The sequence below is a fragment of the Maricaulis sp. genome, from assembly GCF_048269565.1.
Taxonomy (GTDB): Bacteria; Pseudomonadota; Alphaproteobacteria; order Caulobacterales; family Maricaulaceae; genus Maricaulis.
Map to the genome: position 1 here is coordinate 326,231 of NZ_JBLXIK010000002.1, position 113,081 is coordinate 439,311.

The window sequence follows — 113,081 nt, forward strand, 5'->3', positions numbered from 1 at the left end:
CCGAGCCGGACTGGCCGGCAGAAACGGCAACCATGGCGGCGCGCAGGGTGCGGCCGCCGATCGTGAACCCGGTCTGCATCGCGGCGGCGATGGTGCCGGCCGGCTGGTCGGACGGGATTTGCGCCACGGCCTGGTGCAGATGCGGATCGAAGGCATCGCCCGGCTGAGGGTCAAGCTTGCGCACGCCATGGCGCTCCATCTTGGCCAGCATAGAGCGTTCGGTCATGGCCACGCCCTCGATCAGATTCTTCATCGGCTCGGAGGCATTGGCGATGGTGTCTTCGTCCACCGCGGCGACCGCGCGCGACAGGCTGTCGGAGATGTCGAGCATGTCCTCGGCGAATTTGGAGACGGAGTATTCGCGGGCATCGCGGACTTCCTTCTCGGCCCGCTTGCGGGTGTTGTCAGCCTCGGCGACGGAGCGCAGCAGGCGATCACGCGTGGCCTCCAGTTCGGCATTGAGCTTGAAAATGATGTCGTCGCGTTCAGCCGGGATCTCGTCGGCGGCGTCCTGCGCTTCGGTCGCGTCGGTCATGATGTCCTCGTTCTCGTTGTCCTGAGGCGTGCCGTCGGTCGTATCAGTCATGCTTCTTCACTCTCAAGGTCTGGCGCCGTCGAGAATCTTTCCGACGACACGGGCTGTATAATCGACCAGGGGGATAACACGCGCATAGTTCAAACGGGTGGGGCCAATTACACCCAGCGCGCCGACAATCTCCTGATCGCTGTTCATATAGGGTGCCACGATCACACTTGAACCCGACAGGCTGAAGAGCGGGTTTTCGGCACCGATGAAGAGACGCACGCCCTGGCCGTCACGGGTCCTGTCCAGCAAGGCGATCAGCTCCTGCTTGCGCTCAAGGTCGTCGAACAGCAGGCGGATGCGTTCCAGGTCATCGGCGGCCCCGACATTCTCCAGCAGGCGGCCCTGGCCGCGCACGATCAGCGAGCGATGCTCGCCGCCACCGCCCCAGTCGGCCAGACCCTGCTTGACCAGACCCTGGGCGGCGGCGTCGAGCTGGGAGCGATTCTCGGCGATCTCGCGTTCGATATCGAGCCGCGCCTGTTCCAGGCTGCGACCGGTCAGGCGCGAGGAGAGGAAATTGCCGGCCTCGACCAGCGTTGCTGGCGGCAGGCCCTCGGGTGCCGCCATCAGACGGTTCTCGATCGAGCCATCCGAGAAGACCAGCACGGCGAGGACTTCATGGCGCGAGATCGGCACGAATTCGACATGGCGCAGCGGCGCATCGCGCTTGGGCGTGACGACGAGACCGGCACCGCCAGCCAGGCCACCGAGCAGGGCGGAGACCTCGTTGAGCAGATCGGGGACATTGCGTCCGGTGGTCGCGACACGGCCTTCGATGGCACTGCGTTCCGAGGCGTTGAGCTCGCCGACCTGCAACAGGCCGTCGACGAAGAGCCGCAGCCCGGCATGGGTCGGCATGCGGCCGGCGCTGGCATGCGGTGCTGACAGGAGTCCCATCTGGGCCAGGTCGGCCATGGTATTGCGGATCGAGGCTGGCGACAGGCCCAGCCGGCCGGCCTGGGCCAGGGTGCGAGATCCGACCGGGCCGCCCGATTGCAGGTAATTCTCGACGATCTCGCGGAAAATATCGCGCATGCGCTCGTCGAGGGCGGCAAGGCCGGTCTTGGGTGGCGTTTCGGACATATCCATCAATTAGGCCCGACCGGGCCAAGGTTCAATTGCGCTGTTCAACCGGCACCGCCGGTGTCCATGCTTGATGCGCGGCATGATGACCGTTAGAGCCACAGGCGAACACCCTGTGGAGAGAGCCCTATGAGACCTTTTGGACGTGCCCCCGATGCGATGCGCGAAATCACCCTCGAACCGGGCGTCTCGCTCTACGCCGAAGGCTCCTGCCTGGCGCGCTTTGGCGGCACGCATGTGCTGTGCACCGCCAGTATCGAGGACAATCTGCCGCCTTGGCTGCGTGGTGGCGGCAAGGGCTGGGTGACGGCGGAATACGGCATGCTGCCGCGCGCCACCCATACCCGCTCGCGCCGTGAGGCTGCGGCCGGCAAGCAGTCGGGCCGGACCCAGGAAATCCAGCGCCTGATCGGCCGTTCCCTGCGCGCTGTCGTTGATCTCAAGGCGCTCGGCGAACGCCAGATCACCGTCGATTGCGATGTGCTGCAGGCCGATGGCGGCACGCGTACCGCTGCGATCACCGGTGCCTGGGTCGCCCTGAAACAGGCCACGGCCTATCTGATGGAAGAAGGCTTGCTCAAGGCCGACCCGGTCTATGGCCAGCTGGCCGCGATTTCCTGCGGCGTCATCGATGGCGAATCCCGTCTCGACCTCGAATACGAGGAAGACCGCCGCGCCGAAGCCGATGCCAATTTCGTGCTCACGCCGAATGGTGGCATCGTCGAGATCCAGGCGACGGCAGAAGACCGGCCGATCCCGGAAAAGGCGTTCGAGGAATTGTTTGCTCTGGCGCGCGCCGGTGTGGCAAGCTTGGGCGAGGCACAGCTTGCCGCCCTGCGCACCTAGGTCTTCGGGTCGAGGTTTTCAGGTAAAAGCACAGGCAGACGGCGGGAGTGCGCTGGGGGGCAGGAAATGGCCCGCTCGGACTCTCTTGGGAAGGGGCGTACCGTGCAGGCCCACTCCCGCCGTCTGATCCGCCCAACGTGGTGGACGAATTCCTTTGGCTGCGGCGCGCCTATTGCGCGGCGTCGCGGCCTTCCTCCTCATCTTCGTCGTCGAAGGACAACAAGTCCCCCGGCTGACAACCCAGTTCGCGGCAGAGCGCTTCCAGGGTCGAGAAGCGGACGGCCTTGGCCTTGCCTGTCTTGAGGATGGACAGGTTGGCCATGGTGATTCCGACGCGATCGCACAGCTCTGTCAGCGACATGCGACGCTCCAGCAGCATCCGATCGAGGGTGACGCGAATTGGCATAGCTGGCGCTCCCCCTAGATCGTCAATTTTTGTTCTTGGCGCATTTTCGCACCTTCGCGGAACACTTCCGCAAATACCAGCAGGGTTACCACCGCGAACCAGGCGCCTAGGCTGATATTCGGCATGAGGCCGAGTTCGGCGCCGCCAACGACAGGCTCTTCCATATCCATCAGGGTCAGGATCATGGCGACCGCGCCCTGGGTCAGGTGCCGCAGGATCTGGTAGGCGGCAATGGCGATCGCGATCACCTGCAGGTGACGCGCGTTCTCCGGCACGAAGGGGTCGCCGGCGATCAGGGTGGCAAACACCCGGCGCAAACGGTCGATGACGACCATCGCAGCCACGATCTCGGCAATCAAGAAAGGATAGACCCAGCCCAGTCTCTGCACCGCGTCGAACACCTGCGATGCCGGGCCGGGCGAATAGCCCAGAATATCCATTAGGAAGGCGGCCGCAGCGGCCACCAGAACCAGTGAGGCAAAGGCCAGCAAAGCCCAGCCCAGATACCAGGCTCCGCCCAGTACCATTCGGAGAATCGATGTAATCGATCCGCGTCCCAGCGTCTTCATGCCCACCCCTTCCCAAAGTCATTGGGCGGGCCGGCGGCAGATTGTCCCGCCGTCGGCCTCACCTGATGTCAACCATTACGCGACCATCGGCGCAATAGCGTAGAACGTACCGGCGGCGACTGAAATCAGCAGCACCATATTGATCGCGACGGATGCGAACATACGGAAGCCGGAATTCTCGGACCTGACCATCTGACTGTTTCCTTTGTGTTGAATCGAAACCATTACCGTTGTCATTTCTGCTACCAGGACGATGTCTCCCGTCCTTGTTGATTATCGATAAACGCGAACCGAAAGAGACGCAAGTGAAAAATATCGTTTTTCGATATTAATTTCTCGAAAGCCGATAAAATATCGGCAAGGATCAGGTCATGAGCGAGCAAGAAACCTGGGTGTTGGCAAGCCACAACCCCGGAAAAATCAAGGAGTTGGAGGCCCTGCTGGCGCCGCGCGGCATTGTCCTGAAAGGGGCTGCGGGTCTGGGTCTGGATGAACCGGAAGAAACCGAAACGACATTCGAGGGTAATGCGGCGCTGAAGGCCCGGGCCGCCTGGAGCACAACCGGACTGACTTCACTTTCCGATGATTCCGGCCTGTCGGTGGATGCGCTGGGCGGAGCGCCCGGGGTGTTGTCGGCGCGCTGGGCCGGTGAGACCCGCGATTTCGACGCCGCCATGCGCCGCGTGCACGAGGCCTTGCTGGCCAGCGGCAGCAGGGACCGCACGGCGCGCTTCGTCTGCGTGGTCGCGCTGTGCCGCGAGGACGGTGAGGTCAGCCATTTCCGCGGCGAGGTCGAGGGCGAGATCGTCTGGCCCCCGCGCGGCGAGGGCGGTTTCGGCTATGACGCCATTTTCCAGCCCGCCGGGCATGACCGCACCTTTGCAGAAATGACGGCAGCGGAGAAACGCGCGATGAGCCATCGCGGCCGCGCGCTGGCGGCGCTGCTGGCGGCGGAGTTCGGGCGATGACAGCGTTGGCGGACGCGCTGGGCCTCTATGTCCACTGGCCCTATTGCGCCCGGATCTGCCCCTATTGCGATTTCAATGTCTACCGGCCCAGGGGCCAGGACGATGCGCTGCTGGACGCGATATTGGCCGACATGACCGGCTGGCGCCAGCGCACGGGAGCGCGGCCGCTGGCGAGCATCCATTTCGGCGGTGGCACGCCATCCCTGATGACCGGCGCCCGGATCAACCGCCTGATCGAGCACGCAGACCAGCTCTGGGGGTTTGAGGACGGGGCCGAGATCGGGCTCGAGGCCAATCCCAACAATATCGACAATTTCGCCGATATCATCGCCGCCGGCGTCAACCGGCTGTCGGTCGGGGTGCAGAGCCTGGAGGATGCGGCGCTGAGCCAGCTCGGCCGTGACCATGACGGCGCCCTGGCGCGGCGCGCGATCGAACGGGCGATGTCGCTGTGTGACCGCGTCTCGATCGACATGATCTATGCCCGCGCCGGTCAGACGGCGGCGTCCTGGGAAGCCGAACTCCGCGAGATTCTCGCTTTCGGCGCCAGCCATCTCTCGCCCTATCAATTGACCATCGAGGCGAAGACTGCCTTTGGCCGCCGCGCCAGTCGCGGCGAACAACTCGACAGTCCGGTCGAGCTTGCCGCCGACCTGTTCGATCTCACCCATGATATCTGCGACGCCCACGGCCTGCCCGCCTATGAGATCTCCAATCATGCGCGCACAGTTCAAGACCAGTCGCGCCACAACCGCCTCTATTGGGAAGGCGGCGACTGGATCGGGGTCGGTCCCGGTGCCCATGGCCGCATCGGCAGTGCCGCCGGCACAGGCCGCCTGGCCTGTGAGGCACGGGCCCAGCCCAAGGCCTATATCGACGCCGTGGCCGGGGCGGGCAGCGGGCTGGGGGCAACCGAACAGCTCAGCGCCAGCGACGAGCGCGCCGAACGCATCCTGATGGGCATGCGGCTGGATGACGGGCTCGACCTTGAGGTCCTGCAGCGCAAGACCGGGCTGACGATCGACATCGACGCGCTGGACCGGCTCGGCGCGCAGGGCCTGGTCGAGCAGCGCGGCGCCCGCGTGCGGCTATTGCCGGCCGGCCGTATTTTCGCCGACCGTATTTCCGGTGAACTGGTTCCCGATACGCCCTAGTGGCTAATAGGCCAATGGATCGAAGGTCTGGGGTGCCGGTTCGATTTCCCGGAAACCATTCGACTGGACCTCATAGATCGCCAGTCCACGCTCGATCACGCCGGATTGGCCAAAGCGGAACAGACCGTCAATCCCGAGAAAGCCTTCCGGATCCTCGATCGCCTCACGGCTGAAGCCGAGCTCGCCGCCCTCGAGATGCGCCGCCAGCGCCACGGCGTCATAGCCAAGGCTGGCGATATTGGAGGCTTCGTTGTCATAGGCGGCTTCGTAGGAGTCCTCGAAGCGCTGGTGCGAGGCCCGGTCCGGGCCGGCAAACCAGCCACCGTGCAGCGCCGGCTCGCGCAGCAGGTCTTCGTCATTCCACAATCCGGTGCCGAGGAAGCGGACAATCAGCGGATCGACCGCCTGGGAAATCAGCAAGGGGCCGAGCGTGCGCAGACGCGTGCTGCCCTCTGGCAGCATCACGGCCTGGAAGGGTGCATCGGCAGCAGGAACCCATTCCGAGCGGCGCAGCTCGAGCGCTTCTTCCGGTGTAATCGGCTCGAACACACCGCGGGCCAGCCGCGAGGAGGCGCTCGCCATGGCTTCGACATCGCCGGTATAGAAGGCTTCGCGGGTCAGGCTGGCCCCGGTCAGCTCGGCGTTGGTGCGCAGGGCATTATTGACGGCCGTACCGTACCGGCTTTGCGGACCGAGATAGGCATAGCGCTCGACGCCGCGGCGCGAGGCGTATTCGACGACACGGGCAACCTCGAGCTCGGGCGGGAAGCTGAGCAGATAGACTCCATTGCCGGCGGTGTCGGTGTCGGTGGAAAAGGCGATCACGGGGATATCGGCGCGGCGGGCGATCTGCCCGACCACGGTGACCGACTGGCCGAACAGTGGCCCGATGATCAGATCGGCGCCATCCTCGAAAGCGGCCATCGCAGCGGCGCGGGCGCCGTCGGCGGTGCCCTGTGTATCCTTGGGGATGAGGAGGAGATTGCTGCCGGCCCGCTCGAACAGCGCCAGTTCGGCGGCACGCAGCAGGCGCAGGGATTCGGCGCGGGCACCGGAATTCTCGCTCGAGAACGGCAGCAGGATCGCAACACGGGCGGTCTGGCGGCCTTCCATATGCGGTGGAACCAGGCCAACGGCCTCGTCGATGACGGGTTCCTCAACCGGCTCGACCGGCGTCTCGACCTGCGGCGGCAGCTCGACCACGACTGGCGGTGGTGGCGGCGTCGATGTCGTGCCGCAGGCACTGAGCGCCGCCGCAGCCATGATCGCGAGCAGGCGCGGACCGCTTTTTTGTGTCATTCTTGCTGCGGCGCCAAACACGCGCAGTGCTACATCTGATGTCATGACTCAATCACCCAAGGAATTTCAGCCCGAAGCTATCCGCCCAGCCCGCGGCGGGCAAGCTCTCGCGCCCGGTCTTTATCTGGTTGCGACCCCGATCGGCAATCTGCGTGACGTGACCCTGCGTTGCCTGGACGTGCTGGCGGGGGCCGACCGCGTGCTGGCCGAGGATACCCGGGTCACCCGGCGCTTGCTCGATGCCTATGGTATCGAGGCGAAACTGCAGCCCTATCACGATCACAATGGCGACAAGGTCCGCCCGCGAGTGCTTGAGGCGATCGCGGCGGGCGAAATCATCGCCCTCGTGTCCGATGCCGGCACGCCGCTGGTGTCGGATCCGGGCTACAAGCTGGCGCATGCGGTGATCGAGGCGGGGCTGATGGTGACGGCGATCCCCGGCGCCTCGGCCGTGCTCAGCGCCCTGTGTGTCGCCGGTCTGCCGACCGACTGTTTTACCTTCGCCGGCTTCCCGCCGCCGAAGACCGCAGCGCGCGAAGCCTGGATCAAACCGTTTCGCGAGATCCGCGGCTCGCTGGTGGTCTATGAGGGCGCCTCCCGCCTGGCGGCATCGCTGGCCAGCATGGCGACAGTGCTCGGACCCCGCCAGGCGGCGGTATGCCGCGAATTGACCAAATTCCATGAAGAGGTGCGCCGCGGCACGCTCGAAGAGCTGGCGGCGCATTATGAAGCGGCCGGTGCGCCGCGCGGCGAAATGGTGATCGTGATCGGGCCCGGACCCGAGGATCACTGGGACGAGGCGCGCATTGATACGGCGCTGGGGCAGGTGATGGCGGAGATGCGCATCAAGGATGCTGCGGCGCGGATCGCCGATGTCTCCGGCTGGAGCAAGCGCGATGTCTATGCCCGCGCCCTGGCCCTGAAGGGGGATTCCCGGTCGGGGAAGGCCCCGTGACGGCGCCGCGCCGCGCTGCCGAAGCGCGCGGCCGCTGGGCCGAATGGCTGGCCATGGCCTGGCTGGCCTGCAAGGGCTACCGCCTGCTCGAGCACCGGGCCCGTACCGCCGCGGGCGAGATCGACCTGGTGGCGACGCGCGGCGACTATCTGGTCTTTGTCGAGGTCAAGGCACGGCAAACCCTGGCCGCGGCGCTGGAATCCTTCGGTTCGCGCCAGCGCCGGCGCATCATCCGTGCGGCCTCGCTGTGGCGGGCGCGGCATCGCGGATTTGAAACCCTGCACATGCGCTATGACCTCTTCCTGGTGGCGCCCGGCCGCTGGCCCGAGCACCGGCGGGCCGCGTGGATCCCCGAGGATCGCGAAGCTCTCGATCTTCTCTAGGAAACAGCCTAGCTTGTTGACGCGCCTGGTCACACCAGGCCCGGAATAATCTGCGGATCTGCCGATTCGCCTTACAGACCGACAGGAGTCTGCCGGATGACGGCCCGATTGAAAGCCAGCCTGCTTCTTCCCCTGCTTTGCCTGTCCGCGATACTCGCGGGCTGTTCGGCGATCCAGCCCGAGCGCTCGATCGGGCGCGAACTCGACGACACCAATGCCTCGCTCTCGATCAAGGCGGCGATGTTGCGCAGCGAGGGCTTCGCGCTCGACGGCGTTGATGTCGAGGTGACCGAGGGGATTGCGCTCCTGACCGGAACCGTGCCGCGCGAGGATGACCGGATGATGGCGGAATGCCTCGCCTGGTCCTCGGTGGCCGTGCGCTCGGTGGCCAACGAGATCGGGGTCGGCCCGTCAAACGGTTTGCGTGACCGCAGCCGCGATGCCTGGATCACCCAGCGGGTGCGGGCACAACTTTTGTCCGACCGCGATGTCCGCAGCGTCAATTTCAACGTCGAAACCTATGCCGGCCGGGTCTACCTGCTTGGTGTTGCCCGCTCGCGTGGCGAGCTGGAGCGTGCCAGCGCCCATGCGGCCCTTGTTGGCGGCGTGGTCGAGGTCATCAGCTATGTCCGCGTCGCCGGCGTGCCGAGCGATTTGCCGTCGCGCGGCGAGCGACGCGCCGAGGCCTGTGCCGGCGAATCCATGCCGGGTCTTGATTCTGGCGGCAATCTGCCCAACTCCACCCCGCAACTGCTTGGTGCTCCGGAGGGTTCCCGTTGAACATGCGCGTAGCGGTCCAGATGGACCCCATCCAGACCGTCAATGTCGACGGCGATACCAGTTTCGCCCTGATGGAAGAGGCCCAGGCCCGTGGCGCCTCGCTGTGGGTGTATCAGCCTGAGCACCTGTCCTGGTGCGAGGGCCGTATCACGGCCCGGGCGCGGCCGGTCACCGTGCGGCATGTCCAGGGCGATCATGCGACGCTCGGTGATGAGGTTGAGCTTGATCTGGCGACGGATATCGATGTCATCCTGATGCGTCAGGATCCGCCTTTCGATATGGCCTATCAGACCGCCGCCCACATCCTCGAAATGCTCAAGGGCCGCACCCTGGTCCTCAATGATCCGGCCTGGGTCCGCTCCAGCCCGGAAAAGATCGTGCCGCTTCTCTTCCCGGACCTGGTGCCGCCGACCCTGATCAGCCGTGATGCGAAAGCCATCGAGGCCTTCCGGGACAAGTATTCCGACATCATCATCAAGCCGCTCTACGGCAATGGCGGCGCCGGCGTATTCCGGCTCAAGCCCGGCGACGGCAATTTCAAGGCCCTGCTGGAAATGTTCTTCGAGAGCAATCGCGAGCCCGTCGTCACCCAGGCCTTCCTGCCGGCGGTGGAGAAGGGCGACAAGCGCGTCATCCTGATCGATGGCGAGGCCGTTGGCGCGATCAATCGCGTGCCGCTCAAGGGCGAAACCCGCTCCAACATGCATGTTGGCGGCAAGGCCGAGGCCGCGGATCTGGACACGGATGATCTGCGCATCTGCGCCGCCATCGGACCGCTGCTGAAAGAGCGTGGTCTGGTGCTGGTCGGGATTGATGTCATTGGTGGCCGCCTGACCGAGATCAATGTCACCTCGCCGACCGGTGTGCAGGAGCTGAAACGCTTTTCCGGCGTCGATTCCTGCGCCCTGTTCTGGGATGCCGCCGAGCGTCGACTCGCATCCCGGGCCTGACACACGCTTGACTTGCAAGCCTGATGGTTTCATTCTGCGTTCCTGCTTTGGACGTGGTTTGTTCTCATGCCTGTGGAAAACTCAATACTCGTAACCGTTTAGCGCAATGCCTGCCTTGGGGCCGGATTCGAAGCGGGAGGCTATCCGGCTTTCGGCCGGTGATTGACCCCGCAGCGGCACAAATCGGAGGGGGCCGGGGTCATGGCCGCTCGCACCACATCGGTCGCATTCGAGGGCGCAGAAGCGCGCATCGTCGATGTGCAGGTCCAGGTCGCGGGTGGGTCGCAACCGATCTTCTCGATTGTCGGACTGGGCGACAAGGCGGTGACGGAAAGCCGCGAACGGGTCCGCGCCGCCTTCGCCGCTCTGGGCCTGTCGATGCCGTCGCAGCGCCTGATCGTCAATCTCGCACCCGCCGACCGGCCCAAGGAAGGTTCGCATTTCGACCTGCCGATCGCACTCAGCGTGCTGGCCGAGCTGGGCGTGGTGCCGCGTGATGTGGTCGAGGAAAATCTTGCTTTCGGCGAGCTCGGTGTCGACGCCTCGATTGCTTCCGCGCCCGGTGCCCTGCCCGCCGCGGTCGCGGCGCAGGCGGCGGGCCTGTCGCTGATCTGTCCCGAGGCCTGTGGCCCGGAGGCGGCCTGGGCGGGCGGCGATCTGCCCATCCTCGCCCCGGCGACGCTGATCCAGCTGATCAATCATTTCAAGGGCACCCAGGTATTGTCGCGGCCGGCGCCGGGTGAGCTGGTCGAGAGCAATGCCATCCCCGACCTCAACCAGGTCAAGGGTCAGGAAAGCGCCAAGCGGGCGCTCGAAATCGCCGCCGCCGGCCATCACAATCTCCTGATGGTTGGCCCGCCCGGCTCGGGCAAGTCGATGATGGCCGAACGCCTGCCCGGCCTGTTGCCGCCGCTTTCGGCGGCCGAATTGCTCGACGTCTCGATGATCCATTCCGTCGCCGGCCTGCTGGAACGCGGCTGTTTGCGGCGCGACCGGCCGTTTCGCGCCCCGCACCATTCCGCCTCGATGGCGGCAATGGTGGGTGGTGGTACCCGGGCGCGGCCCGGCGAGGCGTCGCTGGCGCATCATGGCGTGCTCTTCCTCGATGAATTGCCCGAATTCCATCCGCAAGTGCTCGACAGCCTGCGCCAGCCGCTCGAGGCGGGCCGCATCACGGTGGCGCGGGCCAATGCCCACATCTCCTATCCGGCCCGCTTCCAGCTGGTGGCGGCGATGAATCCCTGCCGTTGCGGCGGTGGCGGCCAGGACGGTCAGACCTGCCGCCGCGGTCCGCGCTGCGCCAGCGAGTACCAGGCCCGCATCTCCGGCCCGATGCTCGACCGTATCGATCTGCAGATTCAGGTCCCGGCGGTGACCCCCGCCGACCTGGCGCTGCCGGCCCCGGCCGAGGGCACTGAAGCGGCCGCCGCGCGGGTCGCCATTGCCCGCTCCGTCCAGGCTGAACGCGGCTGTCTCAATGCGCACCTGCCGCCGGACATCCTCGAACACGCTGCTGCGCCCGACCGCGCCGGCGAGGCCCTGCTCAACCAGGCCGCTCAGCAACACAGCCTCACCGCGCGCAGCTATCACCGCGTCCTGCGTGTCGCCCGCACCATCGCCGATCTCGACGGCAGCGACGCCGTCCGCCGGGTCCATATCGCGGAGGCCCTGTCCTGCCGGCGGGGGCTGGCTCAGGCGGCCGGACCGGCCCCGGCGGGGGTGCGATCGCGGGGTCTGGTGTGATGCCGGGACATGCTCCGGTATTGCCCGCCTGGCAGGTTGCAGCGCCCGGCTGTTTCGCCCGGACAGAGCCAGGGTTGGCGCGCACCAGATCCGCGTTCGACGACGACAGATCGTTAACCTCGCCGCGCTAGCTTTGCCCCTGTCATGACACGCGATACGCAGCCGGACAGCGAGGCCGGGTCTGGGCCATCCTGGCCGGGACCGGACGATGAGACGAATTCGACTGCGCCCGGGCTGGACGCGGCGGAATTTCTCATTTCCGCGCTTGATGCCACCGGCGAGCTGATCCTGGTGCGCGGTCGTGGCGGCCGCGTGGTTCACGTCAATGCTGCCTTTGTCGCCGCCTTTGGCGGCGTGCGCAATGACTGGGTCGGGCGCTGGTTTTCCGTTGCGCCGCCGGTGTCGGGCAATGGCCCGCGCCGCTATGAAATGCTGATGCGCACCCGCCAGGGCCCGCTCTGGATCGAATGGGACGAGCGGCTTTTGCCCGACGGACGCGGTGTGATTTCGGTCGGCCGCGATGTCAGCTCGCGGCGTGAGGCGCACGACGATCTGGAAGCCTCCCAGCGCGCCAAATCCCTGTTTTTTGCGGCCGTGACCCATGAAATGCGCACGCCGCTGGCCGGCGCGCTGGGGATTGCGCGCCTGCTTGACGCGACGCCGCTGCGCCCCGACCAGGCCGATTATGTCCGCACCCTGGCTCATTCCGCCGAGCATGCCCTGGCGATGGTCGATGACATTCTCGACCTGTCGCGGCTGGAGGCGGGCAAGCTGACCCTGCGGCCGGAACCGGTCGATATCGCAGCCCTGGTTGGCGAAACGGTCGAGCTGGCGGCGCCGCGGGCGCATGAGAAAGGGCTGGAGATCGGCATCGTCCAGTCTGCCGCCGCGCCGGCGCGTATCGAGGGCGATCCGGCCCGGCTGCGCCAGATCCTGTTCAACCTGATCGGCAATGCGGTCAAGTTCACGGCCAGGGGCGGCATCCGCGTCGAGATCGGCTGTGCGCCCGCCGGTGACGGCCGGCCGCGGCTCTCGCTCTCGGTCAGCGATACCGGTCCGGGCATTTCCGAACGCGACCAGCAAAACCTGTTTGAGCATTTCGAGCGCGGTGCGGCCGAGCGCGATGGCGCCGAGGGCGGTGCCGGTCTCGGTCTGGCCATGGTGCGGCGCCTGGCCGAGGCGATGAACTCCTCGATGGGTGTGGAAAGCCGCCTGGGTGAGGGCGCGAAATTCTGGGTCATTTTCGATCTGCCGGTGCTCGCCGGCGGGGTCGGCACGCCGCTGGCCGGCCGCGAGCTGGCGGTGGCCAGTGCTGACACCACCCTGCGCGAGACCCTGGCCGAGCAGTTGCGCGAGCTTGGTGGCGATGTCGTGGCGATCGACCGCGTCGACAGCCTCGCGGCGGCCTCGGGACGTGAATTATTGCTCGACCATGCCTGGTCCGGCCATGCCGATGCGGCTCGGGCGCGCCATGTCTGGCAATTGGTGACGCCGGCCGGCAAGGATGATGTCATCCAGGCCCTGCCCGCAGGCGTCGATGGCTGGCTGGTCAAGCCGGTGCGTCTGACCAGCCTGGTGGAACAGATTACCGGCGCGGCTCCGGCCCGCCGTCCGGCTGCGGCGCCGCAACCCGACCCGGATCTGCCGACGCTCGACGGGCTGCAAATCCTCGTCGCCGAAGATGACCCGGTCAATGCCCTGATCGCGCGCCGCACGCTGGAACGGCTCGGTGCCCATGTGACGATGGTCGAGACCGGCCGCGCTGCCCTGCGGGCGCTGGAGGAGGGCCGGTTCGACGCCGCCCTGCTCGACCAGCGCATGCCCGGCATGGATGGTCCGGAAGTGGCCCGCATGGCCCGCATGAGCGGCCATGACCTGCCACTGGTCGCCCTGACCGCCAATAGCAGCGAGGACGACCGCACCAATTGCCTTGAAGCCGGGATGGATGACTTCCTGTCCAAACCCGTCGATCCCGACCTCCTCGCCGCGACACTCGCCAACTTGTGCCGCGCGGAGAAGCAGGCCAGCATGCCGCAAAATTCGCCAATGGGCTGAGGGGTTTCATGTCGATGACGCAGGCAGATATCGAGCGCAAGAAATCCTGGCGCCAGGCGATTGCCGTCTACGGCCACCCGATCATGCTGGCGATGCTGATCCTCGGCTTTGCCTCCGGCCTGCCGCTGATGATGGTCTTCTCCAAGCTCTCCTACTGGCTGCGCGATGTCGGAATCGACCGCTCGACGATCGGCTTCTTCTACTGGATCACCCTCTCCTACACGCTGAAGCCGATCTGGGCGCCGATGGTCGACCGGATGCCGATCCCCTTCCTGACGGCGGCGATGGGCAAGCGGCGCTCCTGGATGATGGTGGCCATTCTCGGCACCATGATCGGCCTGTTCATCATCGCCTTTTCCGATCCCTCGCAGGGCCTGTGGCTGACCCTGGCCGGCGCCTTCATCCTCTCCTATTCCGGGGCCACGCTGGATATCTCGATTGATGCCTGGCGCATCGAATCCGGTCCGCGCGAGGAGCAGGCGAACATGGCCGCCGCCTATGTGCTCGGCTATCGCGGCGCCATCTTCTTCTCCGGTTTCGGACTGGCGCTTTCGTCCTGGACCAACTGGACCGTCTCCTTCTGCGTCATGTCGCTGACAATGGGGATTTGCGGCCTGATGGTGCTGGCGATGCGCGAGCCCAAACACAGCGTGCGCCTGCAGACCGCCGGCGGTCTCGGCCACCGGATCGCCGAGGCGATTATCGAGCCGTTCAAGCAGTTCGGCACCCGTCTGGGCGCCTGGATCGTGCCGGTCTTCCTGCTGGTTGCCTTCTACCGGCTGAGTGATTTCACCATGGGTGTGATGGCCAGCCCGCTCTATTCCGATATCGGCTTTGACCGCGCCATTGTCGGCGGCATCCAGAGCGGTCCGGGCCTGATCGCCACCATTGCCGGCGGTTTTCTTGGTGGGCTGATCGCCTATAAATTCGGGGTTCTGCGGGCGATGTTTGTCGGTGCCTTCCTGACGCTCGCCACCAATGGCGCCTATGCCTGGCTCGCCGCGCTGCATTCGCCCGACACGGTCGGCCTGCTTGCCCTGGTGATCAGCTCCGACAATCTTGCAGCCGGTTTCGTTGGCACAGCCTTCATCGCCTATCTCTCCTCGCTGACCGACCCGATCAATGCGGCGACTCAATATGCCCTGTTGTCCTCGCTCTACGCCCTGATCAACAAATTCATCGCCGGCTTCTCCGGCGTCATGGCCGATGCGCTCGGCTATGTGAATTTCTTCATCGTCACTGCCGGCTATGCCCTGCCGGCAGCGGCGCTGGTGCTGTTCATCATGATCAAGGGAAGCCCCGCCGCCAAAGGCCTGGTGCGCTATGACGGCAAGGCGGATGAGGCGGCAGGCTAGGCGTTTCATGCTGCACCAAAATCTCCACGCGGCGAGCCGCTGGAGGTTTGAGTGGCCCTCCCCGATTTGGGAGGTGTGCGGGACGCCGGCGAATGCCGGTTTGCGCAGTTAAATAGTTGAGACATCCGTGACGTCCCGCACGTGGAGATTTGCTCGGACGCCTTACGGCCCCCGTCTCGAAACCGGAGTGGATCATGCGGTCGAGCTTTGTGCCGCCTTCCTCTCCGGTGGCCACGCCGGGGCTTAAGGGTGTCATACCTCAGCCCGGACGAGCTCCACGCTCCCGATCGCCGCAAGTGACTGAGCTCACGCCTCCCGTGCAACCGGAACGCTGCAAGCATAAGCGCAGGCGGCGGGGGTGGGGATAAGTTTCACCCCACAATCCGCCACAGATCGTCATTCCAGCGTAGGCTGGAACCCAGTTCATAGCGCGTAGGTGCCTGATGAGACGGCGCTATTTTGATGCGCGGTGGTGCGTGAATCTGGATCCCGGCCTGCGCCGGGATGACGCTGATTTGGGCGTTGGGTGGGGGATAAGGGGCGTCATTCCCCTCGCCAACCAACCTCCAAAATCAATATTTTTGTCATCCCGGACGGATGCCCGGACGCGTCAGCGATCCGGGCGTAGCTCCGGGACCTACCCGTGAGACCAGCTGGAACAGCGGGTAGGTCCCGGATCTGCGCCCCGCCTGCGCGGGGCATCCGTCCGGGATGACAAATCGTTGTTATTATTGGTAAACATGAAGGTTCCCGCACGGGGCCAGGCCCCGCCATAAACCTCATGCCGGGATTTCGCCACCGGGGTTCAGCGCCGACGGGGTGGAGCCCGCAGGCGCAATTGGCCCGGTTTGCGGGCGAGGACTGACTCCCCCTATTCCCCCAACCCCTCGACCTCATGCTTCTCCGGATCATAGGCCGCCAGCGCCGCCAGCGTGGTGATTTCGCTCACCGAAGCGCCGAGGCGGGCAATCTGGACGGGGAGTTCGAAGCCGAGGAGCATCGGGCCGATCACGGTGGCGCCGCCGCCGACGCGCAGGAGTTTGGTCGCGATTGAGGCGGAGTGGATGGCCGGCATGACCAGGACATTGGCCGGGCCGGACAGGCGCGAGAACGGGTAGAGGAAGCGGTGTGACGGGTCGAGGGCGACGTCGACATTCATCTCGCCCTCGTATTCGAAATCGACGCCGAGCTTGTCGAGCTTGTCGACCGCTTCCTGAAGTTTTTCCGAACGCTCGCCGGCCGGGTTGCCGAAGGTGGAGTAGGACAGGAAGGCGACGCGCGGGGTGTAGCCGAAGCCCTTGGCGGCGGCGGCGGCCTCGATGGCGATATCGGCCAGGGCGTCGCTGTCGGGGAATTCGGTGACATTGGTGTCGGCGATGAACAGGGTGCGGCTCTTGGCCAGGGTGATCGACATGCCGATCACGCGCTGGCCCGGCGCCGCATCGAGCACGAGTTTCACATCGCGCAGGGCGGCGTCATAGCTGCGCGTCGTGCCGGTGACGATGCCGTCGGCATCGCCGTGCTTGACCATGCAGGCGGAGAAGACATTGCGGTCATTATTGACCAGGCGCTGCACGTCGCGGCGCAGATAGCCCTGGCGCTGCAGGCGTTTGTACAGGAAGTCGGCATAGTCGGAATTGCGTTCCGACAGGCCGGCATTGACGATCTCGATCGAGTCTTCCGGCACGCCGACCAGGCGCATATTGGCGCGGGTAATGTCCTCGCGCCCGACCAGGATCGCCTTGCCCAGTTCCTGGTTCTGGAAGGCATAGGCGGCGCGGATCACGGCCGGTTCCTCGCCCTCGGCGAAAACGATGCGGCGGCCCTGGCCCATCACGGCGCCCTGGATGCGCTGCAGCAGGGCGGCGGTCGGGTCGAGACGGCGGGCCAGCGAGTGGCGATAGGCGGCCATGTCCGGGATCGGCTTGCGCGCGACGCCGGAATCCATCGCCGCCTGGGCGACATAGGGCGGCACATAGGAAATCAGACGCGGATCAAACGGCGAGGGGATGATATAGCCGCGGCCGAATTTCGGACGCGCGCCATGATAGGCGGCGGCGACCTCGTCGGGCACGTCTTCCTTGGCCAGGGCGGCGATGGCGTGTGCCGCCGCGATCTTCATCTCTTCATTGATGGTGCGGGCGCGCACATCAAGGGCGCCGCGGAAGATATAGGGGAAGCCGAGGACGTTGTTGACCTGGTTGGGATAATCGGAGCGGCCGGTGGCGATGATGGCATCGGAGCGCACCGCCTCGACTTCTTCCGGGGTGATTTCCGGGTCGGGATTGGCCATCGCGAAAATGATCGGATTGTCCGCCATCGACTTGACCATCTCGCCGGTCAACGCACCGGCAATCGACAGGCCGAGGACGCAGTCCGCGCCCGTCAGCGCTTCGGCCAGCGAGCGCTTGTCGGTCTCGACCGCATGGGCGGCCTTCCACTGGTTGAGATCGGTGCGGCCGGTATGGATGATGCCCTTGCTGTCGCAGAGCACGGCATTATTGGCATCCACGCCCATCGCCTTGAGCAGTTCCAGCACCGCAATCCCGGCGGCGCCGGCGCCATTGACGACGACCTTGAGGTCGGCCATGCGGCGGCCGGTGATCTCGCAGGCATTGATGATGCCGGCGGCGGAAATGATGGCGGTGCCGTGCTGGTCGTCATGGAAGACGGGGATGTCGAGCAGATCGCGCAGGCGCTGTTCGATGATGAAGCTTTCCGGCGCCTTGATGTCTTCCAGATTGATGCCGCCGAAAGTGTTGCCGAAGCGGCGCACGCACTCGACGAAGGCCTCGCCATCTTCTTCCTCGACCTCGATATCGATCGCGTCGATATCGGCGAAGCGCTTGAACAGGACGGCCTTGCCCTCCATCACCGGTTTCGAGGCCATGGCACCGAGATTGCCGAGGCCGAGGATCGCGGTGCCATTGGTGATGACGGCGACCATATTGCCCTTGGAGGTGTAGTCGTAAACCTTGTCCGGATCGGCGGCGATCGCCTTGACGGGCGCGGCAACGCCGGGGCTGTAGGCGAGGGAAAGATCGCGCTGGGTGGCCATCGGCTTGGTCGGAGCGAGGGCAAGTTTGCCCGGTGTCGGGTCGCGGTGGAAGGCCAGGGCTTCCTCATCATCAACCTTGCTGATTCTGTCGCTCATCACTGCCATCCTTGCCCGCGCGGAATTTTCCCATAGAACTAGGCCTCTAGCCGCTTCGCCCCCTTGCACGCAAGGCGAAACCTCGTCACGGACCCGCCTCGATGAATGCGATGACACAAATGCCGGTCCCGGCCGACCGGCAATTTCCGGACCCGGAAGGCGCCACGCCGATGATGGCGCAATACCTTGCCCTGCGCGCGCAGGCGCCCGGCGATGCGCTTCTGTTTTACCGCATGGGCGATTTCTACGAGCTGTTTTTCGACGATGCCGTGCGCGCATCCGCCGCGCTCGATATCGCCCTGACCAAGCGCGGCGAGCACCAGGGCGAGCCGATCCAGATGTGCGGCGTGCCGGCGGCTGCGTCCGAGGCCTATCTGGCGCGGCTGATCAAGGCCGGTTTCAAGGTTGCCGTCGGCGAGCAGACCGAAGACCCCAAGGCCGCCAAGGCGCGCGGCTCCAAATCCGTCGTCAACCGGGCGATCCGCCGTGTCGTCACGCCGGGCACGCTGACCGAGGACACACTGCTCGACCCGCGCAGCTCCAACCGCATCGCGGCGCTGGCGCGTCTGGCGAGCGGCGAGAGCGCGATTGCCTGGGCCGAGGTCTCGACCGGCGAGTTTGCCGTGATGTCGGTCGCGCCCGACAATATCGCCGCCGAACTCGCCGCGATGAGCCCGGCCGAGCTGCTGGTCGAGGAGACGCGCTTCAAGGAGGGCGGCGAACTGGCGCCGCGCGCGACGGTCACCCCGCTGGCGCGCGCCAAATTCGACGCCGCCTCGGCTGAGCGGCAATTGAAGGCGCACTTCGGGGTGCAGGAACTGACCGCCTATGGCGATTTCGCCCGCGCCGAACGCGCCGCGCTCGGGGCCCTGCTGGATTATCTCGCCCTGTCGCAGGCCGGCGCTCCGGCCAAGCTGGCACCGCCGCGTCAGGTCGCCGAAGGCAGTGTGCTCGCCGTTGATCCGGCCACCCGCGCCAGCCTCGAGATCGAGCGCACGCTGAGCGGCCAGCGCAGTGGCTCCCTGCTCGATGCCATTGACCGCACCGTCACCGCCCCGGGCGCGCGCTGTCTCGCCGAACGGCTGGCGCGGCCGCTGACCGATGCGGTGCAGATCGAGCAACGGCTCGACAGTATCGCCTTCTTCGAGGCTGCCGCCGATCTGCGTCGCGAGACGCGCGAGCGGCTGAAATCCGCCGGCGATCCGGAACGCGCCCTGTCGCGTCTGCTGCTCGGACGCGGCGGTCCGCGTGATCTCAAGGCGTTGTCGGCGGCGCTGGAAGAGGGCGAAGCGCTGGCTACCTGCATCGCCGCGGCGCCGTTGAGCGCGCCGCCGGCGCTGATCGCGGCCAGTCTTGGCGCGCTGACCCTCGCCGACAAGCCGGAGCTGTCGGCCCTGGTCGGCGATCTCGAGCGCGCCATTATCGATGAGCCGCCCCTGCTGGCCCGCGATGGCGGTTTCGTTGCCGAAGCCTGGCGGCCCGAGCTCGACGAGACGCGCAAGCTGCGCGACGCCTCGCGCCGGATCGTCGCCGGTCTGCAGCAGACCTATGCCGAGGCGACCGGTGTCGCGGCGCTGAAGATCCGCCATAACAATGTGCTCGGCTATTTCGTCGAGGTGACAGCCAAGAATGGCGATGCGCTGATGGGGCGCGAGGATTTCATCCACCGCCAGACGATGGCGAATGTGGTGCGCTTTTCGACGGTCGAGCTGGCCGATCTGGAATCGCGCATTTCCAGCGCCGGCGAACGCGCCCTGGCGATGGAGATCGAGGTCTTCCAGGGGCTGTGCCAGCGCGTCGAGGCCCTGGCCGATGCGATCCGCCGTGCCGCCCGCGCCCTGGCCGAGTTTGATGTCGCTGCCGGTCTGGCCGAATGGGCCGTCGAGACCGAGGCCTGCCGCCCGGTGGTCGAGGACAGCGCCGTTTTCGCGGTTGATGGCGGCCGCCATCCGGTGGTCGAGCGGGCGCTGCAGCGCTCCGGCGAGGGTCGTTTCACCCCCAATGACTGTGACCTTGATGGTGCCGGGGCTGCGGGCGCGCGGCTGATGTTTGTCACCGGGCCCAACATGGCCGGTAAATCCACCTATCTGCGCCAGAATGCGCTGATCCTGATGCTGGCCCAGTCGGGCTGTTATGTCCCGGCGCGCTCGGCGCGGATCGGCATTGCCGACCGGCTGTATTCGCGTGTCGGGGCCGCCGATGACCTGGCGCGCGGGCGTTCGACCTTCATGGCCGAGATGATCGAGGCTTCGGCGATCCTCAACCAGGCAACCCCGCGCAGTTTCGTCATTCTCGACGAGATCGGCCGCGGCACCGCGACCTTTGACGGCTTGTCGATTGCCTGGGCCGCAGCGGAGCATCTGCACGGCGTCAATCGGTGCCGGGCCCTGTTCGCGACGCATTATCACGAGCTGACCCGGCTGGCCGATGATCTCGAGGCGGCGGGCAATTGCTCGCTCAAGGCGCGCGAGTGGAAGGGCGAGCTGGTCTTTCTGCACGAAGTCGGGCCGGGCGCCGCCGACCGCTCCTATGGCATCGAGGTTGCGCGCCGTGCCGGCCTGCCACCGGTCGCGATCCGGCGCGCCAAGACGATCCTGTCGCGGCTGGAATCGGAAGGCGCTCCGGCGGCGGCGCTGGTCGATCTGCCGCTGTTTGCCGTCGCGGAACCGGCGGTCGAGCTTCGGGAATCAGCCGTCGAGCTGCGCCTGTCCGATATCGAGCCTGACGGGCTGGCGCCGCGCGAGGCGCTGGAGATCCTGTACGAGCTCAAGGCGATGCTGAAGAATGAGTGACGTTGTGCCAACGGGCAAGCTAGGCTGAAATCGTGATGACCCATCCTGCGCTCCCTGCTTCGCTGAATGCCCTGACGCTGCGTGCCCAGCTCGCTGCCGCCATCGCCGTTGAGGGCTGGGGCTCGCAGACGGCGCGTGCGAGGGCGCTGGCGCATGTGCGCGCGGCGCTGGAGCGCTTCCGCGAGCAGGCGGTCGATTGCCTGTCGAAGCGCGGCGGCGGTGCGCTGGCGGCCCAGGCCTTGTCCGACGGCATGAGTGTCAGCCTGCACGCCCTGTTCGATTCCATGGCGGCGGGCGATCCGGAAGGCTCGCGCGGGGTGGCGCTGTGCGCCCTGGGCGGTTTCGGGGCGGGCGAGCTGGCGCCCTTCTCCGATGTCGACCTGCTGCTGATCAAGCCCGATGACGGCGATGCCGCCACCGACGCCTTCCTCGAACGGGTGCTCTACGCCCTGTGGGATATCAAGATTGATGTCGGCGGTGGCGCCTGCCGCACGATTGACGAGACGCTGGAGATCACACGCGAGAATGCCTCCGAGCGTACCGCCCTGCTGAGTTTGCGCTATCTCGCCGGTGATGAGGCGCAGACGACCGGGCTGGCCAACCGTTTCCGCGAGGAGGTGGTCGCCGGCGACAAGACCGGTTTCGTCGAGGCCAAGCTGCGCGAACGCGATGCGCGGATCGAGCGGGCCGGGCGCTCGCGCTATACCGTCGAGCCGAACATCAAGTCGGGCAAGGGTGCCCTGCGCGATCTGCAATTGATGCGCTGGCTGGCGCAATTCCTCTACGGCGCCGATGCCTTCGAGCGCTGGGTCGGCAGCCGGCTGCTCTCCGTCGATGATGTCGTCAAATACGTCGCCGCCGATGATTTTCTCTGGACGATCCGCTTTCACCTGCATGATCTCGCCGGCGGCAAGGATGAAAGGCTGACCTTCGACCTGCAGCCGGAAATCGCGGCGCGGATGGGGTTCGAGGATGGCGAGGACGAAAGCGCGGTCGAGCGTTTCATGCGTGCCTATTTCCGTGCGGCGATGGATGTCGGGGCGCTGACGCGCCTGGTCTGCGCCAAGCTGGAGGCCGATGCCTGGAAGTCGAAACCGCGCGGACTGGCGCGCTTTCTGCCCGGGCATGATCCCGAGGAAGATCCCGATCTGGGCAAGTTCGTCCTGCGCGATGGCCGGCTGGATTTCGCCAACCCGACCCAGATTGCCGATGATCCGGTCTGCCTGATCCGCTTCTTCCATGTTGCGGCCTCGCGGCGTCTCGACCTGCACCCGGAAGCCGTCGCCCGGATCGGCCGCACGCTGCATCATGTCGACGAGACCTTCCGCAAGGATCCGCGCGCGGCGCGGGCCTTTTTCGCGGTCTTGCTGGATTCGCCGGCGCCGATGCCGGTGCTGCGCCTGATGACCGAGGCCGGCCTGCTCGGCCGCTATATCCCGGAATATGGCGATATCGTCGCGCGCACCCAGTTCAACATGTATCACCACTATACGGTCGATGAGCACACGCTGCAGGCGCTTGGAATCCTGCGGGAAATCGAGGATGGCCAGCATCCGCTCGATCACCCGCTGACGACGCGGCTCCTGCCCCTGATCAAGCACAGGCGTGCCCTGCATCTCGCCGTGCTGCTGCACGATACCGGCAAGGGGTCGGGCGACCAGTGTATCGAAGGGGCGATCCGCGCCCGCACCGCCTGCACCCGTCTCGGGCTGGACGAGACCGAGACCGAGCTCGTGGCCTGGCTGATCCAGACGCACCTGCTCCTCAGCGATACCGCCCAGCGCCGCGATCTCAGCGACCCGCAGACCGTGGCCGATTTCGCCGCTGCTGTCGGCACGGTGGAACGCCTCCGCCTGCTGACAGCCCTGACCGTGGTCGATATTCGCGCCGTCGGGCCGGGCGTGTGGAATGGCTGGAAAGGCCAGCTGATCCGCGACCTCTATTCGGCCACCGAGCAGGTGCTCGAAAGCGAGGGCGGAGGCCTGGAACGCGCCCGCGACAGCCTGGCCGAGCGCGCCCGGATCTCGCGCGAGCGGGCCCTGCCGCGGCTGGCCCGGATCAATCCGGAATTTGCCCGCTGGTGGGCCTCCGAGCTCAATGACGCCTATTGGGTCGCCTTCTCCGAGGAGGACCGTTTCCGCCACGCCGCCTTTGCGCGCCATGTCTACGAGACAGGCCGGGCCTCGGCCGCTGCGGTGCGCGTTGACCGGCGGCGGGCGGCGACGGAAGTGATGATCTGGTCGCCCGATCGCGAGCGCGTGTTTGCCGATATTGTCGCCGCGCTGGCCGATATGGGCGCCGATGTCGTCGGAGCGACCATCAACACCACACGCTCGGGCAATGTGTTTGACGTCTTCTACATCCAGGATGCGGCCGGTCAGCCCTATGGCCGTCACGATGCGCCGCAGCGCGATGCGCTGGTGGCTTATCTGCGCGTGGTGGCGACCGGTGAGTTCCCGGCGCGGCGGCGGCGGGTGATCCCGATCAAGCATCGCGATGTCGCCTTCCAGGTGACGCCGCATGTCAGCATCTCCAACGAGCTGGCCGAACATGCCACCGTGATCGAGGCCTCGGGCCGCGACCGGCCGAGCCTGCTTGCCGATCTGGCCGATGTGATCGCCGATGAAAACCTGTCGCTGACCTCGGCCCAGATTGATGGATATGGCGAACGCGCAACGGATGTGTTCTACGTCACCCATCTGGGCCACAAGCTGGAGGACGCCGCTGTGACAGAACGATTGCATGCGGGGCTGATGGCGGTGCTGAGCGAGAGCGAAACGGCCCTTGACGAAAAGGCGGCCGAACGCGGTATTGCGCGCGCCCGCGCCAGTGTCCTGAGGTAGCCATGCGTCTCTTGCGGTCGTCTGCCATTGTGGGCCTGTTCACGTCCGCGAGCCGGGTTCTCGGACTGGTCCGCGAGATGTTGCTGGCGGCGGCGCTGGGGGCCGGGGCCACCACCGACGTGTTCCTGACCGCCTTCCAGTTCCCCAACCTGTTCCGGCGCATTTTCGCCGAGGGCGCGTTCAACTCCGCCTTCGTGCCGCTCTATGCCGGCAAGCTGGAGGGGGACGGGCCGAGCGAGGCGCAGATCTTCGCGCGCCAGGTGCTGTCGCTTCTGTTCACATGCATGCTGATCTTCGTCATCCTGGCCCAGATCGCCATGCCCTGGCTGATGTATCTGCTCGGCCCCGGCTTTGTCGAAGACCCGCAGACCTTCGAACTCGCGGTGCTGCTGACGCAGATCACCATGCCCTATCTGCTGATGATGTCGCTATCGGCGATGCTGAGCGGCATTCTCAATTCGCATGGAAAATTCGCCGCCGCGGCGGCGGCCCCGGTGCTGCTCAACCTGACCCTGATCGGCATCATGCTGTTCTCCGGCGCCGGCGGCGAGGAGATGGCGCTCTATCTGTCCGTCGGTATTACGATCTCCGGCGTCATGCAGACCGCCTGGCTGTGGTTCTCGGCGCGCCAGCTTGGGGTGCGTCTGGGCCTGCGATGGCCAAAACTGACCCCGGATACGCGGCGCCTGATCGTGCTCGGGGTTCCCGGCGCCGTGGCGGCGGGCGTGACCCAGATCAATATTCTCGTCACCTCCTCGATCGCGACCCTCGAGGAGGGCGCGCGCTCCTGGTTGTATTATGCCGACCGCCTGTATCAATTCCCGCTCGGCGTAGTGGGGATTGCGATGGGTGTGGTGCTGCTGCCCACCCTGTCAGGACGGTTGCGTTCGGGTGATGTCACCGGCGCCGCCAATGTGATGAATCGCGGTCTTGAGGTCTCGATGGCGCTGACCCTGCCGGCAGCGGCGGCGCTGGCCGTGATCCCGCATTTCATTGTCACCGCGCTGTACCAGAACGGCGCCTTCACCGCCGACGCGGCCGAGAAGGTGTCGATGGCGGTGATTGCCTTTGCTGCCGGCCTGCCGGCCTTCGTGCTGATCAAGGTGCTGTCGCCGGGATTCTTTGCCCGCCAGGACACGATGACCCCGATGCGGTATGCGGCGATTTCCGTGGCGGTCAATCTCGTGCTCGGTCTTGCGCTGTTCTTCGGGCCGCTGAACTTTCTCGGCCTGGCGATCGCGACCACAGTGGCCGGCTGGGTCAATGCAATCCTGCTCGCCATCACCCTGCGCAAGCGGGGCCTGTTACAGCCCGACGCCCGCCTGTTGAGCCGGTTTCCGCGCATTGTCGGCGCCGTGCTGCTGATGTCGGCCTTCCTGGCGGTGGCGGCCCGCTACACCGACTGGCTGACGGCCCACACCTTCGGCCTGCCCCTGATTGCGCTGGTGCTGGTCTGCGGTGCCGGCGCGGCGGTATTCGGCGTCGCGGCGATGTTGACCGGTGCCTTGCGGATCTCCGAGCTGCGTGACGCCCTCAAGCGGCCTTGAGCGCCGCCGCCGCGCTCGCTAAGACCATTGCTCCCTTTCACCTCCTTCCACCCGAGGCACACCATGAATGACACTGCGAGCGAGTTTAACGGCCCCAAGCGTATCTTCTCCGGCATGCAGCCGACCGGCCAGCTGCATCTGGGCAATTATCTCGGGGCGCTCAAGAACTGGGTCGCCTTGCAGGATGAGGGCAGCTGGGAGTGTTTCTACTGCGTCGTCGACATGCACGCGATCACCATGCCGCACGATCCCAAGGCGCTGCCCGGCGCGGTGCGCGCTGCGGCGGCGGCCTATATCGCGGCAGGCGTTGATCCGGCCAAGAGCGCGCTCTTCGCGCAATCGGCGGTTCCCGAACATGCCGAACTGGCCTGGATTTTCAACTGTGTTGCCCGCATGGGTTGGGCCGAGCGCATGACCCAGTTCAAGGACAAGGCCGGCAAGGACAAGGAACGCGCCTCGGTCGGCCTGTTCACCTATCCGGTGCTGATGGCGGCCGATATCCTGGTCTACAAGGCGACGCATGTGCCGGTCGGTGACGACCAGAAACAGCATCTCGAATTGTGCCGCGACGTCGCGGCCCGCTTCAACCGCGACTATGGCGAGGGAAAGATGATTTTCCCGATCACCGAACCGGTGATCCAGGGGCCGGGCGCACGCATCATGAGCCTGCGCGACGGACTGTCGAAAATGTCGAAGTCGGATGTGTCCGACAATTCGCGTATCAATCTGCACGATGATGCCGACACGATTGCCCGCAAGATCCGCAAGGCCAAGACCGATCCCGAGCCGCTGCCCGATACGCTGGAGGCGCTCAATGTGCGGCCCGAGGCGACCAATCTGGTCGGGATCTATGCCGCCCTGTCCGGGCGCACCAAGGCCGATGTGCTGGCGGAATTCGCCGGCCAGGGCTTTGGCGTCTTCAAGCCGGCCCTGGTCGATGTCGCGGTCGAGCATCTCGCCCCGATCTCGGATGAATTCCGCCGTCTGGTGGCTGACCGGGCAGAAATCGATCGTATCCTGAGAGATGGTGCCGAGCGTGCGCGGGTTGTCGCGGCGCCGGTGCTCAAGGAAGCCAAGCAGATTATCGGTTATTGGAGCTGATCCGCCCTCCGGGACAGAAGGCCGCACTGACACGGCCGCTGTTTCGGGCGTAACTGCACCGAGTTTTCCGGAGACGACCCATGTTGAGAGTATCCCTCGTATCGGCCTCGGCCTGTCTGCTGGCCGCCTGTGGCGGGCAGGAGGACGCAGCGCCCGGGATGGATCATGGCGGCAGTCATGACATGTCCGGCCAGGTGATGGACGCGGCGGCGACCGATAGTGTGGCGCCTTTGCCCGATGATGGTGTCGTGCCGGACATCGAGGTCAGCGGCAGCTGGATGCGCCCGCACCCGCAGGGCCGTGATGTCACCGCAGCCTATTTTACCGCCCGCCTTGCGTCCGGGGCGGCCGATCGTCTGCTGGCGGCCCGCATTGACGGCGCAGAGCGCGTTGAATTGCACGGGCACACGATGGATCCGGAAACCGGCATGATGCAGATGCGGCCGATCGGCCCGCAGGACCTACTGGCCGGCGGCTCGCTGAACTTTGCTCCCGGCGGGCATCATCTGATGGTGTTCGGGCTGGCTCCCGTCGCCGAAGGCGACAGCGTTGACGGCGTGCTGGTGTTTGAACGAGCCGGCGAGGTGCCGGTGCAATTTGCGGTACGCTCGACGGCAGCGGAATAGCCGTTCAGCCGGCTTCGGGCTGCGGGGCCTCGGGCGCTGTCAGCGGTGTCGCGAGGGCATAGCGGTCCGGGTCATAGGGTTTCGGCGCGCGTGGCCAGAACAGGCGCATCAGCCAGCCACCGGCAAACACGCCGGCGAGCAGGAATAGTCCGGCCGCGTTTTCCTGCCACAGGAACAGCCAGGCAAAACCGGCCAGGCAGACAGCACCCGTCACGCCGCCGAGCGCAAACATCGCCAGCATGAATCCCGCTTTCGGCCCCTCGACGAAGCGAATCGAGTCGCGCCAGGGGGTGAGCGCCTGGTGCAGCGCGATCAGCAGGGAGCGAAACGTGTCGGCCTGCAATTCCCAGGCGCCGGGCCGCACCCAGCTCATCGAACCGAATACCATTTCCTGGCCGTCCTCATCGGTGACATGGCAGACCACCTGGCTCGACGGGCCGGCCATCTCGACATTGAGCCGCACGGTGCGGATGCCGGCAAAGGGCATCGATACCAGCACTGCGCCGTCTTCATCGCGCTGGATGAGGGCGTCGGGACCCAGGCCTGTCTTGCGCAGGCCGCTGGTGGCGCTGCGCCGGTCTTGATGCTGAACCATGGTGTCTCTCAGATCCCGGCGAACCAAATACTGGACGAGTCCGGTTGAACTCGCCAAACTCTGGCGCAATGTCAAATCGCACCCGAAAATTTCTCACCATTGCCGATGAAAGTCCGGAATGCCGCAAGGCGCTCTACTTTGCTGCGCGCCGGGCCCATACGCTCGGCGCCAAGGTCGCGATCCTTGCGAATTATCAGACCGGCGATTTCAGCCACTGGATCGGCGTGGCCGAGACCGCCAAGCGCGAGGCCGAGGTCGCGGCCGAGGCGATGCTGGAATCGCTGGCCGAGGATGCCGAGGCGGTGACCGGCGAGCGGCCCGAGCTGATCCTGCGCGAGGGCGAACGCCGCAAGGTGCTGGCGCAGGTGCTCGAGGATGATCCGCTGATTTCCTTCCTCGTGCTGGGCGCGTCGGTTTCGAGTGAGGGGCCTGGCCCGCTGGTGACCTCGCTGGCGCGTGGCAAGGGCCTGTTCAGCGGCCGCGCCGTGCCGGTGACCGTGGTTCCCGGCGATATGGAGAATTCGGAAATCGACGCCCTGTCCTGATAACCCTGTCCATCGAAGGGTTGAACCGGACCGGATTCAGCGCCAATTGAGGGGCAAGGAGAAACCCGATGTTCATCCAGACCGAATCCACCCCCAATCCCAATACGCTGAAATTCCTGCCGGGCCGCGAAATCTCGCCGGATCGGCCGCATGAGTTCGAGGATGCCGAGGCGGCCGAAGCTTCACCGCTGGCGGCTGATCTCTTCCTGATCCAGGGCGTGACCGGTGTGTTTCTCGGCGAGGATTTCATCGCCATCACCAAGGATGCCGCGGTCGAATGGGAGCATGTCAAACCCTTCCTGCTCGGCGCGATCATGGACGGGCTGCAATCGGGCCGGCCGATCCTCGGCGATGCCGAGACCGAGAGCGGTCATGCCGCCTATGCCGGCGATGATGCCGAGATCGTCAAGGAAATTATCGACCTGATCGACACGCGCGTGCGTCCGGCGGTGGCCCAGGATGGCGGCGATATCCTGTTCCACTCCTTCATTGCCGAAAGCGGCACGGTGCGGCTGAAAATGCGCGGCGCCTGCTCCGGCTGCCCGTCCTCGACGATGACGCTGAAGGCGGGGATCGAGAACCTGCTCAAGCACTACATTCCGGAGATCCAGACCGTCGAGGCCGTCGCCTGACGACTGCATCCGCGAGGAAGCAAGTCTTTTTCCAAAATGGCATATTAAAGTCGGCTCACCGTCTGTTTATGTCTGCCACAACATCAATTCTCGCTGCGGAGACACAACATGTCAGGCGAAGTGACCAGCAAACCCACGACCAATACCGTCATCGATGAAGCCGCGATCGCGCAGATTTTTCTCGATGCGCGCACCTATAATGATTTCGAGCCGACGCCGATCCCCGAGGAAACGCTGAAGCGTTTGTACGACATCACCAAAATGGGTCCGACCAGCGCCAATAACTCGCCGGCCCGCTTTGTGTTTGTCCAGTCGGCCGAAGCCAAGGCGCGCCTCAAGCCGTTCCTGGCTGAAGGCAATGTCGACAAGACGATGAAGGCCCCGGTGACGGTGATTTTCGCCTGGGACGAGAAATATTATGACAGGATTCCCCAGTTGATGCCGCACAATCCGGGCGCGCGTGAATGGTTTACCGGACCGGGTGCCGAGCTCAATGGCCGCCGCAATTCCGTGTTGCAGGCCGGGTATTTCCTGATTGCGGCGCGGGCGCTGGGGCTGGATACCGGCCCGATGACCGGATTTGACGCTGCCGGTGTCGACGCCGAATTCTTTGCCGGCAAGCCGGGCACGGAAAACTGGAAATCGGACATCTTGATCAATCTCGGGATCGGCACCACCAAGAACCTGTTCCCGCGTCTGCCGCGTCTGAGCTTCGACGAAGCAGCGCAAATCCTCTAGATCGCGTCCATGGCCTTATTGGTGATCGACACGACCGGTTCTGATTGCTCCGTGGCGCTACGCGTCGCGGGGCAGGCGGATCTGTGTCACAGCGATGCCATCGGCCGCGGCCATGCCGAGCGCCTGGCGCCGATGGTCGCCGGGGTGCTGGAGCAGGCCGGACTGCAAGCCTCGCAGATCTCCCGCATTGGTGTCACCACCGGCCCGGGCAGTTTTGCCGGCAGCCGTGTCGGGGTCGCCTTTGCCCGGGGTCTGGCCCTGGCCAGCGGTGCCGAGGCGGTGGGGATCGGCAATCTGGAGGTTCTGGCGCAAGGTGCGGCAGTTCCGGGCCCGCTCGCCGTCCTGCATGATGCCAAGCGCGGTGACATCGTGCTGCAGGTCTGGAATGGCGGCACGGCAGGCGCGCCGGAATTGCTGGCGCTTGGCGATGTCGCCGGCCGTATCCTCGCGCTCGCCGGTCCTCGCGGCCATCTCGCCGGCAGTGGCGCGGCCCTGCTTGAGCTGGACGGATATGTTGATCTGGCGATGACCGCGATCAGCCTTCCGGCCCTGCTTGACCTCGCCGGGCGTGTGGACGCCGCCAGCGCGCCGCCCGTGCCCTTTTATGCGCGGCCACCCGACGCGAAACTGCCCGGCGGCGTGCAGCCTTGAGTGCGGTCCGGATCGAGTGCACCGGACCGGATTCGGCGGCGCGCATGGCCGATGTCCACGCCGTTTGCTTTCAACGCTTCTGGTCCGCCGGCGAGATCGCCGCGATGATGCAGATGCCGACCACGCTCGGTCTCGTGGCGCGCAGCGGCGGTGCGACGGTCGGGATGGCGCTCTACCGCATTGCTGCCGACGAGGCCGAACTGCTGACGATCGGTGTCGTGCCGGAACGGCGCGGCCAGGGTGTCGGCGAGCAGATCCTGTTGCGCGGCGAGCACGAAGCCGCTGCGCGCGGGGCCCGGCGCATGTTTCTCGAGGTTTCCACACTCAACACCGCCGCCAAATCACTGTATCTCGGGCGCGGTTACGTCCAGATTGGTTGCCGGCGCGGCTATTATGGCGATGGCAGCGACGCGCTGGTCCTTGAAAAAACGCTCGCCAGCGATGGACAGGGCAGCGATTTCAAGCTTATCACTCCACTAAGCGAATAGGGGAAATCACATGCCGGACCGGATCGAGAAGCTTTGCGTCGACAAGGGCCTGCGGATGACCGACCAACGCCGGGTGATCGCCCGGGTTCTGTCCGACTCCGATGATCATCCCGATGCCGAGGAACTCCACCGCCGCGCCGCCGCGGAAGATCCGCGCATTTCGCTGGCGACCGTCTATCGCACCGTGCGCCTGTTCGAGGATGCCGGCATCATCGAGCGCCATGATTTCCGCGATGGCCGCTCGCGCTATGAGGAAGTCGGCGAGGATCACCACGACCATCTGATCGATCTGAAGTCGGGCGAAGTGATCGAATTCGTCAATGAGGAGATCGAGCGGCTGCAGGAAGCGGTCGCGCGCAAGCTGGGCTACAAGCTTGTCGATCACCGCATGGAGTTATACGGCGTACCGCTCAAGAGCGCCGGGGAGTAGGCGCCCCGATCGAGGAGCGGTCATGACCGCACGCGCACCCGGCAAGCACGCCTTTGTCTTCATTTTCATTACCGTCCTGGTCGACATGATCGGTTTCGGCATCATCATTCCGGTGATGCCGCAATTGATCATGCAGCTGACCGGACAGTCGGTGGAAAACGCTGCGGTGCTGGGCGGCTTGCTGATGGGCACTTTCGCCTTCACCCAATTCATCTGCGCCCCGATCATTGGCGGGCTCAGCGATCGCTATGGGCGCCGCAATATTCTCCTGTTCGCCATGCTCGGTTTCACGCTCGATTACATGATCATGGGCACGGCCACGAGCTTCGCGGTGCTGTTCATCGGCCGCATGCTGTCGGGCGTGTTCGGCGCGACCTATACGACGGCGAACGCCTATATCGCCGACATTACCGACGCCAAGGACCGGGCCGGCCGGTTCGGCATGATGGGGGCGGCTTTCGGGCTTGGCTTCATTCTCGGGCCGGCGATCGGTGGCGTGCTGGGCGATGTCGATCCGCGCTACCCCTTCTTCGCCGCCGCGGCTCTGGCGGGGGCCAATTTCATCTATGGCTATTTCATCCTGCCCGAGACGCTGAGCGCCGAGAACCGGCGGCCGTTCAGGATCCGCCGCGCCAATCCGTTTGGCTCGCTGATCCAGATGCACAAATACCCCGTCGTCTTCGCCATGCTGGCCGCGGCCTTTCTCTTCTTCCTGGGCCATGCGGCCTTCCCGGCGCTGTGGACCTATTTCTCGACCCTGCGCTTTGACTGGACCCCGCGCGATATCGGCATCTCGCTGATGGCGGTAGGACTGGCGTCGGCGATTGTCCAGGGCGGGCTGACGCGGATCGTCGTGGCGAAGATCGGTGAGTGGAAGGCGTTTGCGATCGGCTTCTCGATCGCGGCCCTGGCCTATGTCGGCTATGGCCTGGTCAGCGAAGTCTGGGTTTTCTACGTCATCATGGCGTTTGGCTCGCTGTCGGGGATTGGCGGGCCGGCGATGCAATCGATCTGCACGCGCCTGGTACCGGCCAACAGCCAGGGCGAATTGCAGGGCGCGATGTCGAGCCTGCAGAGCCTGTCGATGGTGATCGGTCCGCTGACTCTGCCGCTGGTGTTTCGCTATTTCACCACCGATGAGGCGCCGGTCTATCTGCCCGGAGCCGCCTTCCTGCTGGCGGCCGTCCTGACGGTCATGGCGCTGATTGTCGGCCTGTCTTCGCGCGGCAAAGACACCACAACCCTCAAGAATGCAGTGCCCGCCGAGGCCGAGTGAGGCGGCAGGCCTTGCCTTGACGGCGAGTTTCGCCCATAACCCGCGGCTTCCCCGGCATGGACCCGGACGCAAACAAGTCGACCGGTCGCGGTTGCCCCAGAGTGACGATGAGCTCGACGCGTAAACGCCTTTATATCAAGACCTATGGTTGTCAGATGAATGTCTATGATTCCGAGAGGATGAAAGACGTTCTGACGCCGCTGGGCTATGAGACCTCCGATGAGGCCGAAGGCTCCGATCTGGTCATCATCAATACCTGCCATATCCGCGAGAAGGCGGCGGAAAAGCTGTATTCCGATCTCGGACGCCTGCGCCCCTTCAAGGACGCCAAGGCGGAGAGCGGCGGCATGACGATCGCGGTTGCCGGCTGTGTCGCCCAGGCCGAGGGCCCGGAGATCATGCGCCGCGCCCCGACCGTCGATCTCGTGGTCGGACCGCAGAGCTATCACAAGCTGCCCGAACTGATCGCCCGCGCCCATCGCGCCCGCGGCGAGGCGCTGGATACGGAATTCGAGGTCGAGGACAAGTTCGACCTCCTGCCGGCAGAACGCCATGTCGAGGGCTATTCGGCCTTTGTGACCGTGCAGGAAGGGTGCGACAAGTTCTGCACATTCTGCGTCGTGCCCTATACGCGTGGCGCCGAATGGTCGCGCCCGGTTGACCAGCTGGTCGACGAAATCCGCCGCCTTGCCGCCAAGGGCGTGCGCGAAATCACCCTGCTGGGCCAGAACGTCAACGCCTATCATGGCGCCCCGCCAGCCGGCCGCGAGGCCGACGGGCCCTGGGGGCTGGGTCAGCTCCTGCGCCATATCGCCCTGATCGGCGGCATTGAGCGCGTGCGCTATCTCACCAGCCATCCGCGCGACATGGATGAGGATCTGATCGCCGCCCATCGCGATGAAACCAAGATCATGCCCTATCTGCACCTGCCGATTCAGAGCGGGTCGGACCGGATCCTCAAGGCGATGAATCGCCAGCACACCTATGCCGAATACGCCGAGCTGATCGCCCGCATGCGCGAGGTGCGCCCCGATATCGCGATTTCCGGCGATTTCATTGTCGGCTTCCCGGGCGAGACCGATGCCGATTTCGAGGACACGATGAAATGCGTGCGCGAGATCGGTTATGCCAGCGCTTTCTCCTTCAAGTATTCGCGTCGTCCCGGCACGCCGGGCGCGGCGATGCCGAACCAGATCGACGAGACGGTGAAGACCGAGCGCCTGCACGCGCTCCAGGCCCTGCTCGACGAGCAACAGACCGGCTTCAACCGCTCCCAGATCGGCCGCACCCTGCCGGTACTGTTCGAGAAAGCCGGACGGATTGCCGGGCAATTGCACGGGCGCAGCCCCTATCTGCAGTCGGTGCATGTCGACGGACCGGCTGAACTGATCGGGCGTATCGGCATGGTCCGGATCGAGGACGCGTCGCGCAATTCCCTGTCAGGACAGCTGGTGGGTGCGGAGCAAGACGTCGCGTGAAGCCGCCCAAAACCACCCCCTCGAAAACCCGTGCCGCCAAGCCGCGCCGTGAAGTCTCCGAAGGCCTGCATTTCGACGATGTCGAACGGCTGCGCGCCATGGTCGGTGCCGGTGACCGCTTCCTGATCCTGATCGAGGAGGAGCTCGGCGTGCGGCTGAGCGCTCCCGGCGGTGGCCAGATCGTGATCGCTGCCGGTGACCCGCAGGCGCGTGATGATGCCAAGCGTGTGCTCAAGGGCCTGTATGCCAGTCTCGCCCACGGCCTGACCTGTGACGAGGCGACGGTGCGCGCCGCCCTGCGCATGCTCGATGGCGGTGATGTTCCGGTCCAGCCCGATGACGGCGTCATCCGGGTGCCGCGCGGCGCCAGCCTGATTGCCCGCACCGAGGGCCAGCGCGCCTATGTCCGGGCCCTCAAGAATGAAAAGGCCTATGACCTGATCTTCGGCGTCGGCCCGGCCGGCACCGGCAAGACGCTGCTGGCGGTCGCCTATGGCGCCTCGATGCTGGTGCAGCGCAAGTTCGAGAAACTCATCATCACCCGCCCGGCGGTCGAGGCGGGCGAAAAGCTCGGCTTCCTGCCCGGTGACCTCAATGAGAAGGTCGATCCCTATCTGCTGCCGGTCTGGGACGCGCTCGCCGATACGCTGGGGCGGGCCGAGCTGGAGCGCATGCGCACCGATGGCCGTATCGAGGTGGCGCCGATCGCCTTCATGCGCGGCCGTACGCTCAACCGCGCCTTCGTCATTGTCGACGAGGCCCAGAATACCTCGCGCGCCCAGATGCAGATGGTGCTGACCCGGCTGGGTGAGGGCTCCCGCATGGCGGTCACCGGCGATCCGAGCCAGTGCGATTTGCTGCCGCGCGATCCATCCGGCCTGCCGCATGCGCTGGAAATTCTCGCCGACACCAAGGGTGTCGCCGCGATCCGCTTTACCCGGGATGATGTCGTGCGCCATGATCTCGTGGCCCGTATTGTTGCGGCCTATGAAGATGATCTGAAAAAGCGGGGCGGAGCCTGAGTGCGATGAATGCTGTCGATGTCATCGTCGAGGACGAGGCCTGGAACACGATCGAGGGCAAGAACCGCCTGATCGAACAGGCCATTGCTGCCGCTGACGCGGAAATCAGCGATGCCTTGCCCGGGGTTATTGCGATTCTGCTGACCGATGATGCGGCGATGAGCGAGCTCAATGCCCGCTTCCGGCAAAAGCCGCAGCCGACCAATGTGCTGTCCTTTCCGGCGTCGGAACACACGGTCAACCATCTCGGCGATATCGCCCTGGCCTCGGGCGTGGTCATGCGTGAGGCCGGCGATCGCGCCCTGCCTCCGGCCGACCACTTGCGTCATTTGATCGTGCATGGATTCCTGCATCTTCAGGGCTATGATCACCAGGATGATGACGAGGCCCTGGTCATGGAAGAGATAGAGCGCCGGGCTCTGGCGCGGCTGGGTCTTGCCGACCCCTATCGGGACAATGCAGGCGGCGGGATGGATGCCGATGAGTAGTGTGGACGACAATTCCGACGACGATACCCGATCATGGTTCGGGCGGATTTTCGGTGAGCCTGAAGCCTCCGCAAAGCCGGATGAACCTGCAGATCCGGTCAAGCTGCCCGCGACGCCCGCTTTCAAGATCGATCCGGATGCCCTCGACGAGCTGGGCGTTGTCGATGTGATGGTGCCGCGCGCCGACATCACCGGCGTCGAGGTTTCCACGCCGCTGGGCGAACTGGTGCGCACCTTTGCCAGGGCGGCGCATTCACGTCTGCCGGTCTATCGCGAGACCCTCGATGATCCGATCGGCGTCGTGCACATCAAGGACCTGATTGTCCACCTGACGCCCGATGAAGCGGGCGAGCGCGAGCCGGGCTGGGCTGATCGCCAGGTCCTGCCGGCGATGACGCGGCCGCTGCTCTTCGCCCCGCCCTCGATGCGCGCCACCGATCTGCTGCGCCGCATGCAGGGTCGCCGCATGCACCTGGCTCTGGTCGTCGACGAATATGGCGGCACGGACGGGCTGGTGACATTCGAGGATCTGATCGAGCCGATCGTCGGTGATATCGAGGACGAGCATGATGATGAGGATGCCCCGGCGATCCGCGCGCGCGGGCCGGGTGTCTGGGATGTCGAGGCGCGGGCCGAGATCGATGCCTTCGAACAGGTGGTCGGCGAAGAGATCGCCGGTCCCGACGAGGACGAGGATGTCGACAGCCTCGGCGGTCTCGTCTTTACGCTGACCGGCCGGGTGCCCGAGCGCGGCGAGGTGATCCGGCACCCCAAGGGCTATGAGTTCGAGGTGCTGGAGGCCGATCCGCGGCGGATCAAGCGGATGCGGGTCCGGGCAACACACTGGACCCATGCCGCTGCCGTGGCGGACGAGGGAGCCGACCAGCCTTGACCCGCCATGCCTGGTACTCGCCCGGGCGGCTACGCACAGGGATCGCTGCCGCCAGCGGCTGGCGACTGGCCCTGATCCTGTTTGTTGCCGGCGCGCTGTCGGCGCTGGCGATGGCGCCGGTCTTTGCCTGGCCGGTCCTGATCCCGACCCTGGCGATATTGCTGTGGACGGTCGATGGCGCCCGTCGCCGGGCCCTGCCGCTGCGCAGCGCCTTCTGGCGCGGTTTCCTGTTCGGCTTCGGCTATTTCCTCGCCGGCATGTTCTGGCTGGCCTATGCCTTCATCAACCGGGGCGCGGAATACATTCCGCTGATCCCGTTCGCGGTTCCGGCGCTGGCCGCGCTGCTGGCCGCCTTCTGGGGCGGCGCCATGGCGAGCTATGCGCTGCTGGCGCAGCGTTCGGAATGGCGGGTGCTGGTCTTTGCCGTCTGCCTGGCGGTGTTCGAATGGTTGCGCGGGCATTTGTTCGGCGGCCTGCCGTGGAACCTCCCCGCCTATGCCTGGCCTGCCGGCGGCGCGATCAGCCAGGCGGCGTCCTGGTTCGGCGTCTACGGGCTTTCCCTGCTGACGCTGCTGGTCCTGGTTTCGCCGGCTGTCGCGGTCGGACCGGTGCTGCGCCTGAAGCGCCTGATGCCGGCCATGGCCGGCGCGGCAATCCTGCTGATCCTGTTCAGTTTCGGCGCCCTGAGGCTGCAGGAACCCGACCCGGGCGTCGAGCCGGGGGTGCGGCTGCGGATCGTGCATGCCTCGATCACCCAGGCGGAGAAATGGGGTCCGGATGGCGCCCTGCTGGCCCGCGATCGCTATCTCGGCCTCACCGCAGCGCCCGGTCTCGACGAGGTCACCCATGTATTGTGGCCGGAAGGCGCCTTGCCGATCTATATGCTCGAGGACGGGGCAAGCCTCAGCCTGATTGGCGAGCTGTTCGCCCATGACCAGATCCTGATGTCCGGGATCAGCCGGCGCGTCCTCGGTCCGGACGACGACGAAACCTATTACAATTCGCTCGCTGTGCTGCGCTATCAGGGCGGTGCGCCGCGCATTGTCGGGCTTTATGACAAGACACTGCTGGCCCCGTTTGGTGAAAGCATCCCGTTGTCCGGCCTGTTGTCGATGATCGGTTTCGCCGATTTTGCCCGGCTGCAATACACGCCCGGCGACGGGCCTTTCGTGATGGATCTGCCAGGTGCGCCGCCGGTGATGCCGCTCATTTGTTATGAAGGCATCTTCCCCGGTTTCGTCCGCGCCGGCACGCCGCGGCCGTCCTGGCTGTTCAATCTGTCAAACGATGCCTGGTTCGGTGAAACCAGCGGTCCGCAGCAGCATGTCAACCAGACCCGCTATCGTTCGATCGAGACCGGTTTGCCGATGATTCGCTCGGCCTCACGCGGTGTTTCGGGCGTTATCGACGCCTTTGGCCGCATGCCGCTGGCGATCGCGCCCGCCAGCGAGGGCGCCTATGATGTCGATCTGCCGCGACCGATCGCCGCCCCGCTTTATGCCGTCTGGGGCGACTGGTTATTCTGGATTGTGAACGGGTTGGTGATTGCAGGCATCATTTTCCAGCGACGTAAAGTGGTAGAAAAATATTTAAAATTCATCCGGTGAACAGATAGTGATGATGCCGTGCAGCCTTGCCCATGTTACGTTTCGGCTGCAATCGACGGGCACAAGGCCCGCAAATGAGGTGAATACATGCAGAAGGTGAACCCCCGCGTCCCCAATCCGGTCGACATGCATGTGGGGTCAAGAATTCGGCTGCGGCGTCAGTTGATGAAAATGAGTCAGGAAAAACTGGGCGATGAGCTGGGTGTGACTTTCCAGCAGGTCCAGAAATACGAGCGCGGTGCCAACCGGGTTGGCGCGAGCCGGCTTTACCGCCTGTCGCGCGTGCTTGAAGTGCCGGTGCAGTTCTTCTTTGAGGATCTCGCCGACAAGCCGATGGTCTCCGGCATGGCCGAAGATGACCAGACGCCGATTGTCTACAATTTCATCCAGAGCTCCGACGGCGTTTCCCTCGCGGAGGCGTTTTCCAAGATCAGCGATGCCAAGGTAAGGCGGCGCGTGCTCGAGCTGGTGCGCACGCTGGCGGCTGAAGAAGACGAGCTGGCGCACTGACGTTGCGCGTGCAGGCGGCGAAACAATTCGCTATGCCGTCCGGATGACTGACCAACTCAATGCCTCCGGAGACTTCCGGCTGTTCGGACGCGCCAAGGGCAAGCCGCTCTCGGCGCGCCAGCAGGCCCTGATCGACGACCTTCTGCCGGCGCTCGACCTGCCGGCGGAGGGCGAGGTCGTGCCCGCGCGGCTACTGCCCGGCCAGCAGGCGCATGTGCTGGAGATCGGTTTTGGCAGTGGCGAGCATATTGTCGCCCAGGCCACCGCCCACCCGGACAATCTCTATATCGGGATCGAGCCCTTCCTCAACGGGGTCGCGAAGGCGCTGGCCGGGGTTGATGAGGGCGGATTGACGAATGTGCGCCTGCACCGCGGCGACGCCCGCGATGCCCTGCCGCGTTTTGCCGACGCGTCGATCGACCGGATATTCCTGCTTTTCCCGGACCCCTGGCACAAGAAGCGCCACGCCAAGCGGCGTTTCATCCAGCAATCCACCCGCGACGAGTTTGCCCGCATCCTCAAGCCCGGCGGTCAATTGCGCATCGCGACCGATGTGAAATCCTATGCCGACCATGTCATGGCCGAATTTGCCGGCGATGACCGCTTCGACTGGACCGCCCGGCAGGCCGATGACTGGCGCCTGGCGCCGGCCGATCATGTGCGCACCCGCTATGAAACCAAGAATCTGGGCGATTGCGCGCCGGTCTTCATGGACTTCGTCTGCCGTGGTGGCGACGCCTTGCCAAGCGCGGCCAAGGCGTCTATATAAGCGCCATACACAAGTTCGATTGCATTGGATGATGCTATCGAGCGGTCGCCTAACGGCGGCCGCTCTTTTTGTTACTGCAGACGGAGCCGCTGGCTTGAAGACGAAGACACCACAGGATCTCCGCATCCTCAATCTGGCCGAGCCGGTTGCCGCCGAACTCGGGCTGGAGATTGTCCGCGTGCGGGTCCTGTCCGGCAAACGCGCCCGCCTGCAGATCATGGCCGACCGGCCCGAGAGCGCCATCGGCGTCGAGGATTGCGCAGCCCTGTCGCGCGGCATTTCCGGTGCCCTGGAAACCGAAGACCCGATTTCCGGCGAGTATGATCTCGAGGTCTCCTCACCCGGTATCGACCGCCCCTTGACCGCCCTGCCGCATTTTGCGCGCTGGGAAGGCAATGAGGCCAAGGTTGAACTCGACCGCCTCGCCGATGGCCGCAAGCGCTTCCGGGGCATGCTGGCCGGCGTCGAGGACGAGAATGTCCTGCTCGATGTCGAGGGCGAAGAGGATACGACGCTGATCCCGTTTGACTGGATCAACGATGCCAAACTGGTTTTGACGGACGCCTTGATCGAGGCGAATTTGAAAGCGCGCGCCGAGGCGCCCGCGACGACCGAAGGAGACGAATGATGTCGCAGTCCATCGTAACGGGGAACTTCCGATGAGCATTGGTGTCAGCGCCAACAGGCTTGAATTGCTGCAGATCGCGCGTGCCGTTGCGGCCGAGAAGTCGATCAGCGAAACGATCGTGATCGAAGCGATTGAAGAAGCGATTCAAAAGGCTGCTAAATCCCGCTACGGCGCCGAAAACGATATCCGGGCCAAGATCGATCCGAAGACCGGCGAATTGTCGCTGACCCGTTGCATGACGGTCGCCGAAGAAGTCGAGAATGACAGCCAGGAAATCTCGCTCGCCGAAGCGCGCAAGATCGACAAGACCGCCGAGATCGGCACCGTCTTCTCTGACGAGCTGCCGCCGATCGAGTTCGGCCGTGTCGCCTCGCAGACCGCCAAGCAGGTCATCACGCAAAAAGTGCGTGAAGCCGAGCGTGCGCGCCAGTTCGAGGAATACAAGGACCGTGTCGGCGAGATCATCAATGGTATCGTCAAGCGCGTCGAATACGGCAATGTGATCATGGATCTCGGCCGCGCCGAGGGCATTATCCGCCGCGCCGACGGCATCCCGCGCGAGAATCTGCAGACGAATGAGCGCGTGCGTGCCTATATCTATGATGTGCGCGAGGAAGTCCGCGGTCCGCAGATCTTCCTGTCCCGCGCCCATCCGGACTTCATGGCCGCCCTGTTTGCGCAGGAAGTGCCTGAAGTCTACGAAGGTATTATCGAGATCTCGGCGGTTGCCCGTGATCCCGGCAGCCGCGCCAAGATCGCCGTCATCTCCAATGACGCGTCGATCGACCCGGTCGGTGCCTGTGTCGGTATGCGCGGTTCGCGCGTCCAGGCCGTGGTCTCCGAGCTGGCAGGCGAAAAGATCGATATCATCCCGTGGTCGGATGACCCGGCGACCTTTATCGTCAACGCGCTGCAGCCGGCCGAAGTGTCCAAGGTCGTCCTCGACGAGGAAGACCGCCGCATCGAGGTTGTGGTGCCCGACGAGCAGCTGTCGCTGGCCATCGGCCGCCGTGGCCAGAATGTCCGCCTGGCGTCGCAACTGACCGGCTGGTCGATCGACATCCTCACCGAGGAAGAAGAATCGGAACGCCGCCAGCGCGAATTTGCCGAACGCACCGCCCTGTTCACCGGCGCGCTCGATGTCGACGAAGTCATCGCCCAGCTGCTGGCGACCGAAGGCTTCACCGATGTCGCCGACATCGCCTATGTCAGTCTCGGCGAAATCGCCGCGATCGAAGGTTTTGACGACGACACCGCCGAGGAAATCCAGGCCCGCGCCCGTGATTATCTCGAGCGCCTTGCCAGCGAGCAGGATGCCAAGCGCAAGGAGCTCGGTGTCGAGGACGCGCTGCTCGAGGTCGAGGGTATTGATTTGCCGATGGCTGTTGCGCTCGGCGAGAATGACGTCAAGACGGTCGAGGACCTCGCCGGTCTCGTCACCGACGATCTGCGCGGCTGGTTCGAGACCGTCAATGGCGAACGCGTGCGTCAGCCCGGCGTGCTGGAGGCTTTCGAGCTGTCCGCCGATGATGCCGAGATGCTGATCATGCGCGCCCGCGTCGTCGCCGGCTGGATCTCCGAGGAGGACCTGCCGGTGCGTGAAGTCGAGGAAGTCGAGGATGAAGATCCCGATGCCCACGTCTTCGACGTTGAAAATATGGATCTGGCAGAGCTGGAAGCCGAGGCCGCGGCATTGGGCCTCGACCTCGACGAGGCTGCTGCCGGCGAGGAGGAACAGAAGGCTGACTAATCCGAAGGCGGCGACACAGGCGATCCGGGAGAAGCGTTGCATCGCTTCCGGAGAGGTCAGGGACGAGGCGGAGCTTATCCGCCTGGTTGTTGGCCCGGGAGACGAGGTCTTCCCCGACATCGCCGCCAAATTGCCCGGCCGCGGCATCTGGATCAGTGCCGACCGGGCCTCGGTTGAATTGGCCGCCCGCAAGGGGTTGTTCAACCGGTCAGCCGGACGGGCCGTCAAGGTTCCCGACGGCCTGGCCGACATGATCGAGGCGCAGCTTGCCGCCCGCGCACTGAGCCTTCTGGGCCTGGCGCGGCGGGCCGGTGAAGTCGCGCTGGGATTTGATGCCGCACGCATCGCCCTGAAGGCCGGACGGCCGGCCTGGCGGATCGAGGCGGTTGACGGTGCCGAGGATGGACGGGTCAAGCTCGACCGTCTGACCGAGGCAGCTTGGGGCGATATTCCGGTTGCAGGCGGGTTTACCGCCGAGCAATTGGGCGAGGCCCTCGGGCGCGGCACGGTCGTGCATGGAGTGCTTACCGGAGGTTCGCAGGTGCGCGCTTTCGGGGTGACGATGGGAAAGCTTGACGGCTTTCGGCCGCCGGCTTCCTGAACCGGGAGCTGCGGCGCATGCCGCAACAGCGGTTGAATACGGGGTGGAGGTCGCTAGGTTAGCGATCCTTCATGCCGGATCAGGTATGAACAGCGCGGATTTCCGGCACTCGGCTACCGGAAAAGCCCGTCAAACGATAGCCGAACTTGGAAGGCTCGCATGAGCGACGCAGACGACAATAATTCCTCCGGCCGCCGGCCGCTCTCTCTGAAACGACCCGGTTCGGGCACCGTGCAGCAAAGTTTTGCGCGCGGACGTTCGAAGGCCGTGGTGGTCGAGAAGAAGCGCAAACGTGTGGTGACGCCAGGCAAGGACTCCGGTCCGGCCGGCGGGAGGGGCCCAGGTGGCGCCGGCGCCAGCAAGGGTGAGTCCGCGCTGGCCGCAAAGGCCAGACAGCTCGGCCTGTCCGAGGAAGAACTCGTCGCGCGTCAGCGCGCGATCGCCCGGGCCCGGGCTGAATCGGCTGAGCGCGAAGCCAAGAAGAAGCAGGAAGAAGCCGAGCGCGCCGCGCGGGCCGATGCCGAGCGTCAAAATCTTGACGAGCTGAAGGCCCGTGAAGCCGATCAGGCCAAGGAAGCGCAGCGCGAGGCCGAAGCGGCCGCCGAGGCTCGCCGCCTGGCCGAAGCCGATGCGTCACGCGCAGCCAGCGACGGCCCGAAAAAGGGCGATGGCGAAGCACGCCGCAAGCCGGTCGCCGAAAAGCGTCCGCAGCGTCCGCTCGACGGCGCCGATCTGCCCGATCCTGCCGCAACGCTCGACGCCATGGGCGGCCGCGTCAAACGCAAGGGTCCACCGGTCAGCGCCGGCCCGGCCAAGCCCGGCCAGCAGCAACCGGCCCGCGCCAAGGCCGACAGCCGCCGTCGTGGCAAGCTGACGATCCAGAACATCCTCGAGGGTGATGAAGAGCGTCAACGGTCACTCGCCTCGGTCCGCCGGGCGCGTGAACGTGAGAAACAGCGCCGCAGCGATGGCGCGACCGCACGCGAGAAAATCTCCCGCGAGGTCGTGATTCCGGAATCGATCACCGTGGCCGATCTGGCCAACCGGATGGCCGAGCGCTCGATGGACGTCATCAAATATCTGATGAAGCAAGGCCAGATGGTCCGCATGGATGATGTGCTCGAAGCCGATGATGCCGAGCTGATCGTCGAGGATTTCGGTCACACCGTGAAACGGGTGTCCGAGTCTGACGTCGAGACCGGCTTTATCGCCAGCGATGATCCGGAAGAGAGCAAGGTCAAGCGCGCGCCGGTCGTGGCCATCATGGGCCATGTCGATCACGGCAAGACCTCGCTGCTCGACGCCTTGCGTTCAACCGATATCGCCTCCGGCGAAGCCGGCGGGATCACCCAGCATATCGGTGCCTATCAGGTGCAGCTGAAGTCGGGCGAGAAGATCACCTTCCTCGACACGCCCGGCCACGCCGCGTTCTCGGCCATGCGTTCGCGCGGGGCTGAAGCGACCGATATTGTCATCCTCGTGGTGGCGGCCGATGATTCCGTGAAGCCGCAGACCATCGAGGCGATCAAGTTCGCCAAGGCGGCCGGCACGCCGATCATCGTTGCGGTCAACAAGATCGACAAGCACGAAGCCGATCCGCAAAAAGTCATCACCGACCTGCTGCAGCACGACATTGTCGTTGAGGCCATGTCCGGTGAGGTCCAGTCCGTCAATGTCTCCGCCAAGAAGCGGATGGGCCTTGATGATCTGACCGATGCCATCCTGCTGCAGGCCGAATTGCAGGATCTCAAGGCCAATCCGGACCGCGATGCCGAAGGCGTCGTGATCGAGAGCAAGATCGACAAGGGCCGCGGCTCTGTCGCGACGGTTCTGGTGCGCCGCGGCACGCTGAAGCGTGGCGATCTGGTTGTCGCCGGTGGCCAGTGGGGCCGTGTGCGCGCGCTGACCAATGAGCGTGGCCAGACGGTTGCCGAAGCCGGGCCTTCGGTCCCGGTCGAGGTTCTCGGTCTCGATGGTGCGCCGGATCCGGGCGAAATCTTTGCCGTGGTCGAGAATGAAGGCCGGGCCCGCGAGATCGCGATGTACCGCCAGCGCAAGACGCGCACGGCCTCGGGCGGCCAGAATGCCGGCCTGGGCACATCGCTCGAGCAGATGATGGCGCGCCTGCAGGAAAACCAGACCAAGGAAATGCCACTGCTGATCAAGGCCGATGTGCAAGGTTCGGCCGAGGCCATCAAGCAATCGCTTGAGGCGTTGGGCAATGACGAGGTCCAGGCCAAGATCGTCCAGGCAACAGCTGGCGGCGTCAATGAAGGCGATGTCCTGCTGGCCAAGTCGTCCGGTGCACCGATCTTCGCGTTCAATGTCCGCGCCAACAAGCAGGCGCGCGACCTGGCCGAGCGTGAGAAGGTCGAAATTCGCTATTATTCGGTGATCTATGATGTCATCGACGATGTGCGCAATACGATGGAAGGCATGCTGGCTCCGGAGAAGCGCGAAAACTTCATCGGTTACGCCGACATCCTGGAAGTCTTCAACATCACCCGCTTCGGCAAGGCTGCCGGTTGCCGCGTGACCGAAGGCGTCGTCAAGCGCGGCTGTGGCGTTCGCCTGCTGCGCAACGACACCGTCGTGCACGAGGGCCATCTGTCGACCCTGAAACGCTTCAAGGAAGAAGTGAAGGAAGTGAAGGCCGGCACCGAGTGTGGCATGGGCTTCATCGAGTATCAGGACATCCAGAAGGGCGACAAGATCGAGTGCTTCGAGATTATCGAAGTGCCGCGCAAGCTGGAAAGTAACGGCTAGATCCGGTCTCCGGACTGCAATCATGAAAAGGGCGGCCTCATCGGGCCGCCCTTTTTGCTGTCGCGAAAGCTGCGCGGGGGTCTATTGCGCCGGGATCAGGCCCTGCTCGGGTGCGGCGTAGTTGGCGAAATCCTGATGGTGGACAACCAGCCCGTCGCGCACCGTGATCACGCTGACCTGGTCGGCCCGCCAGCGAAAGGTCTGGCCTTCGGTTCCGGTCGGGTAGAGGGCATTGACATGCCCCGTGAAGACGACCCGGCCATTGCTCGCGAAGACCGTCTCCCAGACGAAGCCCAGTTCGATCGGATTATAGGTGCCGATGAAGTCCCGCAGCATGGCCAGGCTGGCGTCGCGGCCCTCGCGGTGAATCCCGTCCGGGCCAAGGCCGTCGCCGAGCGCCGTCGGGTCGTCGAACACCATGTCTTCAGCCATCATGGGCTCCATGGCGTCGATATCGGCGGCCGAATAGGCGTCCATATAGGCCCGGGCAATGGTTTCGGCGTCGGGCGCGTCCTGCGCTCCGGCGCCGGCCGACAGGGTCATGATCGCGGCCAGGGCCAGCAGGGTGCGTTTCATTTTTCTCTCCTGATTTGACGGGATGGGTGTGTCGGCAGCTCGCGAGCGCCTGCGAAGTCGGTGTAGTCCCGATGCTCGACGACCTTGCCGCCCTGCACGGTGATGATTGTGATGATCGGATAGACGAAACGCCGCTCGCCGATCCCGGTTTGATAGCTGACCACTGTGCGGCCATCGAAGATCACCGCATCCGACGACTCGTAGCTGCGCTCGATCTCATAGCTCAATTGCTCAATGCCCCAGCTGGAAATGCCGGCGATGATGGCATCGGCCCCCCGCCAGTCGATCGGCGGGGTGATCTGCGGAATCGCCAGTGAGGTGGGATCGATGAAACGCGCTGTTTCGGCATAGAGCGCCCGCATCGCATCATGGTCCTGGCGCTGATAGGCCGCGAGATAGGCCTCGGCGATGTCGCGTGAGCTGCCGGCCGTGCCCGCCGCCGTGGCCGGCGCAGCCAAAGTCAGGCAGGCGAGTAGGCAGAGGACAAGTCGGTTCATGGCAGGGCTCCGGCCGGGATGGCGGTCTTCACGATGTTTCGCTCTGCCCTGTGTGCGGCCTGCAGCGGCCCGATCGCAAGACACGAGCCCGCACGCGGGCGTCACATTTTCGCGCGCTTCTTGAACAGGCTGTAATCCGGACCATGTTGACGGGGCCGTTCTCCGGCTCTTGCATCCCCCGCGCAACCGGCGTACACCCGCGCGCCTTGCCGGTGCAGCGATTTGACGCCTGTGCCGCCGACCCCGGAGAGGTGTCATGGCCCGTAGACCAACCCGCGAACCGAAAACATCCACACAGCGTCAGCTCCGGGCCGGCGAGATCATCCGCCATGCGCTCGTGACGCTGCTGGCGCGCGGGGATCTGCGCGACCCCGAGCTGGAAAAAGCCCTGATCACGGTCAGCGAAGTGCGCATGAGCACGGATTTGCGGGTGGCGAAAGTCTATGTCGCGCCGCTCGGTCCCGGTGAACCGGCTGCGCTGGCCAAGGCACTCAATCGCGGCGCCGGCTTCCTGCGCGGACGGCTGGGGCGCGAAATCGAGCTGAAATTCACGCCGGAACTGCACTTCCACGCCGACAACAGTTTCGAGACCGCCAGCCATGTCGATCAATTGCTGGCGCGTCCCCAGGTGCAGCGCGACCTGCATTCCGATGATGAGGATGGCGGCGAGGACTGACCTGGCGGCACCGGACCGTATCGGAATGGCGATCCGCACTGCCCCGCCCTGGCGAACAGATTTGAGAGACAGACATGGCCCGCAAGAACAAGGGTCAGGACATCCATGGCTGGGTGATCCTGGACAAGCCTTTCGACATGACCTCGACCCAGGCCGTTTCGGCGGTCCGGCGCCTGTTTGACGCCAACAAGGCGGGCCATGCCGGCACGCTCGATCCACTGGCGACCGGTATTCTGCCGATTGCGCTGGGCGAGGCGACCAAGACGGTTCCCTTTGCGATGGAGGGCGAGAAGGTCTACCGCTTCACCGTCAAATGGGGCGAGCGCACCGACACGCTTGATGCCGAGGGTGCGGTGATCGCGACTTCGGACCTGCGCCCGGAACGCGCGGAGATCGAGGCCGTCCTTGAGCGCTTCACCGGTGAGATCCAACAGGTCCCGCCGATCTATTCCGCGATCCGCGTCAATGGCGAGCGCGCCTATGACCTGGCCCGCGATGGCGAGGAAGTCGAGCTCGAGGCGCGCACGATCCGGATTGATGACCTGGCGTTGACCGACTGTCCCGATGCCGACCATGCCGTGTTTGAGATGCGTTGCGGCAAGGGCTCCTATGTGCGCGCCATGGCGCGTGACCTCGCTCATGCCCTGGGCACGGAAGGTCATGTGGTGGCGCTGCGGCGGCTGGTGGTCGGGAGCTTCACAGAGGCAGAATCCACAACGCTGGACGGATTGCGAGAAATGGCTCATAAGGGCGCCGCTTCGGAAGCTTTGCTCCCGGTACAGACCGCGCTGGACGACATCCCGGCGTTGGCCATAACCGACGAGGAAACATCCAATCTGAAGCTAGGACGGTCGATCGTCCTGCTCCCGCGTCAAGCGCAAGAGCTCAAAGCCAGTCGGCGCCCTCTCACCATAGCGGGCAAGGATTGTACTTTCATGGCTCTGGCGACCCTGGACGGGCAGGCAGTGGCAATCGGCGAGGCGCGGGCCGGAAAGTTCCAGCCCGTGCGTGTTTTCAACTTGCCCCGCCAAGGGGTCGACAGAGTTTAGGAGAACCCGATGTCGATTACGCAAGAGCGCAAATCCGCGCTCATCTCAGAGCATGCCCGTGGTAGCGCAGATACTGGCTCGCCGGAGGTCCAGGTGGCCATCCTGACCGAGCGGATCGCGAACCTCACGGAGCACTTCAAGACCCATAAGAAGGACAACCACTCGCGTCGCGGCCTTCTGAAAATGGTCTCCCAGCGCCGCCGTCTTCTCGATTATGTGAAGAATAAAGACGATGCTCGTTACCGGGCAATCATCGAGAAGCTTGGCTTGCGCCGCTGATCCGCGACCGCATCCGTACGAAAGACGATATGTTCGATATTCAAAAAGAAACGATCGAGTGGGAGGGCCGCCCTCTCACTTTCGAAACCGGGCGTGTAGCCCGTCAGGCCAATGGCTCGGTCATGGTGACCTATGGCGAGACGACTGTTCTCGCCACTGCCGTTGGCGTCAAGACCGTCAAGGAAGGGGCCGACTTCTTCCCTCTCACGGTCAATTACCAGGAAAAGACCTTTGCCGCCGGCAAGATCCCGGGCGGGTTCTTCAAGCGCGAAGGCCGTCCGTCGGAAAAAGAGACGCTGACCTCGCGCCTCATTGACCGTCCGATCCGTCCGCTCTTCCCCAAAGGCTTCAAGAACGAAGTCCAGGTGATGCTGACCGTGCTCTCGCACGACATGGAAAACGATCCCGACATTGTCGGCCTGATCGGCGCTTCTGCCGCCCTGGTCCTGTCGGGTCTGCCCTTCATGGGACCGATCGGCGCCGCCCGCGTCGGTTATATCGATGGCGAATACGTCATCAACCCGCCTGTCTATGACATGGTCGACAGTGCCCTTGACCTCGTGGTCGCCGGCACCGGCGATGCCGTCATGATGGTTGAATCGGAAGCGAAAGAGCTGTCCGAGGAAATCATGCTTGGCGCCGTCATGGCCGGTCACAAGGCTTTCCAGCCGGTGATCGATGCGATCATCCGTCTGGCCGAAAAAGCCGCGAAAGAGCCTTGGGATTACGAGCCGGAAGATCATTCCGACATTGAAGCCAAGGTTCGTGATCTGATCGGTGACGAACTGGCTGCGGCCTACACGCATGTCGACAAGACCGAGCGTTATGCGGCTGTCAATGCGGCCAAGGCCAAGGCTGTCGCAGCCCTGGCCCGTTCCGACGACAATCCTGACGGCGTTGCCGGCACGGTTCTCAAGGACGTGATGAAATCGGTTGAAGCCTCCATCGTTCGTGGTGGCATCATCAAGACCGGCAAGCGTATCGATGGCCGTGCCCTCGACCAGGTCCGTCCGATCGTGTCCGAGGCGGGTATCCTGCCGCGCACCCACGGTTCGGCCCTGTTCACCCGGGGTGAAACCCAGGCGATGGTCGTGGCCACGCTCGGCACCGGCGAAGACGAGCAATTCGTCGACGATCTGACCGGGACCTATAAGGAGCGCTTCATGCTCCATTATAACTTCCCGCCATATTCGGTCGGTGAAACCTCCTTCCGCCTGGCTCCGGGTCGTCGCGAAATCGGCCATGGCAAGCTTGCCTGGCGCGCTGTTCGTGCGGTTCTGCCATCGCATGCCGACTTCCCCTACACGATCCGTCTCGTGTCGGAGATCACCGAATCCAATGGTTCGTCCTCGATGGCCACCGTGTGTGGTGCCTCGCTGGCGATGATGGATGCCGGCGTGCCTCTGACGCGTCCGGTTTCGGGTATTGCCATGGGCCTGATCAAGGACCCTGAAGGCGTTGCCGTGTTGTCCGACATCCTGGGTGATGAAGATCATCTCGGCGATATGGACTTCAAGGTTGCCGGTACGGCCGAAGGTGTCACATCGCTGCAGATGGACATCAAGATCGCCGGTATCGACGAGACGATCATGCACACGGCCCTCGACCAGGCGAAGGGTGGGCGCATGCACATCCTCGCCGAGATGGCCAAGGCGCTCGACACCTCGCGCACCGAGCTCGGCGAATTTGCGCCGCGCATCGAAACCATCACCATCCCGACCGACAAGATCCGTGACGTTATCGGAACCGGCGGCAAGGTGATCCGCGAGATCGTCGAAAAGACCGGTGCCAAGGTCGACGTCAATGATGAAGGCGTGATCAAGGTCTCGTCTTCGGATGCGTCCTCGATCAAGGCTGCGCTCGACTGGATCATCGGCCTCACCGCCGAGCCTGAAGAAGGCAAGATCTACAAGGGCAAGGTCGTCAAGGTCATGGACTTTGGTGCCTTCGTGAATTTCTTCGGCCCGAAAGACGGCCTGGTCCACGTTTCCCAGCTCCGCAATGAGCGCGTGAACCATCCGTCCGACCTGCTGAAGGAAGGCGATGAAGTCTACGTCAAACTCCTCGGCTTCGATGATCGCGGCAAGGTTCGGCTGTCGATGAAAGTCGTCGACCAGGAAACCGGTCTCGAAATCGCCAAGGATGCCGCAGAGGCGTAAGCCCCTCCGGTCCTGGTGATCAGAAACTGAATGAAAGGCCCGCCGGAGCGATCCGGCGGGTTTTTCTATGCCGCCAGCCGGTCGCGATAACGGCGGCTGCCGGGGACGGTCTCGCCATTGGCCAGGGTAATCGTCACATCGCCCTCACCGGTCGGGGCAATTTGCGTCAGGCACGCGCGGTTGATCAGCCAGGAGCGATGCACCCGCACCGCGTCGACTCCCGCCTCGATCAGCAGCTTCTCCAGATCGGTGAGGGTGGTGCGCGCCAGATGCTGGCCGGCTCCAAAACGGACCTCGACATAATTGCCCGCCGCGCGGGCGCTGGTGAATTCGCTGGCCGGCAGGCGCATGACGCGGCCCCCGCAGCGCAGGGTGATGCGGTGGTTGGTGCGGGCATCGCTATGGGCGGCGGCGGCCTCAAGCTTGAGTTGCTCGATTCCCAGCGAGGTCGAGAGGACGAGCTGGAAGGCAAAATAGGTCGCGGCCTGTTTGCGGAATTCATAGATGAACATGTCCAGCGCCGAGCCGTCATAGCTGTAGGCGTGGCCATAAACGCCCTCCCAGATCGCAAAACGGAGCGTCATCATGATGTTGACCTGGAGCAGGGCATAGATCAGCACGCCGGCGCAGTGAATCGCGAGATTGCGGCGCCAGCGACCCGGCTCCAGCGGGAAGCGCTGGCCCAGCCAGAGGATCAGCGGCAGTCCCGCCAGGATGGCGATGATTGCCGTGCCTTCCTGGATCCAGGGCAGTGAGGGCGGTTCCGTACCCCGGTCCCATTCTATCTCATTGCTGAGCGACAGCGAGTTGATGACATAGATCAGCAGGACACTCCCGATGCAGATCAGGGCCGCATTCCGGACGCCGGCGCGTTCGGCCTTGCGTTCGACGGAATCGGCGCGATTGTGGGGTGGGCCAAGGTGGGTCATCGCGCGATCATGCACTGGGGCGGCGTCGAAAGGGAAGCCCCGTTCGCCCCCGCTCACCGCCGCTGGTCCCCGGGCTGCAGCCGCCTGTCACAGCGGGCCGCGATCAATACCGGGGCGCTGGCCATCCCGTCAGGCGTTGGCGATGAAGGCGGCAATTCTTCACGATCCCGGAGTCCAGGACAATGACCAACCCTGCCAAGGCTATCTCGCCCGCCACCCGCCGCTTCGATCTCGACTGGCTTCGGATCGGTGTGTTCGGCCTTTTGATCTTTTATCACATCGGCATGTTCTTCAACACGGAGGGCTGGCACGCCAAGAGCACGCATATGAATGATGCGATGGAGCCCTTGATGTGGCTCTCCAGCCCCTGGCGCCTGCCCCTGCTCTTCTTCATCTCCGGCGTTGCGATCCGTTTTCTGTCCGACAAGCTGGGGGCGGGAAATTTCGCCCGTGACCGCTTTATCCGGCTTTTCCCGGTCATCGTCTTCGGCATGTATGTGATTGTGCCGCCCCAGATGTGGGCCGAGCTGCAGCGTGCCGGCGAGATCGGTGCGAATTTCTGGACCTTCTATCAGAGCTATGCCTTCGAATGGTCCGGGCCCTGGTCGGAGCATTCACCCACCTGGAATCATCTCTGGTATGTGGTCTATCTCTTCGTCTACTGCATGCTTCTGGCGCCGGTGATTCCGATCCTGCGGACCGTCGCCGACAGCAAGGCCCTCAAGGCCGTTGGCGAGCTGTTCCAGCGTCCGGTGCTGGGCCCGATCCTGATGATCGTGCTGCCGCTCCTGCCCTTCGTTCTGATCCGCTTCACCCTGGTGGAACGTTTCCCGACCACTCATGACCTCACCAGCGACTGGGCCAATCACGCCAACAGTTTCCTGATCCTGCTCTATGGCTATTTCTTCGCCCGAAATGAGGCGCTCTGGCGCGCGGTTGACCGGGTCCTGCCCTGGGCCGCGACGCTCACGGTGACGTCCTTCATCTTCCTCTATGCCTGCTATTCCACCTGGCCGGCGATCGAGAACAATATGCCGCTGGTGTGGACCGCACGCTTCGACCGCATCTTCTTCGCCTGGGCCATCATCCTGACCCTGCTCGGTCTCGCACGCCGCTTCTGCAATCACGACAATGCGGCGCGCCGCTACCTCACCGAAGCCGTCTTCCCCTATTACATCCTGCACCAGACCATCATCGTGGTCTGGGGCTTCTTCATCGGCTCGATGGGCTTCGACGTCTGGACCGAGTTCTGGCTCCTTGTCGCGATAACGGTGATCGGCTGTGGGCTTGGCTATGAACTGGTGAGGCGGGTTCCGTTGCTGCGCCCGGTAATGGGGCTGAAATGGCGGCGGGGAAGTGGCTCTGGCCGGGCGGTGTCAGCGGTCGCGGAATAGGCCAAGATTCTTGTTGAAGTCTACGCTGCATGAGATACACTTATTACGAGTAATTTGGAGCGGCGCCCGCATTGAAGTATTCGGTGATCAAGCGCGTTGATGCCTATGTGATCTATTGCTCCGAGGTCGAGGCCACCGATCCGGAGGCTGCGACTGAGTTGGCTTATATGCACGGTGATGGTTTGAGTTGGGAGCGGGAGGGGACCGAGGAATTTGATGCATGTCGCATCGTCGCATTGGACGAATTCGGGCAAGAGGTGCAGTCATCTGCCACTGGTCGAGGTTAACTCGCAATGCTCCGGCATGATTGATTGCCTGTCCGGACAATCACGCTAGCATCCGTGTATGGAATGGTAGCGGATTGGCTGGGCGGTGAAGCTAGAGTTTCGCGAAACACAAGCGCCATATGTGAGCGGGACGCAAGCCGCGAGATGGTGGACCGAGGACTGGGCGAGCAACGAGCTCTTTTGCCCTAGCTGTGGCGGCGAAAGCCTCACCGGCTATGAAAATAATCGCCCCGTCGCTGACTTGTTCTGCGAAAATTGTGCTGAGCAATTCGAGCTCAAAAGTTCAAAAAAGACCTTTGGCTTCAAGATTGTCGATGGCGCCTACTCATCGATGTCCGAGCGCCTCGCCTCTACGACAAATCCAAATTTGTTCCTGCTAAACTATGATCTGGACCGGCGCTCAATCACAAACCTGATTGTCGTACCAAAACAGTTCTTCACCCTTTCCGTCATCGAGCGGCGACCACCGCTAAAGCCAACGGCAAGGCGTGCCGGCTGGGTTGGGTGCAACATCCTGTTCGGCAAGATTCCTGCGACGGGTCGAATTGAAATCGTCCGAAACGGCGCGGTCCGTCCACGTGAACGGGTCGTGCAGCAGTGGCGGCGAACCTTGTTTCTCCGGAGCGGTACCGCGAGTTCACGGGGATGGCTGTTGGAAGTGCTCGGTTGCGTCGAACGGTTGGGCTCAGAGGAATTCTCCACTGACGACGCCTATAGATTCGCTCCCTATCTTCAGGAGATTTTTCCGAAGAACAGACACGTCAGGGAGAAGATACGCCAGCAACTCCAACGGCTCCGGGACAATGGAATCCTGGAGTTCGTCGCGCGCGGGCGGTATCGGCTGATCCCAGGCTAGCCTCTAATCATCCCCGTCCATGCTCGGTACCGCCACGGCGTGGAAGCCGGCATCGACGTGGAGTGTTTCGCCGGTGCAGGACTGGCCGAGATCGGAGAGCAGGTAGAGGGCGGCGCCGGCGACGCCTTCCATCTTGGTGTCTTCCTTCATCATCGACCATTCGCGGCCGGTGCGCATCAGGGCCTTGCCGCCGGAAATGCCGGCCATGGCGAGGGTGCGCATCGGGCCGGCCGAGAGCGCGTTGACGCGGATGCCGGCCGGGCCGAGATCGCGGGCCATATAGCGCGTCGAGGCTTCCAGCGCCGCCTTGGCAACGCCCATGACATTATAGGACGGCACGACGCGTTCCGAGCCGAGATAGGTCAGGGTGACCATGGCGCCGCCATTGGGCATCATGTGCGAGGCGCGTTTGCCGGCATCGACAAAGGAGAAGGCGGAGATTTCCATCGCCCGGCGCCAGCCCTCGCGGGTGGTGTTCTCGGTGAAGGAACCGACCAGCTCGTCCTTGCCGGCAAAGGCGATGGCGTGAACCAGGAAGTCGATCGTGCCCCACTTGTCTTCCAGCGCCTTGAAACAGGCATCCATCGAGGCTTCGTCGGTGACATCGGCGGCGACCATGAAAGGATCGCCGCCAAGGCTTTCAACCAGAGGCCGGACCCGGCGCTCAAGTTCCTGGCCCTGATAGGAAAAGGCCAGCTCGGCGCCCTGGGCGGCCAATTGCTGGGAAATCCCCCAGGCGATGGAATTCTTGTTGGCGACGCCCATGACAAGCCCGCGCTTGCCCTTCATCAATGTCCCGGTCGGGAACTGGATATCACTCATCTTGTGTCTCCTCGCCTGTGATCACAGGGAAATGGGATCAGACTTTCTGGAATACAACGGTGCCATTGGTGCCGCCGAAGCCGAAGGAGTTCGACATCGCGGTCTGCAGGTCGGCATCGCGGGTCTCGGTGACGATCGGCAGGTTGAGGGCCGCAATTTCCGGATCCATCTCGAAGATATTGATCGAGGGCGCCACGAAATTATTCTTCATCATCAGCAGCGTATAGATGGCTTCATGCACGCCGGCCGCGCCGAGAGAGTGCCCGGTCATGGATTTCGTGCCCGAGATCATCGGGGCGTTGTCGCCAAACACTTCCTTGACCGCACCCATCTCCTTGATGTCGCCCACCGGCGTCGCCGTGGCGTGCGGGTTGAGATAGTCGATCGGCTTGGTGACGGTTTCCATCGCCAGCTTCATCGAGCGCACCGCGCCCTCGCCGGATGGCGCGACCATGTCATAGCCGTCCGAGGTGGCACCATAGCCGGTGACTTCGGCATAGATCGGCGCGCCGCGCTTCTTGGCGCGTTCATATTCTTCCAGCACGACCACACCGGCGCCGGCACCGCCGACAAAACCGTCACGGTCCTTGTCGAAGGCGCGCGAGGCGAGTTCCGGCGTGTCATTGTATTTGGTGGACATGGCGCCCATCGCGTCGAACAGGTTGGAGAGGGCCCAGTGGATCTCCTCGCAACCGCCGGCGAACATGACGTCCTGCTTGCCCCACTGGATCTGCTCGGTGGCCGCACCGATACAATGCAGCGAGGTCGTGCAGGCCGAGGTGATGGTGTAGTTGACGCCCAGGATCTTGAACGGGGTGGCCAGCGTTGCCGAGGCCGTCGAACTCATCGCCTTGGGCACCGCGAACGGACCGACCCGCTTGGGGCCTTTCTCGCGCGTGATATCGGCCGCGGCGACAATCGTGCCGGCCGAGGGACCACCGGAGCCCATGATGATGCCGGAGCGCACATTGGAGATGTCGGATTCGGGCAGGCCCGCATCCGCGATTGCCTGTTCCATCGCCATATAGTTCCAGCCGGCACCTTCCGACATGAAGCGATAGACCCGCTTGTCGACATGCTCGGCCGGATCGACCGTTGGCTTGCCGCCAACCTGGCAACGGAAATTGTATTGCGCAAAGCTCTCCATGCGGCGGATGCCGCTCTTGCCTTCGCGCAGGGATTGGGTGACGTCGGCAGCATTATTCCCGATGGGAGAAATAATGCCGAGACCGGTGATGACAACACGGCGCATCGCGAACTCCTGGATCAGTCTTCTTTAGTTTCGGCGGGCTGGAACAGGCCCACACGCAGGTCTTTGGCCGTATAGATGATCTTGCCGTCGGCTTCGACATGGCCGTCGCCGATCGCCATGATCAGGCGGCGCTGGATGACCCGCTTCAGCTCGATCACATAACGGACCTTCTTGGTTTCCGGTGTGATCTCGCCGGTGAATTTCACCTCGCCGACGCCGAGCGCCCGGCCCTTGCCGGGATTGCCCTTCCAGCACAGGAAGAAGCCGACCAATTGCCACATGGCGTCGAGGCCGAGACAGCCCGGCATCACCGGATCGCCCTTGAAGTGACAGGCGAAAAACCAGAGGTCGGGATTGATGTCGAGTTCCGCAACAATGCGGCCCTTGCCGTGTTCGCCGCCGTCATCATCGATGTGAAGGATGCGGTCCATCATCAGCATGGGCGGGGCGGGCAGGCGTGAGCGGTCAGGACCCCACAGGCCACCCTCGCCGGCGGCGATCAGATCTTCGTAGCTAAATGAGCTTTGGCGTTCAGTCATGTAACCGATCAGCTGCGCCGCAGGTCGGGCAGCATGAGCCGCCGATCACCGGGCTGGGAATGGGGACCCGGTCTTGCACGAAAACCGGGTGGATCAGGGCAGAGCGGTATCACGCGCGCGAGAGCCGCTCAAGGCGGGGCTGCCGTCCGTCGCGTCGTCCGGGGCGTCGCCGCGTTCGCTGGCATAGACCCCCCATAGCGCGCCGGCCCTTGCCCAGCCGCGATATCCCTGACCTTCGACCCGGCACCAGCCCGTGCGGCAACGCTCCAGGGCGAGAATCACGCCGCTCTCGGCGATCGCCTCGGTAGGGGCATCCGCATCGGCGCGGGCGCGAAGCGGGGTCTCGTCAACGGTGATGACCGTGCGGCGTCCGGACAGGATCGAGCGGTGCATCCAGGTCAGTTCGCCGTCCGGGTCGCGGACCCGGCGCCAGTCCGGGGTTTCGGCGATGACCTCCATCGGCAGGCCGGCGCGGACATAGCGCCAGGCGACGGGATGTGAGCGGCTCGGACCGGAGCGGCCATTGGCGACGTCGAATTTCAGGCTGACAAAGCGCGGCACCTCCTGGCCCGACGGTGTCGGCTGGCCGGCTTCCTGCGCCTGGAGGGGCACAGCCATGACGATGAGGGCGAGCAGGGCGGCGAGGCGGCGCATGGGAAACTCCTTGATTCACCAGTCTTGGGCCAACAGGGTGAAGACGGCGTAAATCCTTCGTGAACGCGGTCCAGGCGGCGGCGCCGGCAGCGAGATTCTTTGTCCCCGGGGGTGCAATCGCCCCGGAACATCCCATATCCTGTGCTCGAACGCCGGACCGGAAGTCCGGCGCCAATCGCGAGGGGATATCATGCGTTTTCGTCTGGCCATTACGACGGCTGCGGCCCTTCTGGCTGCCAATTCCTTGCCTGCACAGGCCTTCGCCGCCCAGGATGAGGCGCCGCAGGTCGCGGTCGACAGTACCGATCTCGGCGACGGGATCTACATGTTGTCGACCGGCATTGCCGGCAATCTGGCCCTGCTCAACGGACCCGATGGTGTGGTGATGGTCGATGACCAGCTGCCCAATACAACGCAGGCGATTGAAGGCGCCGTCGTCGAGATCGCCGGCGAGCCATCGCCCCGTTTCATCGTCAACACGCACTGGCATGGCGACCACACCGGCGGCAATGCGCATTTCGCCCAACAGGGCACGACGATCGCCGCGCATCACAATATTCGCACCCGGCTCGAGGCGTCCGGGGATGAGTGGACCCAGGCCCCGGCTACGCTGCCGATCCTGACCTTTGGCCAGGACCTGACCTTTCACATGAACGGGCAGACCGTCGAGGCCGTGCATATTCCGCACGCCCATACCGATGGCGATGCCATGGTCTATTTCCGCCAGGCCGATGTGCTGCATATGGGCGACACCTTCTTTTCGGGACTCTTCCCCTTTATCGACCTTTCGGCCGGCGGCTCGGTTGACGGTTATATCGCCGCGATGGAGCGCGGGCTGGAAATCGCCGGTGAAGATACCCGCATCATCCCCGGCCACGGGCCGCTTTCGACGCGCGTCGAACTGCAGGCCTCGCTCGATATGCTGCGCGAGGCGGCTTTCCGCGTCCGCACCCTGGTCGAGGGCGGCGCCGATCTCGAGGCGGTCCGGGCTGCAGAGCCACTGGCCGATCTGCACGATGAGTGGAATTGGGGCTTCATCACCACCGACCGCATGGTGCAGACGCTGTATAACGACGCGGCCGGCAATGATGTGTCCTACGAATAGCCGTGGGATGACGTTTGCGGGGGCGGGATTCTGACCAGGAATTAAACTCGCCCCCAGCTTCCCGAGAGGCAGGGTCCTGCAAATTGGGCCCATGAACACGCCCAGAAAAAAGCCTGCCGGGCCGCTCCCGGCGCGATTCCGCAAATCCCTCGACCTCGCTTACGGCATTGGCGCCGGCCTGGTGCTGTGGCTGATTATCGGCCTGAGCACGGGAAATGCCTGGATCGGCGTCCTGTTCGGCCTCGCTCCGGGCGTGGCCATCGGGCTGGGCCTGTTATTGACGGCCCGGTCCTGACGCCTGCCCGCCGCCGCAGCCCGGGCAATCGGGGTCGCGTTTCAGCTTCGCCGTCCGGCTTTCCATGGTCAGCCCGTCAAACAGCAGGATGCGGCCGTCGAGCGTCTCGCCGGCGGAGCAGATGTGCTTGATCGCTTCCAGCGCCATGATCGAGCCGATCACACCGGTCAGTGCCCCCACCACGCCAACACGGGCGCAGGTCTCGGCGTCGGGCGGGATTTCCGGCACCCAGCAGCGATAGCAGGGCGCCTCGGGGCCGCTATTGAACAGCGAGACCTGTCCGTCCCAGCGGCCGATGGCGCCGGAGACCAGCGGGATGCCAAGCGCCCGGCTGGCGGCATTGACCGCGAAACGGGTCTCGAAATTATCGCAGCCATCGAGCACGAGATCGGCGCCGGCCAGCAGCTCGCGCGCATTGCTCGCGTCCAGCGCGGCCGGGATCGCGATCACCTGCGTGCCCGGATTGAGCGCCCGCAGCGCCACCGCCCCGGTCCCGGCCTTGAATTTACCGACATCATCAGTGCGAAACAGGATCTGCCGCTGCAGATTGTCCAGGCTCACCATATCAGGATCAATCAGGGTGATCTGGCCGACGCCGGCCGCCGTCAGATACAGGCTCGCCGGCGCGCCCAGCCCGCCGGCGCCGACAATCGCGACCCGGGCGCGGCCGAGCGCCTGCTGGCCGGGGCCGCCAATCTCGCGCAGCACGATGTGGCGCGCGAAGCGCTCGATATCGATCTTGGTGCTCATGGGTGAACAGGTGGCCGAGAAGCTGCCGCTGATCAAGTGCATTCCTGTTGGCTTGAACGGCGAACAGACGCAGTTTGCCGCCATGTCCGACACGCCCCTCACCGCCCGCGCCGAACCGACGCTGTCCGAAGTCCAGCTCAATCTCCTGGGCTGGCTCAGGCGTGACAAGCCGAATATCTTCCTGACCGGCCGTGCCGGCACCGGCAAGACGACGCTGATGCGCGAGCTTTTGCGTCAGGCGGGCAACAAGGCCGCGGTGCTGGCACCGACGGGCGTTGCCGCGATGCAGGCCGGCGGGCAGACGATCCACAGCTTCTTCCACCTGCCGCCGCGCGTGATCACGGCGCGCGATATCCGCAAGGTGCGCCATAGCCGTGTCGTCAAGGCGCTGGAAACGCTGGTGATCGACGAGATTTCGATGGTGCGCTCCGACATGATGTGGGCGATCGACCAGTCGCTGCGCCTCAATCGCGAGTGCAATGAACCGTTTGGCGGCGTGCAGATGGTGATTGTCGGCGATCTGGCGCAATTGCCGCCGGTGGTGCAGGGCGGCGAGGCGGAATATCTCGAAAACACCCATGGCGGGCCTTTCTTCTTCAACCCGCAATGCTTCCGCGAGGCCGGTTTCGCGCTGGTCGAGCTGGAAGAGGTGTTTCGCCAGACCGATGAGGATTTCATCCATCTGCTCAATGTCGTGCGTGAGGGTGATGTCAGGGCTGACGAGGCTGAGCGGCTCAATGAGCGCGTCACCGGCCGTTCCGGGCTCGAGGCCAGCCTGAGCCATGTCGTGCTGACGGCGACCAATGAGACCGCCTTCCGCATCAACAACGCCCGCCTGGAAGGCCTGCCGACCACGCCGCACGCCTTCAATGCCAAGGTCGAGGGCCAGTTTGATCAGCGCCTTTTCCCGGCCGAGGAGCCTCTGGTGCTCAAGATCGGCGCCCGCGTGATGATGACGCGCAATGATCCGCAGGGGCGCTGGGTCAACGGCACGCTGGCCGAGGTCGAAGGCTTTGACGAGAAGGCTGTGCGCGTGCGCATCGGCGACAATGTCTGGTCGATCGAGCCGGCCAAGTGGGAACGCAATGCCTATGCCTTCGACGAGGCGACGCGCGCCCTGACCAAGACCACCGCCGGCGCCTTCACGCAATATCCGCTGCGTCTGGCCTGGGCGATGACGATCCACAAGGCCCAGGGCCTCACCCTCGACAAGGTCTATCTCGACCTCGCCCGCCGCCTCTTCGCCCACGGCCAGGCCTATGTCGCGCTGTCCCGCGCCCGCACGCTGGAAGGGCTGGAATTATCGCGCCCGCTGACCCCGGGGGATATCATCTGCGATAGCCGCATCTTTGACGTGAAGAGCTTCTGCGACCCGGTGCCGATGAGTTTGCGGGGCTAATCCTCAAACAGCGCCGTCGACAGATAGCGCTCCGCCGAGCTCGCCAGCACCACGACAATCGTCTTGCCAGCCATGTCATCGCGTTTGGCGACGTCCAGCGCGGCTTGAATGGCGGCGCCTGAGGAGATGCCGGCCGGGACGCCCTCGGTGCGGGCCGCTTCCCGGGCCATGGCGAAGGCCTGGTCATTGCTGACCTGGACGGTTTCGTCGATCAGGCTCACATCGAGATTGTCGGGGATGAAGCCGGCGCCGATGCCCTGGATCTTGTGTGGGCCGGGCTTGCCGCCGGAGATGACCGGGCTGTCGGTCGGCTCGACGGCGACGATGTGGACGCCGGGCTTTTTCGCTTTCAGTACCGAGGCGACGCCGGTCAGCGTGCCGCCGGTGCCGACGCCGGCGATGAAGACATCGACTTCGCCCTTGGTGTCGTTCCAGATTTCCAGCGCGGTGGTCTGGCGGTGAATTTCCGGGTTGGCCGGATTGGAGAATTGGCTCGGCATCACCGCGCCCGGCGTCGCCTCGATCAATTCCTTCGCTTTGGCGATGGCGCCATTCATGCCCTTGGCGGGGTCGGTGAGCACGAGCTCAGCACCGAGATGGGCCAGAAGTTTGCGGCGCTCGATCGACATGCTTTCCGGCATGGTCAGGATCAGGCGATGGCCACGGGCGGCGGCGACAAAGGCGAGGCCGATGCCGGTATTGCCCGAGGTCGGCTCGATCATGACGCTGCCCTCGCCCAGCTTGCCGGCGGCTTCGAGCGCATCGATCATCGCGACGCCGATCCGGTCCTTGACGCTGGAGAGCGGGTTGAAGAATTCCAGCTTGGCGAGAATGCGCGCTTTCGCGCCATGCCTGGCGGCGAGCGCCGGGAGCTCGACCAGCGGCGTATTGCCAATGGTGTCGGCGATGGAGCTGTAGATGCGGCCGCGGCCCGGAGTGTCGGTCATGGGGAAATCCTCAATGGAAGCTGGTGGCTATCTAGGCACGGTTGGCCTCACTGTCACGGCGCGCCGCTATCACGCCTGCTTGATCAGACCCCGGTCGAGCCAAACCCGCCGGTGCCGCGCTGGGTCTCGCTGAGCTCGTCGGTGACCAGCCACAGCGCCTGCATCACCGGCGCGATCACCATTTGCGCGATGCGGTCGCCGCGATTGATGACGAAGTCCTCCTTGCCGTGATTGATCAGATTGACCCGGATCTCGCCGCGATAATCGGCATCGACCGTGCCGGGAGAATTGACGCAGGAAATCCCCTTCTTGGCCGCCAGTCCCGAGCGCGGCCGCACTTGCGCCTCGAAACCGTCGGGCAGGGCAATTGCGATCCCGACAGGGACCAGGCGCCATTCGCCATGCGGGATGATGACCGGTTCGTCTTCGGGAATGGCGGCGCGCAGATCCATGCCGGCCGATTGCGGCGTCTCATAGGCCGGCAGGGCCAGGCCTTCATAATGCGGCAGCGGCTTGATCTGGACGTGGAGGGTTTTCATCGGGCGGGGTCCGGCACAGTGGCAGATGGGCTGATTGAAGCGCGGCAGCGGCGGGCTGGCCAGTGCGCACGGCAGGCGGGCTGGGGAAAACTAGAGCGCTGCGGCAATGCGGGCGGCCAGCCGCGCCGCGATCTCGCCCTTGGGCGCGCGCTCCCAGTGTTCGTTGCCCTGTGGCGTGACGAGGGTGACGGCATTCTCCGCCCCGCCCATGACATCGCCGGAGACATCATTGGCGACGATCCAGTCGCAGCCCTTGCGCAGGCGCTTGGCGGTGGCGAGGGCTTCGACATCATGGGTCTCGGCGGCAAAACCGACCACCAGGCCGGGACGGCCTTTGGCGAGCTGGCTGATGGTTTTGAGAATGTCGGGGTTTTCCACCAGCGGCAGCGATGAAACGCTCGACTTGTCGGCCTTGATCTTGGTGTCGGAGGGCGCGGCGGGGCGCCAGTCGGCGACGGCGGCGACGGCGATGAAGACATCGGCCGGCAGGGCGGTCTCGACGGCCGCGAGCATTTCCAGCGCGGTTTCAATCCGCACCACGCTGATGCCGTCAGGATCCGCCAGGGCTGTCGGGCCGGACACCAGCGTTACCCGCGCGCCGAGCGCGGCACAGGCGGCAGCGATGGCATAGCCCTGCTGGCCGGAGGAATGGTTGGAGATATAGCGGACCGGATCAATCGGCTCGCGGGTCGGGCCGGCGGTGATCAGCACATGGCGTCCGGCGAGCGGCTCAGCCATGCAGCAGGCCCTCGATGGCGTCGGCGATGGCGACGGGTTCGGCCATGCGGCCGGGACCGAATTCGCCGCAGGCCATCTCGCCCTCATCGGGGCCGACGAAGTGGATGCCATCCTGTTTCAGCGTCGCCAGATTGCGTTGCGTCGCCTTGTGCTCCCACATCCGCACATTCATCGCCGGCGCCATCAGCACCGGCTTGTCGGTCGCCAGCAAGGTGGTCGAGGCGAGGTCATTGGCCAGACCCTGGGCCGCCTTGGCCATCAGATCGGCGGTGGCCGGGGCGACCACGACGAGGTCGGCCGAGCGCGACAGCTCGATATGGCCCATGTCGGATTCGTCGGTGAGATCGAACAATTGGCTGAAGACGTGCTCGCCCGACAGCGCCGCGACGCTGAGCGGGGTGACGAATTCGCTGCCGGCAGCGGTCAGGATACAGCGCGAGCCGATGCCGCGCCGTTGCAATTCACGGATCAGCAGCAGGCTTTTATAGGCGGCGATGCCGCCACCGATAATCAAGAGAATCCGCTTGTCGGACACGGCCATGCTCCCAGTTCGCTACGGGCAGTAACTAGCGGTTTGCGGCCGGATTCCCAAGCCCCTTGTCGGAGCCGGGCGGTGCGTCAGCTGGCGAGGCGCTGCTGGGTCATCATATCACGCACTTTTTCCGTATCGGCATAGAGCGCGGCCTGCTTGTCCAGCTGGTGGCGGAAGAAGGCGGCGATGGTCAGTTCCATGTCATAGATCGAGACGCGGGTGATCGCGGCGACATCCTCGGCGCTGAGCTTCGGCCCCGTTTCCATGCCCTGCCGGAACAGGCCGGCCATCAAATTGGCATAGGCGGAGGAGTAGGCGTGCGACGGATAGTCCAGCTTGCTGTGACGCAGGCCCATCTGGTCGACGGCGTCGTAATATTTCGGGTCGAACCGCGCCGAGAAGACCAGATCGCAATGCGCCAGCATGCCGTCGCGCAGATAGCGGGTATTGTCCGAGATCTCGAAATAATCCCCGACTTCGGGATTCGAGGCGAGGTGATCGAACAGGGTCTCGAGCGTTTTGGCGGCATAGGCCATGAGGCGCGGCTTGAGCTTGCGGATGCGCGCGACGGTCGCGGCGTCGATCCTGAAAAACTCGCGCTGGAGCTCGAAGTGTTCGGGGGTGGGTTTGGTGCTTGGTGTCATGCGGACACTAAAGCACAAAGGTATTACCGGACCGTGTTCGGCGGGTGAGGGTTTTTATGCAAGCGACAGCGCCAGTGCCGCGCCGCCGGCGGCAGCTACGGCCAGCCAGGCCAGGCGGGCAGCCCAGGGGCGCGGCGATGGCGGCATCGAGAGGCGCAGTTCGCCGGACTTGAGCCGGGCGCCGATCTCCGACCAGTCCTCGATTGCATCGGGCAGCTGGCGCATGGCGCCATAGAACCGCTCCAGATCTTCTGCGAAATCGCGGATTCGCCCTTCCGGGCCCAGTTCGCGTTTCATCCAGGCCTCGACGACGGGAGTCGCGGCGGCCCACATATTGTGCTGCGGGTCGAGGGAGCGGGCCACGCCCTCACACTGGACCATGGTTTTTTGCAGCATCACCAGTTCGGGCCGCAGGCGCATGTCGAACAGATCGGTGATCTCGAACAATTGCATCAGCACGCGCGACATCGGCACCTCGTCGGCGCGCTTGCCGAAGATCGGCTCTCCCACCGCCCGCAGGGCGCTGGCGAAATCGGCGACGGTGTGTTCGTCCGGCACATAGCCGGCGGCAAAATGCGCCCGCGCCGCGGCCGTGTAATCGCGCGTCAGGAAGCCGTGCAGGATCAGGGCGAGGAAGCGGCGTTCGGGGCGGCCGATCCGCCCCATGATCCCGAAATCCACGGCCCAGAGGTCGCCATTGGCGGCGGCGAAGAGATTGCCCGCATGCATGTCGGCGTGGAAGACGCCGCGATCGAGCGCCGTGCCGAGGAAGGCCCGTGTCAGTGTCGTCGCCAGCGCCGCCTTGTCGAGCTCGAGTTCGGCCAGCCGCTCCGGATCGCTCAGGGGCGCGCCGGTGACCCAGCGCGTCGTCAGGATGCGCCTGGATGACAGGGGCCATTCGACCTCGGGGATGCGGTATTGCTCGACTGCCATGGCCGCTTCGGACAATTCCGACGCTGCCGCCGCTTCGAGCCGCAAATCGGTCTCGAAGCTGAGCGAGCGGGCGACCGTCGCGACGAATTTGCGCGGCTCGAGCCGGCGGCTGGCCGGCGCCAGCGTCTCGGCCAGGGCGGCGCCCAGCGACAGGGTGCGGATATCGCGCGCGATGCGCATTTCGATATCGGGCCGCAGGACCTTGACGGCGACCTCGACATCATCCTGCGTCGTGGCGCGGTGAACCTGCGCGATCGAGGCGGCGGCGATCGGCGGGCCGAAGGTTTTGAACAGGCTCTCCACCGGCGCGCCCAGCTCGGCGGCGATGATGGCGCGGGCCTCGGCATCGCCGAAGGGCGGCATGCGATCCTGCAGGCGGGAAAGGCCGCGGGCAAAGCGTTCGCCGATCACATCGCCGCGGGTGGCGAGAATCTGGCCGAACTTGACATAGGAGGGGCCGAGCCGTTCCAGCGCCCGGGCCAGGCGTTCGCCGGGATTGTCGGCATTGTCGCGGCGGGCAAATAGTCGCGCGATGCGGCCGGCCAGTCGCGCCGGTGCCGGATAGAGCGATTGGTATTCCGCCGGCAGGATGGCGTCATGGCGTGCCAGCGTCAGCAGGGCGCGCAACAGGCGCAGGAAGGAGGCGAGGGTCGCAAACATGATCGCAGCTGTTTAGAGGGCGCAGCCGCGCTTGGCGAGGGCGGTGTGAAGTCGCAGGACGGGCCATCCGCCGACGCGCTTGCATCGGCACTGCTACAGGTTAGACTCACGCAGGAGTTGGATCTGTCCATGCGACACACGATCGAGTTTGACTACGAAAACCGGTGGACGATCACTGCCTTTCGCGGCCCGTTGCGGATCGCGGAGGCGGCGGCGCTGTTGCGGCAGGCTGTCTCATCGCCTCAATGGACGCCCGAGTGGGACCGGATCATCGACTACAGCGACGGCATGCTGGGCGACCTCGATGTCGAGGCGATCGAGGCGGGCAAGGTCGAGCTCGGCCGGATCTTGCAGCAGGCCTATGGCGACAGGCCCACCTTGAGCGCCCAGGTCTGTGCCGATCCGATGAAGCGCCCGCTGGTGGAATACTGGATCGGGCTGGGCGAGGCCGATTATCCCGCCGGCCTGCAATTATTCGATACGCTGGCCGCCGCGAAGGCCTGGATCATCGACACGCGCAAGGCGCAGGGGCGTGGCGGCGATCAGGCCCAGCCGGTGTGAAGTGCGGCAATGCCGCCGGAGAAATTGGTGTAGCTGACCTGCCGGAAACCCGCCTGCCGCAATTCGCCGGCGAAGCTGTCCTGGTCGGGGAAGCGCCGGATCGATTCCACCAGATACTGATAGCTGGCCCGATCGCGCGCCACGTGCTCGCCCAGTTCAGGCATCACATTGAATGACCAGGCATCATAGAGTTTTCCCCAGCCCCGGCTGGTCGGCCGCGAGAATTCCAGACACAGGAAGCGCCCGCCGGGTTTCAGCACACGGCGCATGTCGGCCAGGGCCGCGGCGCGGTCGGTGACATTGCGAATGCCGGTCGAAATGGTGACGCAGTCGACGCAGTGACTGGCGAGCGGCAGGCATTCGGCATTGCCGGTCACCCACTGGATCCGTCCGGCCTGGGCAGGTTCGACACCGCGTTTGATGCCGGCCCGCAGCATCTGCTCATTGATGTCAAGCACGATCGCCTCGGCCTGGCGCGGGCTGGCGCGGCGCTTGCCGGCGCGGTCTGCCTTGGTCAGGAAGCTGCGCGCCAGATCGCCTGTGCCGCCGGCGACATCGAGCAGGCGCTCGCCGGGCTGCGGATTGGCCCGCGTCATGACCATGTCCTTCCAGGCGCGGTGCACACCCAGCGACATCAGATCATTCATCAGGTCATAGCGCCGCGCCGAGCGGTCGAAAACGCCACGCACGAGCCCGGCCTTCGCGGTGCGGTCGACATCCTCGAAGCCGAAGGGGACAGTGTTTTCAGGCTTGGCCTGTTTGAGTGTCTCGGTCATGCGCCGACAATAGGCCACTGTTGCTGTGCCGCAAAGCGGTGAGGGCGGTGTGCGATGTCGCACGCGACAATCTTGCGCAGGCCGCGCTATTATGCCCTGTCTTCCGGACAGAACTCCTTGCGCCGGTCCGGCCGGTGCGTCAGTCGAGGCGGGAATGGCAGAAACTGAACACGATGCGGCCGGCAAGCCATCCGCTTTGCCGGGCGATGAACTGGCGGGGATAGAGCGCCGTCTGGCGGCGATTGAACGGGCGATCTGGGCGCTGGCCAAACATGCGGGCGTCGCGGTCGAGCCTTGCCCGTCCTGCGATAGCGGTACGCTGCAATACAAGATCGAAAAATCGGACCGCACATTTGGCAGGGTCCGCAAGGAGTGTGACAGCTGTGGCCATACTGGCGATGAACCCTCTGACAGCTGACCCGGGAAACTGCCGGGGCGGTGCCGCCCTGCGCGCACCGGGGCAGCGGTTCGCAGGAGAGCCCTGTGCCTGAGCTTCCCGAAGTCGAAACCGTCCGTGTCGGTCTGGTCCCGGCGATGCAGGGCCGCCGGATCGAGCGTGTGCAGCTCAATCGGGCCAATCTGCGCTTTCCCTTCCCCGATGATATGGCGCGCCGCCTCGACGGGCGGCGGATCGAGCGGATCGACCGGCGGGCGAAATATCTCCTGTTGCGGCTGAGCGGCGAAGAAACCCTGCTGGTCCATCTGGGCATGTCGGGCCGTTTCTCGATCGAGGCCGGCGCCGACACGGCGCAGCCGGGCGATTTCGTCCATGCCGCGCCGGCCAATCCCAGGCATGACCATGTCGTGTTCGAGATCGAGGGCGGTGTCACCGTACGCTATAATGATCCGCGCCGGTTCGGTTTCATGCTGATGTTTGCGAGCGACGCCGAAGACTCACAGCCCAATCTGGCCGGGCTGGGTCCGGAACCGGACTCAAACGGGTTTTCCGGCGCCGCGCTGGGGGAGGCCCTGGCGGGCAAGCGGACGCCGATCAAGTCGGCGCTGCTCGATCAGCGGGTCGTCGCCGGACTGGGCAATATCTATGTCTGCGAGGCCCTGCACCGCTGCGGCATCAGCCCGCTGCGCGAGGCGCGCTCCATTTCCGGTGCCGATGCCGAGCGGCTGGCCCGGTCGGTGCGCGAGGTGATCGGGGAGGCGATTGCGGCGGGCGGCTCGACGCTGAAGGATTTTGCCGGTGCCGATGGCGCCCTGGGCTATTTCCAGCATCGTTTCAGCGCCTATGGCCGCGAGGGTGCGCCCTGCCCGGCGCCGGCCTGTGGCGGCGAGATTCACCGGATCGTCCAGGCAGGCCGTTCGACTTTCTATTGCCCTGACTGCCAGTCATGAGCGCTTCTTCGAGGGACGGATTGGTGTTGAGTCCCTCGCCGCAATTTCGGCAAAGCCGCATATATACTCACCCATCATCCATGATCTGACCCGGAGTGATTCCTCATGAGCCGTCCCAAATTCCTGTCCACCCGGCTGAGATCGATAGCCGGCGCAATGCTGGGCGCTGCCGGTCTGATGTTTGCAGCCGCGACCGGTGCGGCGCAGGCCCAGCTGGCTGATTATTCCGGCGTCGAGGCTGCACCGGCGATCTGGCACATTTCCGACGCCGATTCCGACATCTACCTGTTCGGAACCTTCCACCTCCTCCCGCCCAGCCTTGACTGGCAGACCGACACGATGCGCGAGCAGCTGGCGAGCGCCGACGCCTTGTATCTCGAAGCCGATGTCCAGAGCGCCGGGGCGCAGGCCCGGGTGCAGGCCCTGGTCGTCGAGCTGGGGCTGAACCCGCAGGGGGTGACGCTGTCCTCAATGCTGGATGCCGAGGCCTGGGCCTTGCTTGGCCGTGTCGCCCCCACCGTTGGAGCGACCCCGCAAATGCTCGAGCCGATGCGCCCCTGGCTGGCACAGATCGTGTTGTCGGTCGCGCAGATGCAGGCGCTCGGACTGGATCCCGAGGCCGGGGTCGAGAAGGCCCTGCTCGCCGCTGTCGAGGGCACAGAGGTCGAAATCGGCTATTTTGAAACCGCCGAACAACAGGTGCGGGTTCTCGCTGATCTGCCGGACTCGGTGCAGGTGGACGGTTTCGCCGAGGGCTTGCGCGAAATGGAACGGACGCCGGCCATGCTCGACGAGATGGTGCGCGCCTGGGCCGCCGGTGATGTCGAGACGATCGACCGGATTGTGAACGCCGATATGCGCGAGCAAACACCCGAGATGTATGAGGCTTTGATCGTTCAGCGCAATCGCGACTGGGTACCGCAGATCCAGGCCTTGCTCGATGGCGAAGGCACGGTTTTCGTGGCGGTGGGCGCGGCTCATCTCGGCGGCGATAACGGTGTCGTCGAATTATTGCGTGAAACCGGCATTACCGTGACGCGCCAATAACTTGGCTTTCGCCGCCTGACTCTTGGCCTGTCACCGGTATCGACCGCCGGTCCGGTCTGCGTTATAGCGGCGCGGTTTTTTCAGCGCGGAGCTTCCGCGCCGGCATACGGAGCGCCGAAATGGCTTACAAGACGATTCAGGTAAAGACCGAAGGTCGCGTCGGGGTGATCACCTTCTCGCGCCCGGAAGCCCTCAACGCCCTGTGCGATGAGCTCACGACGGAACTTGCGACGGTGCTTGCCGCCTTCGAGAAAGACGCCGGGATTGGCTGTGTCGTCCTGACCGGCTCGAAGAAGGCCTTTGCGGCCGGCGCCGACATCAAGGAGTTACAGGCCCGCGACTTCGTGGGTCTCTACATGCACGACCCCTTTGCCGAGACCTGGGAGTCTGTGGCGCGCTTCCGCAAGCCGATCATTGCTGCCGTGTCGGGTTATGCGCTCGGCGGTGGCTGCGAGATCGCGATGATGTGTGATTTCATCATTGCCTCACAGACGGCCAAGTTCGGCCAGCCAGAGATCAATCTCGGCGTGATGCCCGGGTCGGGCGGCACGCAGCGCCTGCCGCGCGCTGTCGGCAAGGCCAAGGCGATGGATATGTGCCTGACCGGCCGCATGATGGATGCCGAGGAGGCCGAACGCGCTGGCCTGGTGTCGCGCATCGTGCCGGCCGAGGACCTTCTGGATGTGGCCATGGAGGCCGCCGAGGCGATCGCGGTGAAGTCTCTGCCGGTCGCGATGATGACGAAGGAAGCGGTCGACCGTGCCTTCGAGATCGGCCTGACAGAAGGCGTGCGCTTCGAACGCCGGGTGTTCCAGTCGCAATTCGCACTGGAAGATCAAAGCGAGGGCATGGCAGCCTTCGCCGAGAAGCGCGCTGCACATTTCAAGCATCGTTAGTCAAACTGGCGGCAGGGGCAGTTGACGCCCCGGCTTCTAGGGCCTATACGCCGCCGCTCACGGATTTAATCGGGCTCCGGTCCCGGTCGCATGAAGAGGTTAGAACCCATGGCCAATACAAGCTCGGCCAAGAAAATGGTCCGCAAGATCGCGCGCCGCACTGCCGTCAACAAAGCTCGGCGCTCGCGCGTCCGGACCTATGTCAAGAAGGTCGAACTTGCGATCGCCGCTGGCGATCAGGCTGTGGCGAAAGCCGCGCTGGTGACCGCGGAATCAGAAATGATGCGCGCTGTCAGCAAGGGCGTGTTCCACAAGAACACCAGCTCGCGCAAGGTTTCGCGCCTGTCGGCCCGGATCAAGGCGATGGCCGCCTGATCCCGACCACCAGCTGAATGCATTCAATACGCCCGGGACTCGCGTCCCGGGCGTATTTTTTTGGCCCGGACTTCCAGGTCGCGGCGGGGTCGAGGCCTCGCATCTGCGCCCGCTGCTCATATTATATTCCTGATACGGAGCTGTTGCCGGCGCGATTTTCGTGCCAGCCCGGGCCTGTTTCCGGGGGGTGTTTTTGTGGTGATATTGAACCAGCTGACATGGCGAAAACATATCGCATTTGCCAAGCTTCGCTCCGATCACGGATTTCCCGTGTCAAGCGAAGAATCTCAAAATCCGGGCGTTGAATCCTGTTGACCGTTATTACGGAAGGGGTAACCTTTGAGGCTCTGAGGGCGATCAATCCGATACGGATAATATTCCGGTTTCGACACGGCAGGGCGGCGTGTCGATTATGGGGGGATTGTGCCATAATAACAAACACCTAGCTCCCACCTCGACGTGGGGCAAATCACAAGTGTGGCGAGCAATGGCATATAAAAAACTGGCAGTTTCCGACAGCAAGGCAGCGGCATTCGAGACCCAGGCTGCGGCCGAAATTGCAGCCATCTGGCGCGCCGTTCGCGCCCGCCTGCGGGTTGAGCTCGGTGATGCACTTTACTCCCAGGAAATTGCCCGTTTGCGCGTCCGAATGTCCGATGCCGGAATGATCATCATTGTCGCGCCAAGCACGTTCAATCGTGACTGGATCGAGGACCATGCCGGTGCGCGAATTCGCGCAATCTGGGCCGAGCTGGATTCCGTGCGCCGTGACCTGCTCGTGCTCGCCGACGGCGAGGTGGAGCCGCAAGTAGACGTTGTGCGCGAAACCGTTTCCCAGTCAAAGCCTGCCGGGAAGGCTGCCGAACTGCCGGCGAACCGCGACGACGTGATCGAGCCGCGTTTCAGCTTCGACTCCTTCCGCGTCGGTCCGGCCAATGAAGTTGCCGCGGCCGCTGCGCGCAGTATCGTCTCCGCAGCGCGGCCGCCCTTCAATCCGGTTTTCTTCTACGGTGATTACGGCGTCGGCAAGACCCATCTGATGCACGCTGTCGCCAGTGCGGTGACGCACGCCCCCAATAGCCGCAAGGCGCTCTATCTGACCGCCGAGGAATTCCTGTCGGGCTTCGTGACCGCGATGCGGGCGCGCGACACCATCACTTTCAAGGAAACTGTGCGCGGCGTCGACTTCCTGCTGATCGATGATGTGCACTTCATCGCCGGCAAGCCGAAGACCGAGGACGAGTTCCTGCACACGATCGCGGCGCTGATCGCCGAGAACAAGCAGGTCGTGCTGGCCTCACATCGTCCGCCGGCCGAGCTGGCCATCGCCGATGACCGTCTGCGCTCGCTGCTGACCGGCGGCCTGGCCTGCCCGCTGAGCAAGCCGGATCTCGACCTGCGGCGCCAGATTCTCGATTGCAAGATCGCCCAGGCGAAATGCCATTACCCGGTCCTGTCCGTGTCCGAGCCGGTGCGCGATTTCCTCGCTGCCCGCATCACCACCGGGCCGCGCGAGCTGGAAGGCGTGCTCAACAATGTGATTTGCCGTACAGCCCTGCTGGGTCTGCCGGTGACGATGGAGGCGGTCTCGACGGCCCTGCGCGATCTGTCGCTGAGCGCGGAAAAGCGCCTGACGGTTGACGAGATCCAGAAAGCCGTTGCCACGCATTTCGGTGTCACGACGACGGATATCTGCTCCAAGCGCCGCACCCAGAGCGTGGTGCGTCCGCGCCATGTCGCGATGTATCTGGCCAAGACTCTGACCACGCGTTCCCTGCCCGATATCGGGCGCCGCTTTGGTGGCCGTGATCACTCGACGGTGATCCACGCGGTCAACAAGATCACCTCGATGATCGAGTCCGGGGATACGATCGGCCAGGACATTGATTGCCTGACCCGGGAGCTGCGGGACTGATTTCCGCTGGAAAAAGCGTCCGCGGCTGGATAATTCTCTTGCGGTTGTGTTTTTTCATGTATCCTCTTTAACCCACCCTTTTCGGTGCCGGCTGATTTGCCAGCTGGCGCCGGCTCATGAAGACGTCAAAGCGGAACGCGAGATATGAAGCTGACGATCGAGCGCGCTACGCTCCTCAAGGCCCTTGGCCATGTTCAGGCTGTGGTCGAAAAGCGCAATACCATCCCCATTCTGTCGAATGTGCTGATTTCAGCCGGGCCCAATGGCGCGAGTTTTGCCGCGACCGATCTTGATATCGAGATCCTCGAAACCGCCGAGGCGAGCTGCGAGGGTGAAGGCATGGTCACGGCGCCGGCCCACACCCTGTACGACATTACGCGGAAAATTCCTGACGGCGCTGATGTGACGCTGGAAATGAGCGGCGAGGATCCACGGCTGACCCTGAAGGCCGGGCGGTCGAATTTCTCGCTGCCTTCTCTGCCGCCTGGTGATTTCCCGGTCATGCCGACCGAGGACCTCGAGCACAGCTTCTCGCTGCCGGCCGCGGCCCTGGCGCGTCTGATCGACAAGACCCGCTTCGCGATCTCCACCGAGGAAACGCGGTATTATCTCAACGGGATCCATTTCCACGCTGCTGACGAGGCCGGCCGCAAGACCCTGCGGGCTGTTGCGACCGATGGCGTCCGTCTCGCCCTGGCCGAGGTTGATCTGCCGGACGGCGCCGCCGGCATGCCCGGCGTGATCGTGCCGCGCAAGACGGTGCAGGAAATCCGGCGCCTGATCGAGGATGCCAGCGATGATGTCGAGATTTCGGTCTCGGAGGGCAAGATCCGCTTCCGTCTCGGCCGTGCCGTGCTGACTTCGAAGCTGATCGATGGCGCTTTCCCCGACTATGAGCGCGTCATTCCGCGCGGCAATACCCGCATGATGTCGGTCGAGAACAAGCGTTTTGCCGAGGCTGTTGATCGTGTCGCGACCATCTCGATGGAGAAATCGCGCTCGGTGAAGCTTTCACTCGGGCAGGACACGCTGACCCTGGCGGTCAATAATCCCGAGAGCGGGCAGGCCGAGGAAGAACTGGCCGTGTCCTATAGCGATGAAGGTTTCGCGATCGGTTTCAACGCCCGCTACATGCTGGACGTGGCCTCGCAGATCGAGGGTGACCAGGCCCAATTCCACTTCGCCGATGCCGCCTCTCCGGCCTTGGTCACCGATAGCGGTGATCCCGATGCGCTTTACGTGTTGATGCCGCTGCGGGTGTGAGCAAACCGGCCGGCACAGACGAGATGACTTCACCGCCGCCGGTCGTCCCGGCGGCGGTTCGTCGTTTGCGGCTCACCGATTTTCGTTGCTACGCCACCCTCGACCTTGAAGTCGATGCGCGGCCGGTGATCCTGTTCGGCGAGAACGGGTCGGGCAAGACCAATCTGCTTGAAGCCCTGTCTTTCCTGGCGCCGGGGCGCGGCATGCGTTCGGCCGGCGCCGACGGTGTTGCCCGCAAGCAGGACGGCATTGCCGCGGACGCCTGGGCCGTGTTTGCGGAAATCGACACCCATGACGGCCATTTCAGGATCGGTGTCGGTGCCCGCGCCGGCGGCCGGCGCGAAACCCGGATCGATGGCGATCCGGCGCAGCAGGCCGAATTGTCGCGCCTGGTGCCGATGATCTGGCTGACCCCGGCCCAGGACCGGCTGTTCGCTGGACCGCGCGCTGACCGGCTGAAATTTCTCGACCGCCTCGTCTATGCCGCCGATCCGGCCCATGCCGAGGCTGCGACGGCCTATGAGAAGGCCCGGGTGCGGCGGCAAAGATTGCTGGATGACGGGCGCAGCGACCCGGCCTGGATCGCGGCGCTGGAAACCGAGATGGCTGGGCATGGAGTCGCCGTGGCGGCCGCGCGGCTGGAAGCGCTGATCCGGTTGCAGGCCGAAATCGACGCGCGCCCCGAAGGCGCCTTTCCGCAGGCCGATCTGGCGCTGGACGGGGCCGTCGAGGCCGATCTCGCGGCCGGTGCCCCGGCCTCCGAGGCCGAAGATAATTTCGCCCTGGCCCTGCGTGAGGGGCGCGGGCGCGATGGCGCTGTCGGCCGCACGTTGACGCGCGGGCCGCATCGCACCGAGCTCGTGACCCGCCACCGCGACAAGGACCAGCCGGCCGGGGATTGCTCAACCGGTGAGCAGAAGGCGCTGATCCTGACCCTGGCGCTGGCACAGGCACGGGTGCTGGCGGCGCGCAATGCGATTGCGCCGCTGCTGCTGTTCGACGAGGCCTGCGCCCATCTTGACGCATCGCGCCGCGAGGGGTTGGCCCGTGAAATCCTCGCCACGGGATCCCAGGCCTGGCTGACCGGCGTCGAGCGCGTGCTGTTCGAGCCCTTTGCCGGCCAGGCGCAATTCCTGCGGGTCCGCGAGGCGGGCCTGTTCCCCGACGGGGCCGGTGCGACCGCCTGATTGGTCTGGTCACACCAGGGCAGGCATCACCTGTCCCTGCACGAAAGGTCTGGTTCCAACGGGGCGCCGTTCCAACCCCATCCCGACCAGGCTGCCTCGACAAATTCAGGCGACCGCATCCGGCCCTGTGCACCGCGTTTCACTTGCCGCCTCAATCCCGGCTTCGGCATCCGCGCTGGCGAAATGATCGCTGATGCGAAACAGCAGCCCGGCGGCGACATCGACGATGATGTGCAGGGCGATTGCGGGCCAGAGCGAGTCGCCAACGACATAGACCAGGGTGAGAATGGCTGTGATCGGCAAAAGGCCCACCATGCCTTGCGGGCCCTGATAGGCGTGGCCGAGAATGAAGATCGCCGCAGCGAGAATGGCCGCCAGCCAGAGGGGCATAATCAGGGCCAGTACGCCGATCAGGAAGCCGCGGAACAGGACTTCTTCGGTGATGCCGGCAGTGATCGCCAGCCAGATGAAGCGTCCGTGCTCGCGCTGAGTCTCCGGATGGATGAGGCTGTAATCGCCTGACCGGCGCAATTGTTCGCGCAACTTGATCCGCGCCATGCGGGAAAACCGGGCCTCGACCAGTGACGCGACCATATAGGTGCCGATCGCACCGACAACCGCCCAGCTGAGGAGTGTCCGCCAGCCCGCGCCGGGACGCAGGCCAAGTTCCGGCAGCGTTGCGCCCGAGCGGAGCCAGAGGGCCGCGCAGGCGGTGGCGAGCAGCCAGAGCGAGATCAGGGCCTGATTGTAGATCCGCAACCGGGCGTCGGGCCTCGCCGGATCCCGGATCGCTGCCTTGCCGGATTTCTCGGTGAGCGCATTCCACGCCAGCAGCGCCAGGATCAGGCCGACCCCGATGATGTGTTCGATCGCCAGGCTCGAAAAATCCATCTTGCTCATCCTCCCGCAAATTGCGACTTGACCCATCCCGGCCGTCAGTGTCCGATAACATAAACCGGAATGCGAATTCACATTCACATAATAGGCTGAGCGCAGATGAGTCAAGGGGAGAAACCGGCCAGGCAGTCGCGGTCGAGACAGACCCGGGACAAGCTCGTGGCAGCGCTTGAGCATCTGCTGCGCCAGCGCAGCTTCGAGGAGATCTCGATTGCGGACCTCGCCGCCGAGGCCGGCCTGTCGGTCGGCACTGTTTATCGCCGGTTCGAAAACCGCGATGCCCTGATTCCGGTCATTTTCGAGCTCTACGCGGCCCGCGTGAGCGAATTTGCCGCCAGTCCATCGGGGCAACTGGCGCTGGAGCCGGATGCCGGGCTGCGCACCGCTTTGCGGCAAATGGTGTCGCAGGGCTGGGCCTTCCTGACAGCCGAAGCGCATCTGGTGCGCGCGGCGCATCTCCATGCCCGCCTGCGGCCGGATCTCGTCGGCGAGGAGTGGGAGGCCTTTCTCGAAATGGCCGTCGAATCCTCCCGCGCCCTGATCGAGCATTTCAGCGGCGAGGTTTCGATCACCGACCGGCGTCAGGCCGCGCAGATTGTCACCTACCTCCTCAACACCTCGCTGATCGAAAGGGCCCTCTATCCGCAGGACGGCCCGGCCTTCGCGCTGACCATGTCCGACGCGGAATTCACTGCGGCGATGGCTGACGCGATTTACGGCTATCTGACCGTCCCGCCGCTGCAGGCGCCGGCATGACCGCTGAAAACCTCCTCCTGTTTGCGGGCGCATTACTGATCCTGTTCGTGACGCCGGGGCCGGGCATCGCGGCCATGGTGGCGCGCACCCTCGATGCCGGCCCCTGGCATGCGGCGATGTATGGTGTCGGCATCCTGACCGGGGATATTTTCTGGTTCACGCTGGCGGTGACCGGCCTGTCGGCGGTGGCGCAGCAGCTGGAAACCGTGTGGCTGATCGCCAAGCTGGTCGGGGCCGGCTATCTGTTCTGGATGGCGGGCACCGCCTGGTGGAGCGCCTGGACCGGGGCGCGGCCGAAACCGGTGTTTGCGGCGGGCTCGAAACGTGGCTGGGCCGGCACCTATCTCGCCGGTCTGGCGATGCCGCTCTCCAATCCGAAACCGATCATTTTCTACCTCACCCTGGTGCCGGCCTTCATCCCGCTCGAGGCGATCACCCCGCCGGTCTATGCCCTGATGGTGCTGATCATGCTCCTCCTCGCCGTGCCGACGGCCGGGGCCTATATCGGCGCGGCCCACAAGGCGCGCGACTGGCTGAAAACCCCGGCTGTGCGCCGCGGTGCCGACCTGCTGACCGGCACGGTGATGCTGGTGATCGCGATCATCCTGCTGCTGCGCTGACAGAGAGACTCGCGCGTGCGCGCGCGTATGGCCACGGGACTCCGTGTGCGGTACAAACGAGCCATGAGCGAACAACCGAATCACGAGTATGACGCGGAGTCGATCAAGGTCCTCAAGGGTCTCGACGCCGTCCGCAAGCGCCCCGGCATGTATATCGGTGACACCGATGACGGTTCGGGCCTGCACCACATGGTCTATGAAGTCGTCGACAATGCGATCGATGAAGCCCTGGCCGGCCATTGCTCCGAAGTCCTGGTGACGCTGCACGCCGATGGTTCGGCCAGTGTGCGCGATGACGGACGCGGCATCCCGACCGACTTCCACAAGGGCGAGGGCATGTCGGCGGCCCAGGTCATCATGACCCAGCTGCACGCCGGCGGTAAGTTCGACCAGAACTCCTACAAGGTCTCCGGCGGTCTGCACGGGGTGGGCGTTTCGGTCGTCAACGCATTGTCGGTCTGGATGGACCTGACGATCTGGCGCAATGGCAAGGAGCACTATATGCGCTTCCGCCACGGCGTTGCCGATGAAGACCTCAAGGTGACGGGCGATGTCGATCCGGGCAAGACGGGCACGGAAGTGCGCTTCATGCCGTCGGAAGAAACCTTCACCATGACCGAGTTCGATCGCCCGACGCTGCAGCACCGGCTGCGCGAGCTGGCCTTCCTCAATTCGGGCGTCAAGATCACCCTGCGCGATGAGCGTGAGGAGGAGGTCTGGTCCGACACCATGGTCTATGAGGGCGGCGTGGCGGCCTTCGTCTCCCACCTTGATCGCACCAAGACCCCGATCTTCCCCGAGCCGGTCCTGATCCAGGGCGAGCGCGACGGCGTGATGGTCGAGGCGGCGCTGGAGTGGAATGACAGCTATCACGAGAATGTCTTGTGCTTCACCAACAACATCCCGCAGCGCGATGGCGGCACCCACCTGGCCGGCTTCCGCGGTGCGCTGACGCGGATCGTCAACAGCTATGCGGCCTCGTCCGGCCTGGCGGCGAAGGCGAAAATCTCCATCACCGGCGATGATGCCCGCGAAGGCCTGACTTGCGTTCTGTCGGCCAAGGTGCCCGATCCGAAATTCTCCTCCCAGACCAAGGACAAGCTGGTCTCGTCCGAAGTGCGTCCGGCCGTTGAGGGCATTGTCGGCGAAGCGCTGTCGGAATGGTTCGAGGAACATCCGATCGAGGCCAAGCAGATTGTCGCCAAGATCATCGAGGCGGCGGCAGCCCGCGAGGCGGCGCGCAAGGCACGTGAGCTGACGCGGCGCAAATCGGCGCTGGAAATCTCCTCCCTGCCCGGCAAGCTCGCCGATTGCCAGGAGAAGGATCCGGCCAAGTCCGAAATCTTCATCGTCGAGGGTGATTCCGCCGGCGGTTCTGCCAAGCAGGGCCGGCATCGGGGCAATCAGGCCGTGCTGCCGCTGCGGGGCAAGATCCTCAATGTCGAGCGCGCGCGGTTCGACCGCATGCTGGGCTCGGAACAGGTCGGAACCCTGATCACGGCGCTCGGCACCGGTATCGGTCGCGACCAGATCAATTACGACAAGCTGCGCTACCACAAGGTCATCATCATGACCGATGCTGATGTCGACGGCGCGCATATCCGCACGCTTTTGTTGACCTTCTTCTATCGGCAAATGCCCGAGCTGATCGAGCGCGGCCATCTCTATATCGCCCAGCCGCCGCTCTACAAGATCACCAAGGGCCGCTCGGAACGCTATGTCAAAGACCAGGCCGAGATGGATGCCTATCTCGTCGAGGAAGGCACCAGCGAAGCCGATCTGCGGCTGGCCAATGGCGAGGTCATCACCGGCGCCGATCTGGCCGACCGGGTCGGCACAGCGCGGGCCGTGAAGACGTCGGTCGATCGTCTGCTGGCGCGCGCGCCCGGTTTTGCGCTCGAAGCGGCAGCACTGTCCGGCGCCCTGGTTCCCGAACCGACCCCCGAGGCCGTCCAGGCCGCAGCCGAACGTCTCAACGGCTTTGCCGATGAGGGCGAGAACACCTGGGTCGGTGAGCTGAATGCCGAGAACAACCTGGTCTTCACCCGCGATGTCCGCGGTGTCACCGAGACCGTGGTGCTCAATGCGCCGCTGCGCGAAAGCCCCGATGCCCGCCGCCTGTCGGAACGGGCGCTGGCGATTGCCGATGTCTATATCGGCCCGGCGGTCTTCACCTCGAAAGCCGGAACGGTGACGACCTACAGCCCGACGCAATTGGTCGATGCTGTCGTGACCGCCGGCTCCAAGGGCATGAAAGTCCAGCGCTACAAGGGTCTGGGCGAAATGAACCCGGAACAACTCTGGGAAACCACGCTCGATCCGAATGTGCGCAGCCTGCTGCAGGTCTCGGTCACCCATGCCGACACCGCCGACGAGCTTTTCACCAAGCTGATGGGCGATGTCGTCGAACCGCGGCGTGAGTTCATCCAGGAACACGCGCTGGAAGCCGAGGTCGACGCCTGACCCGATCAGGTATTGCCCTAAGGGCCCTTTGAGCATCCCCGGATGTGGCCCTGATGCGGCCTTGTCTGCATCGGGTGTGTCTCTGGTGTGCCCTCCAAAAGCCGCTCAGGGGCAGACCGATTGTCCGCCGCTGGCGGTGAAGCCGTTTCCTTGCAGTGCTTTGCGGGTTTCGCCTGCCGCCCTTGATGGGATGTTCGATTATTCTGGACCTCCGTGAGCCGGATCGGCGGACCCGGGCGCGTGCCGGGTCAGACCGGACCGGGGGTCATTATAGGCGACAGGCCCCGGGAGGTGGATAAGCGCCGCCCCTAAAGCCCCTCCGCCTTCGCCTTGCGCCAGAAGATCACCGCCAGCACCGTGGTCACGGCCGGCATCATCAGCCCGTATTCGCCGGTCCACAGGCTGGTCTGGCCGGTGTCGATGGTGAGCGGGTTGAACAGCTTGTCGAAATAGACATTGTGGGCGGCGTGAAACATCACCGCCGGCCACAGGCTGCCGGACTTGAAGGTGAAATAGGTCATGATCACCGACATGCCGGTAATCATCACGGTGAAGGCCGACATTTGCAGCCAGGCCTCGCCGCCGCCGTAAAACACCACGATCGGCCAGTGCCAGAAGGCCCAGATGACGCCGCTGAACAGGGCGACAGCGCCAAACGGCATCACCTTGCGCAATTCCCAGACGAAGAAGCCGCGCCAGCCAATCTCCTCGCCGACAATCGTGCTCGCCGCGCGGATACAGCCAATCGTGCCGATCAACACCACCATCACGCCGATCAGCACCGGCGTGGAGACGTCCAGCCCGGTCTCGCCAGCCCATTCCGCCAGGGTTTCCGGATTAGGGAAGCCACCCAGTCCGAGCCCCCAGATCAGCCCATAGGCGATCGCGACATAGAGGATCGGCATGGCAAAGGCGCCCAGATTGAAGCGCCATTTCCCCCATCGCCACGGCAGCGAGGACAGCTTGCGCCCCCGGATCGCCAGCGTCGCAAACGCCGCCAGCGCTGGACACCACATCAGCGGCCCGACATAGAGGCTGGTCGGATTGAGATTGACGAGGGCGTAGTGAAAGACGGCGCTCAGGCCGGTGACGATGACCAGGAAAATGGCGATGGTGGTCCAGGCCTTGCGGCGTTCGATGGTGTCAGTGCTCATTTTGCGTGTCCCCGCGCTGATGATCGCAGCGGTTTAGGCGCGGGGGTGGTGGCGCGATACCGGGAAAGTTGGCGGCACCGTCCCGGGTGGGCTTTTCTGGAGAGGTCGCCGCCGCCCCCCTCACCCGCCCCTCGCGGGGCACCCTCTCCCCAGGGAGAGGGAATGTCGCGCTCCGCCCTCCTTCTCCGTGAGGAGAAGGTGCCCGAAGGGCGGATGAGGCGGGTGGTGTAACCGGTTTTCAGAAGACAAACTCCCGTTGTCATCCCCGCCGGACGTCCGGCCTTGAGCCGGACGCAGAGCGGGGATCTACCCGCAATTCCAGCTGGTTTCACGGGTAGGTCCCTGATCTACGCCCCGCATGCGCGGGGCATCCGTCAGGGATGACAACGGTATGTAATTTATGGGTTTAGGTATTCAGTGCGCCTCGCCCCAGGTCTTCCCGGCATTCGCATCCACATCCAGCGGTACGCTGAGCTCCAGTGCCGGCCGGCAGGCCTCGCTCATCACTTTTTTCGCCAGCGCGATCATGTCATCGGCCTGGGCTTCGGGCACTTCGAAGATCAGTTCGTCGTGGACCTGCAGCAGCATGCGGGCGTCGAGTTTGGCGCGGGCGATGGCGTCGGGCATGCGGATCATGGCGCGGCGGATGATGTCGGCGGCGGCGCCCTGTAGCGGGGCGTTGATGGCCTGGCGTTCGGCGAACTGGCGCATATTCGGGTTCTTGTCACTGATGCCGGGGAAGTGGCAGCGGCGGCCGAAAATCGTCTCGACATAGCCGCGGGCTTTCACCTCATCCTTCATCTTGTCCATATAGGCCATGATGCCGGGGAATCTCTCGAAATAGGCGTTGATGAAATTCTTCGCCTCCTCGCGGCTGACATCGATCTGCTTGGCGAGGCCGAAGGCGGAAATGCCGTAGATGACGCCGAAATTGATCGCCTTGGCCTTGCGCCGCACCATCGGGTCCATGCCCTCGATCGGCACGCCAAACACTTCCGACGCCGTCATGGCGTGGATATCGGCGCCATTGCGGAAGGCCTCCTTGAGCGTGTCGACTTCGGCGATTTCGGCCAGCAGGCGCAGCTCGATCTGGGAGTAGTCCGCTGCCACGAGGACATTGCCCGGCTCGGCGATGAAGACCTCGCGGATGCGGCGGCCCTCCTCGGTGCGGATCGGGATGTTTTGCAGATTGGGCTCGTTGGAGGAGAGACGGCCCGTGGTCGTCGCGGCGAGCGAGAAGGAGGTGTGGACGCGGCCGGTCTTGGGATTGATCGCGGCGAACAGCGCGTCGGCATAGGTCGATTTCAGCTTGGCGAATTGGCGGTATTCCAGCAGCGCCACCGGCAGAGCATGGCCCTCGGCGGCGAGATCGTCGAGCATGGCGGCATCGGTCGACCAGGCACCGGTCTTGGTCTTCTTGCCGCCGGGCAGGCCCATCTCGTCAAACAGGATCTCGCCCAATTGCTTGGGGCTGGCGACATTGAATGTGCGCCCCGCCGCTTCATGCGCTGCGGCCTCGGCACCGGCCATTTTCTGCGCAAATTCCGAGGACAGGCGTTTGAGCTGGTCGGGATCGACCTTGATGCCGCAATTTTCCATCGCGGAGAGCACGGCCGGCATCGGCCGTTCCAGGGTCTCGTAGACGGTGGCCTTGTGCTTGGCCACCATGGCCGGCTTGAGAATCTCCCACAGGCGCAAGGTCACATCGGCGTCTTCGGCGGCATATTCCGTCGCCTTGTCGAGCGGCACCTTGTCGAACGAGATCTGGTTCTTGCCGCTGCCGCACACTTCCTTGAAGGGGACGCAGGCATGGCCGAGATGCATTTCGGCGAGCGCGTCCATGCCATGGCCGTGCAGGCCGGCATCCATCACATAGGAGATCAGCATGGTGTCATCGATCGGCGCGACATCGATGCCATAGCGGGTCAGCACGCCGAGATCATATTTGAAATTCTGGCCGATCTTGAGCACCGCCGGGTCTTCGAGCAGCGGTTTCAGCGCCGCCAGAGCCTCATCCATCGGCAATTGTTCCGGCGCCTTGCCGGTGTCGAACATATCGCCGGTCGCGGCCGGGTCGATATGGGCGAGCGGGATATAGCAGGCCTTGCCGGGGGCGAATGCCATCGAGATGCCGACCAGGCCGGCGGCATTGGAGGAGAGCGCATCGGTCTCGGTATCGACGGCGATGACGCCGGCCGTATGGCAGCGTTCGATCCAGTCCCTGAGCTGCGCCATGGTGGTGACGCACTCATATTGCGAGCGGTCGATCGGCGCCGTCGCCGAGCCGGTCTCGTCGGCGGCGGGCCCGCCGAGGGTCTCCTCGACCTTGCGGGTGAAGGTGCGGAATTCCATCGATTTGAGGAAAGTGACCAGCGGCTCCGCATCGGGATCGGTGATGCCGAACTCGTCGAGCTGGGCATTGAGCGGGCTGTCGCAATCGAGGGTGACCAGCTGGCGCGACATGCGGGCATCATCGGCGTGGGCGAGGAGTTTTTCGCGGCGGGCATTCTGCTTGATCTCGCCGGCGCGCTCCAGCAGCGTGTCGAGATCGCCATATTCATTGATCAAGAGCGCCGCCGTCTTGACGCCGATGCCGGGCACGCCGGGCACATTGTCGGCACTGTCGCCGGCCAGGGCCTGGACATCGATCACGCGGTCGGGCCCGACGCCGAATTTCTCGAACACGCCGTCGGCATCGATGCGCTTGTTCTTCATGGTGTCGAGCAGGGTGATCTTGTCGGACACCAGCTGCATCAGATCCTTGTCCGAGGAGACAATCGAGACCCGCGCGCCCTTGGCCTCGGCCTGGCGGGCATAGGTGGCGATGAGATCATCGGCCTCGTAATTCTCGACCTCGACGCAAGGCGCCCCGAAGGCCCGCGTCGCTTCACGGATCAGCGCGAATTGCGGCACCAGGTCTTCCGGCGCCGGCGGACGATGGGCCTTGTAGAGCGGGTAGAGATCATTGCGGAAGGTCTTGCCGGAATAATCGAAAATCACCGCCATATGGGTCGGTTTCTCGCCGTGATTGATGTCTTCCAGCAGCTTCCACAACATGTTGCAAAAGCCCTGCACGGCGCCCACCGGCGTCCCGTCCGAGCGCGTCAGCGGCGGCAGCGCATGATAGGCGCGGAAAATATAGCCCGATCCGTCGATCAGATAGACATGGCTGGAAGCATCGACGGGTCTGTGAACGGCCATGGGAGAATCCTCGGGATATCGGTTTGGCGCAGACTAGCGCGGTGCGCGGCGCAGGTCATGGGGGAGTTGCGGCGGGGGCGGTGCTGGCTTGTCAAAGCTCCGGCGATCGGGTCTGATCGCGCAATCTTTACGGGTGGGAAGCGGGTATGCGGGTCTGGATGCGGGGTGCGATAGCCGTGGCGCTGGCGGTGGCCGGATTCATTGCTGCCGACAGCGTGCTGCACGCGACCGGCGCGGGTGGCTTTACGCCGTCAGCGCTGGAATTGACGGAGCGATCTGCCGAGTGGAACCAGCCGCCGCTGGTCGCGCTGGGGCTGTCTTACTGGGCGCAGTCAAAGACCTCTGATCCGGATCTGCTATTTGCAGCCCGTCAGGCCCGCATCCGTGCCTGGCGTCAACTCGGCCGGCCCGGTCCGGCAGCTGATCTCCTGCTGGAGGACGTCCGGCAGAACCCGACCGACTACGCAGTGATGGAAGCCAGCTTTGCCTTGATGGACGCCAACAACCTTCACGGGCTGCGCGAACTCACAGCTCTGGTGACCGGCGGAGATGCTCCACGGCTTCAGCAACCTGACCTGGTGGTCTCAGTCTATGTCGCTGTTCTGCAACGCCAGGGTCGCGCTTCCGAAGCAATGGCGGTTCTCGACGGCCTGGATGTCAGCAATTGGTCAGACTCCGCCAAGCGGCGTTCTGATGAGATGAGACCCTATTTCTATCTCCAGGCGCGCCAACCCGATGCGGCTCTGGAATGGCTACGCCAGCCGGCTCCAGCCTATTGTCTTCAGGTGCACCAGTGCACCGTGTCTCGGCAAATTTCCGAGGCGCAGGCGCGCGCCATGCGCGGTGAATGTGAGCGGGCCGATGCAATACTGTCGGAGTTGGTCGAGCGGCTGAGGGCCGAGCCTTTCCGGGAAGAGATTGACCCGATCCTCAATTCCCAAGGCCATTTGTCATCCTACACGGTTTCCGCCTCGCCCGCCTGGGAGTGCCGCGCACTCGGCATGCTCGGCCGGCGTGAAGAGGCGGTGGATGCCTGTCTGCAGGCCAGCGAAACCAACCCGTCGACCGCGACGGCCGCCAGCCGCGCGTATGCCGCATTCGGTGTGCCGACGCGACTGGAATGCGTGCCGGGCGGCACGGCCGGCTAGCTGTTCAGACCGGCAATTGATTGCCAAGCATGACAATTTGGAGGTCGACCATGAAATATGCCGTGCACGTGACCCTCGTCTTGCTGGCCGTCTGGCTGATTGCGGCCTACGCCATTCCCGAACGCTACAAGTCGGAATCGCCCGCGCGCTGGCTTGTTGTTACCCATCCGGTCAGCCTGGCCTACGGCATCAGCACAGGCTGTGCAGGCGACATCAGGTTCGAGATCGCCAGCGATTTTGGCTATCGCGGCCGCGGCGCGGCGGAGCGGCGCGCGCGGGCCGGGCGCTGTCTGTTTGTGACCCGGTTTTTGCCGGCCACCAATCGCGCTCAGCGAATCTCCAACGGGATAGAACGCGGCTGGCTGTTCTTCGCCGAGGGCGAGTATGCACGCGCCCGCGACCAATTCTTGCAGCTGGCCAGGCTGGACCCGCTCGGCAACAGCTTCGCCTTCAATGCGCAAGATGAGGCGTGGGTCGCGGCGATGCAGGCCGCGGAGCGTCTGGGCGGCGCGGAGGCTGCCCTGCCGATCGCCGAGGAGGCCTTGGCACGCTATGAGAGCCCCGCCTTTCACGACGCCTCGTTTCGGGGCGGAGGCATCTGGCTCGCGCAGTTTGCGGACATCACGGAACAGACCGAATTCAGCATCAATGCGATGCGCATCATGGTCGCTCATATCATGATTAGCGCGGGCGAACCTGACCGCGCCTCCGAGGTGCTTGAACGGGCGCGCCATCCCGAATGGCCCCAGCGTGACAGGAGCGGCTGGTCACAGATGCAGCTGAACTTGCTGGATTATCGGCTTGCCAAACAGCGCGGTGATGCGAGCGCGGCCAATGCGGCGCTTGATAGCGTGGTGGCCTGGTATCGTGACGGTCAGTCGGCCATGTCCCATCCGGTATGGGGGCAATCCATGTCGTGGCGCGAGCTCTGGTCCGAGCTGGACGATGCGGGCCGTTGTGATGATATCGCCGAATTGATCCAGCTATCGCGGGCACAGGGTGAAGCCTGGCCGGCCGATCCGTCCGCATCGGCGATGCACCGCTATCTCGGTGCGCGCGATGGCTGCGTCTATGCATCGCTGCTGGGACAGACCAGCCTCGCCGACGAGATTTGCGCCGCCCGGGACGAGGCCTGGGTGACCCTGTTGCAGGATGAGAGTTTTGAATTCCGCTGGGCCCTGCCGGACGAGCTCTCACCGCGGCCCGAGCCTCTGGCGTGCTTCGCCGCTGGCGCGGGCGTTCAGGTCGGGGATGAATTGTGATAATAATTATCCATCCGCCCTTGCGATGGAGAATCCGCCATGCCCAGCAGCTATGCCCTTGGTCCGCGCTTCGAGGCGTTGATGACCGAGTTGATCCAGTCGGGGCGCTATAATTCCAGGAGCGAGATCCTGCGCGACGGGCTGCGCATGGTCGAGGAGCGCGAGGCGAAATTTCTCTCCGAGCTGGAGGAATTGCGCGAGGCGGTCAGGCTCGGCGCGGAAAGCGGGCCGGGGATACCTATCGACGTGGTTCGGGATCGGTTGATGGCGAAATACACGGCGATGGCAAAGGAACGCGGTGAGCTGTGAAAACGATAATTTCAGATCTGGTTTGGGCCGATCTGGAAGACATCGGCGACTACATCGCTCAGGATAGCCCGTTGCGGGCGCGCAAATTCGTCAGCGAACTGCTCGATCATTGTGAGCGCTTGGCAGACTTTCCAAACGCCGCACCGCTGCGCGAGGATGTATCCCCCGGCATTCGAGCTGCGTCGCATGGCCAATATCTGATCTTCTATCGCGTCGCCGATGGTGCGTTGCGCATTGAGCGCATTCTGCAGGGCAATCGCCTCTTCCCTGAAGCCGATTGACCGCTAACCCCCGAACTCCAGCTGCCCCGCCACAATCCCGATCCCGGTGATGATCAGGATCGCGGCGATGTTGAGCCGGAAGCCGGCCTTGATCATCTGGCCTTGGGTGACGGCGCCGGAGGCGTAGACGATGGCGTTGGGCGCTGTGGCGACGGGGAGCATGAAGGCGGTCGAGGCGGCGATGGCGACCGGCAGGACGAGTTGTTCCGGTGGCACGCCGGCGCTGACGGCCAGCACACCGAGTACGGGCAGGAAAGCCGTGGTGGTGGCGACATTGCTGGTCAGCTCGGTCAGGAAGACGACGGCGGCGACCATCACCAGGATCAGCAGCGGCAGCGGCCAGTCGGAGACGAAGGAGAGCTGTGCCCCGAGCCAGCCGGCCAGGCCCGTCGCCGATAGCGCTGCCGCCAGCGACAGCCCGCCGCCGAACAGGATCACGACATTCCACGGCAGGCGCGCCAGCCCGTCCCAGTTCATCAGCGCTTCGCCCTTGGCTGCGCCCGTATCGCCGGCCGGGATCAGGAAGGTGGCCAGTGCGCCCATGACGGCGATCTGGGTGTCGGTCATCTGGATCGCGACGGGGATGCCCAGCGCGCCTGTGAGCCAGGCGAGCAGCGGGTTCCAGCCCCAGTTCCAGCCCTCGCCGGAGAAGAAGGGCATCCAGGTCAGAAGTTCGGCCGGCAGCGAGCGGCCCATCCACAGCAGGGCGACAGTGCCGAACAGCGCCGCGACGCGCAATTCCGGCGTTGTCATCTTGCCGAGACCGGTCAGTTCGCGCTGTACCATGTCTTCGGCGGCCCGGCTCTCGCTGGCACCCTTGAGATTGAAGGCCAGCCGCGTCAGCACGAACCAGCCGACCGGGATCAGCAGCAGCACGGCCGGCAGGCCCATCCCCATCCAGGTGGCGAAATCGAGCGAGTGGCCGTATTCATTGCGCAGAAAGCCGATGGCGATGAGATTGGTCGGCGTGCCGACGGGCGTGCCCATGCCGCCAATCGAGGCCGCATAGGCGACGCCGAGTGCCAGCGCCGGAGCGAAGAATTTCGAGCTGACGCCCTCGCGCTCGACCTCCTGCGCCACGCGCAGGGCAATCGGGATCATCATCAGTGTGGTGGCGGTATTGGAGATCCACATCGACAAGAGGGCCGAGGCCAGCATGAACCCGCCGATCAGGGCCGCCGGATGGCCGCCGAATTTGGCAACAATATTCAGCGCGATGCGGGTGTGGAGATGCCATTTCTCGATCGACAGCGCGACGATGAAACCGCCCAGCAGCAACATCACGATCGGGCTGGCATAGGGGGCGGTGGCGGCGCCGGTGGTGGTGATGCCGAGCAGCGGGAAGATCGCGATCGGGATCAGGGCCGTGGCGGCAATCGGGATGGCTTCCGTCGCCCACCAGGCGGCCATCAGCAGACCCAGCGAGGCGAGCAGCCAGGCCTCGCGGCTGAGGCCTTCGGGCAGGGGCATGAATTGCAGGCCGATCGCGAGCACGATGCCCGTGATCAGTCCGATCGTCTGGCTCGAGATTCCGGACATGCAGCGCCTCCCCAGACGGTTACGTCTCACTCACGCGGCAGTGTCAGATCAGGCTTTTGGATCCTGCGCCGAGCCGGCCTTTACGAAACGCCGGTCACAATAGGGACATTCGACAAAATCGTCCTGGCCCATTTCCAGGAAGACACGCGGATGGCCCAGCGCGCCGCCGCCGCCATCACAGGCGATGCGGTGACCCGTGACCGGGATGATTTCAGACGGTGGAATTGTGTTTGCGGCGTCGGCCATGCATCAGCCCTCATGGACAGGGGATCGGAGGATGCCTAGTTATGGCGTTCCCCAGCTGGCCGTCAATTCCGAGGCGACATGTCCGATACATCAAAATTGCCCGAATACGCCCTTGAAGCGATCGATCTGCGCAAAACCTATCGCGGTGGCGGCGGCTCGCCGGACAAGGAAGCGCTGAAGGGAATCGACCTCAAGGTCAAGCGGGGCTCATTCTTTGGCCTGCTCGGACCCAATGGCGCCGGCAAGTCGACCTTCATCAATATTTTCGCCGGTCTCGCCAACAAGACCAGCGGCACGGCGCGCACCTGGGGTATTGATATCGACCGGGACAGCCGCGCCGCACGCGCCGCCATCGGCGTCGTGCCACAGGAAATCACCGCCGATGTGTTTTTCACGCCCTATGAGACGCTGGAATTGATGGCCGGTTTCTACGGCGTGCCGAAGAATGAGCGCCGTACCGACGAGCTGCTCGAAGTGCTCGGCCTGAGCGACAAGCGCGATGCCTATGTGCGGCAATTGTCCGGCGGCATGAAGCGGCGCCTGCTGGTCGCCAAGGCGATGGTGCACACCCCGCCGGTGCTGGTGCTCGACGAGCCGACCGCCGGCGTCGATATCGAATTGCGCAAGCAGCTCTGGACCTTTGTCCGCGAGCTGCATGCCAATGGCACCACCATCGTGCTGACCACGCACTATCTCGAGGAAGCCCAGGAATTGTGCGACGAGATCGCCATTATCGACCAGGGCAAGGTGATCGCCTGCGAGCCGAAGGAAACCCTGCTCAAGCGCATGGACAGGAAGACGCTGGTGATCACGCCCGGCGAGCCCCTGAGCGCCGTGCCGGCCAGCCTCGATGGCCTCGATACGGAAATCCGCGCCGATGGCTCGCTGGCGATTTCCTATCGATTTGGCGAGGTGTCGGTTGCCGAAATGATCGAGCGCTTCCATGCCTCGGGCGCCCGCATTGCCGATCTGCGCACCGAGGAAGCCGATCTGGAAGATGTCTTCCTGTCGCTGACCTATCACCGCGAAGACGCGTAGGGCGGGCCCGCCGCCTGCACGAAAATCTCCACGCCGCGACTGACTGAGCTCGCGCCTCCCGTGCGACCGGAACGGCTGGATTATGTGCCAGGGTTGAGGGGATGGGGATAACATCACCAAAAATTCGTCATCCTGACGCAAGTCAGGATGACGTGAGGTAATTGTTGGCGGTGTGGGATAAGGCGCCAATCGCCGACCCTCGCGCCCGTCATTCTCACCAGCTCCGACGCCTTCGGCGCCACCTCTTCCATCAAGGAAGAGGAGGGTGCAGTGTGGATGGGTGGAGCAACATCCTGTTCGCCACTCCCCGACCGCCCGGATCCCGCCAATCCTTGAAAGGAAGACCATGTCAATTTCGGATCAAGCCCCGCTTCAATCGGGATTTCATGCCAAATCGACCGCCGCAGAGGTTGTCGCGGATATCGATCTGGCCGGGAAAATCGCTATCGTCACGGGCGGTTATAGCGGGATTGGGTTGGAAACGGTGCGCGCCCTGGCCAGCAAGGGGGCGAAAGTCATTATTCCGGTCCGCTCCGAGGCGAAGGCGAATGAGGCGCTGGCCGCGCTCCCGGGCGATATCACAACGGTGCCAATGGATCTGGCGGAGCTGGCATCGGTCAGAGCGTTTGCTGGCGCGATGCAGGATGCGCTGCCCCGACTGGACCTGTTGATCAATAATGCCGGCGTCATGGCGAGTCCCGAATCGCGGGTCGGGCCCGGCTGGGAATCCCAGTTCGGGATTTGCCATATGGGACATTTTGCGCTGACCCAGGGTTTGTTTTCGCTGCTCGAAAACACCCCGGATGCGCGCGTGGTGGCCCTGTCATCGACCGCACACAAGATCTCGGACATCATTTGGGACGACATCAATTTTGAACGTATGCCCTACGACAAATGGCGGGCCTATGGACAGGCCAAGACGGCGAATGCGTTGTTCGCCAACGCCCTGTCGCGGCGCCTGAAACCGTCCGGCGGCCTCGCCTTTGCCGTGCATCCGGGCGGGATTTTCACGCCGCTGCAGCGTCATTTGCCCAAGGAAGAAATGATCGCGCTGGGCTGGCTCGGCGAGGACGGTGAACCGTCGGAACTGGCCAAGGCGGGCTTCAAGACCCCGGAGCAGGGTGCCTCGACCACGCTGTGGGCCGCGACTTCGCCGCAATTGGTCTCAAGGCCCGGCGTCTATTGCGAAAACGCCGACATCGCGGCGGTGACGGTCCCGGACAGCCCGATGGCGCGCTATATGGGCGTCGACCCCCATGCCTGCGACGATGATTCCGCCGAGCGGCTGTGGCGCCTGAGCGAAGACTGGCTCGCGTCCGCCTGAGGCTTTCCGGAGTACAGGCGCTGAGGCGAAGCGGGAAAATGCCCTTGTATCGTTGATTGCCGATATATATGTATCGGCGATCAACGATACGGGACGCGTCTGATATGCCTGACCGGAACTCCATCGCGCTGCCGCCTTCATTTGAAGCCGAGACGATCGCTGCGCTCGCCAAGGCGCTGGCGCATCCGGCCCGGGTGCGGATCATCGCCTTCCTGCTGTCGCGCCCCGGCTGTATTGGTGGCGACATCGTCGACCAGGTCGGGCTGGCCCAGTCGACGGTCTCCGAACATCTGCGGATCCTCAAGGATGCCGGGCTCGTGCAGGGCGCGATCGACTACCCCCGTGTCTGCTATTCCCTTGATCCCGACGCCCTGGCACCGCTCCAGGTGATGATCGGGGCGATAGCCGCGCGGCCTGCCGGCGCCGATGCGGCCTGTTGCTACACCCCGCAAGGCTGCGTCCCCCGGGAAGCCGATGACAATCCTGATGCCAGCCATGATGGCCTGAAACCCCATGAAGAGGTCTGATCCGATGCGTATCCTGTTTCTGTGCGTTGCCAATTCAGCCCGCAGCCAAATGGCCGAGGGGCTTGCGCGCGCGATCCTGCCCGCCTCGGTCGAGGTGGCGAGCGCGGGTTCGGCTCCGTCCGTGCTTAACCCGCTTGCCGTCGAGGCCCTGTCCGAGACGGGGATCGATATTGCGCATCATCGCGCCAAGCCGGTCGAGGCGGTTTCGCCGCAAACCGCCGATCTGGTCGTGACCCTGTGTGCCGACGAAGTCTGCCCCGTCATCCCCGGCCGGGTCCGGCGGCTGCACTGGCCGATTACCGATCCCGCAGCCGCCAATGATATCGCCGCCTTCCGCACGGCGCGCGACCAGATCAAGGCCCGTATCGAAGTGCTGGCGCGCCTGCTCGACCTGCCCGCCGGGCCGGTAGCGAGCGAGTTCCACGCCAGTATCCGGGTCCGCGACCTGGCCGCCAGCACGCGTTTCTATGGCTGGCTCCTCAATAGCTGGCCGAAGGAATGGACGCATCGCTACGCGATCTTCATCCGCGCCGATCTCGGCCTCAACTTTGTCCTCATGGTCGCCGACGACAACGTCCTGCACCACGACACGCTCTACCATCTCGGCATTGCACTGCCCGACAAGGCGGCCGTAATCGACGCCTATCACCGCGCCCTGGCCTTCGGCGCCCATGTCGAAAAGCCTCCGCGTACGACCTGGAGGGGCACGCCGCTGCACGAGCTCTGGCTGACCGATCCCGACGGCACGCTGATCGAGGTCTATGCCCGCCTGACCGATCCCGAACTGGCCGCGATGCCGGCCGACCAGGCTCCGGACTATCTCGTGCCGGGCACCGAATAGACAGGCGGCAGGAGAGGAAAGCCGATGCTTGAATACAGGGTCTCCGCACGCCTTATCGACAGTCACGGATCCGAGGCGATGTGCCAGGATGCGCGGATCGTGCTCGATACCGCGCTGGCGGGGGCGCCCGAATTTGCCGGATGACCCCTGACGCGCGCGCCGATCCTGTCTGTCCCGTTTTTGCCCCTTTTGCCGCCGATACTGGCTGTGACGGGCGGTTTGGCCCGTCCGACGGGGAGGTCGAGACGATGATGAAAATGCTCCGGCGTGGCTTTGCGCTCCTGATCGCGGCGCCACTTTTCGTCTTTCTGGCCTGGTTCTTCGGGATATTCCTGCACCCGCAGGGCGCGGTCGGTGCCGGCTTCTCGCTGGTGCTGATCCTGGGCAGTGCGATCGTGGCGCTGCTGACCTATCGCTGGCTCGCCCGGCCCGGCCCGAAGCTCTATTTCCGCAATCGCGGCGTCGACGGTGTCGATAGCGGCGTCGGGATCGGCATGATGGGGTTAAGCCAGCGCGACGCTGCAGACCGCCGCCGTGACGACAATGGCAGCGATCATTTCGGCGATTTCGGCGGTGATGGCAGCGACTGAACCGGTTTGACAACGATTAGAGAATTAGCTAATCGTCTATCCATGTCAGATGTTTTCAAGGCCCTCGCCGACCCGACCCGCCGCAAGGTGCTGCAGATCCTGAAATCGGGACCGCAGACCGCCGGCGAGCTTTCGGACGCCTTTCCCGTCTCCAAGCCGACCATGTCTGCCCACTTCAATGTCCTGAAGCAGGCCGGCCTGGTCGTCACGGAAAAGGCCGGGAAATCGGTCATCTATCACCTCAACGTATCGGTCCTGGAGGAGGCCCTGCTGGGCTTCTCCGAGGCGTTCGGCTTCGGCCGTGCGGCCACCGATACCAACCGGGAGACACCGCAATGATCACGCGCAATATCGGATTTTCGCTGCTGCTGGCCTTCGGCCTGATCGCCGCCGCCCTGGCTGCAAACTGGGCCGCGGATGCCAGCCTGACCGGGCCCGACTTTCCGGACCGGATATCGGGCGCCCTGATCGGGCTGATCCTGGCCGTCTTCTCCAACGCCGTCGCCAAACGCATCCCGGGCCGCGCCCCGGCCGCCGGCGCGGCCGCGCCCAAGCGCTTCATGGGGCTTGCCATGGTGCTGGGCGGGCTGGCCTATGCCGCCGCCTTCCTGTTCGCGCCGATCGAGCTGGCACGCTGGATCGGCATGGGCGCCGTCATCGCGGCCCTGATCGTGACCGCCATACGTTTTCTGGCCGGCCGCCGGGCAGCAGGCTCCACGCCCGAGCGCGACTGAAACACACCGGCGCTAGCCGATTGCGCCCGTCAAGCGCATCGGGTAAGCCTGCCCCATAGTGCGCACCCGTAGCTCAGCTGGATAGAGCGCTGCCCTCCGAAGGCAGAGGTCATGAGTTCGAATCTCGTCGGGTGCACCATTCTCTCTTCGTGTGAAGCGTCAGAGCTTTTGATTCATTTGGGTCACAGGGTGTGATTCAATCGTCACCTGTCTGTTGTGTTTGAACACCGACACTTTCCTGCAGTTGGCGGAGAAGGCGATGTACTGCGCGTCATTGAAGGTGGGAACGAAGGGTGGCGTTTCATGCTCCACAATTCTCCCCACCGAAGCGGTCGTTGTTCAATCCTTGCGGCCCGACTCGAAGAAGCGTGGCAAGGGGAATGGCGCCTAAACTGATTCAGACTGGTCGAGCGTCTAAAGCTCCCCTGCACCAGGACTTGATCTCTATGTTCGACGGCAATTCGAATGAAATTGAAAGTCGGCGCAGGCCCACCGAAAGCGGTATGGCAGTTTGTGCGTCTCCTGATCTGTTACACGCGGTTGCCTGGGAGCGCAGCCTTTCATGCGATATCGTGCAGCCAAGCCACAGCCCGGCCAAACAATCACGCCCCCCCTTGGGTCCCAAGGTAGTGCAAGCACTTTCAGGACAATCATTAGGCTACCGCCGGCCCGGTGTGGACACCGACTTGAGCCTCCAAAGCTCACTTTGCGGTTCTCCCGACAAGGCGGAAACACTAGGCGCGGAGAAATTCAACAAGCTCGTCGAGCATTACCACGTGCGCGTCTTCACCATTCTTCACGCACGCTCCTTCGAGTGGCTGTGGCGCGCGAATCACCACTAGCCCCCTAACAATCGGAGGGGCACCTAGTCCAAGCCGCGGGCACAACATGGCAGCCCGTGCCCGAATAAACTCAACCCTATCCAGATGTCGGCGAAGCTTATCTGGGCGCCCCCTTTCGTCATATTTTCCCTGATAGGCCGACAAACGACGAGCGGCTTCGCCGAGTGTTCTACAGAGCCGAAGATCTTTAGCTTCGATCACCCAAACTGTGTTTGTTGCGCGATCCAGCGCGAGGGAATCTACGTCGCCTAGCCGTTTCACTTCATCTGTAGCTTTGATGTTTAAGCAACCGCTGGGACTCACACCTGCCTGAGCCTCGAAGCCATACGATTGGATGGTTTCCGTAACCGTGTCGTTAAATCGGTTTCCAGCAAGCCTGCCAGCCGTGCTCGCGTACTGACGCATCCTCAAAGACTGCCAGTAATCATTCTGGAGGGAACCGTCCATTGCCCCCTGGAACATATAGAGGACGCTGCGAAAAACCGCAGCAGGGCAAACGAGTAAATCGGGGTCTTCTTTGCTATCGAGCGCGATGATGGGTTTAGAAATCAGCGAATGGCGTCGTCCGAGTCGGCCGAGGTCGATATCATTCGCGAACCAACCTTCCGGAAGGTCGGTCCAAGAGGGACGAGAGCGCATCGTTATGCGGTCAAGCGCTGGCCCGAGGTCTATTTTCGCCAGGGGTTCAAATTTCCGCATTTCAGAGAGTAGTTCGGATCGCTTGATATCGAAGACGCCACTAGAACGTTTTGCAGCGAGGTGAGCCGTCACAATCCCTAAATCCATGACTCCCTCCCAAGGCGTTCCGAACTCCGCCAGAATCGCATCTTGAAACTCCAACTTTGGGTGAGACGTATCGCTTTCCTCGAATCTAGTAACGTACCGCTGAGCGTCGGAACGTCTGTTTTTGAGATTGAGCTTGAGGCCAGAGGCTTGAATGGATTCCTCCTCAAAATCGTGATTGGTCAGCATTTCGCCTGTAGGCGAGATATGGATTCGCGGCTCCACCCTGTGGAGACGGATTGCCGCGAGGACGTCTGCGGTCTCAAACACCATCAGCGCGAGCGCTTGAAGTTCGTCGAAGTCAATAGCGCCAGGCTGCCGACTTCCGTCTTTCCCGGCCTCGCAGAGGCCGATTTCTGTGATTATCGACGACGCCCGTATGACCCCATAGGCCTTTGAGCGCAGTTCCATACTTCGATGATGGTCGCCCAACTCTCCATGGATCGCGCGCATGGCGTTCGCGGTAACAGCCCAATGTGAGAGCTCGCCTTCCGCAGCTTGCAGCGCACAGAGTGAGTAACCAATCAGGGCTTTCCGGTCGTAGCCTCGAACGCGCGCTATGAGCTTTCCTAAAAGGTGTGTTTGGTACCGATGAACGAAATCGACACTCGATTCGTAGCCTTCGATGCGTGGACCTTCGCAACGCTCGCGGATTTCCCAGCACGTGCCAAATTGAACAAGCGCGCCGGCTGACGGCCTGATTTCACGGAATTGTCCGGCTAGGCCGAGTTGCTTGAGTTGTTCAATGGGAGTGATTACCTCTGCAACATGTCGCCATCGATAGTGCGGCGAACCCACTGCCTCCAACGCTAACTGAATGAAATCTGACCCATTATCTGCGCCCCTTAGAAAGTGCCAAAATCCCTCGATCATCCGACTCGCCACAAACAATTCAGCGATATTGTCTGCACGGCAGAGGAACTTGTGCCAATCCTTGGCGACGCGGATGTGACACTCGCCGCTCTCGTCATCCACCTGAAGGCTCACGAGCTCATCAAGATCGGCATTTGGAGGCGACGTAATATCATCTTCGGGCATCGGCGCAATTTTTAGCTTGATGCACATTGACCCGGGGGAGAGATCAAACTTCGATCCCAAATATGATAGGCATTTGGCGGCCCAATGAACAAGGCCGTCCCAAGTCCTAATAAGGACTTCGGGGAGGTCGTTGTCGTTGGCGTCCTCCAGCTCGACCCACCAGATCACTTCGTCAACCTTGACAGCTACCCTTGGGACAAACTGTTCGGCCGCCTCCAAATCGACATAGATGAGTTCATATCCGTCATCTTGAGGCGAGCGCGATTTCCGCGTGACCCGTCTCGCGCCCAATGTCGGGTGGTTCAGAATTCGGAAGTCTGCGGCACCAACCGCTTCTTGGCGTGTCTCAAGCAACAAGTTGGTGTCGAAGCTCACCATCGCCGGCGGTTCCAAATCGATCATGTGCTCGGGGACGAGTTTCAGTTTGTTACACTTCCACCACTGGAAAAGGTTCAGCCAGCCACTTGCAGAGTGCACATTGAATCCCATCTCCCTGGTCAGCGCTTCAATCTTTGCTAGCCGCCAAACATCGTTGAATTTGCCACCTTCAACCAATCCCATCGTGACAACATCGGAGGGACAGAGGGTCAGTGAGGTCCAATTTTCCGCATCTAGCTCCAGGCGTTTATCGATCACGAAGCCGCGCCCGACACCGCCGACCAAACAAATTGTGATACCTTCGACGAAACCTGGCTGGGCCAGACAGTGCGTTCTTGTTTGAGCAATTGTATTGCTCAGCGTTTGCGTTGCACTGGGGTCGAATTTGGCAACTGACCCAAATGCAGCGTGCGGCCACCCGTCCAGCTCGTCGACGAGTTGGACCACATGCACCCAGAATCCGTTTGGTTGCTCCCAGACGGCCTCTCTACGCAAGACGCCGCCGTCGTCGACGAGGCGCGCAGGAAATCTTCCCAAAAACCCCGCCACGTTCAGCATTTCCCCGTGGACAATGAGGATAGCGGTGCGCAGCGCAACAGACATGTTGTTGTCAAGCGCGGTAGATATGAGATCGGCTCGGAGGGCGGTGGTTAAGTTTGAAACGGACGCGACGAGTATTCCGTTTTCAACCTGTAGGATGGGCATGAACTCAAGCGGAGAGTTGCCGGCCACCGCGCCTACGAGGTGTTGGGTTGCCTCTTCGGACAAGATAAATGAAGTGAGATCGCCGGGATCAATTCCAAGGCTAGCCAGATCTTTGAAGCTAAAATGAACACGACGCCCAAGTGCACGGAGCCGTGCCTCATTTGGTACATTCACTGCCCCCTTGGCCGCGCCGCCTCCGGCTTGGTTGACTGGAAAGTCCGTGCGCAATGCGATTTCGTTGGCCAAGGCCAGCAGGGCATAAGCCCGCTTCAGCGCCCCACTTTTGATCGGATGGTCTGGAAGGGCTTCAAATGCTCGCAGGAGGCACTCGGTGTGGAAGCCTGCGTTTTCCCACAGCCCAGTTATCAAAAGACGGTCGCCACACCTTGTCGAAATCCTCTCGATAACTGTGCTCTCAATCGGGTCCTCCAGTAAATTGACCCGAACCTGATCAAGAGTTCCGTTTAGCATCTCGGAGACCTCGCGAGACCGAAGTGACTTCCGTCCCCTTGAAGACACCAACGCAAATCTCGTCGCCCAGTCTAAGCGCACCAGATTTGCTTGAAATTGTGGCTCAGTTGCAAGACCTGCCAAAGCCGGCACTAGTTTCCAAAGGTCCTGCCGTTCGAACCTCCCCCATACTTCGGGAAAAATTCTGGCAGCGCCGCCAAGCGTGTTTGGCGGCACCATAGACGCAAGAAAGCGTTCAAAATTTTCAATTGATGCGGGTGCTGCGTGATCCGCACTTTGATCGACCATAGCTCGGGTTATTCTCTTAGTTGACCAGCCTACGAATACCGATATTACGCGTGCATCGCGAATCGCAAGTTCCCATTTTGTTCGAGCAAAGCCGACTGCGCAACTCGGAGAACCAAACAGCAGGCGTCACACCCTCTACCTTTAGTCGGATTGCGATGGGGCTACGATGGCGCCAAGAATGGAGCGGCGGTCGAAGAAATGGTTTTACGGCGGGAAAAGCGCCCAACATGAATGGTCGTTCGCCTTAAGATGATCTCATAGTCAAAGTGTGCGAGCGAAAACAGGCGCAATACGCCAGCGTGCAAATTGTGAACTCTAGGGGCAATCCCAACGGCGGCACAAACCTCTAGATCCGGCGCTGGAAGCGGTTCATGCGCCAGCGCCAATGCCGTCATCCGCCCCCATCAACGGCGCCGCAACCCTCCTGGCCCAACACATCGTATGCACGAACTCGGCTTCCGGTTTAACGTGGCTCAGTTCTTCCCTTCAGCCATATTCCGCGAAGGCGGCGCTGCCGGCCTCGCTGAAGGACCACACCGTATAGGCCTGCGAATAGCCATCGACTTCCATGCCGGGCGACCCAGCCGGCATGCCTGGCACGGCAAGGCCGCGAATGGGTGGCCGCTCTGCGAGCATACGAGTGATTTCCGCAGCAGGAACATGACCTTCAACGACGTAGTTCTCGACGACCGCGGTGTGGCATGACCACATTCCCTGTGGCACGTCATAGCGTCGCTTGATTGTTGTCATATCGTCCAGATCACGCGGTTCAACGTTAAATCCGCTATCGCGTAGATGGCTAATCCAAGCATTGCAGCACCCGCATGCGGGCGATTTGTAGACGAGGATTGGGGTTTGTGCCTGCGCAGTGCACGCCATCAGGACAGAGTTGCCGGCGATCACAATCCCTCCCCAAAGCGCTTGTCGACGATTAATCATTCTTGCTCCCCTTGGTGACCGATTCAGCTATTCTGCTGCCAGCCCAGACGGATTGCATCCAATGGCCGAACGTCGCTTTGTAACCGAGGCTTGGTTTTTCAACCCAGCTCCAGGATAGCTCAGCGAGAATGCCAGTTACAGGCACCGCGATCAGGCCAATCAGCAGCGGCGGCGCTGACGGATGGAAAAACAGTACGGTCTGCATAACTGGGTAATGCCAGATATAGATGCCATAGGACCAGTCAGGAATGCGCGACGCGGTCGGCAACCCGCCCAGCCGGGCAAAGGCTATCCAGAACAAGGCCGAAGCGAGCGTGATATTCATGAAATGCTCGGCCCAAGGCGCGGCGCCGGACAGAAGCCAGAGCGGCAAGCCGACCACCGCGACCCCCGGAGCGAGAGGCAAGTAGTCGCGCCAACCGTGGATCACCATTCCCAGAGTGAAGGCTGCCGACAGGCGCGCAGCGCTCATGATCACGGCCGGCGCTTCCACCCAGAACAAGGTGAGCGCCAAAAAAGCCGCGGAGGCGAGAGCGAACAAAACGAGATGAGACCATCGCCCCCACGGAATTGGCGTGAAAAACACGATGGCAGCCGCCAGATAGGCGATCACTTCATAGCGCAACGTCCACAAAGTGGCGGAGAACTCACCCGCTCTGGGCAGGTCGGCATACACCCCGGCGGGGCCATGTTCCGTATCGAGAAAGCCCAACACCTGAACCGGGTAAAGCCAAGTTTGTGAACGCGTCCAATACTCCGCCGCCTCCAGGCTGGTCACCACCGGACCGATGACCAGGGTCGCCGTCAGTGAAAGCAGCACCAAGGCAGGCAGGATCCGAAGCGCGCGCGACGCCGCATAGATGAACACATTGGCCCGGTGCTCCAGACTGTCTGCGATCAAAAATCCGCTGAGGATAAAAAACGCGTTCACCGCAGCATAGCTGAGCGACCAGCCGTTGATCATCAGCGGGGGCGGTAATTCGGGCCCATGCGTGACGATGATGGCGTGCTCAACCAGAACCGCAGCTGCCAAGCCTAGGCGCAGGGGCGTTAACCGGTTGTCGTGGCCTGAATAGGCCTGGCCGATGGTTCTCAGTGCAGAAATCGGTTCGCCCCTCGAGATATTCTCCGGGTTACGCAGCCGGCCGGCTATTCCCTCAGCACCGAATCAAGTCTGCGACCACCCACCTGCCCCCGGAGCGGGCACGATAACGGCGAACGAGATCGGACCGACTGGCCTGTGCCCAGGAACGGATTGCCAGTCAGCGGCTCGAGGGCTTGTGGGTTGGCGCCCCGAAAACACGATTGCCCAGTTTCCGGATGCCGGATCTGGCAGGTCGCTCAAGCCATTGATAGGTCGCGCTTGATGCAATGATCATGAGCGCGAACAGGACGATGAACACGCCGGTCGACATTGTTTCATCGATCAGGCCGAACACATCTTGGAGCACATTGAATGCGACCATGAAAAACGGCACGTGGATCATGTAGATCGCGTAGGAGATATCGCCGAGATAGCTCAATATATCGGACTTGGTTCGGGCGACCGCATGGCGGTCCAGCTCGGCCAGAAGAAAAATGAGCGGCGCGCCCAAAAGGGCGATGACGCGATCATCCCAAGCCCAGTGGGCCGCGGCCAGATAGACGATGATTGCGGCGGCGAGCCCGATCCTTGCGACCGTTTTGGACAGGGAGTAGCGCTGCCCGAGCCGATAAAGTGCTGCACCCATCAAAAATTCCGGGATGATGCGGATAACACCGAAACGCTCGGTCGCCATCGGCAGCGTCTCGCCGAACAAGCGCAAATGCACCTGATCGAGCGCGAAAAAGAGCGCGGTGGCGATGATCACCAACATCCACGGTCGCTGCTTCAGCCGGATTGCAATCATCAGATAGGCCGGAAAGGCGAGATAGGCGAACCATTCCGCGCTGATCGACCAGGAAGGGCCATTCCAGCCGAGTTGAGGCGCAAAACCCCAAGCATGGATCATCAACAATTGAGCGGGTAAATCGGCGATCGGGAAGCGATCCGGATCGAAGGGGGCGCCCAGCTGCGTCGCGGCGACGGCCACCACGGCGAGAAACGCCAAGGTGGCTAGGTGCAGTGGATAGATGCGGGCGAACCGCGCCAAGATAAAACGCCCGAAATGGAAATCACCGGTTTCGCGGGACGCGACATAGACGTGGGTCAAAACGAAGCCCGACAGGATGAAAAACAGATCGACCCCAAAACGGCCCATCGCAAAAAGATTGGTTGCGGCGTCTACATCAACCACCCACGGCGCCCGCCAGTGATAAAAGACCACCCAAATCGCTGCGAAAAAGCGGATGCGGGTCAGGCCGGGAAGCTGTGCTGGATACTGCATCGATCAACTCCCCGGCAGTTTGATGTCATGAGATTACGCGACGGACCGCTGGCCCCCTCAGGAAAATATGGAGGCGCCTTGGTTTGCCGGAGACCGGCTCTAGGCCTGTGACCTTTCGACGGATTGCAAAAGACTGAGGGATACGGACACTGTTTGCGTATTCTCGATAGACGGCCTCGTTGAAGAGGTCATATGAGGCGGGACAGGCATGCTCGGACGACATCACAGGCAAGGCGGCTGGGCGAGGGGTTTCGTGACTCTTTTTGCCGCGCTGGCTGTGACTTGGGCGATGCTGGCTGGCCCCTCGCTGGCAGCACCGTCCATCGATGCCTCAATCGTCATGCAGGCATGCTGTCCGCACGATGCCGAAATGAACGCGCCGATGCCAGTCGACTGTATGCAGATGGACTTGGCCTGCGGCAGTGACCGCGACTGCTCCTCGCCGGATTGTTCGATAGCAGCGAGTTCAACGGCAGCCGGGACACTGGACGGGTATCATCTCGCCACGCCGGGGCCGGGCTTCGAGACGCGCGGCCAGATAACGTCCAGCCGTCCACGCAATATTGCCCTCCCCATACCCAAACAGCCTCCAAAGATCTGACGACAGCCGCCGCCTCGAGCGGATTTTCGTGCTTGTTTCAGTGAATTGGAGACATTGATGTTCCATACCGCGATGGCCCGTCTGGCCATGACGGCGCTTGTATTCGGCGTCGCAGGTCTTGCCGAGGCCCAGGACTACCCCCTGTCACTGCCCGAAGCTGTGCTGCTGGCCAGCGAGGCCGAAGAGCCCTCGGTCGAGGTCTGGCAGGCCCGCGCCGAAGCGCTCGACAGTCAGGGTATCGCCGATGCGGCGCTGCCCGATCCAATGCTGAGAGTTGGGTTGGCGGGCGTTCGCCTGAGCGATTTTGATCGCAATCGTGAGGGCATGACCCAGGCGCAGGTCAGCATTCGTCAGATGTTCCCACGCGGCGACACCCAACGCCTGTCGCGCGAAATTCGCGAGTGGGAAGCGCGTTCGGCTCGCGCCGCCGGAGCGCTGGAAGCCCGGCGCATCCGTTTGAGCGTCCGTGAAGCTTGGCTGGAACTCTATTTCTGGGAGCGGGCTGCAAGCTTGATCGCCGAACGTCGGACTGCGCTCGAACAGCTGGGCGAGATCGCCTCGGCCAGTTTTGCCGCCGGAGACCGCAACAGCCATGATGTTATCCGGATCGATCTGGAAACCCGGGTGCTGACCACTCGCCTGGTGGAGATCGAGCGCAATCGCGCGGTCGCACGGGCCGATCTCGGACGCTATCTCGGCGACCAGGCCGCGACGCGTGCCTTGACGCCGCAATGGCCGATTCTGCCGCCGCCGGGAGTGCTCGATGCGATGCGGGCGCAATTGGTCCGCCATCCGGCCATCGCCATCCTGGACGCGCGGATTTCGGCCCGCGATCGCGGCGTCGAACTGGCACAGCAGCGCTACCGACCCGGATTTTCGCTGGAAGCCGGCTACGGCCTGCGCGAAAGCCGCTCCGATCTGGCTTCGGTCGGCGTCGGAGTCGAAATGCCGCTGTTCAGCCATAGCGGTCAGGATGCCGGCGTCGCCGCGGCCCGCAGCCTGCGCGAGGCGGAGGTGCTCAACCGGGATGCGGCCCTGCTGGATCTGAGTCGCGAGCTGGTCGCCAGCGATGCGAGCTTGCGGCAATTGACCGAGCATGCCGCGCTCTACAGGACGGAGGTGCTGCCGCGTTCGCGCGAGACGGAGGAAGCCGTCCTGCTCGCCTATGGCAATGAGCGGGCTGATTTTGCCGAACTGGTCCGCGCCGAACTGGCACTGCTCGATAACGAACTTGCCCTTTACCGAACCCAGGTCGATCTCCTGAAAATCCAGGCCCGGCTCATGTTTCTCGTCGGAGATCCGTCATGAATACACGAAACCTTGTCACCGCACTGGGCCTGCTGCTTGTTGGTCTCATCGCCGGCGCCGGCCTGATGTCTGTGCTCGGCTCCGGCTCCGGGCAGCCGGATGTCGCGGATGGACCCCGCGTGCTCTACTGGGCCGCGCCTATGGATCCGAGTTTTCGCAGCGATAACCCAGGCAAATCGCCAATGGGGATGGATCTGGTCCCGGTTTATGAGAGCGATGATACCGCCTCGGACGACGGTGCCATCCGCATCAACCCCTCTGTTGCGAATAATATCGGGGTGCGGACGGATGTGGTCATTCGCGGCCGCTTCCACCGGACCCTGTCCACGGTCGGTTATGTCAGGCCTGTCGATGGTCTGACATCGATGCTTGATGTCCGTGCCGAGGGCTGGATCGAGCACCTGCCCGTCTCGGCGATCGGCGATCGTGTGACCCGGGGGCAAGTGGTGCTGGAACTCTACGCCCCGGCCATCGCCACGGCCCAGTCCGAATATCTCCAGGCAGTTCAGATCGGGCGGGAATCCCTGCTGCAGGCGGCGCGATCGCGCCTTGTTGCGTTGGGCATGGATGCCGACCAGATCGCCCAATTGGGACGGCGCGGCAGTGCCGGTCGTACCGTGGCCATTCGGGCGCCGCAGGACGGCACCGTCATCGCGATCGGCATCCGAAATGGCGCCTTCGTCCGCCCCGGCGGCCAGCTGATGACAATCAGCGATCTGGGGACGGTCTGGGTAATAGCCGATGTGTTTGAGGACGATGCACAGCGCGTCCAGACAGGTGACCAGGCCCGGTTGGAGACGCGTTCCCTGCCAGGCCGGCAATGGGTCGGCGAAGTTGAATATGTCTACCCGACCGTCAATCCGCAAACCCGCTCCGTGCCGGTGCGGATCCGGCTGGACAATGCCGACGGCGCCTTGCGGCCCGACATGTATCTCAATGTCGCAATCGAGACCGAGCGGCGCGCCAATGTGCTGCAAATCCCGCTCGAGGCGGTCATCCGGACCGGTCGTTCAGAACGGGTGATCCTGGCAGAGGGGGACGGGCGTTTCCGTCCCGCCAGCATCGTCACCGGCGCCGAATCCGGCGGCATGGTGGAGGTGCTTTCCGGCCTCGCCGCCGGCGAGCGGATCGTCGTGTCGAGCCAGTTTCTGCTCGATTCCGAAGCCAGTATTCAGGGCGCAATGCTCCGCATGAGCCCTCCAGGCGCGGTAATCCACGAACCGGTACCACCGGGGGATGATGTGCCGATGGATATTCGCACGAGCGGTACCGTTCTATCGCTCATGGCTGGCCATGGCATGATCGAAATCGAACACCCGGCCATTCCCGAACTCGCCCGCGCCGCGGGCACGACGATGTTCAATGCTGTGTCAGGCGTCGACCTGTCGGGCATCGAACCCGGCGCGAGTGTCGAATTTACACTGGTGGACGCCGGGGAGGCGGACTGGCGGGTTGGCTCTATCGAGACGCCAGCTGCGACTGATGGAGAGCAGCCATGATCGCGGCCCTCATCCGATGGTCGATCACCAACCGCATGATCGTCCTCATCCTCGCCGTCTTGCTGGCCGGCTACGGCACATATTCCCTGTCGCGCACGCCGCTGGACGCCATTCCCGACCTGTCCGATGTCCAGGTGATCATCAAGACCACCTATCCCGGACAGTCACCGCAAGTGGTGGAAGACCAGGTCACCTATCCGCTTACAACCGCGATGCTGGCCGTGCCCGGCGCGGTGACGGTCCGGGGCTATTCCTTTTTCAATGACAGCTATGTCTACATCATCTTCGAGGACGGGACGGATCTCTACTGGGCCCGTTCGCGGGTCCTGGAATATCTCAGCCAGGTCGCGCCGCGCCTGCCCGCGAGCGCCTCACCGGAGTTGGGCCCAGACGCGACCGGGGTTGGCTGGATCTACCAATATGCACTGGTGGACCGCACGGGTCAGCATGATTTGGCCCAATTGCGCTCGATCCAGGACTGGTTCCTGAAGTTCGAATTGCAGACCATTGAGGGTGTTTCGGAAGTCGCCTCCATTGGCGGGATGGTGCGGCAATATCAGGTGGTGGCCGATCCCGACCGCCTGCGCGCCTATGGCATCCCCTTGTCGCATCTGCGCACGGCGATTCAGCGCGGCAACCAGGAGAGCGGCGGCCGCGTCATCGAAATGGCCGAAGCTGAGTACATGGTGCGCGCCTCGGGTTATATCGAAGGCATTTCGGATCTCGAAAACATCCCGCTCGGCCTCAGCGAGGCCGGTACGCCGATCCTGCTCTCAGACGTGGCCGATATCCGGCTCGGGCCGGAATTGCGCCGCGGGCTTGGCGAGTTGAATGGTGAAGGCGAAGCGGTCGGCGCCGTCATCATCATGCGCTATGGCGAGAACGCCCAGGCGACCATCGAACGGGTCGAGCACCGGCTCGATGAATTGCGCGGTTCACTGCCTGACGGCGTCGAGATCGTGACGACCTATAACCGGGCTGGCCTGATTGACCGCGCCGTTGAATCCCTGAGCGAGAAACTGATCGAGGAATTTATCGTCGTTGCGCTGGTGTGCGTGATTTTCCTGTTTCACATCCGCTCCTCGCTGGTGATCGTGTTCAGCCTGCCCTTGGGTGTATTGGCCGCTTTTGTGGTGATGAACGCCCAGGGCATCAACGCCAATATCATGTCGCTCGGCGGCATCGCGATTGCGGTCGGGGCGATGGTCGATGCGGCCATCGTGATGATCGAAAACCTGCACAAGCATATCGAACGAGAACCGCTGACGCCGGAGAACCGCTGGCGCATTGTCGGCGATGCCGCATCCGAAGTCGGGCCGGCCCTGTTCTTTTCGCTATTGATCATCACTTTCAGCTTCGTGCCGATCTTCGCCCTGGAAGCCCAAGAGGGGCGGCTGTTTCACCCGCTCGCCTTCACCAAAACCTATGCGATGGCAGCGGCAGCGGGTCTGTCGGTGACGTTGGTGCCGGTGCTGATGGGCATCTTCATTCGTGGCAAGATCACGCCGGAGCACAAGAATCCGGTCAACCGGATCCTGATCGCGGGCTATCGCCCCTTCATCAATCTGGTCATGGCGCGTCCCTGGGCGATGATCGGTCTGGCCGTGCTGGTTCTGGCCAGTTCGGCGGTGCCATTGTCGCGCATGGGCAGCGAATTCATGCCGGATCTGGATGAGGGCGATATTCTCTACATGCCGAGTGCCTACCCGGCCGCTTCGGCGGGCCGGATGGCCGAGCTGCTGCAGCAGACCAATCGCCTGATCATGACGGTGCCTGAAGTGCTGACTGTTTACGGCAAGGCCGGCCGCGCCGACACGGCTACAGATCCGGCACCAATGTCGATGATCGAAACCACGATCCAGTTGCGGCCGCGCGAGGAATGGCGCCCGGGCGTGACGATGGACAGCATTCGCGCAGAGCTGAATGCACTCGTCGATATTCCCAGCCTGACCAATGCCTGGGTGATGCCGATCCGGGCCCGGATCGACATGCTGGCAACGGGGATCAAGACGCCGGTCGGGATCAAGATCGCCGGGCCTGACCTGGCCGTCATCGCCGAGATCGGACAGGAGATCGAGGACATTATCGCGGGCGTTCCCGGTACCGCTTCGGTCTATGCCGAACGGGTCACCGGTGGGCGCTTCGTCGATATTGACCTCGACCGTCTCGAGGCCGCCCGCTTTGGCCTCAATGTCGCCGATGTCCATGATGTCATTCGCACCGCGATTGGCGGTATGACGGTGACCGAGAGCGTCGAGGGGCAGGAGCGTTATCCGGTCAATATCCGCTATCCGAGCGATTATCGCGGTTCGCCGGATCAACTCAGATCCCTTCCGGTGATTACGCCGGGTGGCGCCCAGATTCCGCTCGGTCGTATTGCCGATATTTCGATTGGTGCCGGGCCCGGTGTCATCCGCAGCGAGAATGCGCGACTGAATGGCTGGGTCTATGTCGATATTGCCGGAGTCGATATCGGCACTTATGTCGCCGGAGCCCAACGTACGTTGTCGGATCAGCTCGATTTGCCGCCGGGTTATTCGATCCGCTGGTCGGGACAGTATGAGTTCATGGAGCGGGCCAAGGCGAAGCTGGCCGTGGTGGTGCCGGTGACCCTGGTCATCATTGTGCTGTTGCTCTTCCTCAATTTCCGCCGCCTGATCCCGGTTCTGCTGATCATCGGCACGCTACCGCTCGCCCTGGTCGGTGGCATCTGGCTGCTCGACCTGCTCGGCTACAACATGTCGGTCGCGGTTGGCGTCGGCTTCATTGCCCTGGCCGGGGTGTCGGTGGAAATTGGCGTGCTGATGATCCTCTATCTCGAGCACGCCCTGGCAGACCGCCGAAAACTTGCCGCGGATGAGGGGCGTGAGCTGAGACCGGACGATCTCACCGCCGCAGTGACCGAGGGCGCCCTGCTGCGCGTCCGCCCGATCATGATGACGGTTGCCGTGATCATCGCCGGCCTGCTGCCGATCATGCTCGGCAGCGGCACCGGCTCCGAAGTGATGCGACGCATCGCGGCGCCAATGGTTGGCGGCATGATCAGCGCGACCGTGTTGACCTTGCTGGTGATCCCGGCGGCATTTTTGATCTGGCAGACAATTGAGCTGCGCCGGCGGCAGCGGCAATTGCCACAGTCTGGAGGCGTGCCGAGCGAGGGTTAGAAGGACTCTGGAGCCGGTTCATGGGCCGTGTCGCCGATGGACCGGCCCAGGCTTCCAGCCGAGATTGGGTTGACCGCGGGTCGGGATTGTCATGCCGGCCCCGCTGCACCCGAATTGAGGGGCGTGGCAAAATGGCGCGTAATACCTCCGCGATTGTCCGGAGGAGTGGAGCATGATTGTGTTGCGTAGCCTGATGTTGGCCTTGGCTGCGGCCGGCTTGGCGCTGGCCTCGACTCAACCGGCATGGGCGCATCCGCCCGAGGAACACACAGACGCCGCGGTCGCCGTTGATCAGTCGGCCGCCGCCGCTCCGGTGGCCGCAACCGAAGAAATTCCTGCCGCGACCATGAATGCGTCGCTCCACGAGCAGGCTGCGCCTCATGACCACGGCGCAGCTTCCGCGCACCAGGACAGCAGCCCAGCCGCTGCCGCCGATCAAGATGAGCCTGTCATGCCGCGGAGCCATGATGATTCGGTCCCGCATGAACATGGTGCGGCGACGGAGGAAGGACATCACAACGAAGCCGCACCGAATGCGCATGGAGCCGAGGCGCCGGACGGCCATGGTGCAGAGGGCGGACATAGTCACTGGGGTGATAATGGTGCGAACACGCCTTTGGAAAAGGCCATAGAAGAGTTGGGCGTATATCATCCGCTTCTGGTACATTTTCCGATCGCATTGATCCTGGCCGCCGCTTTGGCTCAGGCGCTCAATCTGGCCGGTATGCGGATTTCCAATGCAGACACAGTCCGGTTTCTGGTCTGGGCAGGCGCGTTTGGTGGCCTGGCGGCGGGCCTGCTGGGCTGGGCACATGCCGGGCCGATGGCGAGCGGCGAGGCCGGTATCATGCTGGCGCATCGCTGGATCGGCTCATCCCTGACATTGGGACTGTTCGGCGTCGTAGCTGCAGTCGAATGGCATCGGAAGAGCTCGAGTAGCGGTTCCGCCCTCGTGTTGAATTTGAGCTTGTTTACGGCTGCCGCAGCGGTGGCAATCAACGGCTTTCTTGGCGGTTCGCTGGCGCATGGCGGCGTTACCCATTTGATGGAGATGTGATCATGAACACCTATAAAATGATGGCGGCCGGTGCGGTCGTCCTGTTCGGCGCAGACTTCGCTTCGGCTGATGAACCTGCGGATGTCAGCGCGGTGCTGGAGTCTTATTCGACCGCGCTGGCGGCCGAGGATGCCAGTGCTGCAGATCCCTGGGTCCTCGCCGACGGTGATGATTTCACGATATTTGAAGGGGCAGGAGAGGATATTGGCTGGTCAAATTATCGCGACCATCACCTGGCGCCGGAATTTGCCTCGGAGGATGTCAACTTTCAGGTTTACGACTGGTCAGGATATTCGGTTCGGGTTGATCACGACATGGCGGTCGCGACCTTCGATATCCGCATGGAATACTCGGTTCGCGGCGGAGACCGCACGCGCGACGGACACGGAACTGCGATACTGTCCCGGACCGCTGCCGGCTGGCGCATCCGGCATTTGCACACATCTTGAGGAGAGGGCGTATTCATGGACGATAACGAGCTTGACCGGCGCCTTCGGGAACTAAAAGGCCGGCCCACCTTGCCGCAACCGGACGTGTTCGAATCCAATGTCTGGCGCAAAATCCGGCAGAGTTCGAACTGGCCGGAGCGCATGATGGCCGGCTGGTGCAAACTGGCACCCGCCATCGCCTGGCGGGCAGCGCCGGCGGCTCTCGCTTTGGTGATCGGCGGCATTTCGGGGGCGGCGATGTCGACTCCGCAATCCCATGATGAGTTGGATGTGTTCCGCGCGAACTCATCCTATCTGCTTGCTTCGAAGATGGATTCTCAGGAGGCTCGGCACTGATGGTTCGCACCGGTCTTGTCGCAACGGCTTTGGGGTTGATTGGCGGGTTTCTCGGCGTTTGGCTTGGGCTCACTTTTCTTGGGGGCGGCGCTGCCGATGAGGCGAGTTTCCACAATCTCGTTCATGAAGACCTCGTCCTGTCGCAACAGCAAGAAGTGGCAATCGCCATGCTGGAGCGTGAGTTTTCGGTTCAACGTTCCAATGACGAGGCGCGGATGAGCAGTGCGCGCCAGGCTCTGGCCGTGGCGTTGCTGCGCGACCAAGCGCTCTCGGAAGACGTCACACGCGCTGCGGCGAATATTCATCGGGCGATGGGCGATTTGCAGCTTGAGACACTCAGCCACATCCTGGCCATGCGCGCCGAACTCGACCCGGACCAACGCGTCGAGTTCGACAGACATCTCGCGCGAGCGCTCGATGTCGAAAGCTGAGAGCGGCAATGGGCCTGCCGTGTCCGATGCCGATCTGGCGGACCGCGCCCGATCAGGTGACAATGCGGCCTTTGGCCAGTTGATCCGCCGGCATCAGGACGCAATTTTTCGCTTCCTTTCGCATCAAGTCAGCAACCGGGCAGATGCCTCTGATATCGCCCAAGAGACCTTCGTGGCGCTGTTCCGCTCGCTGGACCGGTATGATACCGGCCGCCCTTTTCTCGCCTGGGCCTTCGTCATTGCACGCAACAAGGCGCGCGATCACCATCGCCGCCGCACTGCCCTGCGCTGGGTGGGCGTTGATGATCAATATGACCGCATGGCCTCGCAGGCACCGGATCCGGAACGCGAAGTCGCGGACCGCGATGAGCTTTCACAGGTCGAGCGCCTGATCCGGGCCCTTCCCGAGGGGCTTCGAACGCCCTTGCTGCTCTCGGCCATGGAGGGCATGTCTCATGAGGAAATCGGCGCGGTGATGGATATGTCAGCGAAAGCCGTTGAGGTCCGGGTCTATCGCGCCCGCAAGTCTCTAAAAACGCAGCTCTCGCGTGAGGGCTGAGCCGGCCCGGACCGTAATCCTTGCATCGAATGCGCGGCCCCCGAAACGATCCCGACGGGGCAAGCCAAAACTGATCCAAGGAGAATAACCATGAAGTCACTCGTTATTACGTTGATCGCCTCAGCCAGTGTAAGTTTGGTGGGCGGTGCCGCCTGGGCTCAGGAGCATGACCACGGCGCGATGACCGAGGAAGGGGCCACCTCCATGCCGACCATGGAAGATTGTCGGTCGATGCATCACGAGATGATGGAACGCCATGCAGCCAATGACGCCGCGGCTGATGCGCCGGCCATGTCGGGCATGGAGGGTATGTCCGAGGCCATGCGCGAGCGCATGTCGCAATGCCATATCATGATGCAAGCGGCTCATGGCGAGGAGGGCGACACCATGCACCACGCTGGCGCCGGCGCGATGCGCCAGCACGAACCCGCCACCGACGCGGATGATGCCGGTCACCAGCATGGCGAAACCTCCCAACCGCACTAGCGGGACAGCCAAATGGGGGCATGGTGGCAATCGCCGCTGATCTTGATCCGGGTCGATAGACCGCAGGCCAGGGGCGCAGCGCCCTTTGCCGCCACACCCCCGGTTTCCAGCGCCGGGTTCCTGCATTGTCCGGCGTCCGGATCAGCCCGGCATTTGCCGCCGTCGCGCCGCCAGATGAAAAAGGCTCCGAAGTGTCCAGCCAATACAAAGTGAATAGCCTGACCCTGGCGGGTGCTGTCGCCATGGGTACTGGCGTCATGATCGGTGCGGGCATATTCGCGCTCACCGGTCAGGTCGCAGAGCTTTCCGGGCCGCTCTTCCCATTGGCCTTCCTGTTGGCCGCGGTGATCAGCGGGTTCAGCGCCTATACCTATATCAAGGTGTCCAACAAATATCCCTCGGCCGGAGGGATCGCCATGATCCTGCACAAGGCCTATGGGCCGGCAACGATCACCGGCGGCGCGGCCATGCTGATGGCCTTCTCGATGATCATCAATGAGAGCCTGGTGGCCCGGACCTTCGCCACCTACGTGCTGCGCCTGTTCGACGTGGGAAGAACCGAAGTGCTGATTCCGGTCCTGGCATTGGGCCTGATCGTCTTTGCTTTCCTGGTCAATATTGCCGGCAACCGGGTCATCGGAGGGCTCTCCAAGCTTGCGGCGATTGCCAAGATTGGCGGCATTCTCGTCTTCGCCGTACTCATCCTCTGGGCCGCTGGGTTCAGCTATCAACCCGCCACAGCTGCCATTGCCGCCCCGACCTCAGTCACCGGATTTCTCGCCGGCGTCGCCCTGGCCATCCTCGCCTTCAAGGGCTTCACAACCATCACCAATAGCGGCGGTGAGTTGAAAAACCCGAAGCGAAATGTCGGTTGGGCGATAATGATCTCCTTGGCGATCTGTGTTGTCGTCTACCTGCTGGTCGCTTTCGCCGTTGGATCAACACTATCGATCAACGAGATTGCCGCCGCACGTGATTACTCCCTGGCCGAAGCCGCCCGTCCGGCCTTCGGGGATGCCGGCGTCTGGTTTACCGTCGCCATTGCCATAATCGCGACAGCCTCCGGGGTGATTGCCAGTGTTTTCGCGGTCTCGCGCATGATTGCCATGTTGACCGAAATGAAGCTGATCCCGCACAGGCATTTCGGCATGCCGGGCAATATTCAGACCCATACGCTGGTTTATACCGTTGTCGCGGCGGGCGCGCTGGCGGCCTTCTTTGATCTGGGCCGCATCGCCTCGATGGGGGCGATTTTCTATCTGGTTATGGACGTGATCATCCACTGGGGTGTTCTGCGCCGCTTGCGCGAGGATGTGGGCGCGAATCCTGCCGTGCTGATCAGCGCCATTCTGTTTGATCTCGTCGCGTTGGGGGCCTTCCTGGCCATGAAGGCCATGAGCGATCCGGCGATTATCGCAATCTCCGCGGCCGGAATTCTCGGCATATTTGCATTCGAAAAATTCTACCTTGCTGGATGCCGGGAGCATGAAGAGCCCGGCGCGGCGGATCATC

General features: G+C 63.8%; 105 protein-coding genes, 1 tRNA gene and 1 pseudogene (2 of these 107 running past the window's edge). 77 read left to right on the forward strand and 30 right to left on the reverse strand.

Features of this window, described 5'->3' with window-relative positions; translation table 11 throughout:
* Positions 1-586: the 5' portion of a nucleotide exchange factor GrpE gene (gene grpE, locus ACN0YL_RS05085; RefSeq protein WP_417490233.1), read on the reverse strand. Its footprint begins 50 nt before the window's first position; 586 of the gene's 636 nt are visible here — the first part of the coding sequence; the start codon lies at positions 584-586; its stop codon lies beyond the left edge, outside the window.
* 12 nt (positions 587-598) lie between these two features.
* Positions 599-1,669 carry a heat-inducible transcriptional repressor HrcA gene (hrcA, locus tag ACN0YL_RS05090; RefSeq protein WP_417490234.1) on the reverse strand — a complete coding sequence of 357 codons (1,071 nt, stop codon included), beginning with the start codon at positions 1,667-1,669 and terminating at the stop codon, positions 599-601.
* Between the two features lie 129 nt (positions 1,670-1,798).
* Here hrcA and rph point away from each other — a divergent pair, with 129 nt between their 5' ends.
* Positions 1,799-2,515 carry a ribonuclease PH gene (gene rph, locus ACN0YL_RS05095; RefSeq protein WP_417490235.1) on the forward strand — a complete coding sequence of 239 codons (717 nt, stop codon included), beginning with the start codon at positions 1,799-1,801 and terminating at the stop codon, positions 2,513-2,515.
* A 169-nt stretch (positions 2,516-2,684) separates the two neighbouring features.
* On the opposite strand, the gene ACN0YL_RS05100 is transcribed toward rph, so the two are convergent.
* Both ACN0YL_RS05100 and ACN0YL_RS05105 read right to left on the reverse strand, forming a co-directional pair.
* Positions 2,685-2,921 carry a helix-turn-helix domain-containing protein gene (locus tag ACN0YL_RS05100; RefSeq protein WP_417490236.1) on the reverse strand — a complete coding sequence of 79 codons (237 nt, stop codon included), beginning with the start codon at positions 2,919-2,921 and terminating at the stop codon, positions 2,685-2,687.
* 14 nt (positions 2,922-2,935) lie between these two features.
* On the reverse strand, positions 2,936-3,490 hold the full coding sequence (locus ACN0YL_RS05105; protein WP_417497256.1) for a DUF2975 domain-containing protein: 555 nt from the start codon (positions 3,488-3,490) through the stop codon (positions 2,936-2,938).
* 371 nt (positions 3,491-3,861) lie between these two features.
* On the opposite strand from ACN0YL_RS05105, the gene rdgB reads away from it, so the two are divergent.
* Positions 3,862-4,458, forward strand: a complete 597-nt coding sequence (gene rdgB, locus ACN0YL_RS05110) for an RdgB/HAM1 family non-canonical purine NTP pyrophosphatase (RefSeq protein WP_417490238.1) — start codon at positions 3,862-3,864, stop codon at positions 4,456-4,458.
* Entirely contained in the window at positions 4,455-5,612 is a 1,158-nt protein-coding gene (hemW, locus tag ACN0YL_RS05115; protein ID WP_417490239.1) for a radical SAM family heme chaperone HemW, read from the forward strand. The genes rdgB and hemW overlap by 4 nt, the downstream gene beginning before the upstream one ends.
* A gap of 3 nt (positions 5,613-5,615) precedes the next feature.
* Here the strand turns inward: hemW and ACN0YL_RS05120 are convergent, their stop codons facing one another.
* On the reverse strand, positions 5,616-6,956 hold the full coding sequence (locus ACN0YL_RS05120) for a penicillin-binding protein activator (RefSeq protein ID WP_417497257.1): 1,341 nt from the start codon (positions 6,954-6,956) through the stop codon (positions 5,616-5,618).
* Between ACN0YL_RS05120 and rsmI the strand changes: the two genes are divergently transcribed.
* The 7 genes from rsmI to ACN0YL_RS05155 all read left to right on the forward strand — a co-directional run bounded on the left by rsmI (position 6,955) and on the right by ACN0YL_RS05155 (position 15,132).
* Positions 6,955-7,866, forward strand: coding sequence for a 16S rRNA (cytidine(1402)-2'-O)-methyltransferase (gene rsmI, locus ACN0YL_RS05125; RefSeq protein WP_417497258.1), 912 nt, complete (start codon positions 6,955-6,957; stop codon positions 7,864-7,866). The two genes, ACN0YL_RS05120 and rsmI, sit on opposite strands and share 2 nt — an antisense overlap.
* Positions 7,863-8,249, forward strand: a complete 387-nt coding sequence (locus tag ACN0YL_RS05130) for a YraN family protein (protein WP_417490242.1) — start codon at positions 7,863-7,865, stop codon at positions 8,247-8,249. The genes rsmI and ACN0YL_RS05130 overlap by 4 nt, the downstream gene beginning before the upstream one ends.
* A gap of 96 nt (positions 8,250-8,345) precedes the next feature.
* A complete protein-coding gene (locus tag ACN0YL_RS05135) occupies positions 8,346-9,029 on the forward strand; it encodes a BON domain-containing protein (protein ID WP_417469202.1) in 684 nt (227 codons plus the stop codon).
* Between the two features lie 2 nt (positions 9,030-9,031).
* Entirely contained in the window at positions 9,032-9,979 is a 948-nt protein-coding gene (gshB, locus tag ACN0YL_RS05140) for a glutathione synthase (protein ID WP_417490512.1), read from the forward strand.
* A 201-nt stretch (positions 9,980-10,180) separates the two neighbouring features.
* Entirely contained in the window at positions 10,181-11,722 is a 1,542-nt protein-coding gene (locus ACN0YL_RS05145) for a YifB family Mg chelatase-like AAA ATPase (RefSeq protein ID WP_417497259.1), read from the forward strand.
* Between the two features lie 144 nt (positions 11,723-11,866).
* A complete protein-coding gene (locus ACN0YL_RS05150) occupies positions 11,867-13,777 on the forward strand; it encodes a response regulator (RefSeq protein WP_417497260.1) in 1,911 nt (636 codons plus the stop codon).
* Between the two features lie 8 nt (positions 13,778-13,785).
* Positions 13,786-15,132, forward strand: coding sequence for an AmpG family muropeptide MFS transporter (locus ACN0YL_RS05155; protein ID WP_417497261.1), 1,347 nt, complete (start codon positions 13,786-13,788; stop codon positions 15,130-15,132).
* 871 nt (positions 15,133-16,003) lie between these two features.
* Here the strand turns inward: ACN0YL_RS05155 and ACN0YL_RS05160 are convergent.
* Entirely contained in the window at positions 16,004-18,286 is a 2,283-nt protein-coding gene (locus tag ACN0YL_RS05160; protein ID WP_417497262.1) for an NADP-dependent malic enzyme, read from the reverse strand.
* A 101-nt stretch (positions 18,287-18,387) separates the two neighbouring features.
* Between ACN0YL_RS05160 and mutS the strand changes: the two genes are divergently transcribed.
* The 5 genes from mutS to ACN0YL_RS05185 all read left to right on the forward strand — a co-directional run bounded on the left by mutS (position 18,388) and on the right by ACN0YL_RS05185 (position 27,195).
* On the forward strand, positions 18,388-21,078 hold the full coding sequence (gene mutS / locus ACN0YL_RS05165) for a DNA mismatch repair protein MutS (RefSeq protein ID WP_417497263.1): 2,691 nt from the start codon (positions 18,388-18,390) through the stop codon (positions 21,076-21,078).
* A gap of 35 nt (positions 21,079-21,113) precedes the next feature.
* The gene (glnD, locus tag ACN0YL_RS05170) at positions 21,114-23,921 is read left to right on the forward strand and encodes a [protein-PII] uridylyltransferase (RefSeq protein WP_417490248.1); all 2,808 of its coding nucleotides are present in this window, start codon (positions 21,114-21,116) and stop codon (positions 23,919-23,921) included.
* 2 nt (positions 23,922-23,923) lie between these two features.
* Positions 23,924-25,468, forward strand: coding sequence for a murein biosynthesis integral membrane protein MurJ (gene murJ / locus ACN0YL_RS05175; RefSeq protein WP_417497264.1), 1,545 nt, complete (start codon positions 23,924-23,926; stop codon positions 25,466-25,468).
* 63 nt (positions 25,469-25,531) lie between these two features.
* On the forward strand, positions 25,532-26,569 hold the full coding sequence (gene trpS, locus ACN0YL_RS05180) for a tryptophan--tRNA ligase (protein WP_417497265.1): 1,038 nt from the start codon (positions 25,532-25,534) through the stop codon (positions 26,567-26,569).
* An 80-nt stretch (positions 26,570-26,649) separates the two neighbouring features.
* Complete coding sequence (locus ACN0YL_RS05185) at positions 26,650-27,195, forward strand: copper chaperone PCu(A)C (RefSeq protein WP_417497266.1); 546 nt, start codon at positions 26,650-26,652, stop codon at positions 27,193-27,195.
* 4 nt (positions 27,196-27,199) lie between these two features.
* Here the strand turns inward: ACN0YL_RS05185 and ACN0YL_RS05190 are convergent, their stop codons facing one another.
* Entirely contained in the window at positions 27,200-27,790 is a 591-nt protein-coding gene (locus ACN0YL_RS05190) for a hypothetical protein (protein ID WP_417497267.1), read from the reverse strand.
* 68 nt (positions 27,791-27,858) lie between these two features.
* Between ACN0YL_RS05190 and ACN0YL_RS05195 the strand changes: the two genes are divergently transcribed.
* The 18 genes from ACN0YL_RS05195 (at position 27,859) to infB (ending at position 45,061) form a co-directional block, all read left to right on the forward strand.
* Complete coding sequence (locus ACN0YL_RS05195) at positions 27,859-28,335, forward strand: universal stress protein (protein ID WP_417490253.1); 477 nt, start codon at positions 27,859-27,861, stop codon at positions 28,333-28,335.
* Between the two features lie 68 nt (positions 28,336-28,403).
* Positions 28,404-28,967 carry a NifU family protein gene (locus ACN0YL_RS05200; RefSeq protein ID WP_417497268.1) on the forward strand — a complete coding sequence of 188 codons (564 nt, stop codon included), beginning with the start codon at positions 28,404-28,406 and terminating at the stop codon, positions 28,965-28,967.
* 108 nt (positions 28,968-29,075) lie between these two features.
* Entirely contained in the window at positions 29,076-29,705 is a 630-nt protein-coding gene (locus ACN0YL_RS05205; protein ID WP_417497269.1) for a malonic semialdehyde reductase, read from the forward strand.
* A 9-nt stretch (positions 29,706-29,714) separates the two neighbouring features.
* Entirely contained in the window at positions 29,715-30,356 is a 642-nt protein-coding gene (gene tsaB / locus ACN0YL_RS05210) for a tRNA (adenosine(37)-N6)-threonylcarbamoyltransferase complex dimerization subunit type 1 TsaB (RefSeq protein WP_417497270.1), read from the forward strand.
* 44 nt (positions 30,357-30,400) lie between these two features.
* Positions 30,401-30,844 (forward strand): GNAT family N-acetyltransferase, encoded by a 444-nt coding sequence (locus tag ACN0YL_RS05215; RefSeq protein WP_417497271.1) that lies wholly within the window; start codon positions 30,401-30,403, stop codon positions 30,842-30,844.
* Positions 30,845-30,854: 10 nt separating this feature from the next.
* A complete protein-coding gene (locus tag ACN0YL_RS05220) occupies positions 30,855-31,274 on the forward strand; it encodes a Fur family transcriptional regulator (RefSeq protein WP_417490258.1) in 420 nt (139 codons plus the stop codon).
* Positions 31,275-31,296: 22 nt separating this feature from the next.
* Positions 31,297-32,550 carry a TCR/Tet family MFS transporter gene (locus ACN0YL_RS05225; protein ID WP_417497272.1) on the forward strand — a complete coding sequence of 418 codons (1,254 nt, stop codon included), beginning with the start codon at positions 31,297-31,299 and terminating at the stop codon, positions 32,548-32,550.
* A gap of 107 nt (positions 32,551-32,657) precedes the next feature.
* On the forward strand, positions 32,658-34,028 hold the full coding sequence (miaB, locus tag ACN0YL_RS05230) for a tRNA (N6-isopentenyl adenosine(37)-C2)-methylthiotransferase MiaB (RefSeq protein ID WP_417497273.1): 1,371 nt from the start codon (positions 32,658-32,660) through the stop codon (positions 34,026-34,028).
* On the forward strand, positions 34,025-35,050 hold the full coding sequence (locus ACN0YL_RS05235) for a PhoH family protein (RefSeq protein WP_417467982.1): 1,026 nt from the start codon (positions 34,025-34,027) through the stop codon (positions 35,048-35,050). The genes miaB and ACN0YL_RS05235 overlap by 4 nt, the downstream gene beginning before the upstream one ends.
* Before the next feature lie 5 nt (positions 35,051-35,055).
* The gene (gene ybeY / locus ACN0YL_RS05240; protein ID WP_417497274.1) at positions 35,056-35,538 is read left to right on the forward strand and encodes an rRNA maturation RNase YbeY; all 483 of its coding nucleotides are present in this window, start codon (positions 35,056-35,058) and stop codon (positions 35,536-35,538) included.
* Positions 35,531-36,430, forward strand: a complete 900-nt coding sequence (locus tag ACN0YL_RS05245; protein ID WP_417497275.1) for a transporter associated domain-containing protein — start codon at positions 35,531-35,533, stop codon at positions 36,428-36,430. Before ybeY ends, ACN0YL_RS05245 begins: the two co-directional genes overlap by 8 nt.
* The gene (lnt, locus tag ACN0YL_RS05250; RefSeq protein ID WP_417497276.1) at positions 36,427-38,037 is read left to right on the forward strand and encodes an apolipoprotein N-acyltransferase; all 1,611 of its coding nucleotides are present in this window, start codon (positions 36,427-36,429) and stop codon (positions 38,035-38,037) included. Before ACN0YL_RS05245 ends, lnt begins: the two co-directional genes overlap by 4 nt.
* 87 nt (positions 38,038-38,124) lie before the next feature.
* Positions 38,125-38,547: a helix-turn-helix domain-containing protein gene (locus ACN0YL_RS05255; protein ID WP_417467975.1), complete on the forward strand. Its 423-nt coding sequence runs from the start codon at positions 38,125-38,127 to the stop codon at positions 38,545-38,547.
* 43 nt (positions 38,548-38,590) lie between these two features.
* On the forward strand, positions 38,591-39,316 hold the full coding sequence (gene trmB, locus ACN0YL_RS05260) for a tRNA (guanosine(46)-N7)-methyltransferase TrmB (protein ID WP_417497277.1): 726 nt from the start codon (positions 38,591-38,593) through the stop codon (positions 39,314-39,316).
* A gap of 94 nt (positions 39,317-39,410) precedes the next feature.
* A complete protein-coding gene (rimP, locus tag ACN0YL_RS05265) occupies positions 39,411-39,944 on the forward strand; it encodes a ribosome maturation factor RimP (protein ID WP_417497278.1) in 534 nt (177 codons plus the stop codon).
* Between the two features lie 31 nt (positions 39,945-39,975).
* Positions 39,976-41,694, forward strand: a complete 1,719-nt coding sequence (gene nusA, locus ACN0YL_RS05270) for a transcription termination factor NusA (protein ID WP_417467970.1) — start codon at positions 39,976-39,978, stop codon at positions 41,692-41,694.
* A 40-nt stretch (positions 41,695-41,734) separates the two neighbouring features.
* Positions 41,735-42,295, forward strand: coding sequence for a DUF448 domain-containing protein (locus ACN0YL_RS05275; RefSeq protein WP_417490513.1), 561 nt, complete (start codon positions 41,735-41,737; stop codon positions 42,293-42,295).
* Positions 42,296-42,454: 159 nt separating this feature from the next.
* Positions 42,455-45,061 (forward strand): translation initiation factor IF-2, encoded by a 2,607-nt coding sequence (infB, locus tag ACN0YL_RS05280; protein ID WP_417497279.1) that lies wholly within the window; start codon positions 42,455-42,457, stop codon positions 45,059-45,061.
* Between the two features lie 81 nt (positions 45,062-45,142).
* Here the strand turns inward: infB and ACN0YL_RS05285 are convergent, their stop codons facing one another.
* Together ACN0YL_RS05285 and ACN0YL_RS05290 are read right to left on the reverse strand one after the other, a co-directional pair.
* On the reverse strand, positions 45,143-45,637 hold the full coding sequence (locus tag ACN0YL_RS05285; protein ID WP_417497280.1) for a nuclear transport factor 2 family protein: 495 nt from the start codon (positions 45,635-45,637) through the stop codon (positions 45,143-45,145).
* On the reverse strand, positions 45,634-46,134 hold the full coding sequence (locus ACN0YL_RS05290) for a nuclear transport factor 2 family protein (RefSeq protein ID WP_417497281.1): 501 nt from the start codon (positions 46,132-46,134) through the stop codon (positions 45,634-45,636). The genes ACN0YL_RS05285 and ACN0YL_RS05290 overlap by 4 nt, the downstream gene beginning before the upstream one ends.
* Positions 46,135-46,390: 256 nt before the next feature.
* On the opposite strand from ACN0YL_RS05290, the gene rbfA reads away from it, so the two are divergent.
* The 4 genes from rbfA (at position 46,391) to pnp (ending at position 50,297) form a co-directional block, all read left to right on the forward strand.
* On the forward strand, positions 46,391-46,810 hold the full coding sequence (gene rbfA / locus ACN0YL_RS05295) for a 30S ribosome-binding factor RbfA (protein ID WP_417497282.1): 420 nt from the start codon (positions 46,391-46,393) through the stop codon (positions 46,808-46,810).
* Between the two features lie 74 nt (positions 46,811-46,884).
* Entirely contained in the window at positions 46,885-47,859 is a 975-nt protein-coding gene (gene truB, locus ACN0YL_RS05300) for a tRNA pseudouridine(55) synthase TruB (protein WP_417490270.1), read from the forward strand.
* A gap of 9 nt (positions 47,860-47,868) precedes the next feature.
* Positions 47,869-48,138, forward strand: a complete 270-nt coding sequence (rpsO, locus tag ACN0YL_RS05305) for a 30S ribosomal protein S15 (RefSeq protein WP_417467960.1) — start codon at positions 47,869-47,871, stop codon at positions 48,136-48,138.
* A gap of 29 nt (positions 48,139-48,167) precedes the next feature.
* Positions 48,168-50,297, forward strand: coding sequence for a polyribonucleotide nucleotidyltransferase (pnp, locus tag ACN0YL_RS05310; protein ID WP_417497283.1), 2,130 nt, complete (start codon positions 48,168-48,170; stop codon positions 50,295-50,297).
* A 65-nt stretch (positions 50,298-50,362) separates the two neighbouring features.
* On the opposite strand, the gene ACN0YL_RS05315 is transcribed toward pnp, so the two are convergent.
* A complete protein-coding gene (locus ACN0YL_RS05315) occupies positions 50,363-51,226 on the reverse strand; it encodes a LytTR family DNA-binding domain-containing protein (protein ID WP_417497284.1) in 864 nt (287 codons plus the stop codon).
* A 182-nt stretch (positions 51,227-51,408) separates the two neighbouring features.
* On the opposite strand from ACN0YL_RS05315, the gene ACN0YL_RS05320 reads away from it, so the two are divergent.
* From ACN0YL_RS05320 to ACN0YL_RS05330, 3 genes are all read left to right on the forward strand, one after another.
* Complete coding sequence (locus tag ACN0YL_RS05320; RefSeq protein WP_417497285.1) at positions 51,409-52,620, forward strand: acyltransferase family protein; 1,212 nt, start codon at positions 51,409-51,411, stop codon at positions 52,618-52,620.
* Between the two features lie 83 nt (positions 52,621-52,703).
* Entirely contained in the window at positions 52,704-52,907 is a 204-nt protein-coding gene (locus ACN0YL_RS05325; RefSeq protein WP_417497286.1) for a hypothetical protein, read from the forward strand.
* Between the two features lie 85 nt (positions 52,908-52,992).
* Complete coding sequence (locus ACN0YL_RS05330; RefSeq protein WP_417497287.1) at positions 52,993-53,763, forward strand: DpnI domain-containing protein; 771 nt, start codon at positions 52,993-52,995, stop codon at positions 53,761-53,763.
* 3 nt (positions 53,764-53,766) lie between these two features.
* On the opposite strand, the gene ACN0YL_RS05335 is transcribed toward ACN0YL_RS05330, so the two are convergent.
* The 4 genes from ACN0YL_RS05335 to ACN0YL_RS05350 form a co-directional block, all read right to left on the reverse strand.
* Entirely contained in the window at positions 53,767-54,585 is an 819-nt protein-coding gene (locus ACN0YL_RS05335) for an enoyl-ACP reductase FabI (RefSeq protein ID WP_417497288.1), read from the reverse strand.
* A 37-nt stretch (positions 54,586-54,622) separates the two neighbouring features.
* Positions 54,623-55,837, reverse strand: coding sequence for a beta-ketoacyl-ACP synthase I (fabB, locus tag ACN0YL_RS05340; RefSeq protein WP_417490275.1), 1,215 nt, complete (start codon positions 55,835-55,837; stop codon positions 54,623-54,625).
* Positions 55,838-55,851: 14 nt separating this feature from the next.
* Complete coding sequence (gene fabA, locus ACN0YL_RS05345) at positions 55,852-56,376, reverse strand: bifunctional 3-hydroxydecanoyl-ACP dehydratase/trans-2-decenoyl-ACP isomerase (protein ID WP_417497289.1); 525 nt, start codon at positions 56,374-56,376, stop codon at positions 55,852-55,854.
* A gap of 93 nt (positions 56,377-56,469) precedes the next feature.
* Entirely contained in the window at positions 56,470-57,030 is a 561-nt protein-coding gene (locus ACN0YL_RS05350; RefSeq protein WP_417497290.1) for an SH3 domain-containing protein, read from the reverse strand.
* A gap of 190 nt (positions 57,031-57,220) precedes the next feature.
* Between ACN0YL_RS05350 and ACN0YL_RS05355 the strand changes: the two genes are divergently transcribed.
* Together ACN0YL_RS05355 and ACN0YL_RS05360 are read left to right on the forward strand one after the other, a co-directional pair.
* Positions 57,221-58,135, forward strand: a complete 915-nt coding sequence (locus tag ACN0YL_RS05355) for an MBL fold metallo-hydrolase (RefSeq protein ID WP_417490276.1) — start codon at positions 57,221-57,223, stop codon at positions 58,133-58,135.
* A 91-nt stretch (positions 58,136-58,226) separates the two neighbouring features.
* Entirely contained in the window at positions 58,227-58,430 is a 204-nt protein-coding gene (locus ACN0YL_RS05360; protein ID WP_417497291.1) for a hypothetical protein, read from the forward strand.
* On the opposite strand, the gene ACN0YL_RS05365 is transcribed toward ACN0YL_RS05360, so the two are convergent.
* Positions 58,410-59,180, reverse strand: coding sequence for a HesA/MoeB/ThiF family protein (locus tag ACN0YL_RS05365; RefSeq protein WP_417497292.1), 771 nt, complete (start codon positions 59,178-59,180; stop codon positions 58,410-58,412). The two genes, ACN0YL_RS05360 and ACN0YL_RS05365, sit on opposite strands and share 21 nt — an antisense overlap.
* Here ACN0YL_RS05365 and ACN0YL_RS05370 point away from each other — a divergent pair.
* Positions 59,179-60,579, forward strand: coding sequence for an ATP-dependent DNA helicase (locus ACN0YL_RS05370; RefSeq protein WP_417497293.1), 1,401 nt, complete (start codon positions 59,179-59,181; stop codon positions 60,577-60,579). The two genes, ACN0YL_RS05365 and ACN0YL_RS05370, sit on opposite strands and share 2 nt — an antisense overlap.
* Here the strand turns inward: ACN0YL_RS05370 and cysK are convergent.
* The 5 genes and pseudogenes from cysK to ubiB form a co-directional block, all read right to left on the reverse strand.
* Positions 60,576-61,526 carry a cysteine synthase A gene (gene cysK / locus ACN0YL_RS05375; RefSeq protein ID WP_417497294.1) on the reverse strand — a complete coding sequence of 317 codons (951 nt, stop codon included), beginning with the start codon at positions 61,524-61,526 and terminating at the stop codon, positions 60,576-60,578. The two genes, ACN0YL_RS05370 and cysK, sit on opposite strands and share 4 nt — an antisense overlap.
* Before the next feature lie 83 nt (positions 61,527-61,609).
* Positions 61,610-62,065: a dUTP diphosphatase gene (gene dut / locus ACN0YL_RS05380; protein ID WP_417497295.1), complete on the reverse strand. Its 456-nt coding sequence runs from the start codon at positions 62,063-62,065 to the stop codon at positions 61,610-61,612.
* 90 nt (positions 62,066-62,155) lie between these two features.
* Positions 62,156-63,344, reverse strand: a pseudogene (gene coaBC, locus ACN0YL_RS05385) (bifunctional phosphopantothenoylcysteine decarboxylase/phosphopantothenate--cysteine ligase CoaBC).
* 77 nt (positions 63,345-63,421) lie between these two features.
* Entirely contained in the window at positions 63,422-63,979 is a 558-nt protein-coding gene (locus ACN0YL_RS05390) for a protoglobin family protein (protein WP_417490282.1), read from the reverse strand.
* A gap of 54 nt (positions 63,980-64,033) precedes the next feature.
* Complete coding sequence (gene ubiB / locus ACN0YL_RS05395) at positions 64,034-65,572, reverse strand: 2-polyprenylphenol 6-hydroxylase (protein WP_417497296.1); 1,539 nt, start codon at positions 65,570-65,572, stop codon at positions 64,034-64,036.
* Between the two features lie 129 nt (positions 65,573-65,701).
* On the opposite strand from ubiB, the gene ACN0YL_RS05400 reads away from it, so the two are divergent.
* On the forward strand, positions 65,702-66,133 hold the full coding sequence (locus ACN0YL_RS05400) for a hypothetical protein (protein ID WP_417497297.1): 432 nt from the start codon (positions 65,702-65,704) through the stop codon (positions 66,131-66,133).
* On the opposite strand, the gene ACN0YL_RS05405 is transcribed toward ACN0YL_RS05400, so the two are convergent.
* The gene (locus ACN0YL_RS05405) at positions 66,115-66,909 is read right to left on the reverse strand and encodes a class I SAM-dependent methyltransferase (protein WP_417497298.1); all 795 of its coding nucleotides are present in this window, start codon (positions 66,907-66,909) and stop codon (positions 66,115-66,117) included. The two genes, ACN0YL_RS05400 and ACN0YL_RS05405, sit on opposite strands and share 19 nt — an antisense overlap.
* Before the next feature lie 154 nt (positions 66,910-67,063).
* Here ACN0YL_RS05405 and ACN0YL_RS05410 point away from each other — a divergent pair, with 154 nt between their 5' ends.
* The 8 genes from ACN0YL_RS05410 to recF all read left to right on the forward strand — a co-directional run bounded on the left by ACN0YL_RS05410 (position 67,064) and on the right by recF (position 74,939).
* On the forward strand, positions 67,064-67,327 hold the full coding sequence (locus tag ACN0YL_RS05410; protein WP_417497299.1) for a hypothetical protein: 264 nt from the start codon (positions 67,064-67,066) through the stop codon (positions 67,325-67,327).
* Between the two features lie 65 nt (positions 67,328-67,392).
* The gene (mutM, locus tag ACN0YL_RS05415; RefSeq protein ID WP_417490287.1) at positions 67,393-68,256 is read left to right on the forward strand and encodes a bifunctional DNA-formamidopyrimidine glycosylase/DNA-(apurinic or apyrimidinic site) lyase; all 864 of its coding nucleotides are present in this window, start codon (positions 67,393-67,395) and stop codon (positions 68,254-68,256) included.
* 105 nt (positions 68,257-68,361) lie between these two features.
* The gene (locus ACN0YL_RS05420) at positions 68,362-69,303 is read left to right on the forward strand and encodes a TraB/GumN family protein (RefSeq protein ID WP_417497300.1); all 942 of its coding nucleotides are present in this window, start codon (positions 68,362-68,364) and stop codon (positions 69,301-69,303) included.
* 119 nt (positions 69,304-69,422) lie between these two features.
* Complete coding sequence (locus ACN0YL_RS05425) at positions 69,423-70,199, forward strand: enoyl-CoA hydratase (RefSeq protein ID WP_417467924.1); 777 nt, start codon at positions 69,423-69,425, stop codon at positions 70,197-70,199.
* A 108-nt stretch (positions 70,200-70,307) separates the two neighbouring features.
* The gene (rpsT, locus tag ACN0YL_RS05430; RefSeq protein ID WP_417467922.1) at positions 70,308-70,574 is read left to right on the forward strand and encodes a 30S ribosomal protein S20; all 267 of its coding nucleotides are present in this window, start codon (positions 70,308-70,310) and stop codon (positions 70,572-70,574) included.
* Positions 70,575-71,061: 487 nt separating this feature from the next.
* Complete coding sequence (gene dnaA, locus ACN0YL_RS05435; RefSeq protein ID WP_417490289.1) at positions 71,062-72,489, forward strand: chromosomal replication initiator protein DnaA; 1,428 nt, start codon at positions 71,062-71,064, stop codon at positions 72,487-72,489.
* A gap of 144 nt (positions 72,490-72,633) precedes the next feature.
* A complete protein-coding gene (dnaN, locus tag ACN0YL_RS05440; protein ID WP_417490290.1) occupies positions 72,634-73,752 on the forward strand; it encodes a DNA polymerase III subunit beta in 1,119 nt (372 codons plus the stop codon).
* Positions 73,749-74,939, forward strand: a complete 1,191-nt coding sequence (gene recF, locus ACN0YL_RS05445; protein ID WP_417497301.1) for a DNA replication/repair protein RecF — start codon at positions 73,749-73,751, stop codon at positions 74,937-74,939. The genes dnaN and recF overlap by 4 nt, the downstream gene beginning before the upstream one ends.
* Positions 74,940-75,044: 105 nt before the next feature.
* Here recF and ACN0YL_RS05450 read toward each other — a convergent pair whose 3' ends face one another.
* Positions 75,045-75,830 carry a CPBP family intramembrane glutamic endopeptidase gene (locus ACN0YL_RS05450; RefSeq protein WP_417497302.1) on the reverse strand — a complete coding sequence of 262 codons (786 nt, stop codon included), beginning with the start codon at positions 75,828-75,830 and terminating at the stop codon, positions 75,045-75,047.
* Between the two features lie 165 nt (positions 75,831-75,995).
* Between ACN0YL_RS05450 and ACN0YL_RS05455 the strand changes: the two genes are divergently transcribed.
* The 3 genes from ACN0YL_RS05455 (at position 75,996) to gyrB (ending at position 79,675) form a co-directional block, all read left to right on the forward strand.
* Positions 75,996-76,592, forward strand: coding sequence for a TetR/AcrR family transcriptional regulator (locus ACN0YL_RS05455; protein ID WP_417497303.1), 597 nt, complete (start codon positions 75,996-75,998; stop codon positions 76,590-76,592).
* Positions 76,589-77,212, forward strand: a complete 624-nt coding sequence (locus ACN0YL_RS05460; RefSeq protein ID WP_417497304.1) for a LysE family translocator — start codon at positions 76,589-76,591, stop codon at positions 77,210-77,212. The genes ACN0YL_RS05455 and ACN0YL_RS05460 overlap by 4 nt, the downstream gene beginning before the upstream one ends.
* Before the next feature lie 63 nt (positions 77,213-77,275).
* Complete coding sequence (gene gyrB / locus ACN0YL_RS05465) at positions 77,276-79,675, forward strand: DNA topoisomerase (ATP-hydrolyzing) subunit B (protein WP_417490296.1); 2,400 nt, start codon at positions 77,276-77,278, stop codon at positions 79,673-79,675.
* Between the two features lie 308 nt (positions 79,676-79,983).
* Here the strand turns inward: gyrB and ACN0YL_RS05470 are convergent, their stop codons facing one another.
* A complete protein-coding gene (locus ACN0YL_RS05470; RefSeq protein WP_417497305.1) occupies positions 79,984-80,829 on the reverse strand; it encodes a CPBP family intramembrane glutamic endopeptidase in 846 nt (281 codons plus the stop codon).
* 414 nt (positions 80,830-81,243) lie between these two features.
* A complete protein-coding gene (gene polA / locus ACN0YL_RS05475) occupies positions 81,244-84,030 on the reverse strand; it encodes a DNA polymerase I (protein WP_417497306.1) in 2,787 nt (928 codons plus the stop codon).
* Positions 84,031-84,245: 215 nt separating this feature from the next.
* On the opposite strand from polA, the gene ACN0YL_RS05480 reads away from it, so the two are divergent.
* From ACN0YL_RS05480 to ACN0YL_RS05495, 4 genes are read left to right on the forward strand one after another with little or no spacing between them, the layout of a single operon-like run.
* Positions 84,246-85,178, forward strand: a complete 933-nt coding sequence (locus ACN0YL_RS05480) for a hypothetical protein (RefSeq protein ID WP_417497307.1) — start codon at positions 84,246-84,248, stop codon at positions 85,176-85,178.
* Between the two features lie 29 nt (positions 85,179-85,207).
* Complete coding sequence (locus tag ACN0YL_RS05485) at positions 85,208-86,440, forward strand: tetratricopeptide repeat protein (protein ID WP_417497308.1); 1,233 nt, start codon at positions 85,208-85,210, stop codon at positions 86,438-86,440.
* Between the two features lie 39 nt (positions 86,441-86,479).
* Complete coding sequence (locus tag ACN0YL_RS05490) at positions 86,480-86,749, forward strand: type II toxin-antitoxin system ParD family antitoxin (protein ID WP_417490300.1); 270 nt, start codon at positions 86,480-86,482, stop codon at positions 86,747-86,749.
* Complete coding sequence (locus ACN0YL_RS05495; RefSeq protein WP_417481362.1) at positions 86,746-87,030, forward strand: type II toxin-antitoxin system RelE/ParE family toxin; 285 nt, start codon at positions 86,746-86,748, stop codon at positions 87,028-87,030. Before ACN0YL_RS05490 ends, ACN0YL_RS05495 begins: the two co-directional genes overlap by 4 nt.
* Positions 87,031-87,033: 3 nt before the next feature.
* Here the strand turns inward: ACN0YL_RS05495 and ACN0YL_RS05500 are convergent, their stop codons facing one another.
* Positions 87,034-88,569 (reverse strand): SLC13 family permease, encoded by a 1,536-nt coding sequence (locus ACN0YL_RS05500; protein WP_417497309.1) that lies wholly within the window; start codon positions 88,567-88,569, stop codon positions 87,034-87,036.
* A gap of 48 nt (positions 88,570-88,617) precedes the next feature.
* Positions 88,618-88,815 (reverse strand): zinc-finger domain-containing protein, encoded by a 198-nt coding sequence (locus ACN0YL_RS05505; protein WP_339740922.1) that lies wholly within the window; start codon positions 88,813-88,815, stop codon positions 88,618-88,620.
* Positions 88,816-88,893: 78 nt separating this feature from the next.
* On the opposite strand from ACN0YL_RS05505, the gene ACN0YL_RS05510 reads away from it, so the two are divergent.
* The 8 genes from ACN0YL_RS05510 (at position 88,894) to ACN0YL_RS05545 (ending at position 94,008) form a co-directional block, all read left to right on the forward strand.
* The gene (locus ACN0YL_RS05510; protein WP_417497310.1) at positions 88,894-89,853 is read left to right on the forward strand and encodes an ABC transporter ATP-binding protein; all 960 of its coding nucleotides are present in this window, start codon (positions 88,894-88,896) and stop codon (positions 89,851-89,853) included.
* 346 nt (positions 89,854-90,199) lie between these two features.
* Positions 90,200-91,177 carry an oxidoreductase gene (locus tag ACN0YL_RS05515; protein ID WP_417497311.1) on the forward strand — a complete coding sequence of 326 codons (978 nt, stop codon included), beginning with the start codon at positions 90,200-90,202 and terminating at the stop codon, positions 91,175-91,177.
* Between the two features lie 104 nt (positions 91,178-91,281).
* A complete protein-coding gene (locus tag ACN0YL_RS05520) occupies positions 91,282-91,704 on the forward strand; it encodes an ArsR/SmtB family transcription factor (RefSeq protein WP_417497312.1) in 423 nt (140 codons plus the stop codon).
* 4 nt (positions 91,705-91,708) lie between these two features.
* Positions 91,709-92,545, forward strand: coding sequence for a VOC family protein (locus tag ACN0YL_RS05525; protein ID WP_417497313.1), 837 nt, complete (start codon positions 91,709-91,711; stop codon positions 92,543-92,545).
* 248 nt (positions 92,546-92,793) lie between these two features.
* The gene (locus ACN0YL_RS05530; protein WP_417497314.1) at positions 92,794-93,135 is read left to right on the forward strand and encodes a hypothetical protein; all 342 of its coding nucleotides are present in this window, start codon (positions 92,794-92,796) and stop codon (positions 93,133-93,135) included.
* 42 nt (positions 93,136-93,177) lie between these two features.
* Positions 93,178-93,474: an autorepressor SdpR family transcription factor gene (locus tag ACN0YL_RS05535; protein ID WP_417490307.1), complete on the forward strand. Its 297-nt coding sequence runs from the start codon at positions 93,178-93,180 to the stop codon at positions 93,472-93,474.
* Positions 93,471-93,869 (forward strand): ammonium transporter, encoded by a 399-nt coding sequence (locus ACN0YL_RS05540; RefSeq protein WP_417497315.1) that lies wholly within the window; start codon positions 93,471-93,473, stop codon positions 93,867-93,869. Before ACN0YL_RS05535 ends, ACN0YL_RS05540 begins: the two co-directional genes overlap by 4 nt.
* 62 nt (positions 93,870-93,931) lie before the next feature.
* A tRNA-Arg gene (locus ACN0YL_RS05545) sits at positions 93,932-94,008 on the forward strand.
* A gap of 595 nt (positions 94,009-94,603) precedes the next feature.
* On the opposite strand, the gene ACN0YL_RS05550 is transcribed toward ACN0YL_RS05545, so the two are convergent.
* From ACN0YL_RS05550 to ACN0YL_RS05565, 4 genes are all read right to left on the reverse strand, one after another.
* Positions 94,604-98,374, reverse strand: coding sequence for a hypothetical protein (locus tag ACN0YL_RS05550; RefSeq protein ID WP_417490309.1), 3,771 nt, complete (start codon positions 98,372-98,374; stop codon positions 94,604-94,606).
* 486 nt (positions 98,375-98,860) lie between these two features.
* Positions 98,861-99,313: a DUF411 domain-containing protein gene (locus ACN0YL_RS05555; RefSeq protein WP_417481367.1), complete on the reverse strand. Its 453-nt coding sequence runs from the start codon at positions 99,311-99,313 to the stop codon at positions 98,861-98,863.
* Positions 99,306-100,346 carry an acyltransferase family protein gene (locus ACN0YL_RS05560; RefSeq protein WP_417481368.1) on the reverse strand — a complete coding sequence of 347 codons (1,041 nt, stop codon included), beginning with the start codon at positions 100,344-100,346 and terminating at the stop codon, positions 99,306-99,308. Before ACN0YL_RS05560 ends, ACN0YL_RS05555 begins: the two co-directional genes overlap by 8 nt.
* A gap of 229 nt (positions 100,347-100,575) precedes the next feature.
* Positions 100,576-101,679, reverse strand: a complete 1,104-nt coding sequence (locus ACN0YL_RS05565) for an acyltransferase family protein (RefSeq protein ID WP_417497316.1) — start codon at positions 101,677-101,679, stop codon at positions 100,576-100,578.
* Between the two features lie 658 nt (positions 101,680-102,337).
* On the opposite strand from ACN0YL_RS05565, the gene ACN0YL_RS05570 reads away from it, so the two are divergent.
* From ACN0YL_RS05570 to ACN0YL_RS05615, 10 genes are all read left to right on the forward strand, one after another.
* Positions 102,338-103,588, forward strand: a complete 1,251-nt coding sequence (locus ACN0YL_RS05570) for a TolC family protein (RefSeq protein ID WP_417490311.1) — start codon at positions 102,338-102,340, stop codon at positions 103,586-103,588.
* Positions 103,585-105,087 carry an efflux RND transporter periplasmic adaptor subunit gene (locus ACN0YL_RS05575; RefSeq protein WP_417490312.1) on the forward strand — a complete coding sequence of 501 codons (1,503 nt, stop codon included), beginning with the start codon at positions 103,585-103,587 and terminating at the stop codon, positions 105,085-105,087. Before ACN0YL_RS05570 ends, ACN0YL_RS05575 begins: the two co-directional genes overlap by 4 nt.
* Positions 105,084-108,251: an efflux RND transporter permease subunit gene (locus ACN0YL_RS05580; RefSeq protein WP_417490313.1), complete on the forward strand. Its 3,168-nt coding sequence runs from the start codon at positions 105,084-105,086 to the stop codon at positions 108,249-108,251. Before ACN0YL_RS05575 ends, ACN0YL_RS05580 begins: the two co-directional genes overlap by 4 nt.
* A gap of 172 nt (positions 108,252-108,423) precedes the next feature.
* Entirely contained in the window at positions 108,424-109,308 is an 885-nt protein-coding gene (locus ACN0YL_RS05585) for a DUF2231 domain-containing protein (protein WP_417490314.1), read from the forward strand.
* A 2-nt stretch (positions 109,309-109,310) separates the two neighbouring features.
* A complete protein-coding gene (locus tag ACN0YL_RS05590) occupies positions 109,311-109,757 on the forward strand; it encodes a nuclear transport factor 2 family protein (protein ID WP_417490315.1) in 447 nt (148 codons plus the stop codon).
* 15 nt (positions 109,758-109,772) lie between these two features.
* A complete protein-coding gene (locus ACN0YL_RS05595) occupies positions 109,773-110,093 on the forward strand; it encodes a hypothetical protein (protein WP_417490316.1) in 321 nt (106 codons plus the stop codon).
* Positions 110,093-110,524 carry a periplasmic heavy metal sensor gene (locus tag ACN0YL_RS05600; protein WP_417490317.1) on the forward strand — a complete coding sequence of 144 codons (432 nt, stop codon included), beginning with the start codon at positions 110,093-110,095 and terminating at the stop codon, positions 110,522-110,524. The genes ACN0YL_RS05595 and ACN0YL_RS05600 overlap by 1 nt, the downstream gene beginning before the upstream one ends.
* Entirely contained in the window at positions 110,511-111,083 is a 573-nt protein-coding gene (locus tag ACN0YL_RS05605) for an RNA polymerase sigma factor (protein ID WP_417490318.1), read from the forward strand. The genes ACN0YL_RS05600 and ACN0YL_RS05605 overlap by 14 nt, the downstream gene beginning before the upstream one ends.
* Positions 111,084-111,173: 90 nt before the next feature.
* Entirely contained in the window at positions 111,174-111,569 is a 396-nt protein-coding gene (locus ACN0YL_RS05610) for a hypothetical protein (RefSeq protein ID WP_417490319.1), read from the forward strand.
* A 209-nt stretch (positions 111,570-111,778) separates the two neighbouring features.
* Positions 111,779-113,081, forward strand: the 5' portion of a protein-coding gene (locus tag ACN0YL_RS05615; protein WP_417490320.1) for an APC family permease. Its footprint extends 8 nt past the window's final position; the window shows 1,303 of its 1,311 coding nt (coding positions 1-1,303); its start codon is at positions 111,779-111,781; the stop codon falls past the right edge of the window.

What these genes read in the sequence shown, in the direction of transcription:
- rpsO (WP_417467960.1), top strand. Translation starts at nt 47,869, where the DNA reads ATGTCGATTACGCAAGAGCGCAAATCCGCGCTCATCTCAGAGCATGCC.
- ACN0YL_RS05505 (WP_339740922.1), bottom strand. Translation starts at nt 88,815, where the DNA reads ATGGCCGACGCCGCAAACACAATTCCACCGTCTGAAATCATCCCGGTC.
- ACN0YL_RS05220 (WP_417490258.1), top strand. Translation starts at nt 30,855, where the DNA reads ATGCCGGACCGGATCGAGAAGCTTTGCGTCGACAAGGGCCTGCGGATG.
- cysK (WP_417497294.1), bottom strand. Translation starts at nt 61,526, where the DNA reads ATGACCGACACTCCGGGCCGCGGCCGCATCTACAGCTCCATCGCCGAC.
- ACN0YL_RS05350 (WP_417497290.1), bottom strand. Translation starts at nt 57,030, where the DNA reads ATGCGCCGCCTCGCCGCCCTGCTCGCCCTCATCGTCATGGCTGTGCCC.
- infB (WP_417497279.1), top strand. Translation starts at nt 42,455, where the DNA reads ATGAGCGACGCAGACGACAATAATTCCTCCGGCCGCCGGCCGCTCTCT.
- dut (WP_417497295.1), bottom strand. Translation starts at nt 62,065, where the DNA reads ATGAAAACCCTCCACGTCCAGATCAAGCCGCTGCCGCATTATGAAGGC.
- rbfA (WP_417497282.1), top strand. Translation starts at nt 46,391, where the DNA reads ATGGCCCGTAGACCAACCCGCGAACCGAAAACATCCACACAGCGTCAG.
- ACN0YL_RS05400 (WP_417497297.1), top strand. Translation starts at nt 65,702, where the DNA reads ATGCGACACACGATCGAGTTTGACTACGAAAACCGGTGGACGATCACT.
- ACN0YL_RS05585 (WP_417490314.1), top strand. Translation starts at nt 108,424, where the DNA reads ATGATTGTGTTGCGTAGCCTGATGTTGGCCTTGGCTGCGGCCGGCTTG.
- ACN0YL_RS05155 (WP_417497261.1), top strand. Translation starts at nt 13,786, where the DNA reads ATGTCGATGACGCAGGCAGATATCGAGCGCAAGAAATCCTGGCGCCAG.
- ACN0YL_RS05105 (WP_417497256.1), bottom strand. Translation starts at nt 3,490, where the DNA reads ATGAAGACGCTGGGACGCGGATCGATTACATCGATTCTCCGAATGGTA.
- ACN0YL_RS05565 (WP_417497316.1), bottom strand. Translation starts at nt 101,679, where the DNA reads ATGCAGTATCCAGCACAGCTTCCCGGCCTGACCCGCATCCGCTTTTTC.
- dnaA (WP_417490289.1), top strand. Translation starts at nt 71,062, where the DNA reads ATGGCATATAAAAAACTGGCAGTTTCCGACAGCAAGGCAGCGGCATTC.
- ACN0YL_RS05610 (WP_417490319.1), top strand. Translation starts at nt 111,174, where the DNA reads ATGAAGTCACTCGTTATTACGTTGATCGCCTCAGCCAGTGTAAGTTTG.
- rdgB (WP_417490238.1), top strand. Translation starts at nt 3,862, where the DNA reads ATGAGCGAGCAAGAAACCTGGGTGTTGGCAAGCCACAACCCCGGAAAA.
- ACN0YL_RS05190 (WP_417497267.1), bottom strand. Translation starts at nt 27,790, where the DNA reads ATGGTTCAGCATCAAGACCGGCGCAGCGCCACCAGCGGCCTGCGCAAG.
- glnD (WP_417490248.1), top strand. Translation starts at nt 21,114, where the DNA reads ATGACCCATCCTGCGCTCCCTGCTTCGCTGAATGCCCTGACGCTGCGT.
- ACN0YL_RS05135 (WP_417469202.1), top strand. Translation starts at nt 8,346, where the DNA reads ATGACGGCCCGATTGAAAGCCAGCCTGCTTCTTCCCCTGCTTTGCCTG.
- ybeY (WP_417497274.1), top strand. Translation starts at nt 35,056, where the DNA reads ATGAATGCTGTCGATGTCATCGTCGAGGACGAGGCCTGGAACACGATC.
- ACN0YL_RS05160 (WP_417497262.1), bottom strand. Translation starts at nt 18,286, where the DNA reads ATGAGCGACAGAATCAGCAAGGTTGATGATGAGGAAGCCCTGGCCTTC.
- hrcA (WP_417490234.1), bottom strand. Translation starts at nt 1,669, where the DNA reads ATGTCCGAAACGCCACCCAAGACCGGCCTTGCCGCCCTCGACGAGCGC.
- ACN0YL_RS05605 (WP_417490318.1), top strand. Translation starts at nt 110,511, where the DNA reads ATGTCGAAAGCTGAGAGCGGCAATGGGCCTGCCGTGTCCGATGCCGAT.
- rpsT (WP_417467922.1), top strand. Translation starts at nt 70,308, where the DNA reads ATGGCCAATACAAGCTCGGCCAAGAAAATGGTCCGCAAGATCGCGCGC.
- ACN0YL_RS05535 (WP_417490307.1), top strand. Translation starts at nt 93,178, where the DNA reads ATGTCAGATGTTTTCAAGGCCCTCGCCGACCCGACCCGCCGCAAGGTG.
- ACN0YL_RS05255 (WP_417467975.1), top strand. Translation starts at nt 38,125, where the DNA reads ATGCAGAAGGTGAACCCCCGCGTCCCCAATCCGGTCGACATGCATGTG.
- ACN0YL_RS05515 (WP_417497311.1), top strand. Translation starts at nt 90,200, where the DNA reads ATGTCAATTTCGGATCAAGCCCCGCTTCAATCGGGATTTCATGCCAAA.
- gshB (WP_417490512.1), top strand. Translation starts at nt 9,032, where the DNA reads ATGCGCGTAGCGGTCCAGATGGACCCCATCCAGACCGTCAATGTCGAC.
- ACN0YL_RS05525 (WP_417497313.1), top strand. Translation starts at nt 91,709, where the DNA reads ATGCGTATCCTGTTTCTGTGCGTTGCCAATTCAGCCCGCAGCCAAATG.
- ACN0YL_RS05555 (WP_417481367.1), bottom strand. Translation starts at nt 99,313, where the DNA reads ATGATTAATCGTCGACAAGCGCTTTGGGGAGGGATTGTGATCGCCGGC.
- nusA (WP_417467970.1), top strand. Translation starts at nt 39,976, where the DNA reads ATGAGCATTGGTGTCAGCGCCAACAGGCTTGAATTGCTGCAGATCGCG.
- rph (WP_417490235.1), top strand. Translation starts at nt 1,799, where the DNA reads ATGAGACCTTTTGGACGTGCCCCCGATGCGATGCGCGAAATCACCCTC.
- rsmI (WP_417497258.1), top strand. Translation starts at nt 6,955, where the DNA reads ATGACTCAATCACCCAAGGAATTTCAGCCCGAAGCTATCCGCCCAGCC.
- ACN0YL_RS05520 (WP_417497312.1), top strand. Translation starts at nt 91,282, where the DNA reads ATGCCTGACCGGAACTCCATCGCGCTGCCGCCTTCATTTGAAGCCGAG.
- ACN0YL_RS05120 (WP_417497257.1), bottom strand. Translation starts at nt 6,956, where the DNA reads ATGACATCAGATGTAGCACTGCGCGTGTTTGGCGCCGCAGCAAGAATG.
- ACN0YL_RS05145 (WP_417497259.1), top strand. Translation starts at nt 10,181, where the DNA reads ATGGCCGCTCGCACCACATCGGTCGCATTCGAGGGCGCAGAAGCGCGC.
- ACN0YL_RS05245 (WP_417497275.1), top strand. Translation starts at nt 35,531, where the DNA reads ATGAGTAGTGTGGACGACAATTCCGACGACGATACCCGATCATGGTTC.
- hemW (WP_417490239.1), top strand. Translation starts at nt 4,455, where the DNA reads ATGACAGCGTTGGCGGACGCGCTGGGCCTCTATGTCCACTGGCCCTAT.
- ACN0YL_RS05595 (WP_417490316.1), top strand. Translation starts at nt 109,773, where the DNA reads ATGGACGATAACGAGCTTGACCGGCGCCTTCGGGAACTAAAAGGCCGG.
- ubiB (WP_417497296.1), bottom strand. Translation starts at nt 65,572, where the DNA reads ATGTTTGCGACCCTCGCCTCCTTCCTGCGCCTGTTGCGCGCCCTGCTG.
- ACN0YL_RS05500 (WP_417497309.1), bottom strand. Translation starts at nt 88,569, where the DNA reads ATGTCCGGAATCTCGAGCCAGACGATCGGACTGATCACGGGCATCGTG.
- ACN0YL_RS05100 (WP_417490236.1), bottom strand. Translation starts at nt 2,921, where the DNA reads ATGCCAATTCGCGTCACCCTCGATCGGATGCTGCTGGAGCGTCGCATG.
- murJ (WP_417497264.1), top strand. Translation starts at nt 23,924, where the DNA reads ATGCGTCTCTTGCGGTCGTCTGCCATTGTGGGCCTGTTCACGTCCGCG.
- ACN0YL_RS05590 (WP_417490315.1), top strand. Translation starts at nt 109,311, where the DNA reads ATGAACACCTATAAAATGATGGCGGCCGGTGCGGTCGTCCTGTTCGGC.
- ACN0YL_RS05285 (WP_417497280.1), bottom strand. Translation starts at nt 45,637, where the DNA reads ATGAAACGCACCCTGCTGGCCCTGGCCGCGATCATGACCCTGTCGGCC.
- tsaB (WP_417497270.1), top strand. Translation starts at nt 29,715, where the DNA reads ATGGCCTTATTGGTGATCGACACGACCGGTTCTGATTGCTCCGTGGCG.
- ACN0YL_RS05335 (WP_417497288.1), bottom strand. Translation starts at nt 54,585, where the DNA reads ATGAGTGATATCCAGTTCCCGACCGGGACATTGATGAAGGGCAAGCGC.
- ACN0YL_RS05215 (WP_417497271.1), top strand. Translation starts at nt 30,401, where the DNA reads ATGGCCGATGTCCACGCCGTTTGCTTTCAACGCTTCTGGTCCGCCGGC.
- ACN0YL_RS05195 (WP_417490253.1), top strand. Translation starts at nt 27,859, where the DNA reads ATGTCAAATCGCACCCGAAAATTTCTCACCATTGCCGATGAAAGTCCG.
- ACN0YL_RS05410 (WP_417497299.1), top strand. Translation starts at nt 67,064, where the DNA reads ATGGCAGAAACTGAACACGATGCGGCCGGCAAGCCATCCGCTTTGCCG.
- pnp (WP_417497283.1), top strand. Translation starts at nt 48,168, where the DNA reads ATGTTCGATATTCAAAAAGAAACGATCGAGTGGGAGGGCCGCCCTCTC.
- fabA (WP_417497289.1), bottom strand. Translation starts at nt 56,376, where the DNA reads ATGACTGAACGCCAAAGCTCATTTAGCTACGAAGATCTGATCGCCGCC.
- ACN0YL_RS05205 (WP_417497269.1), top strand. Translation starts at nt 29,076, where the DNA reads ATGTCAGGCGAAGTGACCAGCAAACCCACGACCAATACCGTCATCGAT.
- ACN0YL_RS05390 (WP_417490282.1), bottom strand. Translation starts at nt 63,979, where the DNA reads ATGACACCAAGCACCAAACCCACCCCCGAACACTTCGAGCTCCAGCGC.
- dnaN (WP_417490290.1), top strand. Translation starts at nt 72,634, where the DNA reads ATGAAGCTGACGATCGAGCGCGCTACGCTCCTCAAGGCCCTTGGCCAT.
- ACN0YL_RS05365 (WP_417497292.1), bottom strand. Translation starts at nt 59,180, where the DNA reads ATGAGCACCAAGATCGATATCGAGCGCTTCGCGCGCCACATCGTGCTG.
- polA (WP_417497306.1), bottom strand. Translation starts at nt 84,030, where the DNA reads ATGGCCGTTCACAGACCCGTCGATGCTTCCAGCCATGTCTATCTGATC.
- ACN0YL_RS05370 (WP_417497293.1), top strand. Translation starts at nt 59,179, where the DNA reads ATGGGTGAACAGGTGGCCGAGAAGCTGCCGCTGATCAAGTGCATTCCT.
- trmB (WP_417497277.1), top strand. Translation starts at nt 38,591, where the DNA reads ATGACTGACCAACTCAATGCCTCCGGAGACTTCCGGCTGTTCGGACGC.
- ACN0YL_RS05575 (WP_417490312.1), top strand. Translation starts at nt 103,585, where the DNA reads ATGAATACACGAAACCTTGTCACCGCACTGGGCCTGCTGCTTGTTGGT.
- ACN0YL_RS05580 (WP_417490313.1), top strand. Translation starts at nt 105,084, where the DNA reads ATGATCGCGGCCCTCATCCGATGGTCGATCACCAACCGCATGATCGTC.
- ACN0YL_RS05530 (WP_417497314.1), top strand. Translation starts at nt 92,794, where the DNA reads ATGATGAAAATGCTCCGGCGTGGCTTTGCGCTCCTGATCGCGGCGCCA.
- ACN0YL_RS05405 (WP_417497298.1), bottom strand. Translation starts at nt 66,909, where the DNA reads ATGACCGAGACACTCAAACAGGCCAAGCCTGAAAACACTGTCCCCTTC.
- ACN0YL_RS05200 (WP_417497268.1), top strand. Translation starts at nt 28,404, where the DNA reads ATGTTCATCCAGACCGAATCCACCCCCAATCCCAATACGCTGAAATTC.
- ACN0YL_RS05550 (WP_417490309.1), bottom strand. Translation starts at nt 98,374, where the DNA reads ATGGTCGATCAAAGTGCGGATCACGCAGCACCCGCATCAATTGAAAAT.
- ACN0YL_RS05320 (WP_417497285.1), top strand. Translation starts at nt 51,409, where the DNA reads ATGACCAACCCTGCCAAGGCTATCTCGCCCGCCACCCGCCGCTTCGAT.
- ACN0YL_RS05150 (WP_417497260.1), top strand. Translation starts at nt 11,867, where the DNA reads ATGACACGCGATACGCAGCCGGACAGCGAGGCCGGGTCTGGGCCATCC.
- ACN0YL_RS05540 (WP_417497315.1), top strand. Translation starts at nt 93,471, where the DNA reads ATGATCACGCGCAATATCGGATTTTCGCTGCTGCTGGCCTTCGGCCTG.
- ACN0YL_RS05485 (WP_417497308.1), top strand. Translation starts at nt 85,208, where the DNA reads ATGACAATTTGGAGGTCGACCATGAAATATGCCGTGCACGTGACCCTC.
- ACN0YL_RS05490 (WP_417490300.1), top strand. Translation starts at nt 86,480, where the DNA reads ATGCCCAGCAGCTATGCCCTTGGTCCGCGCTTCGAGGCGTTGATGACC.
- ACN0YL_RS05510 (WP_417497310.1), top strand. Translation starts at nt 88,894, where the DNA reads ATGTCCGATACATCAAAATTGCCCGAATACGCCCTTGAAGCGATCGAT.
- ACN0YL_RS05600 (WP_417490317.1), top strand. Translation starts at nt 110,093, where the DNA reads ATGGTTCGCACCGGTCTTGTCGCAACGGCTTTGGGGTTGATTGGCGGG.
- ACN0YL_RS05315 (WP_417497284.1), bottom strand. Translation starts at nt 51,226, where the DNA reads ATGACCCACCTTGGCCCACCCCACAATCGCGCCGATTCCGTCGAACGC.
- ACN0YL_RS05420 (WP_417497300.1), top strand. Translation starts at nt 68,362, where the DNA reads ATGAGCCGTCCCAAATTCCTGTCCACCCGGCTGAGATCGATAGCCGGC.
- ACN0YL_RS05290 (WP_417497281.1), bottom strand. Translation starts at nt 46,134, where the DNA reads ATGAACCGACTTGTCCTCTGCCTACTCGCCTGCCTGACTTTGGCTGCG.
- truB (WP_417490270.1), top strand. Translation starts at nt 46,885, where the DNA reads ATGGCCCGCAAGAACAAGGGTCAGGACATCCATGGCTGGGTGATCCTG.
- miaB (WP_417497273.1), top strand. Translation starts at nt 32,658, where the DNA reads ATGAGCTCGACGCGTAAACGCCTTTATATCAAGACCTATGGTTGTCAG.
- ACN0YL_RS05570 (WP_417490311.1), top strand. Translation starts at nt 102,338, where the DNA reads ATGTTCCATACCGCGATGGCCCGTCTGGCCATGACGGCGCTTGTATTC.
- ACN0YL_RS05425 (WP_417467924.1), top strand. Translation starts at nt 69,423, where the DNA reads ATGGCTTACAAGACGATTCAGGTAAAGACCGAAGGTCGCGTCGGGGTG.
- ACN0YL_RS05450 (WP_417497302.1), bottom strand. Translation starts at nt 75,830, where the DNA reads ATGGATTTTTCGAGCCTGGCGATCGAACACATCATCGGGGTCGGCCTG.
- ACN0YL_RS05360 (WP_417497291.1), top strand. Translation starts at nt 58,227, where the DNA reads ATGAACACGCCCAGAAAAAAGCCTGCCGGGCCGCTCCCGGCGCGATTC.
- ACN0YL_RS05225 (WP_417497272.1), top strand. Translation starts at nt 31,297, where the DNA reads ATGACCGCACGCGCACCCGGCAAGCACGCCTTTGTCTTCATTTTCATT.
- gyrB (WP_417490296.1), top strand. Translation starts at nt 77,276, where the DNA reads ATGAGCGAACAACCGAATCACGAGTATGACGCGGAGTCGATCAAGGTC.
- ACN0YL_RS05460 (WP_417497304.1), top strand. Translation starts at nt 76,589, where the DNA reads ATGACCGCTGAAAACCTCCTCCTGTTTGCGGGCGCATTACTGATCCTG.
- mutS (WP_417497263.1), top strand. Translation starts at nt 18,388, where the DNA reads ATGAATGCGATGACACAAATGCCGGTCCCGGCCGACCGGCAATTTCCG.
- ACN0YL_RS05185 (WP_417497266.1), top strand. Translation starts at nt 26,650, where the DNA reads ATGTTGAGAGTATCCCTCGTATCGGCCTCGGCCTGTCTGCTGGCCGCC.
- ACN0YL_RS05355 (WP_417490276.1), top strand. Translation starts at nt 57,221, where the DNA reads ATGCGTTTTCGTCTGGCCATTACGACGGCTGCGGCCCTTCTGGCTGCC.
- ACN0YL_RS05470 (WP_417497305.1), bottom strand. Translation starts at nt 80,829, where the DNA reads ATGAGCACTGACACCATCGAACGCCGCAAGGCCTGGACCACCATCGCC.
- trpS (WP_417497265.1), top strand. Translation starts at nt 25,532, where the DNA reads ATGAATGACACTGCGAGCGAGTTTAACGGCCCCAAGCGTATCTTCTCC.
- fabB (WP_417490275.1), bottom strand. Translation starts at nt 55,837, where the DNA reads ATGCGCCGTGTTGTCATCACCGGTCTCGGCATTATTTCTCCCATCGGG.